109 protein-coding genes (2 of these 109 cut by a window edge) are annotated in these 112613 nt (G+C 69.4%); 59 read left to right on the top strand and 50 right to left on the bottom strand.

What is annotated here, in order from left to right; translation table 11 throughout:
- The 6 genes from U742_RS0108260 to U742_RS0108235 all read left to right on the top strand — a co-directional run.
- Positions 1 to 571 carry the end of a S41 family peptidase gene (locus U742_RS0108260; RefSeq protein ID WP_029351907.1) on the top strand. It extends 776 nt beyond the left edge of the window, so only the last 571 of its 1347 coding nucleotides appear in the window; the start codon falls outside the window, past its left edge; its stop codon occupies positions 569 to 571.
- 211 nt (positions 572 to 782) lie between these two features.
- Positions 783 to 1133, top strand: coding sequence for a hypothetical protein (locus tag U742_RS0108255; RefSeq protein WP_029351905.1), 351 nt, complete (start codon positions 783 to 785; stop codon positions 1131 to 1133).
- A 133-nt stretch (positions 1134 to 1266) separates the two neighbouring features.
- The gene (locus tag U742_RS0108250) at positions 1267 to 1809 is read left to right on the top strand and encodes an RNA pyrophosphohydrolase (RefSeq protein WP_051660950.1); all 543 of its coding nucleotides are present in this window, start codon (positions 1267 to 1269) and stop codon (positions 1807 to 1809) included.
- A 165-nt stretch (positions 1810 to 1974) separates the two neighbouring features.
- Positions 1975 to 2592: a TetR/AcrR family transcriptional regulator gene (locus U742_RS0108245; protein ID WP_029351902.1), complete on the top strand. Its 618-nt coding sequence runs from the start codon at positions 1975 to 1977 to the stop codon at positions 2590 to 2592.
- 3 nt (positions 2593 to 2595) lie between these two features.
- Positions 2596 to 3858: an efflux RND transporter periplasmic adaptor subunit gene (locus U742_RS0108240; RefSeq protein ID WP_029351900.1), complete on the top strand. Its 1263-nt coding sequence runs from the start codon at positions 2596 to 2598 to the stop codon at positions 3856 to 3858.
- Between the two features lie 31 nt (positions 3859 to 3889).
- Positions 3890 to 7066, top strand: coding sequence for an efflux RND transporter permease subunit (locus U742_RS0108235; RefSeq protein ID WP_029351898.1), 3177 nt, complete (start codon positions 3890 to 3892; stop codon positions 7064 to 7066).
- Positions 7067 to 7102: 36 nt separating this feature from the next.
- Here the strand turns inward: U742_RS0108235 and U742_RS0108230 are convergent, their stop codons facing one another.
- The 3 genes from U742_RS0108230 to U742_RS0108220 all read right to left on the bottom strand — a co-directional run bounded on the left by U742_RS0108230 (position 7103) and on the right by U742_RS0108220 (position 9419).
- Positions 7103 to 7780, bottom strand: a complete 678-nt coding sequence (locus U742_RS0108230) for an LON peptidase substrate-binding domain-containing protein (protein WP_029351896.1) — start codon at positions 7778 to 7780, stop codon at positions 7103 to 7105.
- Positions 7781 to 7855: 75 nt separating this feature from the next.
- A complete protein-coding gene (gene trxA, locus U742_RS0108225) occupies positions 7856 to 8776 on the bottom strand; it encodes a thioredoxin (protein WP_029351894.1) in 921 nt (306 codons plus the stop codon).
- A 70-nt stretch (positions 8777 to 8846) separates the two neighbouring features.
- Positions 8847 to 9419: a prolyl-tRNA synthetase associated domain-containing protein gene (locus U742_RS0108220; RefSeq protein WP_081852892.1), complete on the bottom strand. Its 573-nt coding sequence runs from the start codon at positions 9417 to 9419 to the stop codon at positions 8847 to 8849.
- Between the two features lie 274 nt (positions 9420 to 9693).
- Here U742_RS0108220 and U742_RS0108215 point away from each other — a divergent pair, with 274 nt between their 5' ends.
- Entirely contained in the window at positions 9694 to 10494 is an 801-nt protein-coding gene (locus U742_RS0108215; RefSeq protein ID WP_029351889.1) for a gamma-glutamyl-gamma-aminobutyrate hydrolase family protein, read from the top strand.
- Between the two features lie 24 nt (positions 10495 to 10518).
- On the opposite strand, the gene U742_RS0108210 is transcribed toward U742_RS0108215, so the two are convergent.
- Positions 10519 to 11484, bottom strand: a complete 966-nt coding sequence (locus tag U742_RS0108210) for an MBL fold metallo-hydrolase (protein ID WP_029351887.1) — start codon at positions 11482 to 11484, stop codon at positions 10519 to 10521.
- Between the two features lie 31 nt (positions 11485 to 11515).
- The gene (locus U742_RS0108205; RefSeq protein ID WP_029351886.1) at positions 11516 to 12187 is read right to left on the bottom strand and encodes a GntR family transcriptional regulator; all 672 of its coding nucleotides are present in this window, start codon (positions 12185 to 12187) and stop codon (positions 11516 to 11518) included.
- A 151-nt stretch (positions 12188 to 12338) separates the two neighbouring features.
- Between U742_RS0108205 and U742_RS0108200 the strand changes: the two genes are divergently transcribed.
- Positions 12339 to 12584: a Trm112 family protein gene (locus U742_RS0108200; RefSeq protein ID WP_029351885.1), complete on the top strand. Its 246-nt coding sequence runs from the start codon at positions 12339 to 12341 to the stop codon at positions 12582 to 12584.
- Between the two features lie 12 nt (positions 12585 to 12596).
- On the opposite strand, the gene U742_RS0108195 is transcribed toward U742_RS0108200, so the two are convergent.
- Positions 12597 to 13862 (bottom strand): ubiquinone biosynthesis hydroxylase, encoded by a 1266-nt coding sequence (locus U742_RS0108195; RefSeq protein WP_282568319.1) that lies wholly within the window; start codon positions 13860 to 13862, stop codon positions 12597 to 12599.
- 125 nt (positions 13863 to 13987) lie between these two features.
- Between U742_RS0108195 and tesB the strand changes: the two genes are divergently transcribed.
- The 10 genes from tesB (at position 13988) to U742_RS0108145 (ending at position 27963) form a co-directional block, all read left to right on the top strand.
- A complete protein-coding gene (gene tesB, locus U742_RS0108190; protein WP_029351881.1) occupies positions 13988 to 14860 on the top strand; it encodes an acyl-CoA thioesterase II in 873 nt (290 codons plus the stop codon).
- Positions 14861 to 15159: 299 nt separating this feature from the next.
- Complete coding sequence (locus U742_RS0108185) at positions 15160 to 15498, top strand: P-II family nitrogen regulator (RefSeq protein WP_029351880.1); 339 nt, start codon at positions 15160 to 15162, stop codon at positions 15496 to 15498.
- Positions 15499 to 15535: 37 nt separating this feature from the next.
- On the top strand, positions 15536 to 16903 hold the full coding sequence (locus U742_RS0108180; protein WP_029351878.1) for an ammonium transporter: 1368 nt from the start codon (positions 15536 to 15538) through the stop codon (positions 16901 to 16903).
- A gap of 354 nt (positions 16904 to 17257) precedes the next feature.
- Positions 17258 to 18493 carry an aminotransferase class I/II-fold pyridoxal phosphate-dependent enzyme gene (locus U742_RS0108175; RefSeq protein WP_029351876.1) on the top strand — a complete coding sequence of 412 codons (1236 nt, stop codon included), beginning with the start codon at positions 17258 to 17260 and terminating at the stop codon, positions 18491 to 18493.
- A gap of 137 nt (positions 18494 to 18630) precedes the next feature.
- Positions 18631 to 21117 (top strand): DNA translocase FtsK, encoded by a 2487-nt coding sequence (locus U742_RS0108170; protein WP_051660991.1) that lies wholly within the window; start codon positions 18631 to 18633, stop codon positions 21115 to 21117.
- A 155-nt stretch (positions 21118 to 21272) separates the two neighbouring features.
- Positions 21273 to 22277: an outer-membrane lipoprotein carrier protein LolA gene (locus U742_RS0108165; RefSeq protein WP_248310305.1), complete on the top strand. Its 1005-nt coding sequence runs from the start codon at positions 21273 to 21275 to the stop codon at positions 22275 to 22277.
- A gap of 265 nt (positions 22278 to 22542) precedes the next feature.
- Positions 22543 to 23361, top strand: coding sequence for an exodeoxyribonuclease III (locus U742_RS0108160; protein ID WP_029351870.1), 819 nt, complete (start codon positions 22543 to 22545; stop codon positions 23359 to 23361).
- A gap of 113 nt (positions 23362 to 23474) precedes the next feature.
- Positions 23475 to 23681 (top strand): LPS translocon maturation chaperone LptM, encoded by a 207-nt coding sequence (locus U742_RS0108155; protein WP_029351868.1) that lies wholly within the window; start codon positions 23475 to 23477, stop codon positions 23679 to 23681.
- A 64-nt stretch (positions 23682 to 23745) separates the two neighbouring features.
- Positions 23746 to 25014 carry a diaminopimelate decarboxylase gene (gene lysA / locus U742_RS0108150; protein WP_029351865.1) on the top strand — a complete coding sequence of 423 codons (1269 nt, stop codon included), beginning with the start codon at positions 23746 to 23748 and terminating at the stop codon, positions 25012 to 25014.
- Positions 25015 to 25146: 132 nt separating this feature from the next.
- Positions 25147 to 27963, top strand: a complete 2817-nt coding sequence (locus U742_RS0108145) for a TIGR02302 family protein (RefSeq protein ID WP_029351863.1) — start codon at positions 25147 to 25149, stop codon at positions 27961 to 27963.
- Between the two features lie 427 nt (positions 27964 to 28390).
- Here the strand turns inward: U742_RS0108145 and U742_RS0108140 are convergent, their stop codons facing one another.
- Positions 28391 to 29197 carry a thiol:disulfide interchange protein TlpA gene (locus U742_RS0108140; RefSeq protein ID WP_029351861.1) on the bottom strand — a complete coding sequence of 269 codons (807 nt, stop codon included), beginning with the start codon at positions 29195 to 29197 and terminating at the stop codon, positions 28391 to 28393.
- 26 nt (positions 29198 to 29223) lie between these two features.
- On the opposite strand from U742_RS0108140, the gene argH reads away from it, so the two are divergent.
- Positions 29224 to 30609, top strand: a complete 1386-nt coding sequence (argH, locus tag U742_RS0108135; protein ID WP_029351859.1) for an argininosuccinate lyase — start codon at positions 29224 to 29226, stop codon at positions 30607 to 30609.
- A gap of 179 nt (positions 30610 to 30788) precedes the next feature.
- Here argH and U742_RS0108130 read toward each other — a convergent pair whose 3' ends face one another.
- Positions 30789 to 33122 carry a heavy metal translocating P-type ATPase gene (locus U742_RS0108130; RefSeq protein WP_029351858.1) on the bottom strand — a complete coding sequence of 778 codons (2334 nt, stop codon included), beginning with the start codon at positions 33120 to 33122 and terminating at the stop codon, positions 30789 to 30791.
- 69 nt (positions 33123 to 33191) lie between these two features.
- On the opposite strand from U742_RS0108130, the gene U742_RS0108125 reads away from it, so the two are divergent.
- Entirely contained in the window at positions 33192 to 33659 is a 468-nt protein-coding gene (locus tag U742_RS0108125; RefSeq protein ID WP_029351856.1) for a MerR family transcriptional regulator, read from the top strand.
- Here the strand turns inward: U742_RS0108125 and U742_RS0108120 are convergent.
- From U742_RS0108120 to U742_RS0108090, 7 genes are all read right to left on the bottom strand, one after another.
- The gene (locus tag U742_RS0108120; RefSeq protein WP_029351854.1) at positions 33632 to 34558 is read right to left on the bottom strand and encodes a choline/ethanolamine kinase family protein; all 927 of its coding nucleotides are present in this window, start codon (positions 34556 to 34558) and stop codon (positions 33632 to 33634) included. The two genes, U742_RS0108125 and U742_RS0108120, sit on opposite strands and share 28 nt — an antisense overlap.
- Before the next feature lie 66 nt (positions 34559 to 34624).
- Positions 34625 to 35863, bottom strand: a complete 1239-nt coding sequence (locus U742_RS0108115; RefSeq protein WP_029351852.1) for an NAD(P)/FAD-dependent oxidoreductase — start codon at positions 35861 to 35863, stop codon at positions 34625 to 34627.
- On the bottom strand, positions 35860 to 38310 hold the full coding sequence (locus tag U742_RS0108110) for a GcvT family protein (protein ID WP_029351850.1): 2451 nt from the start codon (positions 38308 to 38310) through the stop codon (positions 35860 to 35862). The genes U742_RS0108115 and U742_RS0108110 overlap by 4 nt, the downstream gene beginning before the upstream one ends.
- Positions 38307 to 39182, bottom strand: a complete 876-nt coding sequence (locus tag U742_RS0108105; protein WP_029351848.1) for a phosphotransferase — start codon at positions 39180 to 39182, stop codon at positions 38307 to 38309. The genes U742_RS0108110 and U742_RS0108105 overlap by 4 nt, the downstream gene beginning before the upstream one ends.
- Positions 39182 to 41200: an ABC transporter permease gene (locus U742_RS0108100; protein ID WP_029351846.1), complete on the bottom strand. Its 2019-nt coding sequence runs from the start codon at positions 41198 to 41200 to the stop codon at positions 39182 to 39184. The genes U742_RS0108105 and U742_RS0108100 overlap by 1 nt, the downstream gene beginning before the upstream one ends.
- A complete protein-coding gene (locus U742_RS0108095; protein WP_029351844.1) occupies positions 41197 to 42267 on the bottom strand; it encodes a quaternary amine ABC transporter ATP-binding protein in 1071 nt (356 codons plus the stop codon). The genes U742_RS0108100 and U742_RS0108095 overlap by 4 nt, the downstream gene beginning before the upstream one ends.
- Positions 42268 to 42319: 52 nt before the next feature.
- Positions 42320 to 43273, bottom strand: coding sequence for an ABC transporter substrate-binding protein (locus U742_RS0108090; protein WP_029351842.1), 954 nt, complete (start codon positions 43271 to 43273; stop codon positions 42320 to 42322).
- A 163-nt stretch (positions 43274 to 43436) separates the two neighbouring features.
- Between U742_RS0108090 and U742_RS0108085 the strand changes: the two genes are divergently transcribed.
- On the top strand, positions 43437 to 44234 hold the full coding sequence (locus U742_RS0108085; protein WP_029351840.1) for a DeoR/GlpR family DNA-binding transcription regulator: 798 nt from the start codon (positions 43437 to 43439) through the stop codon (positions 44232 to 44234).
- Between the two features lie 3 nt (positions 44235 to 44237).
- On the opposite strand, the gene U742_RS0108080 is transcribed toward U742_RS0108085, so the two are convergent.
- From U742_RS0108080 to U742_RS0108040, 9 genes are all read right to left on the bottom strand, one after another.
- On the bottom strand, positions 44238 to 45272 hold the full coding sequence (locus U742_RS0108080; protein WP_029351838.1) for a trans-3-hydroxy-L-proline dehydratase: 1035 nt from the start codon (positions 45270 to 45272) through the stop codon (positions 44238 to 44240).
- A gap of 154 nt (positions 45273 to 45426) precedes the next feature.
- Positions 45427 to 46527 (bottom strand): cis-3-hydroxy-L-proline dehydratase, encoded by a 1101-nt coding sequence (locus tag U742_RS0108075; RefSeq protein WP_029351836.1) that lies wholly within the window; start codon positions 46525 to 46527, stop codon positions 45427 to 45429.
- A gap of 36 nt (positions 46528 to 46563) precedes the next feature.
- Positions 46564 to 47565, bottom strand: a complete 1002-nt coding sequence (locus U742_RS0108070) for a 4-hydroxyproline epimerase (protein WP_029351834.1) — start codon at positions 47563 to 47565, stop codon at positions 46564 to 46566.
- Positions 47566 to 47584: 19 nt separating this feature from the next.
- Positions 47585 to 48832 carry an NAD(P)/FAD-dependent oxidoreductase gene (locus tag U742_RS0108065; protein WP_029351832.1) on the bottom strand — a complete coding sequence of 416 codons (1248 nt, stop codon included), beginning with the start codon at positions 48830 to 48832 and terminating at the stop codon, positions 47585 to 47587.
- 222 nt (positions 48833 to 49054) lie between these two features.
- Positions 49055 to 49951, bottom strand: a complete 897-nt coding sequence (locus tag U742_RS0108060; RefSeq protein WP_029351830.1) for a dihydrodipicolinate synthase family protein — start codon at positions 49949 to 49951, stop codon at positions 49055 to 49057.
- A 26-nt stretch (positions 49952 to 49977) separates the two neighbouring features.
- The gene (locus tag U742_RS0108055; RefSeq protein WP_029351829.1) at positions 49978 to 50703 is read right to left on the bottom strand and encodes an amino acid ABC transporter ATP-binding protein; all 726 of its coding nucleotides are present in this window, start codon (positions 50701 to 50703) and stop codon (positions 49978 to 49980) included.
- A 9-nt stretch (positions 50704 to 50712) separates the two neighbouring features.
- Entirely contained in the window at positions 50713 to 51366 is a 654-nt protein-coding gene (locus U742_RS0108050) for an amino acid ABC transporter permease (protein WP_029351827.1), read from the bottom strand.
- A gap of 11 nt (positions 51367 to 51377) precedes the next feature.
- A complete protein-coding gene (locus tag U742_RS0108045; protein WP_029351826.1) occupies positions 51378 to 52040 on the bottom strand; it encodes an amino acid ABC transporter permease in 663 nt (220 codons plus the stop codon).
- A gap of 178 nt (positions 52041 to 52218) precedes the next feature.
- Entirely contained in the window at positions 52219 to 53031 is an 813-nt protein-coding gene (locus U742_RS0108040) for an ABC transporter substrate-binding protein (RefSeq protein WP_038360890.1), read from the bottom strand.
- A gap of 266 nt (positions 53032 to 53297) precedes the next feature.
- Between U742_RS0108040 and U742_RS0108035 the strand changes: the two genes are divergently transcribed.
- Complete coding sequence (locus U742_RS0108035) at positions 53298 to 53984, top strand: GntR family transcriptional regulator (protein WP_029351824.1); 687 nt, start codon at positions 53298 to 53300, stop codon at positions 53982 to 53984.
- A gap of 3 nt (positions 53985 to 53987) precedes the next feature.
- Here the strand turns inward: U742_RS0108035 and U742_RS0108030 are convergent, their stop codons facing one another.
- Entirely contained in the window at positions 53988 to 55022 is a 1035-nt protein-coding gene (locus tag U742_RS0108030; RefSeq protein ID WP_051660947.1) for a 5-oxoprolinase subunit C family protein, read from the bottom strand.
- Positions 55019 to 55801, bottom strand: a complete 783-nt coding sequence (pxpB, locus tag U742_RS0108025; RefSeq protein WP_051660946.1) for a 5-oxoprolinase subunit PxpB — start codon at positions 55799 to 55801, stop codon at positions 55019 to 55021. Before pxpB ends, U742_RS0108030 begins: the two co-directional genes overlap by 4 nt.
- 96 nt (positions 55802 to 55897) lie before the next feature.
- Between pxpB and U742_RS0108020 the strand changes: the two genes are divergently transcribed.
- Positions 55898 to 56674, top strand: a complete 777-nt coding sequence (locus tag U742_RS0108020; RefSeq protein ID WP_029351818.1) for a LamB/YcsF family protein — start codon at positions 55898 to 55900, stop codon at positions 56672 to 56674.
- Between the two features lie 4 nt (positions 56675 to 56678).
- Here the strand turns inward: U742_RS0108020 and U742_RS0108015 are convergent, their stop codons facing one another.
- A complete protein-coding gene (locus tag U742_RS0108015) occupies positions 56679 to 57581 on the bottom strand; it encodes a LysR family transcriptional regulator (RefSeq protein ID WP_029351816.1) in 903 nt (300 codons plus the stop codon).
- A gap of 123 nt (positions 57582 to 57704) precedes the next feature.
- On the opposite strand from U742_RS0108015, the gene U742_RS0108010 reads away from it, so the two are divergent.
- Both U742_RS0108010 and U742_RS0108005 read left to right on the top strand, forming a co-directional pair.
- The gene (locus U742_RS0108010; RefSeq protein WP_029351814.1) at positions 57705 to 59195 is read left to right on the top strand and encodes a CoA-acylating methylmalonate-semialdehyde dehydrogenase; all 1491 of its coding nucleotides are present in this window, start codon (positions 57705 to 57707) and stop codon (positions 59193 to 59195) included.
- Positions 59196 to 59365: 170 nt separating this feature from the next.
- Positions 59366 to 60433 (top strand): YeiH family protein, encoded by a 1068-nt coding sequence (locus U742_RS0108005; RefSeq protein ID WP_081852889.1) that lies wholly within the window; start codon positions 59366 to 59368, stop codon positions 60431 to 60433.
- Between the two features lie 16 nt (positions 60434 to 60449).
- Here U742_RS0108005 and edd read toward each other — a convergent pair whose 3' ends face one another.
- The 3 genes from edd to zwf all read right to left on the bottom strand — a co-directional run bounded on the left by edd (position 60450) and on the right by zwf (position 64638).
- Positions 60450 to 62291 (bottom strand): phosphogluconate dehydratase, encoded by a 1842-nt coding sequence (edd, locus tag U742_RS0108000; protein WP_029351810.1) that lies wholly within the window; start codon positions 62289 to 62291, stop codon positions 60450 to 60452.
- A gap of 48 nt (positions 62292 to 62339) precedes the next feature.
- Positions 62340 to 63038 (bottom strand): 6-phosphogluconolactonase, encoded by a 699-nt coding sequence (gene pgl, locus U742_RS0107995; RefSeq protein WP_029351808.1) that lies wholly within the window; start codon positions 63036 to 63038, stop codon positions 62340 to 62342.
- A gap of 121 nt (positions 63039 to 63159) precedes the next feature.
- Positions 63160 to 64638 carry a glucose-6-phosphate dehydrogenase gene (zwf, locus tag U742_RS0107990; RefSeq protein WP_029351806.1) on the bottom strand — a complete coding sequence of 493 codons (1479 nt, stop codon included), beginning with the start codon at positions 64636 to 64638 and terminating at the stop codon, positions 63160 to 63162.
- A 720-nt stretch (positions 64639 to 65358) separates the two neighbouring features.
- Here zwf and U742_RS0107985 point away from each other — a divergent pair.
- The 8 genes from U742_RS0107985 (at position 65359) to U742_RS0107950 (ending at position 72596) form a co-directional block, all read left to right on the top strand.
- Positions 65359 to 66369, top strand: a complete 1011-nt coding sequence (locus U742_RS0107985) for a Bug family tripartite tricarboxylate transporter substrate binding protein (RefSeq protein WP_029351804.1) — start codon at positions 65359 to 65361, stop codon at positions 66367 to 66369.
- A 212-nt stretch (positions 66370 to 66581) separates the two neighbouring features.
- Entirely contained in the window at positions 66582 to 67085 is a 504-nt protein-coding gene (locus U742_RS0107980; protein ID WP_029351802.1) for a tripartite tricarboxylate transporter TctB family protein, read from the top strand.
- 75 nt (positions 67086 to 67160) lie between these two features.
- Positions 67161 to 68666, top strand: coding sequence for a tripartite tricarboxylate transporter permease (locus tag U742_RS0107975; protein ID WP_029351800.1), 1506 nt, complete (start codon positions 67161 to 67163; stop codon positions 68664 to 68666).
- A gap of 281 nt (positions 68667 to 68947) precedes the next feature.
- The gene (locus U742_RS23170) at positions 68948 to 69115 is read left to right on the top strand and encodes a hypothetical protein (RefSeq protein WP_156034167.1); all 168 of its coding nucleotides are present in this window, start codon (positions 68948 to 68950) and stop codon (positions 69113 to 69115) included.
- Positions 69112 to 69834, top strand: a complete 723-nt coding sequence (locus U742_RS0107965) for a GntR family transcriptional regulator (RefSeq protein WP_029351798.1) — start codon at positions 69112 to 69114, stop codon at positions 69832 to 69834. The genes U742_RS23170 and U742_RS0107965 overlap by 4 nt, the downstream gene beginning before the upstream one ends.
- A gap of 210 nt (positions 69835 to 70044) precedes the next feature.
- Positions 70045 to 70515 (top strand): tellurite resistance TerB family protein, encoded by a 471-nt coding sequence (locus tag U742_RS0107960; RefSeq protein ID WP_029351796.1) that lies wholly within the window; start codon positions 70045 to 70047, stop codon positions 70513 to 70515.
- 147 nt (positions 70516 to 70662) lie between these two features.
- Positions 70663 to 71472: a glutamine amidotransferase gene (locus tag U742_RS0107955; protein WP_156034166.1), complete on the top strand. Its 810-nt coding sequence runs from the start codon at positions 70663 to 70665 to the stop codon at positions 71470 to 71472.
- Between the two features lie 296 nt (positions 71473 to 71768).
- Positions 71769 to 72596, top strand: a complete 828-nt coding sequence (locus U742_RS0107950) for an EAL domain-containing protein (protein ID WP_029351793.1) — start codon at positions 71769 to 71771, stop codon at positions 72594 to 72596.
- Positions 72597 to 72629: 33 nt separating this feature from the next.
- Here U742_RS0107950 and arfB read toward each other — a convergent pair whose 3' ends face one another.
- The 3 genes from arfB to U742_RS0107935 are packed head-to-tail and all read right to left on the bottom strand — an operon-like array spanning position 72630 to position 74390.
- A complete protein-coding gene (gene arfB / locus U742_RS0107945; RefSeq protein WP_029351791.1) occupies positions 72630 to 73058 on the bottom strand; it encodes an alternative ribosome rescue aminoacyl-tRNA hydrolase ArfB in 429 nt (142 codons plus the stop codon).
- Between the two features lie 5 nt (positions 73059 to 73063).
- Entirely contained in the window at positions 73064 to 73657 is a 594-nt protein-coding gene (locus tag U742_RS0107940) for a cyclic nucleotide-binding domain-containing protein (protein ID WP_081852887.1), read from the bottom strand.
- 46 nt (positions 73658 to 73703) lie between these two features.
- Positions 73704 to 74390 carry a response regulator transcription factor gene (locus tag U742_RS0107935; protein WP_029351786.1) on the bottom strand — a complete coding sequence of 229 codons (687 nt, stop codon included), beginning with the start codon at positions 74388 to 74390 and terminating at the stop codon, positions 73704 to 73706.
- Positions 74391 to 74559: 169 nt separating this feature from the next.
- Here U742_RS0107935 and U742_RS0107930 point away from each other — a divergent pair, with 169 nt between their 5' ends.
- Entirely contained in the window at positions 74560 to 75126 is a 567-nt protein-coding gene (locus tag U742_RS0107930; protein ID WP_248310304.1) for a L,D-transpeptidase family protein, read from the top strand.
- Between the two features lie 7 nt (positions 75127 to 75133).
- On the opposite strand, the gene U742_RS0107925 is transcribed toward U742_RS0107930, so the two are convergent.
- Positions 75134 to 75796 carry a YggS family pyridoxal phosphate-dependent enzyme gene (locus U742_RS0107925; protein WP_029351782.1) on the bottom strand — a complete coding sequence of 221 codons (663 nt, stop codon included), beginning with the start codon at positions 75794 to 75796 and terminating at the stop codon, positions 75134 to 75136.
- Positions 75797 to 75844: 48 nt separating this feature from the next.
- Here U742_RS0107925 and U742_RS0107920 point away from each other — a divergent pair, with 48 nt between their 5' ends.
- From U742_RS0107920 to holA, 5 genes are all read left to right on the top strand, one after another.
- Positions 75845 to 76255: a VOC family protein gene (locus tag U742_RS0107920; protein ID WP_029351780.1), complete on the top strand. Its 411-nt coding sequence runs from the start codon at positions 75845 to 75847 to the stop codon at positions 76253 to 76255.
- 181 nt (positions 76256 to 76436) lie between these two features.
- Entirely contained in the window at positions 76437 to 78110 is a 1674-nt protein-coding gene (locus U742_RS0107915; RefSeq protein WP_029351779.1) for a sensor domain-containing diguanylate cyclase, read from the top strand.
- A gap of 101 nt (positions 78111 to 78211) precedes the next feature.
- Entirely contained in the window at positions 78212 to 80833 is a 2622-nt protein-coding gene (leuS, locus tag U742_RS0107910; RefSeq protein WP_029351776.1) for a leucine--tRNA ligase, read from the top strand.
- Positions 80820 to 81383: a hypothetical protein gene (locus tag U742_RS0107905; protein WP_038360886.1), complete on the top strand. Its 564-nt coding sequence runs from the start codon at positions 80820 to 80822 to the stop codon at positions 81381 to 81383. The genes leuS and U742_RS0107905 overlap by 14 nt, the downstream gene beginning before the upstream one ends.
- 31 nt (positions 81384 to 81414) lie before the next feature.
- The gene (gene holA, locus U742_RS0107900) at positions 81415 to 82440 is read left to right on the top strand and encodes a DNA polymerase III subunit delta (protein ID WP_029351773.1); all 1026 of its coding nucleotides are present in this window, start codon (positions 81415 to 81417) and stop codon (positions 82438 to 82440) included.
- A gap of 134 nt (positions 82441 to 82574) precedes the next feature.
- Here the strand turns inward: holA and U742_RS0107895 are convergent, their stop codons facing one another.
- Genes U742_RS0107895 through mnmE form a run of 6 tightly spaced genes read right to left on the bottom strand, consistent with a single transcriptional unit; the run spans position 82575 to position 88558 of the window.
- Positions 82575 to 83465: a ParB/RepB/Spo0J family partition protein gene (locus U742_RS0107895; RefSeq protein WP_029351772.1), complete on the bottom strand. Its 891-nt coding sequence runs from the start codon at positions 83463 to 83465 to the stop codon at positions 82575 to 82577.
- Between the two features lie 16 nt (positions 83466 to 83481).
- Positions 83482 to 84336 (bottom strand): ParA family protein, encoded by an 855-nt coding sequence (locus tag U742_RS0107890; RefSeq protein WP_029351769.1) that lies wholly within the window; start codon positions 84334 to 84336, stop codon positions 83482 to 83484.
- 28 nt (positions 84337 to 84364) lie between these two features.
- Positions 84365 to 85024, bottom strand: coding sequence for a 16S rRNA (guanine(527)-N(7))-methyltransferase RsmG (gene rsmG, locus U742_RS0107885; protein ID WP_029351767.1), 660 nt, complete (start codon positions 85022 to 85024; stop codon positions 84365 to 84367).
- Positions 85025 to 85072: 48 nt separating this feature from the next.
- Positions 85073 to 86935, bottom strand: coding sequence for a tRNA uridine-5-carboxymethylaminomethyl(34) synthesis enzyme MnmG (gene mnmG, locus U742_RS0107880; protein ID WP_029351765.1), 1863 nt, complete (start codon positions 86933 to 86935; stop codon positions 85073 to 85075).
- A 29-nt stretch (positions 86936 to 86964) separates the two neighbouring features.
- Positions 86965 to 87126, bottom strand: a complete 162-nt coding sequence (locus tag U742_RS23165; protein WP_156034165.1) for a hypothetical protein — start codon at positions 87124 to 87126, stop codon at positions 86965 to 86967.
- Positions 87127 to 87181: 55 nt separating this feature from the next.
- Positions 87182 to 88558, bottom strand: coding sequence for a tRNA uridine-5-carboxymethylaminomethyl(34) synthesis GTPase MnmE (gene mnmE, locus U742_RS0107870; RefSeq protein ID WP_029351763.1), 1377 nt, complete (start codon positions 88556 to 88558; stop codon positions 87182 to 87184).
- A gap of 74 nt (positions 88559 to 88632) precedes the next feature.
- Between mnmE and U742_RS0107865 the strand changes: the two genes are divergently transcribed.
- The gene (locus U742_RS0107865) at positions 88633 to 90672 is read left to right on the top strand and encodes a thioredoxin domain-containing protein (protein WP_029351761.1); all 2040 of its coding nucleotides are present in this window, start codon (positions 88633 to 88635) and stop codon (positions 90670 to 90672) included.
- A gap of 142 nt (positions 90673 to 90814) precedes the next feature.
- Here U742_RS0107865 and U742_RS0107860 read toward each other — a convergent pair whose 3' ends face one another.
- From U742_RS0107860 to hemE, 5 genes are all read right to left on the bottom strand, one after another.
- On the bottom strand, positions 90815 to 91186 hold the full coding sequence (locus U742_RS0107860; RefSeq protein ID WP_029351759.1) for a hypothetical protein: 372 nt from the start codon (positions 91184 to 91186) through the stop codon (positions 90815 to 90817).
- Between the two features lie 50 nt (positions 91187 to 91236).
- Positions 91237 to 91608, bottom strand: a complete 372-nt coding sequence (locus U742_RS0107855) for a hypothetical protein (RefSeq protein WP_248310303.1) — start codon at positions 91606 to 91608, stop codon at positions 91237 to 91239.
- Between the two features lie 202 nt (positions 91609 to 91810).
- Positions 91811 to 93076 carry a transcription termination factor Rho gene (gene rho, locus U742_RS0107850; RefSeq protein ID WP_029351755.1) on the bottom strand — a complete coding sequence of 422 codons (1266 nt, stop codon included), beginning with the start codon at positions 93074 to 93076 and terminating at the stop codon, positions 91811 to 91813.
- 232 nt (positions 93077 to 93308) lie between these two features.
- Positions 93309 to 93683: a CopD family protein gene (locus U742_RS0107845; RefSeq protein WP_051660986.1), complete on the bottom strand. Its 375-nt coding sequence runs from the start codon at positions 93681 to 93683 to the stop codon at positions 93309 to 93311.
- 51 nt (positions 93684 to 93734) lie between these two features.
- Complete coding sequence (hemE, locus tag U742_RS0107840; protein ID WP_051660945.1) at positions 93735 to 94805, bottom strand: uroporphyrinogen decarboxylase; 1071 nt, start codon at positions 94803 to 94805, stop codon at positions 93735 to 93737.
- A gap of 314 nt (positions 94806 to 95119) precedes the next feature.
- On the opposite strand from hemE, the gene U742_RS0107835 reads away from it, so the two are divergent.
- The 5 genes from U742_RS0107835 to dnaQ are packed head-to-tail and all read left to right on the top strand — an operon-like array spanning position 95120 to position 98811.
- Positions 95120 to 95959: a pyruvate, water dikinase regulatory protein gene (locus tag U742_RS0107835; protein ID WP_038360876.1), complete on the top strand. Its 840-nt coding sequence runs from the start codon at positions 95120 to 95122 to the stop codon at positions 95957 to 95959.
- The gene (locus U742_RS0107830; RefSeq protein WP_051660943.1) at positions 95959 to 96615 is read left to right on the top strand and encodes a Maf family protein; all 657 of its coding nucleotides are present in this window, start codon (positions 95959 to 95961) and stop codon (positions 96613 to 96615) included. Before U742_RS0107835 ends, U742_RS0107830 begins: the two co-directional genes overlap by 1 nt.
- Before the next feature lie 13 nt (positions 96616 to 96628).
- Positions 96629 to 97471, top strand: coding sequence for a shikimate dehydrogenase (locus U742_RS0107825; RefSeq protein ID WP_029351744.1), 843 nt, complete (start codon positions 96629 to 96631; stop codon positions 97469 to 97471).
- The gene (coaE, locus tag U742_RS0107820) at positions 97471 to 98088 is read left to right on the top strand and encodes a dephospho-CoA kinase (protein ID WP_029351741.1); all 618 of its coding nucleotides are present in this window, start codon (positions 97471 to 97473) and stop codon (positions 98086 to 98088) included. Before U742_RS0107825 ends, coaE begins: the two co-directional genes overlap by 1 nt.
- A 6-nt stretch (positions 98089 to 98094) precedes the next feature.
- On the top strand, positions 98095 to 98811 hold the full coding sequence (dnaQ, locus tag U742_RS0107815; protein ID WP_029351739.1) for a DNA polymerase III subunit epsilon: 717 nt from the start codon (positions 98095 to 98097) through the stop codon (positions 98809 to 98811).
- Positions 98812 to 98829: 18 nt separating this feature from the next.
- On the opposite strand, the gene secB is transcribed toward dnaQ, so the two are convergent.
- Positions 98830 to 99306 carry a protein-export chaperone SecB gene (secB, locus tag U742_RS0107810; protein ID WP_029351737.1) on the bottom strand — a complete coding sequence of 159 codons (477 nt, stop codon included), beginning with the start codon at positions 99304 to 99306 and terminating at the stop codon, positions 98830 to 98832.
- 403 nt (positions 99307 to 99709) lie between these two features.
- On the opposite strand from secB, the gene U742_RS0107805 reads away from it, so the two are divergent.
- Genes U742_RS0107805 through U742_RS0107790 form a run of 4 tightly spaced genes read left to right on the top strand, consistent with a single transcriptional unit; the run spans position 99710 to position 102797 of the window.
- On the top strand, positions 99710 to 100438 hold the full coding sequence (locus U742_RS0107805; RefSeq protein ID WP_029351735.1) for a Tim44/TimA family putative adaptor protein: 729 nt from the start codon (positions 99710 to 99712) through the stop codon (positions 100436 to 100438).
- A 12-nt stretch (positions 100439 to 100450) separates the two neighbouring features.
- Positions 100451 to 101842, top strand: a complete 1392-nt coding sequence (locus tag U742_RS0107800) for a murein transglycosylase A (RefSeq protein ID WP_051660942.1) — start codon at positions 100451 to 100453, stop codon at positions 101840 to 101842.
- Positions 101839 to 102435, top strand: a complete 597-nt coding sequence (locus U742_RS0107795) for a Smr/MutS family protein (protein WP_029351731.1) — start codon at positions 101839 to 101841, stop codon at positions 102433 to 102435. Before U742_RS0107800 ends, U742_RS0107795 begins: the two co-directional genes overlap by 4 nt.
- Complete coding sequence (locus U742_RS0107790; protein WP_029351729.1) at positions 102432 to 102797, top strand: helix-turn-helix domain-containing protein; 366 nt, start codon at positions 102432 to 102434, stop codon at positions 102795 to 102797. Before U742_RS0107795 ends, U742_RS0107790 begins: the two co-directional genes overlap by 4 nt.
- A gap of 37 nt (positions 102798 to 102834) precedes the next feature.
- On the opposite strand, the gene hslU is transcribed toward U742_RS0107790, so the two are convergent.
- Genes hslU through hslV form a run of 3 tightly spaced genes read right to left on the bottom strand, consistent with a single transcriptional unit; the run spans position 102835 to position 105760 of the window.
- Complete coding sequence (gene hslU, locus U742_RS0107785; protein ID WP_029351727.1) at positions 102835 to 104142, bottom strand: ATP-dependent protease ATPase subunit HslU; 1308 nt, start codon at positions 104140 to 104142, stop codon at positions 102835 to 102837.
- The gene (locus tag U742_RS0107780; protein ID WP_029351725.1) at positions 104139 to 105206 is read right to left on the bottom strand and encodes a hypothetical protein; all 1068 of its coding nucleotides are present in this window, start codon (positions 105204 to 105206) and stop codon (positions 104139 to 104141) included. Before U742_RS0107780 ends, hslU begins: the two co-directional genes overlap by 4 nt.
- Complete coding sequence (gene hslV / locus U742_RS0107775) at positions 105203 to 105760, bottom strand: ATP-dependent protease subunit HslV (protein WP_029351724.1); 558 nt, start codon at positions 105758 to 105760, stop codon at positions 105203 to 105205. The genes U742_RS0107780 and hslV overlap by 4 nt, the downstream gene beginning before the upstream one ends.
- 200 nt (positions 105761 to 105960) lie before the next feature.
- Between hslV and hisB the strand changes: the two genes are divergently transcribed.
- The 8 genes from hisB to U742_RS0107735 all read left to right on the top strand — a co-directional run bounded on the left by hisB (position 105961) and on the right by U742_RS0107735 (position 111269).
- Positions 105961 to 106554, top strand: a complete 594-nt coding sequence (gene hisB, locus U742_RS0107770) for an imidazoleglycerol-phosphate dehydratase HisB (RefSeq protein ID WP_029351722.1) — start codon at positions 105961 to 105963, stop codon at positions 106552 to 106554.
- A gap of 84 nt (positions 106555 to 106638) precedes the next feature.
- Complete coding sequence (locus tag U742_RS0107765; RefSeq protein WP_197028211.1) at positions 106639 to 107112, top strand: DUF2628 domain-containing protein; 474 nt, start codon at positions 106639 to 106641, stop codon at positions 107110 to 107112.
- Positions 107109 to 107759 carry an imidazole glycerol phosphate synthase subunit HisH gene (hisH, locus tag U742_RS0107760; protein ID WP_029351718.1) on the top strand — a complete coding sequence of 217 codons (651 nt, stop codon included), beginning with the start codon at positions 107109 to 107111 and terminating at the stop codon, positions 107757 to 107759. Before U742_RS0107765 ends, hisH begins: the two co-directional genes overlap by 4 nt.
- Positions 107756 to 108490, top strand: a complete 735-nt coding sequence (hisA, locus tag U742_RS0107755) for a 1-(5-phosphoribosyl)-5-[(5-phosphoribosylamino)methylideneamino]imidazole-4-carboxamide isomerase (RefSeq protein ID WP_038361004.1) — start codon at positions 107756 to 107758, stop codon at positions 108488 to 108490. Before hisH ends, hisA begins: the two co-directional genes overlap by 4 nt.
- Positions 108491 to 108501: 11 nt before the next feature.
- On the top strand, positions 108502 to 109275 hold the full coding sequence (hisF, locus tag U742_RS0107750; RefSeq protein ID WP_029351714.1) for an imidazole glycerol phosphate synthase subunit HisF: 774 nt from the start codon (positions 108502 to 108504) through the stop codon (positions 109273 to 109275).
- 10 nt (positions 109276 to 109285) lie between these two features.
- Positions 109286 to 109621 (top strand): phosphoribosyl-ATP diphosphatase, encoded by a 336-nt coding sequence (locus U742_RS0107745; protein WP_029351711.1) that lies wholly within the window; start codon positions 109286 to 109288, stop codon positions 109619 to 109621.
- 59 nt (positions 109622 to 109680) lie between these two features.
- Positions 109681 to 110640, top strand: coding sequence for a type I pantothenate kinase (gene coaA / locus U742_RS0107740; protein WP_029351709.1), 960 nt, complete (start codon positions 109681 to 109683; stop codon positions 110638 to 110640).
- Between the two features lie 8 nt (positions 110641 to 110648).
- Entirely contained in the window at positions 110649 to 111269 is a 621-nt protein-coding gene (locus U742_RS0107735; protein ID WP_029351707.1) for an alpha-ketoglutarate-dependent dioxygenase AlkB family protein, read from the top strand.
- 18 nt (positions 111270 to 111287) lie between these two features.
- On the opposite strand, the gene U742_RS0107730 is transcribed toward U742_RS0107735, so the two are convergent.
- Positions 111288 to 111785, bottom strand: coding sequence for a YidB family protein (locus tag U742_RS0107730; protein ID WP_029351705.1), 498 nt, complete (start codon positions 111783 to 111785; stop codon positions 111288 to 111290).
- An 84-nt stretch (positions 111786 to 111869) separates the two neighbouring features.
- On the opposite strand from U742_RS0107730, the gene U742_RS0107725 reads away from it, so the two are divergent.
- Both U742_RS0107725 and U742_RS0107720 read left to right on the top strand, forming a co-directional pair.
- Entirely contained in the window at positions 111870 to 112124 is a 255-nt protein-coding gene (locus tag U742_RS0107725; protein ID WP_029351703.1) for a GlsB/YeaQ/YmgE family stress response membrane protein, read from the top strand.
- A 190-nt stretch (positions 112125 to 112314) separates the two neighbouring features.
- A protein-coding gene (locus tag U742_RS0107720) for a hypothetical protein (protein ID WP_029351702.1) crosses the window boundary here: on the top strand, positions 112315 to 112613 show its start. Its footprint extends 643 nt past the window's final position; only the first 299 of its 942 coding nucleotides appear in the window; the start codon lies at positions 112315 to 112317; its stop codon lies beyond the right edge, outside the window.

The following is a 112613-nucleotide window of genomic DNA, read 5'->3' as shown; positions in this document are numbered from 1 at the left end:
CCTCGACCGCGGCGAGATCGTCTCGACCCGCGGGCGCAACGCCGACGAGACCGAGCGCCGCAACGCCCGGCCGGGCGACCTCGCCAAGGGCAAGCCGGTGATCGTGCTGGTCAATGGCGGCTCGGCCTCGGCCTCCGAGATCGTCGCCGGCGCGCTGCAGGACCACAAGCGGGCGACCGTGCTCGGCTCGCTCTCCTTCGGCAAGGGCTCGGTGCAGACGGTGATCCCGGTCTCCGGCAACGCCGCGATCAAGCTCACCACGGCGCGCTACTACACGCCGTCGGGCCGCTCGATCCAGGCCAAGGGCATCGCCCCGGACATCGAGCTGGTGCAGGACGTGCCCGCCGACCTGAAGGAGAAGGCCGAGGCGGCCGGCGTCGACACGACGCGCGGCGAGGCCTCGCTGAAGGGCCACCTGAAGAACGGCGAGGACGAGAAGACCGGCTCGCCGGCCTATGTGCCGCCAGACCCGAAGGACGACACCCAGCTCAAGCTCGCCGTCGACCTGATGCACGGCGTGCAGAAGAACGCCGCCTACCCGGCCGATCCCAAGGCCGCCGTGCCGAACTGAATCGCGGCCAGCTCATCGCGGCCACGCCGGACGGAACGGCATTAAATGCAGGAAAGCCCCGCCGCATGGCGGGGTTTTTCGTTTGTCGGGACCTCCGCGAGGCCCGTCCGCGCAATTTTCCGCGGTGCTGCGCCCGGGCACCCGCGTTGCCCCGATACTGCCTTGGTCGAGCGCGATAGAATGTCATCGATTCGCACGGAATGCGTTTTCAATGAACGAGCTCGACGCCCCGCTGGGGCTTGACCGCGACGGCCAGGACCGGGCCCACAACCGTGCGGCCATCGCCGTGTTCGGGGTGGCGGGCCTCGCCATCGTCGCGACCGGCCTTGCCTGGTTCGGGCTCCGCCAGACGCCGGTGCCGCAGGCGCTGATCGAGCTGCCTGCGCCGGCGGCGGCCACCGTCGCGCTCGACGCGCCGGTGCTGCGCCCCGAGCTGCGCGAGGAAGCCATGGCGGTGAGCGCCGATCCCGGCCGCAGCATCACCATCATCGACGGCAAGACCGGCAAGCGCGAGACCATCCTCGTCGGCCCGGATCCGACCGAGGCCGCGCCGGCTCCCTGACGCACGGCTCCTCGCGAGCCCATCGGATCGTCCGCGACGGCGTTGTGGCCGGCGCGCACTTGCGGCAGCACAGCCCCTGCTGCGACATAGGCGCCGCGGCGATGCCCGCCGTCACCCCAGTCCCGGTCCTGTCATGGTGCGCTCCGAGATCCCCTTCGACCAGCTCCCCTACCGGCCCTGCGTCGGCGTCGTCCTGGTGAACCGGTCCGGCCTCGTTTTCCTCGGCCGCCGCATCGGCGGCCCCGAGCATGTCGACGCCGGCCATTCCTGGCAGATGCCGCAGGGCGGCATCGACGAGGGCGAGACGCCGGCCGAGGCAGCGCTGCGCGAGCTCTACGAGGAGACCAATGTCCGCTCGGTCCGGCCGCTCGCCGAGCTGGAGGACTGGCTCGCCTATGATCTGCCGGAAGAGGTGGCGCGCGTCGCCTGGAAAGGCCGCTATCGCGGCCAGAAGCAGAAATGGATCGCGCTGCTGTTCACCGGCCAGGACAGCGAGATCGACGTCGCCCGGCCCGGCGGCGGCCACAAGCCGGAATTCATCGACTGGCGCTGGGAGCGGCTGGAGAACACCCCCTCGCTGATCATCCCGTTCAAGCGTCCGGTCTATGAGCAGGTGGTGAGTGCCCTGCTGCCCCGGCTCGCCAGCTTCGGCGACCGTCCGGCCGACCGGGACTGAAACGCTTCGACATCAGCGGCCATCGGATTTCCTTACCTTCGACAAAATGCGAACGAACGTTCGTTCTTGACTCTCGCCTGTGCTGCCGTTAATGCGAACGAACGTTCGCTCCAGGTCTTCGGCCCGGATCATCCGACCGACGATGGAGCGTGCCGAGGGAAAGCCATGGCCGCCATCGCCGAAATCGTCACCCGCCGCGATCCGCGGCGCCGCGTCCTCGACGCGGCCATCGCCTGTTTCGGCCGCAACGGCTTCCACGGCACCAGCATGCACGAGATCTGCGCCGAGGCGCAGATGAGCCCCGGCGCGCTCTACCGCTACTTCCCCTCCAAGGAGGCGATCATCATCGCCATCGTCGAGGAGGAGCGCAGCGCCCGCACGAGCATGCTCGACACCCTCAACACCGCGCCGTCCTTCATCGAGGCGCTGCAGCGCATGGGCACCGCCCTGTTCTCGGGCGAGCTGTCGATGGTCTGCGTCGACCTCGGGCCGGAGATCTTCGCCGAGGCCGCCCGCAACCCCAAGCTCGGGCAGATGTTCGCCGAGGTCGAGGCGGAGATGAACGTCGCCTTCCGCATCGCCTTCGAGGCGGCGCAGGCGCGCGGCGAGATCGACCCGACCATCGACGTCGAGGCGGCGATGCTCCTCATAAATGCCATAGGCGACGGGCTGATGCTGCGCCACCGCCTCGAGCCCGAGCTGCCGCTCGCGGCGATGATGCCCGCCGTCTGCGCGCTGCTCGGCCGCATGCTGGCGCCGAAGACCGACGCGAGGGATGCCTGAGCCATGACCACGAAGCCTCCCTCGCAACGCGGGCGCATCGCGCTTGTCCTGTTCATGACGGCCGTCGTCGTCGGCATTGCCGGCTACGGCTTCCGTGACCGCATCCCGGCCAGCCTGCTGCCGGGCCTCACCGAGGCCGCGCAGGCCACCTCCCCGGCGGCACCGGAAGTGCGCGGCGTCACGGTGACCGTGGTGGCCGCCGGCCGCCGCGAGGTCGCCGAGCGCCTGCCCGTCACCGGCACGCTGGTGGCACGCGAGGAGATCCAGGTCGGACCGGAGATCGACGGGCTGCGCATCACCGAGATCCTCGTCGACGAAGGCGATCACGTCACCAAGGGGCAGGTGCTGGCGCATCTGTCGCGCGACACGCTGGAGACGCTGCTGGCGCAGAACACGGCGAACGCCGCCAAGGCGCAGGCCACCATCGCCCAGCAGAAGGCGGCGCTGGAGCAGACCATCGCCCAGCGCGTGGAAGCGGAGGCCGCGGTCGCGCGCGCCCGCACCCTGATCAAGACCGGCGCCACCTCGCAGGAGGTGCTGGACCAGCGCGAGCGGGCGGTGAAGGTCGCCACCGCGCAGGTCACCGCGGCGCAGGAGACGGTGGCGGCAGCCGAGGCCGACGCCGAGCAGATCAAGGCCAACCGCGCCGAGCTCGAGGTGCGGCTCGCCCGCACCGAGATCCGCGCGCCGGAGGCCGGCATCGTCACCAACCGCTCGGCCCGGCTCGGCGCCATCGTGCTCTCGGCCAACACCGAGCCGCTGTTCCGCATCGTGAAGGACGGCGCCATCGACCTCGATGCCGAGGTGCCGGAATCGGTTCTGCCGCGCATCGCCAACGACATGAAGGTGGCGGTGACCCCGGCCGGATTCGAGGCGCCGGTCGACGGACGCATCCGCCTCGTCGGCGCCAAGGTGGACGCGCAGACCCGGCTCGCGCGCGTCGCGGTGGCCCTGCCGGCCGATGCGCGCCTGCGGCCCGGCGCCTATGCGCGCGGCGTTATCGAGGTGGCGCGGCGTACCGGCATCGCGCTGCCGCTCTCCGCCGTGCAGTTCGACGCCGACGGCGCCTATGTGCTGGTCGTGAAGGGCGAGCTGATCGAACAGCGGCAGGTCAAGGCGGGCCTCAAGGGTGAGGGCTTCGTCGAGATCGTCGAAGGCCTCGCGGAGGACGAGCAGGTGGTGGCCAGGGCGGGCGGCTTCCTGCGCGACGGCGACCGCGTGACCCCGGTGCCCGTCACCGCCGAAGCCGCCAAGAACGCTAGCTGACACGCCGAGCAACCGAGGACGGAATCCACCGATGGCCCTCAACGTCTCCGCCTGGGCGATCCGCAAGCCGATCCCCTCGATCGTGCTGTTTGTGGTGTTGACCGCGCTCGGCCTCTACACCTTCGACCGGCTGCCGATCACCCGCATGCCGAACATCGACGTGCCGATCGTCTCGGTGGTGGTGAACCAGCCGGGTGCGGCACCGAGCGAATTGGAGACGCAGGTCACCAAGCGCGTCGAGACCACGGTCGCCGGCGTGCAGGGGGTGAAGCACATCACCTCCTCGATCTCGGAAGGCACCTCGATCACCACCATCGAGTTCCAGCTCGAGACGCAGGTCGACCGCGCGGTGAACGACGTGCGCGATTCGGTGACCAAGATCCGCTCCGAGCTGCCGCAGGGCATCGAGGAGCCGCTGATCCAGCGCATCGACGTCGAGGGCATGGCGATCGTCACCTACGCCGCCGAGGCGCCGACCATGACGCCGGACGAGCTCTCCTGGTTCGTCGACGACACCGTGATCCGCGCGCTGCAGGGCGTGCGCGGCGTCGCGCAGGTGAAGCGCGAGGGCGGTGTCGACCGCGAGATCCGCATCTCGCTCGATCCCGACAAGCTCGCCGCGCTCGGCGTCACCGCGGCCGACGTGAACCGCCAGCTCGCCGCCACCAATATCGACCTCGCCGGCGGCCGCGGCGAGATCGGCGCGCTGGAGCAGTCGGTGCGCACGCTCGGTGGCGCGCTCACCGTCGAGCAGCTCGCCGAGACGCGCATCGCGCTGCCGGCGACCGGCACCAGCTCCGGCCGCCAGGTGCGGCTCGCCGACCTCGGCACGGTGACCGACGGCGCCGCCGAGCCGCGCATCTTCGCCCGCCTCGACGGCAAGCCGGTGGTGGCCTTCGGCATCTACCGCGCCAAGGGCTTCTCCGACGTGGTGGTGGCCGAGAACGCGGCGGAAGAGCTGCGCCGGCTCGAGGCGCGCTATCCGAACGTCAGGATCACGCTGATCGATTCGACGGTGAAATACACCAAGGCCGACTATGAATCGGCCATGCACACGCTGATCGAGGGCGCCGTGCTGGCGGTCATCGTGGTGTTCCTGTTCCTGCGCGACTGGCGCGCCACCATCGTCTCGGCGCTGGCGATCCCGCTCTCCATCCTGCCCACCTTCTGGGTGATGGACGTGCTCGGCTTCTCGCTGAACGGGGTGAGCCTGCTGGCGGTGACACTGGTCACCGGCATCCTGGTCGACGACGCCATCGTCGAGATCGAGAACATCGTGCGCCACATGCGCATGGGCAAATCGCCCTATCGCGCGGCGATCGAGGCGGCCGACGAGATCGGCCTCGCCGTGGTGGCGACCACGCTGACCATCGTCGCGGTGTTCCTCCCCGTGAGCTTCATGGGCGGCATCGCCGGCCAGTATTTCCGCCAGTTCGGCATCACCGTCGCGGTCGCCGTGCTGTTCTCGCTGCTGGTGGCGCGCCTGCTCACCCCCATGCTCGCGGCCTATTTCCTGCGCGACCACGGCACCCATGAGGAGCGCGACAGCCTGATCATGCGCCTCTATGTCGGGCTGCTGCGGCGTTCGATCCGCCACCGCTTCCTGACCGTGGCGGCCGGCGTGCTGCTGTTCATCGGCTCGATGTGGCTCTCCACCCTGCTGCCGGCCGGCTTCATCCCGAACAGCGACGTGTCGCGCTCGGTGCTGGCGCTGGAACTGCCGCCCGGCTCGACCATCCGCTCGACGCAGGACGTGGTCGACGACGTCTCCTCCATGCTCAAGGCACAGCCGGAAGTGGCGAGCGTGTTCGCGACCGCCGGTTCCTCGGTGGCGGGCGGCGGGCCGCTCACCGCCGGCGAGGTGCGCAAGGCGACGCTGATCGTCAATCTCGTGCCGCGCGCGGAACGCGCCGCCACCCAGAAGCAGTTCGAGACGCGGATGCAAGGCAAGATCGCCGCCATCCCCGACCTGCGATTCAATTTCGGCGCCTCCGGCGGCGCCGGCCCCGGCGGACGCGAATTCACCCTCATCCTCTCGGGCGCGGACGGCGCGGCGGTGGAGAAGGCGGCGCTGGAGCTGGAGCGCGAGGTGCGCGCCAGCGCCAAGGGCCTCACCAATGTGGTGACCACCGCGGCGCTCGACCGGCCGGAGCTGCGCGTGGTGCCGAAGCTGGCCGAGGCCGCCGAGCTCGGCGTCTCGGTCGCCGACATCGCCGAGACGGTGCGCATCGCCACCATCGGCGACATCTCGCAGAACCTCGCCAAGTTCTCGGCCGGCGACCGCCAGGTGCCGATCCGCGTGCAGCTCGACGAGCAGGCACGCTCCGACCTGTCGACCTTCGAGACACTGAAGGTGCGCACAAGCGCCGGCAGCGCGGTGCCGCTCTCCTCGGTCGCCGACATCTCGTTCGGCGTCGGCCCCTCCAGCCTCGATCGCTACGACCGCGCCCGGCGCGTCGCCATCGAGGGCGACCTCGCCGGCGGCACCCAGCTCGGCGAGGCGCTGGAGCAGGTCTATGCGTTGCCCGCGGCGAAGAACCTGCCCGCCGGCGTGGTGCTGAAGGAATCCGGCGACGCCGAGATCATGGGCGAGGTGTTCGGCGGCTTCGCCATCGCCATGGGCGCCGGCGTCATGCTGGTGCTGGCGGTGCTGGTGCTGCTGTTCGCCAATCTGCTGCAGCCGATCACCATCCTGGTGGCGCTGCCGCTCTCGGTGGGCGGCGCCTTCGTGGCGCTGCTCATCACCAACAATGCCATGACGCTGCCGGTGGTGATCGGCTTCCTGATGCTGATGGGCATCGTGACCAAGAACGCCATCCTGCTGGTCGACTTCGCCATCGAGGCGGTGCATGCCGGCGAGGACCGCACCACGGCGCTGATCGAGGCCGGCCGCAAGCGCGCCCAGCCGATCGTGATGACCACCATCGCCATGGCCGCCGGCATGCTGCCCTCGGCCATCGGACTCGGCGAGGGCGCCGACTTCCGCGCGCCGATGGCGATCGCGGTGATCGGCGGGCTGATCGCCTCGACCGTGTTGTCGCTGGTCTTCGTGCCGGCCGTGTTCACGCTGATGGACGATCTCGGCCGGCTGTTCGCCCGCGTCTTCGGCCGCTTCGTCGGCGAGCGCGACGAGCCGGACGAACAGGCGCCGGCCGCCCCGGTGGCGACGCTGCACACCATGCCGCGCCCGCCCATGGCGGCGGAGTAGGCGACGGCGCGCATCGAGGCCCGACCGGACCGCCCGCTACTGCAGCGGCCCGTCACCCTCACCGGCGGTGCGGGCGAGCGACATCTCGGTGATGGCGACGAGGATCTCGGCACGCGAGGAGAGATCGGGCGCCTCCAGGAGCGCCTGCTTCTCGCGCCCGCCGAACGGCGCCATCATGGCGAGGCCGTTCACCAGCGCCTCGTTCGGCGCGCTCTTTATGCTGTCCCAGTCGGCTTCCAGCTTGTTGGCCTCGAGATAGGCGGCGAGCGTGCGCAGCAGATGGCCGCGGTCGACCGCCTCGGCGCCGAGGCCCGGCGTGAAGTCGCCGGCGAAGGCGGAATAATCGACCTCGGCCTGCCGGAAGGGGGTCCCCGCGTCGATCTCGGCCCGGACGCGGAAGCGGGCGACCCCGGTGAGCTGCAGCACATATCGCCCGTCGCCGGTCTCGGCGATCTCGGTGATGCGCCCGACGCCGCCGACCCCGGTCAGCGCCGGCTCGCCATGGCGCCGGCCGGTGCCGCCCTGTGGGTCCGGCTGGATCATGCCGATGAGCCGGCCGCCGGCCAGCGCGGCGTCGACCAGCGCCAGATAGCGCGGCTCGAAGATGTTGAGCGGGAGCTGGCAGCGCGGCAGCAGCAGCACGCCTTCGAGCGGGAACAGGGGCAGGATGCCCGGCAGCTCCGTAGGTCCGCCATAGGGCCGGTTGATCGGCATCGGCTCTCCTGATTCGGGCGCCCGCGCGGGCGCCATCCCGAGACTATCGCGAAGCGGACGCCGTTCCGGCGCCGCTCAGGAGAACAGGATCGACGACAGGCGCCGCCGGCCGAGCACGGTCATCTCGTCGGTCGGCCCCCAGGCCTCGAAGAACTGGACGAGCTGCTTGCGCGCGCCGTCGTCGTTCCAGGCGCGGTCCTTCCGCACGATGGCGAGGAGCTGGTCGACCGCCTCCTCGCGCTTGCCGCGCGCATTGAGCGCCAGCGCGAGGTCGAAGCGGGCCTGATGGTCGAGCGGATTGGCGGCGACCTTCGCCTCCAGCTCGGCGGCGTCGCCGAGCGCGGCGGCCGCTTCCTCGATCTCGATGGCGGCACGCACCGCGGCGAGCGCCGCGTCGTTGGCGATCGCCGGCGGGGCGCTGTCGAGCGTCGCCTTGGCCTGCGCGGCCTGGCCGCCGGCGAGCTGCGCCCGGGCGATGCCGGCGAGCGCCTTGGCGTTCTCCGGCTGCTCGGACAGCACATGGGCGAACACCTCGATGGCGCCGGGAAGGTCGCCCTCGGCCAGCGCCGCCTCGCCGCTCAGCAGGATCTCCTCGATATCGGCGCCCGCCGCGCCGCCGGTCAGCTTGTCGATCAGCGCCTGCACCTGCTTCTCGGGCTGCGCGCCCATGAAGCCGTCGACCGGCTGGCCGTTGACGAAGGCGTAGACGGTCGGCAGCGACTGGATGCCGAGCTGCTGGGCGACCGCCGGATGCTCGTCGGTGTTCATCTTGGCGAGCAGCACCTTGCCCTTGGCGGCACGCACCACCTTCTCCAGCACCGGCGTGAGCTGCTTGCACGGCCCGCACCACGGGGCCCAGAAATCGACCAGCACCGGGCGGCGGCGGGATTCCTCGACCACATCCTTCATGAAGGTCTTGGTCGTGGTGTCGATCACCGGATCGTCGCCGGCCGGGACCGCATCGGGCGCCGGATTGGCGGAAGGGTTCAGCAGCATGGGGTCTCCTCGGAAGCTGTGCTACCGGAATTCGGAGCTTAAGATGGCTTCTCGCCGGGCGATTGCAACATCAGCCTTCCGCGCCGGCATCCGCCTCCGGCGCGCGGCGCGGCACCGCCAGGATCACCGGCTCGTGCCCGGTGGCGCGCAGGAAGGCGATCAGGTCGTCGCGCGCGATGGTGGTGGTGGCGGTGTTCACCAGCGGGTGGCAGTTGATCTCCTCGTGGCGCAGCAGCTCCTCGTCGAGCACCACGGTGACCCGTCCGGCGGTGTCGTTGATCGGCCCGAAGGCGGTGACCGCGCCCGGCCTCACGCCGAGCACCTCCTCCAGCAGCTCGGCGCTGCCGAAGGAGAGCCGGCTCGCCGCGCCGAGCGGCTGGTGCAGGCTCTTGAGGTCGACCGCCGCGTCCTGCCCGATGACGATGAGGAACAGGTTCCCCTTCTTGTCCTTCAAGAACAGGTTCTTGGTGTGGCCGCCGGGAAGCGCGTCGATGATCGCCTGCGATTCCGCCACGGTGAACACCGCCGGATGCTCGACGGTGCGGGTGCCGATCCCGAGCTCATCAAGGAAGGCGAACAGGCGGGCGCTCGCGGCCGAGCCATCGCCGGCGGCGGATGCGGTATCGGGAAGCGTGTCGGACATGACGGCGTTCTAGAGCCCTTTCCGATCAGGTGGAACCACCTGATCGACAGGAAAGTGCTCTCGATTCGAAAAGCTGGAGCATTTCCCGATCGGGAAATGCTCCAGCCTACGGCTCGACAGGAGCCAAGAGGACCTGCGACTGCCGCGTGCCCGCGGCGCCATGCATTGGGCTCGGGGCAGCCGCGCGGGCGCAGCGGCGCGGTCGGGCGGCTGCGCGGTTGACAGCCGGAGCCGTTCGCTTCCACATCGGAGCAGCAACGGAGAAGCTTCCCAAATGCGTCCGGTGATCGGCGTCGTCAGCGACGTGAAGGTGGTCGGCACTCAGGTCGTCCACGGCGTGACCGAGAAATACATCTATGCGGTGGCGCGCGGCGCGCAGGCCATGCCGGTGCTGCTGCCGGGCACCATCTCCGCGGTCGACGCCGACATGCAGCCCGAGCGCATGGTGGTCGACGAGATGCTCGACCTCGTCGACGGCATCTTCCTGCCCGGCAGCCCGTCCAACGTCGCGCCGCATCATTACGGCGACCTGCCGCATGATCCGCCGCTGCCGGCCGATCCGCACCGCGACGACATCTCGCTGCCGCTGATCCGGGCCTGCCTCGAGCGCGGCGTGCCGATCTTCGGCGTCTGCCGCGGCTTCCAGGAGATGAACGTCGCGTTGGGTGGCACGCTGTTCCAGAAGCTTTACGAGCAGCCCGGCCGCTTCGACCACCGGGAGGATTCCAGCCGCGACATCGAGGGCCAGTACGCGACGGCGCACGAGGTGGCGCTGGAGCCCGGCGGGCTCTTGGAGACGCTGGCCGGCGCGCCGCGCTGGAGCGTCAATTCGCTGCACGGCCAAGGCATCGCGCGCCTCGCCCCGGGCGTCGCCGTCGAGGCGCGGGCCGATGACGGCACCATCGAGGCCTTCCGCGTGCCGGACACGCCGGGCTTCAACCTCGCCATCCAGTGGCACCCGGAATGGCGCTTCTGGCAGGACAAGCTGTCCACCGCCGTGTTCACCGCCTTCGGCGCCGCCGCCCGCCTCGCCGCCGAGCGCAAACGCGGCGTGCGGCTGAAGGCGACCGGGTGACGCGCCTGCGGCTGCGAGACAACCTCACAGACGGAACGTCTTCCCGACAGCCGAGGGAACGACGCGATCGCCATAGGCGGCCGCCAGCGCGCTGACGGCCCGCCATCCGGTGCAGTGGCCGGGCGCGATCAGCCGCAGATCGAAAGGCGCCAGCGCCTCGACGGTTTGCGGAATGATTGCCTCGGTCGGCCCGGAAAGATGGAAGCCGCCAAACACGCCGTAGAGCGGGATATCCGGGAACCGCGCCGCCGCATGGCTCAGCACGTTGACCAGCCCGGCATGCGAGCAGGCGGTGAACACGATGAGCCCCTTGCCCGCGACATTGATCGCCGCGAAGCGCTCGTCGGGCATCAGCTCGTCAGGTTCCCAGTCGCCGGTGGCGGTCTGCCGGTACTGGCCGGGAAATCCGCGCTCGAAGCCGGTGACGCGGGGGATTTCGCCGCTCAGATAGAACGTCTCGTCCAGCAGCAACTGCTCGTCGCGGGTGACGATCACCTCGGCGCCGCTGCCTGAAAGAATCTCCACGCTCGGCACCAGCTCCATCGGCCGGAACGTCCCGTCGGCCGAGCGGGTGGCCCGCAGGGCGAACATGTCCGGATGCATGAAGGTCGGCACCGGCCGTCCGCCATTGCCAAGGGTGATCATCTGCAGCGCGCGCGGCATGGCGCCGCCGTGATCCCAATGCCCGTGCGACAGCATCAGCGCATCCACCGCGCCGAGCTCGACGCCGAGACGCGCGGCGTTGCGCTCGAACACCCAGTCCTCCGGGCCGGTGTCGAACAGCAGCGTGTGGCGGCTCGCCCCGCTGGAGGCGACGATCAGACAGGAGAGCCCGTGGGCCGCGCAGCACAGGCAGCCGCCCGACAGCCAGCGCATGCCGCGCCGGCGCTGCCGCGCGAATTCGGTTTCGACGAAACGCGGTGTCGAGGACAGGCTGTCGGTGACGTTGTCGACCAGGAAGACGATTTCGGCGGCATCCATGGCTCTCATGGCAGCGATCCTCGCGACCGAGGCTCCGACACTACCCCAGTTGCGCCTTCAGATGGCCGATGCCGTCGCGGATGTCGGCCTCGATGGCGCGCCGCAGCGCCGCCTCGTCGCCGGTCTCCAGCGCGACCAGCGCCTCGGCATGCCGGTCGACCGGATAGTTGGTCTCGAGGTCGGCCAGCGCCATGCGCATGAAGGGGCCGATCTGCAGCCAGATCGATTCGATCAGCGGCAGCAGCACGCTGTCCGGCCGTCCATAGAGCGCGGCATGGAAGGCGAGGTTGGTCTCGATGGTCGCCTCGGTGTCGCCCGCCGCCACCGCCTCGTCCGAGGCCCGGTTCAAGGCCGCCAGACGGCTGCGGAACGGCGCGTCGGCCTGCGGCAAAGCGCGGGCGGCCGCCTCGGTCTCCAAAAGCACGCGGGCCGCGACCAATTCGTCGAAGCGCCGCGCCGTCATCTCCGGCACCCTCACCCGGCGGTTGTCGAGCAGCACCAGCGCCCGCTCGGCGACGAGGCGGCGCAGCGCCTCGCGCACCGGCATGGAGGAGACGCCCATCGCCTCGGCGAGGCCGCGTATGGTCACCGCCTGGCCGGGCGGGAAGCGGCCGGACATCACCGTGCGCCGCAGCCGGCGGAACACCCATTGCTGCACGGTCTCGCCGGGAAGGCGCGGTTCGGGGGCGAGGTCGGGCCGGGAGGAATCCATTGCGCAGGGGTTATATGACGATCCGACGTCGTTCTGACACGGGAATCGGCGAATGTCAGGCTCGCGCCGGCGGATCGCTCCGCCTATCATCGGCGCGCCGACGATTTCGCCTCATCGGCATGATTTGCCGACATCATCCGCCGAGACTGCCATGGCCGAGAAACCGATCCCCCGCAAGCCGACCGCGCCGCCCGCCCGCTCTGGCTATGAGCTCGACCCGAAGCTGCTCGAGATCCTGGTCTGCCCGCTGACCAAGGGGCCGCTGGAGTATGACCGCGAGGCGCATGAGCTGATCTCGCGCAGCGCCCGCCTCGCCTATCCGATCCGCGACGGCATTCCGATCATGCTGCCCGACGAGGCGCGCCCGCTCGACGAAGCGGAAGGCGGCAGGCGGTGAGGTCGATATCCCTCACAAGGCCTCGCCGCGCAGCAGCTTCGGCACCGAGCCGCCGAGGCCCGCCGCGTCGCGGATGAAGAAGTCCTTCAGCCGCGGCAGCCGGTCGACGATGCCGAGCCCGACGTCGCGGACGAGGCGCAGCACGTCCGAGCGGTTCGAGAACAGCCGGTTCAGCCCGTCGGTCGCCACCCCCATGGCCAGCGTGTCGAAGCGCCGCCAGCGCTGGTAGCGCTCCAGCACGTCCGGCCCGCCAATGTCGAGGCCGAGCCGCGCCGCGTCGGTGACGGCCTCCGCCAGCGCCGCCACGTCGCGGAACCCCATATTGATGCCCTGCCCGGCGATCGGGTGGATGATGTGCGCGGCGTCCGCCACCAGCGCCAGCCGGTCGGCGACGAAGCGGCGCGCCACCTGCAGGCCGAGCGGATAGGCGCGCGGCTGATCGAGCACCTCGATGGCGCCGAGGAAGAGGCCGAACCGGCGTTCCAGCTCGTCGTGGAACAGCACCGGCGGCAGCGCCAGCAGGCGCTTGGCCGCCTCGGTGGTCTCGGTCCAGACGATCGAGCAGCGCCGGCCGGTCAGCGGCAGGATGGCGAAGGGGCCGGCGGGCAGGAAATGCTCGATCGCCTTGCCGCCGTGGTCGCGCTCGTGGCCGACCGTGAGCACGATCGCCGACTGCTCGTAGGACCAGCCGACGGTCGAGATGCCGGCAAGCGCGCGCAGCTTCGAGCGGCCGCCGTCGCAGGCGCAGAGCAGGCTGGCGCGATGCTCGCCGCCGTCGCCGAGCCGGAACTCCGCCGCCGCGGGCTTGGCCGCCATCTGCACGATGCTCGAGGCCACCAGCGCGATGCCGCGCTCGCGCGCCAGCTCGATCATCGCCTGCTGCAGCGGCGCGTTGGGCACCATATGCGCGAAGGGCTCGCTGTCCCCGGAAGGACCCGCCGCCGGCACCTCGCCATCGAAGGACAGGAACACCGGGCGGGCGGCGTCGCCCGGCCGGCTGTCGGTGATCTCCATCGCGGTCATCGGCTGCGCCTCGGCGGCGACGCGCTGCCATGCGCCCACCGCGTCCAGCAGATGCCGGGCGCCCGCCGCGATGGCCGAGGCCCGCCCGTCGCGGACCGGCCCGGCGAGCGCCGGATCGGCGATCAGGATGCGCGCCTCGTCGCCGAGGCCCTGCCGCAGCGACAGCGCCAGCGCGAGGCCGCCGAGACCGGCGCCGGCGATCGCCACGTCGTGGCGCGCCGGCTTTCCGGCGGCGGAACTTGCAGCAGATGTCACTGGAGACATGGCGGATCGTCCCTTCGCACAGTTGTCCGGGACGCAGCTTATGCCTTAGCTGGGTCCGTCGCGACAATGCGCGGTGCCCCTCATCCGCGGCACGGCGCCACGAGGAACCCGCCGTCATGCTCGCCGATCTCGTCAGGCTGCTCGACCTCGAAACGCTGGAGGTCAACCTGTTCCGCGGCCAGAACCCGCAGAACAACTGGCTTCCCATCCGCACGCGGGTGTTCGGCGGGCAGGTGCTGGCGCAGGCGCTCGTCGCCGCGCAGCGCACGGTGGAGAACGACGCCGCCCATTCCATGCACGCCTATTTCCTGCTCGCCGGCGATCCGCGCATTCCCATCATCTACGAGGTCGAGCGGGTGCGCGACGGGCGCAGCTTCTCGACCCGCCGCGTGGTGGCGATACAGCACGGCCGGCCGATCTTCATCATGTCGGTGTCGTTCCACCGGGAGGAAGGCGGCTACGAGCACCAGCTACCGGCGCCGCAGAACGTGCCGCCGCCGGAGACGCTTCCCGACGTCCGGGACCTGCCGGCGGACGTCCTCGCCGCCCTGCCGGAGCGGGTGCGCGCCTACTGGACGCGCCCGCGCCCGGTCGAGCTGCGGCCGGTGCGGCTGCGCCCCTATGACGGCACCACGGGCGGCGAGCCGCGGCAGTTCGTCTGGTTCCGCGCGCCGGAGCCGCTGCCCGACGACGCCGCCCTGCACCGCGCCGTGCTCGCCTACACCTCCGACATGACGCTGCTGGAGACCGCGCTGGTGGCGCACGGCTCCAGCGTGCTCAGCGACACGGTGCAGGCGGCGAGCCTCGACCACGCCTTGTGGCTGCACCGCCCGTTCCGCGTCGATGAATGGCTGCTCTACGCGCAGGACAGCCCTTCCGCCGCCGGCGCCCGCGGCCTCGCGCGCGGCCTGATTTTCGACCGGCAGGGGCGCCTCGTCGCGTCGGTTGCCCAGGAAGGGCTCATCCGGCGCGTCGATGAGAGTGCCTAATACTTGATCAATTGCCTATTTTGTTATCAAATACGATTCTGCATCGCGCCGACGATGAAGAATTGAGCAGTCGTACGGGTCGAAGGGTGTGGCCCGGCTACCTCACTGTTCCGTGATTCATGCGTCCGAACCCCCGCGAAGCGGGTGCAAGCCTTTTGTCCGTCAGGCTTGGCACGCGACTTGATTCAAATTGGCCGGCTTGTCCGAAGGGGTTGGGGAAACCACGCCTGGCCGAGTCCGACATCAGAACGCCCGGGGCCGGCGTAGAGCGGTCCAGGGCCAAGCGGGGACAGGAACCCATGAAGATCGTCATGGCTATCATCAAGCCGTTCAAGCTTGAGGAAGTCCGCGATGCCCTGACGGGCATCGGAGTGCATGGACTGACCGTCACGGAGGTCAAGGGATATGGCCGGCAGAAGGGCCACACCGAGATCTACCGCGGCGCCGAATATGCGGTGAGCTTCCTCCCGAAGCTCAAGATCGAGGTCGCCGTCGCAACCGACCAGGTGGCCAAGGTCATCGATGCCATCTCGGCGTCCGCGAAGACCGGGCAGATCGGCGACGGAAAGATCTTCGTCTACTCGATCGATCAGGCCGTGCGCATCCGCACCGGCGAGACCGACGCCGACGCCCTTTGATCCAGACATTTTCCTTTCGCGACGGAGTGTTTCACCCATGACGATGAAGAAGTGGATGCGCACGGGGCTGCCCGTGCTCGCGGCGACGGGGCTGCTGATGGCAGCGTCCGCGTTCGCGCAGGATGCGCCTGCGACAGGTGCCGAGGCGACCGCCGAGGCCGCCGCCGTGGTCGGCAGCGTGAACAAGGCCGACACCACCTGGATGATGGTGTCCGCGGTGCTGGTGCTGTTCATGACGGTGCCGGGTCTGGCGCTGTTCTACGGCGGCCTGGTCCGCGCCAAGAACATGCTGTCGATCCTGATGCAGGTCACGGTGATCGCCGCCGTGATGATGCTGTTGTGGGTCTTCTACGGCTACTCGCTCGCCTTCACCTCGGGCAATGCCTTCATCGGCGGCTTCTCCAAGGCGTTCCTCGCGGGCGTCACCACGGATAGCACCTCGGAGACGTTCTCCAAGGGCGTGCTGATCCCCGAATACGCCTTCATGGCGTTCCAGATGACCTTCTCGGCCATCACTCCGGCGCTCATCATCGGTGCCTTCGCCGAGCGCACGAAGTTCTCGGCGGTCGTCCTCTTCTGCATCCTCTGGGTGACCTTCGTCTACTACCCGATCGCCCACATGGTGTGGTTCTCCGAGGGCTACCTGTTCGGCATCGGCGCGCTCGACTTCGCGGGCGGCACGGTGGTGCACATCAACGCCGGTATCGCCGGCCTCGTGGGCTGCCTGCTGATCGGCAAGCGCACCGGCTACGGCAAGGAGCTGATGCCGCCCCACTCGCTGCCCTTCGCGATGGTCGGCGCCAGCGTCCTGTGGGTCGGCTGGTTCGGCTTCAACGCCGGCTCCAACCTCGAGGCGAACGGCGGCACCACGCTCGCGCTGGTGAACACCTTCGTCGCCACCGCCGGCGCCATCGTCGGCTGGACGATCATCGAATGGCTGGTCAAGGGTAAGCCCTCCATGCTCGGCGCGATCTCCGGCATGGTCGCCGGCCTCGTCGCCGTCACCCCGGCCGCCGGCCTCTCCGGCCCGATCGGCGCCATCGTCCTCGGCTTCATCGCCGCCATCGTCTGCTTCTTCTTCGTGACCACGGTGAAGAACGCGGTCGGCTATGACGACAGCCTCGACGTGTTCGGCGTCCACGGCATCGGCGGCATCGTCGGCGCCATCGGCACCGGCATCGTCGTCTCCCCGGCGCTCGGCGGCCCCGGCATCGCCGACTACGCGATGGGTCACCAGGTGTGGGTGCAGACCCAGGCGGTGCTCACCACCATCGTGTGGTGCGGCGTGGTCTCGGCGATCATCTTCAAGGTCGTCGACATCATCGTCGGCCTGCGTCCGTCGGTGGAGAAGGAGCGCGAAGGCCTCGACATCACCGAGCACGGCGAGCGCGCCTACCACAGCTGATCCGGCTTCCAGCGCAGGCGGCGCGCTCTCCCCGCGCCGCCTGTCCTCCTCGACTGACCCCGGCCCCCACGGCCGGGGTTTTTGTTTGCGCCGGCGCGTGTGGCGCCGACCGTCGCGTCCGCTCCCGGAGCGCCACCGTTTTGCCAATCGCGCGGGCGAGGTTCGCCGCGCCGCGGCTGCCCGGACGCCGCGGGATGGTTAAGGGCGCCTTTACCGCCCGCCCTTAAGTTTAATCCCGGTGCCTTGTACCCCGCCGGATTCCGCCCGGGCGGATGACGGGGCGCCCTCTGCGCAGCCGAGACCAAGCCGCCCAACTGATGCCGTTCAACTGATGCCGACCAACCGATGCCGCCCATGAACGCCCCGGCCGAGATCCGCCCCACACCCGCCGCCGTCGATGCGGGACCGGCCGCGCGCTCGCCCTTCGCCCGGCTCGCCGAGCTGCTCGCCGGCATCGCCCCCGGCAAGCCGGCGCTCAGCCTGGCGGTCGGCGAGCCGCGCCATGCCATGCCGGATTTCGTCGGGCCCGTGCTGGCCGCCCATCTCGACGGCTTCGGCCGCTATCCGGCGATCCGCGGCACACCCGAGTTCCGCACCGCCGCGGCCGGCTGGCTCGGCCGGCGCTACGCCCTGCCGCGCCCCATAGACCCGGAGCGCGAGGTGCTGGCGCTGAACGGCTCGCGCGAGGGCCTGTTCTCCGCCGCCATTCTGGCGCGCCGGCTAGCGCCGCCCGCCAAGCAGAAGGCGCCGCTGGTGCTGCTGCCCAATCCCTTCTACGCCGCCTATGGCGCCGGCGCCGAGGCGGCCGGCTGCGAGGCGGTGCCGCTGCCGCTGCCCGAGCGGGGCTGGCTGCCCGACCTCGCCGCGCTCACCCCCGCTCTGCTCGATCGCGCGGTCGCCATCTATCTCGCCTCGCCGGCCAATCCGCAGGGCACCATCGCCCCACGGGACTATCTCGCGCGTCTCGTCGCGCTCGCCCGCGCCCATGGCGTCATGCTGTTCGCCGACGAGTGCTATTCCGAAATCTGGCTGGGCGACGCCCCACCGACCGGCGTGCTCGAGGTCGCCGGAACGGATTTCTCGAACGTCGTCGCGTTCAATTCGCTGTCCAAGCGCTCCAGCCTGCCGGGCCTGCGCTGTGGCTTCTGCGCCGGCGATGCCGCCTTCCTCGACGCCTTCGCCGAATTCCGCAACGTCGCCGCCCCGCAGGTGCCCGAGCCGCTGCAGGCGGTCGGCGTCGCCGCGCTCGGAGACGAGGCGCATGTCGTCGCCAGCCGCGACCTCTACAAGGCGAAGTTCGACGCCGCCGACCGCATCCTCGCCGGCCGCTTCGGCTATGAGCGGCCGGATGGCGGCTTCTTCCTCTGGCTGAACGTCGGGGGCGTGCGCGAGGACGGCTTCACCGCCGGCGAGGCTGCCGCGCGGCTTCTGTGGCGGCGCGAGGGGCTGCGCACCGTGCCCGGCGGCTATCTGTGCCGCAGCGGGGCCGACGGGCGCAATCCGGGCGCGAATTATCTGAGAGTGGCCCTGGTGCAGGACCTGAAGACGACCGAGGACGCGCTGACGCGCCTCGTCGCCGGGCTGGAATGAAGGAGCGGGGGCGACATATGGGCGCGCAGACACGCAATCTCGTCCGGCCGCAGCCGACGCGGCAGCCCACCGACATCCCGAAAGGCGCGCGGGCGATCCGCCAGCCCGGCCCCTCGCGTCCGCGCCACAACGCGCAGATGACGCTGCTGCCGGACGAATTCAAGCGGCTGATGGGCCGCCGGATGGAGGAGGTCAGCGGCCTCGTCGTGCTGGCCTTCGCCTTCCTGATGCTGGCGGCGCTGGCGAGCTGGTCGGCCGATGATCCGAGCTTCAGCCGCTCCAGCGCGGCGGCGCCGTCCAACCTGCTCGGCCGGCTCGGCGCCTCGGTCTCCGACCTGATGATGCAGCTCTTCGGCCTCGCCGCTCTCGCCGTCCTGGTGCCGGTGGCGGTGTGGGGCTGGCGCATCCTCACCCATCGCCGCCCCAGCCGTCAGCGCCTGCGCCTCGTCGCCTTCCTCGGCGGCGTGACGCTGACCGCCGCCTTCGCCGCCTGCCTACCGCGCATCGGTGGCTGGCCGCTGCCGAGCGGGCTCGGCGGCGTGCTCGGCGACGGCGTGCTGGCGCTGCCGGCCTCGCTGGTCGCCTCGGGCTGGCTGTCCTCCTTCGACCGCGCGGTGATCGGCGCCGTGTGCCTCGCCGGCGCGGTGGTGGCGCTCCCCGTCGCGCTCGGCTTCGGCTTCCGCGCCGAGCCTGAGGAGGAGCTGCCCTTCGAGGACGATCCGGCCGAGGACGCCGACGCGGTGGCGAGCGGCGGCCTGTCGCTCGGCGCGCTGATCCACGGCGCCCTCGCGCTCAAGGCCCGGCTGTGGACCGCGCGCGGTCGCCGCCCGCGGACCGACATTCCCGCGGAGACGACGCGCGGCGGCTTCATGGCGACGCTGCGCGAGGCGCTCGGCCTCGACGGCGAGGAGCCCGCCGCGCCGGCCGCCGGCCCGCGTGTCGAGCCCAATTTCGGCGCACCCGAAGTGCGCGTGCCCGATTTCGAGCCGGAGCCGATCGACGTCGATCCGGAGGATTTCGCCGAGCCGGCGCCCCGCGCCGCCCGCCGCCCGCCGCTGCGTTCGATAAGGGGTGGGCGCGCCGAGGCCGAAGAGGCACGCCGGCGCTACCGCCACCCCTCGATCGACCTGCTCACCGCGCCGCCGCCGAGCCGGGGTCCGGCGCTCTCCACCGAGGCGCTGCAGGAGAACGCCCGCGAGCTCGAAGGCGTGCTGGAGGATTTCGGCGTGCGCGGCGCCATCGTCAATGCACGCCCCGGCCCGGTGGTCACCCTCTACGAGCTGGAGCCGGCGCCCGGCATCAAGTCGAGCCGCGTCATCGGGCTCGCCGACGACATCGCCCGCTCCATGAGCGCCATCTCCGCCCGCGTCGCGGTGATCCCCGGCAAGAACGCGATCGGCATCGAGCTGCCCAACCCGAAGCGGGAGAAGGTGCATCTGCGCGAGATGCTGACCGCCAAGGATTTCGGCGAGACCGCGCACCGCCTCGCCATCGCGCTGGGCAAGACCATCGGCGGCGAGCCGGTGATCGTCGACCTCGCCCGCATGCCGCATCTGCTGGTCGCCGGCACCACGGGCTCGGGCAAGTCGGTCGCCATCAACACGATGATCCTCTCCCTGCTCTACCGCCACCGGCCCGAGCAGTGCCGCCTCATCATGATCGACCCGAAGATGCTGGAACTCTCCGTCTATGACGGCATCCCGCATCTGCTCTCCCCCGTCGTCACCGACCCCAAGAAGGCGGTGATCGCCCTCAAATGGGCGGTCCGGGAGATGGAGGAGCGCTACAAGAAGATGTCGAAGGTCGGCGTGCGCTCGATCGACGGCTTCAACGCGCGGGTGGTCGAGGCGCAGGCCAAGGGCGAGGCCATCGTGCGCACGGTGCAGACCGGCTTCGACCGCGAGACCGGCGAGGCGGTCTACGAGCGCGAGGAGATGGAGCTCGAGCCGCTGCCCTACATCGTCGTCGTGGTCGACGAGATGGCTGACCTGATGATGGTCGCCGGCAAGGACATCGAGGGCGCCATCCAGCGCCTCGCGCAGATGGCCCGCGCCGCCGGCATCCATCTGATCATGGCGACCCAGCGTCCGAGCGTCGACGTCATCACCGGCACCATCAAGGCCAATTTCCCGACCCGCATCTCCTTCCAGGTCACCTCGAAGATCGACTCGCGGACCATCCTCGGCGAGATGGGTGCCGAGCAACTGCTCGGCCAGGGCGACATGCTCTACATGGCCGGCGGCGGGCGCATCTCGCGCGTCCACGGCCCCTTCGTGTCGGACCAGGAGGTGGAGCGCGTCGTCGAGCATCTGAAGACGCAGGGTGCGCCCGACTATCTCGACGCCGTGACCATCGACCTCGACGAGGACAATGATGGCGGCGACGGCGCCGTGTTCGACAAGGGCTCCTTCGGCGAGGAAGGCGGCGACCTCTACGACCAGGCGGTGGCGGTGGTGATGCGCGATAAGAAGTGTTCCACCAGCTACATCCAGCGCCGGCTCCAGATTGGCTACAACCGCGCCGCCTCGCTGGTCGAGCGCATGGAGCGCGAGGGGCTGGTCGGCCCGGCGAACCATGCCGGCAAGCGCGAGATCCTCGTCGAGGGCGCCGCCGAGAACTATTGAGAACCGTGCCCCGGTGCGGGGAGGCGACGGACGGCGGGGCGCGAGGTCCCGCAAATGTCATCTCCTCCAGCGTCAACCGGGCCACAGGATCGCCACAGGGGCCGAGTACCGCCTTGAGGATGATGCTTCGCTCCCTCTCTCGCCGAGAGTGCACCATGCGCCTGACGATGCGCCCGCTTGCCGCCTGCGCCGCCCTTCTGCTTTCCGCCAGCGCGGCCTTCGCGCAGCAGGGAATCCTGCTGCCGCCGGGCATGGTGCCGGGCGGCTCGCAGGGCGCGCCCGCGCAGGCCGTGCCGGCGCCCGCCACCTCGACTCCCGTCACCTCCGCCCCCGCCCCCGGCCCGGTCATGGCCGCCCCGGCCCCGGCCGCGCGCGCACCCGCGCCGGCTCCGGCCGCGCCGACCGCCTATGCGCAGCCGCCTCTGCCGGCGTCCGGCCCGCGCCCGATTCCCGCGCCGCTGCCGAAGGAGAGCGCGGCGCAGATCGCGGCGCAGGGCGCCGTTGGGGGCCAGCAGGCCGCCGCGGAGCCCGCCGTCACCGGCACCGCCCATGCCGCTCCCGCCGCGCCGGCCCCGGTCGCGCCCGACACCATGCCGGTGCAGGTCGCCGCCGCCGGCACCGGCGCCGGCAAGCCCCGCGCGAACGCCGCGACGATCGAGCGGATCAACAACTACTTCAACAGCTTCAAGACGATGACCGGCACCTTCGTGCAGGTCGATCCGGACGGCACGCGCAAGCAGGGCGAGTTCTCGATCTTCAAGCCCGGCCGCGTGCTGTTCGAATACGACCCGCCGAGCCAGATCGTGCTGGTCGCCGACGGCCGCTCCGTCTCGGTGCGCGACAAGCGCCTGAAGACGCAGGACATCTCGCCGCTGTCGCAGACCCCGCTGCGCTTCCTGCTGTCGGAGAATCTCGACCTCGCCCGCAACGGCAACGTCACCGGCGTCTATCAGGACGACGTGTTCGCGACCGTGGTGCTGGAGGAGAACCAGCCGATGGTCGGCACCTACCGGCTGATGATCATGTTCGACGCCAAGACCATGCAGCTCAAGCAATGGACGGTGACGGACCCGCAGGGCTACGACACCACGGTGGCGGTCTACAACCTCAACACCTCGGTCCGCCCCGACCCGATGCTGTTCGTGATCAACCGGAACTGAGGCGGGGCGCCCGCTCTCGATCTTGCCAAAAGAACCACGTCATCCTGAGGCGCCCGGCCGACGGCCGGGCCTCGAAGGATGCTCGCCCGGCGTACCCGGATAACCATCCTTCGAGGCTCGCTGCGCAAGCGCCTCAGGATGACGGCGAACCAGACCGGCGCCAGCGCCTCGAGATGACGCGCCGTCTCGCGGGCTGCGAGGGTTTGAACCACCGCGCCCGATATGATTAGTGTGCGGCCGAATTCCCGCCCACCGGTGCCCTGCCTTGCCGCTCTCCATCGTCACCTGGAACATCAATTCGGTGCGCCTGCGCATCGAGCTCGTCGCCAAGCTCGCCGCCGAGCTGAACCCGGACGTCATCTGCCTGCAGGAGACGAAATGCCCGGACGACCGTTTCCCGCTGAAGGAGGCGGGCCGGATCGGCTATCCGCATGTCGCGATCCACGGCCAGAAGGGCTATCACGGCGTCGCCGTGCTCTCGCGCTTCCCGTTCGACGAGGTGAGCCGGCAGGGCTTCTGCGACGTCGGCGACGCGCGCCACATCGCGGTGACGCTCGGTGGCGCGGCGGGGCTGAAGGCGCCGCTCACCATCCATAATTTCTACGTGCCGGCCGGCGGCGACATCCCCGATACGGCGCTGAACCCGAAATTCAAGCACAAGCTCGACTTCCTCGACGAGGCGACCGCCTGGGAGCGGCTGCATCGCGGCGAGATCGAGCGCCGCTCCGTGCTGGTCGGCGACCTCAACATCGCGCCGCTGGAAACCGACGTGTGGAGCCACAAGCAGCTTCTCGACGTGGTCAGCCACACCCCCGTCGAGGTGGACCGGCTGGGCCGGCTGCAGGCCGCCGGCGACTGGGTCGACGTGATGCGCCGTTTCATCCCGCCGGAAGAGAAGCTCTACACCTGGTGGAGCTACCGCGCCGCCGACTGGGCCGCCTCCGACCGCGGCCGCCGGCTCGATCACGTCTGGGCAAGCCCGGCGCTGGCGCCGACCGCGCGCGCCATGACCGTGCTGCGCGAGGCACGCTCGTGGGAGCGGCCCTCCGACCACGTCCCGGTGATGGTGACCTTCGACGCCTGAGGCCTGCCGGGCGGCCCGCCTTCATCGGCGCGTGCATCGCGACATGAGCATGTGGGCGCTCGCCTTTCGCGGCGCCTTCGGTATAGTGCGCGCGTCCGAACGAGGATTTGTCCGTGTCCCGCCGAACCGTGCGTCGTCCCCTCCGTTTCATCGCATTGCCGCTGGTCCTCGGCGCCGCGCTGGCGCTGTCCGGCTGCGGCGTGAAGGGCCCGCTCGAGCCGCCGCCCTCTTCGATGCAGCCGGGGCCGGACGGCCAGAAACCGAAGGACACCGGGATCCAGAAGCCCGACAAGCCCTTCATCCTCGACGGACTGCTCTAGTCTTTTTTGCGATTTTCCGCGATTTCGCACGCGCTCGCGAAATCGCCCTGACCGGCGCCAAGCCATGCATCATTTCGATTATCGCGACGGCATCCTCCACGCCGAGGATGTCAGCCTCGCCGCTCTCGCCGACGAGATCGGAACCCCGTTCTACGTCTATTCGACGGCGACGCTGGAGCGGCACTACCGCGTCTTTACCGAAGCCTTCGCCGACGTGAAGGCGACGCTGTGCTACGCGCTCAAGGCCAATTCCAACCAGGCGGTGATCGCCACCCTCGCCCGGCTCGGTGCCGGCGCCGACATCGTCTCGGGCGGCGAGCTGAAGCGGGCGCTGGCCGCCGGGATTCCGGCGGGCAAGATCGTGTTCTCCGGCGTCGGCAAGACCCGCGAGGAGATGGCGGCGGCGCTGGACGCCGGCATATTGTGCTTCAACGTCGAGAGCGAACCGGAGCTGGAGGCGCTGTCCGAGGTCGCGGTGAGCCGCGGCGCGGTGGCGCCGATCTCGATCCGCGTGAACCCGGACGTCGACGCCAAGACCCATGCCAAGATCTCGACCGGCAAGTCGGAGAACAAGTTCGGGATTCCCGTCTCGCGGGCGCGTGCCGTCTATGCCCACGCCGCGAAGCTGCCGGGCCTGCGCATCACCGGCGTCGACATGCACATCGGCAGCCAGATCGTCGACCTTTCGCCCTTCGACAACGCCACCGCGCTGCTCGCCGAGCTCGCCCGCGACCTGATGGCGGACGGCCATCCGCTCGCCCATCTCGACCTCGGCGGCGGCCTCGGCGTGCCCTATGTGGCGAACGAGCCCGACCCGCCACTGCCCTCGGCCTATGCGAGCCTCATCAAGCGGCACACCCACAATCTCGGCCTCGGCCTGATCTTCGAGGTCGGGAGGCTCATCGTCGCCAATGCCGGCATACTGGTCGCCCGCGTGATCTACGTGAAGCAGGGCGAGGGCAAGACCTTCCTGATCATCGACGCGGCGATGAACGACCTCATCCGCCCGACCCTCTACGAGGCTCATCACGAAATTTTGCCCGTGCGCCAGCCCGCCCCGGATGCGAGGCAGATGGTCGCGGACGTGGTCGGTCCGGTGTGCGAATCGGGCGATTTCCTGGCATTGGCGCGGCAGCTCCCGGAGCTGAAGGCCGGCGACCTCGTCGCGGTCATGACGGCGGGCGCCTATGGCGCGGTGCAGTCCTCGACCTACAATACGCGCCCGCTGGTTCCCGAGGTTCTGGTGCGCGGCGGGCAGGCGGCGGTGGTGCGCCCGCGCGTCGACGCCGAGGCGCTGATCGCCCTCGACCGCGTGCCGGGCTGGCTCGCCTGACGCCACATTCCGGCGCGCCGGTGCTGCGCCGGGCTGCCTTCGGCTTGTGCACGCCCATTTGATCGGCAGGGCTGGCAATGCTGCCGCTGCGTGATACTCTTCCGGCTTGGGGCTGGCGTGTCGGAGAGACGTGTGACGACACCCGAGAATCGCACTGAGCCGCCCGTCGAGCCGCGCAATGCCGGCGAGACGGCCCGAGCCGAACACGCACTCGCCGAACAGACGCTCGTCGAGCGCACCCTCGCGGGCGCGCTGCAGCGGGCCCGCGGCGCGATCCTGTGGGAGCGGGCATGGCCCGCGATCGTCGCCGCGCTGCTCGCCGTCGGCGTCTTCCTGATCCTCTCCTGGGCCGGGCTGTGGCTGGTCGTGCCGCCGGTCTGGCGCATGATCGGCGTCGCCTTCTGCGCGCTGCTGCTGGTCTGGGCGCTGATCCCGGCGCTGAAGGTGCGCCTCGCCACGCCGACGGAGGCGCTCGGCCGGCTCGACCGCGAGACCCGGCTGCCGCACCGCCCGGCCACCGCGCTCGCCGACCATCTCGCCAGCCGCCCGGACGACCCGGTCGCGGTGGCGCTCTGGCGCGCGCACCTCAACCGCATGGCCGCGCAGATCCGCGAACTGCGCGCCGGCATCCCCTCGCCGCGCCTCGTCAACATCGATCCGCGCGCGGTGCGCGGCCTCGTCATCCTCGGGCTGGTGGCCACCTTCTTCATGGCGCCCGGCGACCATATGCGGCGCATTCTCACCGCCTTCGACTGGGCGGCGACGACCCCGCCGACCCCCTACCGCGTCGACGCCTGGGTGACGCCGCCGCCCTACACCGCCCGCCCGCCGGTGATGCTGCCGGGCCTGCGCTCGGACGAGACGCAGCAGGCCGGCGCCGCGCAGGCGGCCGAGCCGAAGGGGTCGCAGAACCACGCGGCCGCCGTCACCGTGCCGGCCGGCTCGACGCTGGTGGTGCGCATCACCGGGCTCGACCGCGCCGCCGTGACCGTCGAGGGACGCGTCGAGGCCGCTCCGGAGGGCGAGGCCGCCAATGGCGCGGCTCCGCAGCCCGCTGCCGCCACGAAAACCGCATCGCAGACAGCCTCCGCCCCGCAGAACCCGCCGCAATCGGCTCAACCTGCCGCCGCCCGGCCCGGCGCCGCCAATGCCGGCAAGGAGCAGCGCTACGTGATCGCCGGCGACGGCGCCGCCCGTCTCGTCGGCCCTGGCGGCGAGACCGTGGTCTGGCGCTTCCAGGCGGTGCCCGACCGCCCGCCGACCATCGCCTTCGCCAAGGAGCCGCAGGGCTCCGGCCGCACCGGCCTCGCCCTCTCTTATCGCATGGAGGACGACTACGGGGTCGTCGGCGCCGAGGCCAAGTTCGCCGCCGTGCCGCCGCCGAAGCCGCTGCACGCGCTGAAGAACGCCCCGCCGGCGCCGGCCGCCCGGCCGCTGGTGGCGGCGCCCGATTTCGCGCTGCCGCTGCCCGGCGCGCGCTCGAGGAACGGCGTCGGCCAGACCACCAAGGACTTCACCGAGAGCCCGTGGGCCGGCACCCGCGTCACCCTGACCCTCGTCGCCCGCGACGAGGCCGGCCAGACCGGCAGCACCGAGGCGAAGAGCTTCGTGATGCCGGCGCGCAACTTCAACAATCCGCTGGCGCGCGCGCTGATCGAGCAGCGCCGCACCTTGGCGCTCGACGCCAATATGCGCGAGCGGGTGCAGGCCGCGCTCGATGCGCTGGCCATCGCCCCCGAGCGTTTCACGCCAGACGTCTCGCACTATATGGGCCTGCGCAGCGCCTATTGGCGGCTCGCCAACGCCAACAGCGACGACGATCTGCGCGGCGTGGTTGACTATCTCTGGGAAGTCGCGGTCCGCATCGAGGACGGCGACATGTCGGACGTCGAGAAGCAGCTCCGCGCCGCGCAGGATGCCCTTCAGCAGGCGCTGGAGCGCGGCGCCAGCGACGAGGAGATCAAGAAGCTCACCCAGGACCTGCGCGAGGCGATGGACAAGTTCCTGCAGGCCCTCGCCGAGCAGGCCCAGCGCAACGGCGACCAGGCCAACGCCCCGCCGGACCCGAACATGCGCTCGGTGCGCCCGCAGGACCTGCAGAAGATGCTCGACCGCATCGAGGACATGGCCCGCAACGGCGCCCGCGATGCCGCCCGGCAGATGCTGAGCGAGCTGCAGAACATGCTGAACGGGCTGCAGGCCGGCCGCCAGCAGCAGCGCCGGCAGGGCCAGAGCGAGATGTCGCAGGCGCTCGACCAGCTCGGCGACATGATCCGCCAGCAGCAGAAGCTGCGCGACCGCACCTTCCAGCAGGGCCGGGATGGCCAGCAGGGCAAGGACGGCCAGCCCCAGCAGGGCGACCAGGCCTTCAAGGACCTGCAGCAGAACCAGCAGCAGCTCCGCGAAAAGCTGCGCGAGCTGCGCGAGAAGATGCAGCAGGCCATGCGCGGCCGCGGCCAGCAGCAGCAGGACGGGCAGCGCGGCCAGCAGGGACAGCAGGGCCAGAACGGCGAGGGTCAGCAGGGCGAAGGCCAGCAGGGGCAGGACGGGCAGGGACAGGGTCCCGGCCAGTCGCTCGGCGATGCCGAGCAGGCGATGCGCGAGGCCGAGCAGGCGCTCGGCCAGGGCGACGGCACCGGCGCCGTGGACGCCCAGAGCGAGGCGCTGCAGGCGCTGCGCAAGGGCGCCCAGTCGATGGCGCAGGCGATGCAGCCCGGCCCCGGCCAGGAGCCCGGCTCGCCCTCCGGCGAGACCGCCGAGCGCAACGACCCGCTCGGCCGCCCGATGCGCTCGCGCGACTATGGCGACGACGTCACCGTGAAGGTGCCGGAGGAGATGGACATGCAGCGCGCCCGCCGCGTGCTGGAGGAGCTCCGCCGCCGCTTCGGCGAGCCCGAGCGCCCGCGCCTCGAACTCGACTATCTGGAGCGCCTGCTGCGGGATTTCTGAGGGCGGCCGTCGCAAGCAGATGCGAGGCCTGCTCTCATCTTCCGTCATCCCGGCCAAGCGTAGCGGGAGAGCCGGGATCACGTGTCGGTTAAGCGGCGGAGCGCTACGGCTTCTCGTCAGGCGGCAACCTGCATGAGCGTCGTCATGGCGACGTTCATCGCATAGTCGCTGGAAGGTCGCGGGGCATCGCTCCCGGATGCCCCATCCTTCGAGCTCGCTGACGCGAGCACCTCAGGATGACGTGGAGATCAGCGGAAGGCGAGTGACGCCGTTTCCCATCCCGTCCCGAGCAAGCGCGGGGGAGAATCGGGATCGCCCTCCGTGTCCCGGACAAGCTGCGCCACGCGCGGCGCCGAGCCGGAACCCAGCGAAGACTCTTCGGCCAAGCTCCCTCACCGCCGCGCCCGTGGCGCGTCGCCGACGCTCATCAGCCGCCGGAGGCCGCTGCCGCACCGCCGGCCGCCGGCGCGGAAGCCTTCAGCGCCGCCCGCAGCAGCGCCAGCGCATCCTCGCTCGCCCATTCCGCCGGTCCTGACATGTGGCCGATCTCGCAGCCCTTGGCGTCGACCAGCAGCGTCGTCGGCAGGCCGAAGCCGCGCCCGACCGCGCGCAGCCGCTGGAAGGAATCCGCCTTGGGATCGGCGTAATAGGCGAGGCTTTTGACGCCGATCTCGTTCAGGAAGGTCCGCGGCTTGTCGGCATCGCGGGTGTCGACGTTGAGCGCGACCACCTCGAAGCCGGGCTGGCTGTCGCCGCCCTTGGCACCCAGCTCCGCCTGCAGCCGGTCGAGCGCCGGCATCTCCTTCCGGCAGGGCGCGCACCAGGTCGCCCAGATATTGACGAGACGCAGACCGCCGCCGCCGACATCGGCGAGCGTCACCGGCTTGCCGGCGCCGTCCTGGAAGGCGAGCTCCGGCACCCTGCGGGGCGTCAGGGTCGGGGCAAAGGCCGCCACCTCGCCCTTGGCGAAGGGCGCGAGCGTGCGGGCGACCTCGCTGGCCCGAGCGCAGCGGCCGTCCGTCAGACCGGCCTCGTCGGCCGAAGCCGCCGGCGCGCCCGCGACGGCGCCCGCATTGGCGTTGCGCTCCCCTCCCGCAATCCCGTATACGCCTGCGAAACCGACCGCGGCGCCGAGCCCGAGCGCCGCCGCCACGATCAGGATCAGACGACCGGCCGTCATCCGCCGGCCCGTGGCCTGCGCCTCCGGCGCGGTGTCCTCAGGTCGTTCGGCCATGGCCTGCCTCGCGGAGAAAAGTCAGCATGAGCAACAAGATGTGGGGTGGCCGGTTCGAGACCGGGCCGGATGCGATCATGGAGGAGATCAACGCCTCCATCGGTTTCGACCAGCGCCTTTATGCACAGGACATCGCCGGTTCCAAGGCGCATGCCGCGATGCTGGCCGCGCAGGGGATCATCGGAACCTCTGATGCCGAAAAGATCGCCGCCGGTCTAGACACGATCCTGTCAGAGATCGAGGGCGGCGGCTTCGCCTTCCGGCGCGAGCTGGAAGACATTCACATGAATGTCGAATCCCGCCTCGCCACCCTGATCGGCTCCTCCGCCGGCCGGCTGCACACCGCGCGCTCGCGCAACGACCAGGTGGCGACCGACTTCCGGCTCTATGTCCGCGACACGATCGACACGCTGGACACGCAGATCGCCGATCTGCAGCAGGCGCTGGCCGAGAAGGCGCTCGCCCATGCCGGCACCGTGATGCCCGGCTTCACGCATCTGCAGACCGCCCAGCCGGTGACCTTCGGCCACCATCTTCTGGCCTATGTCGAGATGCTCGGACGCGACCGCGGCCGGCTCAAGGACGCCCGCGCGCGCCTCAACGAATGCCCGCTCGGGGCGGCGGCACTCGCCGGCACCTCCTTCCCGATCGACCGCTTCGCCACCGCGAGCGCCCTCGGCTTCGACCGCCCGACGGCGAATTCGCTGGATTCGGTTTCCGACCGCGATTTCGTGCTGGAGACGCTGGCGGCCGCGGCGATCTGCGCCATGCACCTGTCGCGCTTCGCCGAGGAAGTGGTGATCTGGACCTCGCCGCTCACCGGCCTGCTGAAGCTGTCGGACCGCTTCACCACCGGCTCCTCGATCATGCCCCAGAAGCGCAACCCGGACGCCGCCGAGCTGGTGCGCGCCAAGATCGGCCGCATCGCCGGCGCCTTCTCCGGCCTCCTGATGGTGATGAAGGGCCTCGCGCTCGCCTATGCCAAGGACATGCAGGAGGACAAGGAAGGCGCCTTCGACGCGCTCTCCACCCTCTCGCTGATGATCGCCGCCACAGCCGGCATGGTGCGCGACATGGAGCCCGACGTCGCGAAGATGAAGGCGGCGGCCGGCTCGGGCTATTCCACCGCCACCGATCTCGCCGACTGGCTGGTGCGGGTGCTCGGCCTGCCCTTCCGCGAGGCGCACCACGTCACCGGCCGCATCGTGGCGCTGGCCGCCGGCAAGAGCGTGCCGCTGCACCGCCTCAGCCTCGCCGAGATGCAGTCGGTCGAGCCGCGCATCACGCAGGAGGTGTTCGGCGTGCTCTCGGTGTCGAAGTCGGTGGCGAGCCGCGTCTCCTATGGCGGCACGGCGCCGAAGAACGTCCGCGCGCAGGCGAAGCGCTGGCTGAAGAAGCTGGGGAAGGGGTGAGCCGGGCATCTTGTCGAACAACGTCATCCTGAGGTGCGAGCGCGAGCTCGCCTCGAAGGATGCCGCCCGGGCGCGCGCGACGAGCATCCTTCGAGGCCCGGCCGATAGCCGGGCACCTCAGGATGACGGCCTGTCATGGTTCGGACGATCGAACCGGAGGTCGCGATCTCGCCGGATGCCTATCCCCGCCTGCGCCCCAGCAGACGCAGCGCGTTCGCCGTCACCAGCACGGTGGCGCCGGTGTCCGCCAGGATGGCCGGCCACAGGCCGGTGATGCCGGCGATGGTGGTGACCAGGAACACCGCCTTCAGCCCGAGCGCGATGGTGATGTTCTGGTGGATGTTGCCCATGGTCGCCCGCGACAGCGCGATCATCCCGGCGACATCCGCCACCCGCCCGTGCAGCACCGCGGCGTCCGCCGTCTCCAGCGCGACATCGGTGCCCCCGCCCATGGCGATGCCGACATCAGCCGCCGCCAGCGCAGGCGCGTCGTTGATGCCGTCGCCGACCTTTGCGACCGTCAGCCCCGACGCCTTCAGCTCGCCGACAATGCGCTGCTTGTCGGCCGGCATCAGCCCGGCGCGCACCTCGATGCCGAGATCGGCGCCGATGGCTTTCGCGGTGCGCTCATTGTCGCCGGTGAGCATCACGGTGCGGATGCCGGCCGCCTTCAGCGCGGCAAGGCCCGCCTTGGCGTCGGCGCGCGGCTCGTCGCGCATGGCGATCAGGCCCTCGACGGCGCCGTCGGCGAGCAGCACCGAGACGGTCTTGCCTTCGTCGTTCAGCCGCAGGATGACTGCCTGCTGCTCGTCGGTCAGCGGGGCGCGCGCAGCCGCCGCCTTGGGCGAGCCGAGGAACAGGCGCGCGCCGTCCACCGTTCCGCCGACGCCCTCGCCATTCGCGGCGCCGGCATCGCTCGCCGCCGGATAGGCGATGCCGCGCGCGGCGGCCTCGCCGAGGATGGCGCTCGCCAGTGGGTGGGTGGAACCCGCCTCCAGCGCCGCCGCGCGGGCCAGCAGCGCCGTCTCGTCGCCGGCGAAGGCGACGAGGTCGGTCACCTTCGGCTTGCCCTCGGTCAGCGTGCCGGTCTTGTCGAGCGCCACCGCATTCACCGTGCGCAGCACCTCCAGCACCGCGCCGCCCTTGATCAAGAGACCGCGCCGCGCGCCCGAGGCGAGCCCCGCCGCAATGGCGGCCGGGGTCGAGATGACCAGCGCGCAGGGGCAGCCGATCAGCAATATGGCGAGGCCCTTGTAGATCCACTCGTCCCACGCCGCCCCGGCGACCAGCGGCGGCACGACGGCGACCAGCGCCGCGAGCACCACCACGAGGGGCGTGTACCAGCGCGAGAAGCGGTCGATGAAGCGCTCGGTCGGCGCCTTGCTCTCCTGCGCCTCCTCGACGAGGCGCACCACGCGGGCAATCGTGTTGTCGGACGGCTCGGTGGTGGCACGGACGGTGAGCGCGCTCTCGCCGTTCACCGTGCCGGCGAACACCGTATCGCCCTTCTCCTTGCCGACCGGCACGCTCTCTCCGGTCACCGGCGCCTCGTTCACCGAGCCGGCGCCTTCCAGCACCTCGCCGTCGGCGGGAATGCGCTCGCCCGGGCGCACCAGGACGACGTCGCCGATCCTCAGCTTCTCGGCCGGCACATCGCGCGTGGTGCCGCCCTCCACCACCCGCGCCGTCTTCGGCACCAGCGCGGTGAGCGAGCGGATGCTGTCGCGCGCCCGGCCGGCGGCGACGCCCTCCAGCAGCTCGCCGACGAGGAACAGGAACACCACGGCGGCGGCTTCCTCCGAGGCGCCGATGATCACCGCGCCGATTGCGGCGATGGTCATCAGCATCTCGATCGAGAACGGCGTGCCGCTGAGCGCGGCCATGACGGCGCGCCGGGCGATCGGCACGAGGCCGATCAGCAGCGCGGCGATGAAGATCCACGGATCGAGCCGCGGCAGGAAATGGCCGAGACCATAGGCCGCCGCCAGCGCCGCGCCGCAGAGAAGCGTCAGCCGCGCCTTGCCGCTCGTCCACCACGGCCCATCGCCCGGCAGTTGCGTGTGGTCGTGGCTTTCGTCCGCACGGGGGGTCGGAACGGCCGCTTTTGCCGGAGCCGTCCCCCCGCCATGCGCGTGATCATGGTGGTCATGATCGTGGCCGCCCGGCCCATGGCCATGCGGCTCGGTATGGGTATGCCGGTGCTTCTCGTCGTGATCGTGGGAATGGCCGCAGCACGCGCCGTCCGCATGGTTGTGATCCCCGGCCGGCGCCTGCGCGGCCGCCTTTCCCGCCGCCGGCAGCCGCGTGATGCCGTAGCCGAGACCGCTCACCCGCTTCTCCAGCAATGCCAGGTCGCCGTCGGCGTGGTGGACGGTCATGGTGCCGGCGGTCACCGAAACCGAGACCTCCTCGATGCCGCTCACCCGCCGCACCGCCGTATCGATCTTGGCGGCGCAGGACGCGCAATCCATGCCGTCGATGCGATAGCGGGCGAGTTCCGATGAGCGTGCCATTTCCCAATGTCCTTGCGCGAAACGGATGGCACGCTACATCCTCTAGCGACTAGAGGAGCAAGCGGGAAAATGGCACGTCAGCACAGCATCGGCGAGGCGGCGCGGGTGAGCGGCGTGAAGGTGCCGACCATCCGCTATTATGAGGAGATCGGCCTCTTGCCGGCGCCGCCGCGCACCGAGGGCAATCGCCGCACCTATGGCGCGGAGGATATCCGGCGGCTCGCCTTCATCCGCCACGCGCGCGAACTGGGCTTCGAGATCGAGGCGATCCGCACCCTGCTCCGGCTTCAGGACGAGCCGGGCCAGTCCTGCGCCGCCGCCGACGCCATCGCCCGCGACCGGCTGGTGGAGGTCGAGCAGCGCATCGCGAGCCTCACCGCCTTGCGCGCCGAGCTGCAGCGCATGGTCGAGGGCTGCTCGCACGGCCATGTGGCGGACTGCCGGGTGATCGAGATCCTCGCCGATCACGGCGAGTGCCAGCATCATCACCTGCCGGGCGAGGCGGCGGATCAGCCGGCGCGCACCGCCGCGAGGTGAGCGGCGAAGGAAGGGTCTTCCATCAGCCGCTTGCAGCGCTCGAAGCGGTTCAGCGCATAGGCCCAGAAATCGTCGGCCGGATTGCCGTTGGCGTGCTGGATCAGCCCCCACAGCGTCCAGAGAAGGTCGCACATCGCCTTGTAGAGCACCATGCGGCCGCGATCGAAGGCGCTCGCCTCGCCGCCGAAATAGGCGGCGAGCAGCGCCTCGTCCTGCGCGGCATCGAACCCGCCCTCGACGGAGAGGTCGCCGAGATCCCACATCGGATCGTTCATGCCGGAATATTCCCAGTCGACGATCCACATGCGCTCCCCGTCGTCGAGGAAGTTCTCGCAGAGCGGATCGCAATGGCAGGGCGCGAGCGGCAGCGGATGCGCGCCAAGGGCGGCGCGCACGCTTTGCGCCTCGGTGAGCACGTCGCCATAGCCCGGCGGCAGCGCCGAGCCGAGCCGGTCCAGCACGCCGAGATAATCGTCGATCATCGCGAACAGCTCGAAGCGGAAATCGAAGCGCTGCCCGCTGTCGTGCAGCCGGCGCAGCGCCTCGCCCGCCCGCCGCACCGCGCCGATATCGGCGGCGAAGCCGGCGGGCGACATGGTGCGCGCGCCCGGCACGAAGCGTGTCAGCAGCAGGCCCGTGGGCGGGTCGACATGCACCACTTCCGGCGAGACGCCGGCCGCGGCGGCGGCACGGGCATTGGTCGCCTCGACCTTGCGGTCGATATAGTCCTCGGTGCCGATCCCCGGCAGGCGCAGGCAATAGGCCTCGCCGTCCTCGAAGCCGATGCGGTAGACGCGGTTGGTGAGGCCGCCGAGCCGCTGGTAGCGCGCATCCCCGAGGTTGCGGCCGGCAAAGAGCGGGATGCGTTTCAAAGCGAGGCGGATTTCGTCTTCGCTCATGGCATGCCCGTCTTCCAGTGCGGCGTGCTGAGGGAGCCTGATGATTCCATCCGCGTCGCGCCCTCACTAGTGGCCGATGTGATAATAGGTCTCCAGCACGTGCTGGGCGCGGCGGCGGGCCTCGTCGAAGTCCCACGGCGCCTGCGTGAAGCGGTCCGGCGACAGGCTCTTCACATAAGGCGACGGGTTCGCCTCGGTCAGCGCCTCGACCACATGCCGGCCGATGCCCGCCGAGCCCGACACGCCATGCGCGTTGCAGCCGGCGGCGCAGACGAAGCCGGGCACCTGCGAACTCTCGCCGATGATGAAGCGCCCGTCCGGCGTGAAGGTCGGCCAGCCGGTGAAGACATGGCGCACCGGCTGGTCGCAGAGCGGCCCGCCGAAGGGCCGGAACTCCTCCATGAAATTGGCCAGCACCGGCCAGTCCTCGGCGATCGGCGGCAGCCGGTCATTGAGCGTGTAGCTGCGCGGATCGAGCGACATCGCCTCCGGCTCCCAGCCGCCGATCAGGAGCGCGTTGACGTCGGCGCGCGCGTAAAGCGTGCCGTCCGGCATGCGCAGCACCGGCATGTCGGGGCGTATCCAGTCGGTCGGCGTGGTGATGACGTAGTGGTGCCGCACCGGGATCACCGGCAAATCGAGCCCGACGAGACGGCCGACATGATAGCCATGCGCGCCGGCGGCGTTGATCACCATCTCGCAGGCGATCTCCATGCCGTCGCGCGTCGTCACCCCGGCGACCCGCCCGTCCTTCAGCCGGATCGCCGCCACGCCGGAGCTGGTGCGGAAGCGCACGCCGCGCTTGCGCGCCTCATGCTGATAGGCGGCGACGAGGTCGGCCGGCTGCAGATAGCCGTCGCTGGGGCACCAGAGGATCGCCTTCGCCGCTTCGAAATCGAGATGCGGCCACATGCGGGCGGCGGCGGGGGCGTCGAGAAGCTCGACCTCCAGCCCGGCCTCCTCGGCCACCGCCATCATCCGGCGGAACTCGGCCACACGCTCCTGCGTCTGCGCGAGGCGCAGGCTGCCGGTCTGCCGCCAGCTCGGCTTCACCTCGCCTTCGCGCTCCAGCCGCGCGAAGGTCGCGACCGACCACATGGCGAGCTTCGTGCGCTCCAGCGAGGAACGCACCTGCCCGACGAGGCCAGCCGCCTGCGGGCTGGTGACGGCACAAAGCGAGGCCTCGCGCTCCAGCAGCAATATGTCGGTGAAGCCGGCCTCGGCGAGCTGCAGCGCGACGCCGGTGCCGACCGCGCCGCCGCCGATGATGACGATCCGCGCCTGATCGTGGTGCACGTCGCTCATGCCTTCACCCGCAGCATTTTCGGATCATGGAGCGGCTGGAGGAACGCGGTGGCCGGCACCCGTTCGCCCGCCACCTCAAGCTCATACTGGCCGGACAGCACAAAGTCGGCATCGACCCCGGCGGGATCGCGCACATAGCCGTAGCCGATGTTCCTGGCGACCGTGTAGCCCCAGCCGCCGCTGGCGAGCCAGCCGGCGCGGCGGCCGTCGCGATAGATGGTTTCGCGGCCGAGCAGCACGATGTCGGGATCGTCCACGGTGAAGCCGGCGAGCAGACGCGGCAGCGGCTTGGCGCGCTGCTCGACCAGCGCCTCGCGGCCGAGGAAGGGCGTGTTGGATTTGAGCTTCACTGCCCAGCCGAGGCCCGCGACGAGCGGGGAATGGTCCGGCCCGATCTCGCCGCCCCAGGCGCGGTAGCCCTTCTCCAGCCGCAGCGTCTCGATGGCGCGGTAGCCGGCGAGCGTCAGCCCATGCGGCGTGCCGGCATTCATCAGCGCCTCGAACACCGTCACCGCATAGTCGCACGGCACATGCAGCTCCCAGCCGAGCTCGCCGACATAGGTGACGCGCAGCGCCAGCACCGGCGCGCCGGCGACGCCGATCGTCCGCACCGTGCCGAACGGGAAGCCGTCATTGGAGATGTCGTCCGCCGTGCAGGCGGCGAGCACCTCGCGCGCCTTCGGGCCGAACAGGCTGAGCACCGCATTGGCCGAGGTGACGTCGGTGAGATGCGCGTCGAGCCCGGCAGGGATGTTCCGCACGATCCAGTCGAAATCGTGGGTGGCGAAGCCGGTGCCGGTGACGATGTAGTAGCGGTCGGTCGCGAGGCGCGCGACGGTGAGGTCGCACGCGATGCCGCCGCGCGCATTGAGCAACTGCGTGTAGGTGAGCGCGCCGGGCGGTTTGGCCACGTCATTGGCGCAGAGCCAGGACAGCGCCTTCTCGGCGTCGCGCCCGACCAGCATGAACTTGGCGAAGGAGGACTGGTCGAACAGCGCCACCCGCTCGCGGCAGGCCTCATGCTCGCGACCCACCGCCGCGAACCAGTTGGGGCGGCCGAAGGAGTAGCGGTCGCGGGGCTCCTCGCCGGCCGAAGCGAACCAGTTGGCCCGCTCCCAGCCGAGCTTCTCGCCGAACACCGCGCCGGCCGCCTTCAGCCGGTCATAGAGCGGCGAGCGGCGCAGCGGCCGGCCGCTGGAATGCTCTTCGGACGGCCAGGCCATGGTGTAGTGCTTGGCATAGGCCTCCAGCGTGCGGGTGCGCACCCAGTTCTCGTCGCGGTGGTTGGAGCCGAAGCGGCGGATGTCGACCGGCCAGAGGTCGTAGGGCGGCTCGCCCCGCGCCACCCATTCGGCGAGCGCCATGCCGGCGCCGCCGCCCGAGGCGATGCCGAAGGCGTTGAAGCCGGCGCCGACGAACACGCCCTTCACCTCCGGCGCCTCGCCGAGGATGAAATTGCCGTCCGGCGTGAAGCTCTCCGGGCCGTTGATGAGCTGCTTGATGCCGGCCGTCTCCAGCGCCGGCACGCGGCCGAGCATCAGCTTCAGGATCGGCTCGAAATGGTCCCAGTTCTCGTCGAGCAGCGAGAAATGGAAGCCCTCGGGAATGCCGCCCGCCGCCCAGGGGATCGGGTTCGGCTCATAGCCGCCGGCCACCAGCCCGCCGACCTCCTCCTTGTAATAGGTGAGGCGGTCGGGATCGCGGAGCGTCGGCAGGCCGCGCGGCACGCCGGCGATCGGCTCGGTGACGATGTACTGGTGCTGCACCGGCACCAGCGGGATGTTGACCCCGGCAAGCTTACCCACCGCGCGCGACCACATGCCGGCGCAGATCACCAGGCGCTCGCAGGCGATCCGCCCGCGATCCGTCACCACCGCGACGACCTTGCCGTTCTCCACCTCGATGGCGGTGACGCCGACATGCTCGGCGATGGTGACCCCGGCCATGCGCGCGCCCCTGGCCAGGGCCTGCGTGATGTCGGAGGGGTTGGCCTGCCCGTCGGTCGGGAGGTACGCGGCGCCGACGACGTCGTCGACCTCCATCAGCGGCCACAGCTCGCGCGCCTCCGAGGGCGTGAGCAACTGCATATCGAGGCCGAAGCTCTTGGCGGTGGTGGCCTGCCGCTTCACCTCGGTCCAGCGGTCCTCATTGCAGGCGAGCCGCAGCCCGCCATTCATCTTCCAGCCGGTGGCAAGCCCGGTCTCCTCCTCCAGCCGCTTGTAGATGGCGACCGATTCGCCGAGCAGCTGGGTGATGTTGGCGCTGGAGCGGAGCTGGCCGACGAGACCCGCCGCATGCCAGGTCGAGCCCGAGGTGAGCTGGTTGCGCTCCAGCAGGATCACGTCGGTCCAGCCCATCTTGCCGAGGTGATAGGCGGTGGAGCAGCCGACGATGCCGCCGCCGATGATGACGACGCGCGCGGAGGAGGGGAGGTCGGGTGCGCTCATCGGGATTCCATTTCGTTGAAGCGGACAAGGGCGGCCTCGAAGCGGGCGAGGTTCTCGGCCGTGTAGGCGCGGTAGTCGAAATCGAGGGTGGAATTCACTTCCGCCGCCATGCTCCACATCGCCTCGCGCAGCAGCGAGGCGACCAGCATGGCGTGGAACCGCAGCCGGAGAGCATCGTCGACCGGCCGGTCGAAATAGAGCTCCAGAAGCCGCTCGGATTCGGCCTCGCTGAACGCGTTGTTCGAGGCGAGGTTGCCGAGGTCGAACAGCGGCGAGTTGAAGCCGGCATAGTCCCAGTCGATCAGCCATAGACGACTGCCGTCGTCTATAAAGTTTGCCGGCAACAGATCATTGTGGCCGAACACGATGTCCACCGGGCCGACCGCCTTCTCCAGCCGCTCGGCGAGTGCGAGATAGCGCGGCAGCTCGGCGTTCAGGCGGAAATCAGCGGCGCGAAGCTGATGGGCGTAGTCGCGCAGCACGTGGAACACCCAGAAGATCGGCGCCGCGCCCCGCAGATGCTCGGGAATGCCGCGATGGGTGCGGATGACGAGCTCAACCACGCGGTCGAGATCGGCGCGCACATCGGCCTCGCCATAGGTGCGCCCGTCGATATGGTCGAGCACCAGCAGGCCCGGCTCGGCATGCACCACCGCCGGGGAGACGCCGGCGGCATGGGCGGCGCGGCTCGCCGCCAGCTCGGCGGAACGCAATATGCCGTGATAGGGGATGTCCTCGCCGACCCGCACGACATAGCGCCGGCCGGCATCGTTCACCACGAAATTGGTGTTGGTGATGCCGCCCGTGAGCGGCACCGGCTCGACCGGCCCGTCCCACAGGGGGAGCGCGCGGATGCGCGAAACCGCGTCCATCAGGCCAGCCCCAGCCGGTTCTTGAGACGCTGCGCGCCGGCGCCGATCAGCCGGTCGGCGATGATGGCGATGGCGGCGACGCACAGCCCGGCGACGATGCCGCGCCCGACATCGGCCTTGGTCAGCGCGATATAGACCTCCTGGCCGAGATCGCGCGTGCCGACCAGCGCGGTGATCACCAGCATGGACAGCGCCAGCATGATGGTCTGGTTCAGCCCGAGCAGGATCTGCGGCGCGGCGAGCGGCAGGCGGATGCGCGAGAGCAATTGCCCGCGCGTGCAGCCATTGGCGATGCCGGCCTCGATCAGCTCCGGCGCCGTGCCCTGCACGCCATGGGCGGTGTAGCGGATCGCCGGCGCCACCGCATAGAGCACGATGGCGATCATCGCGGTGAAGTCGCCGACCCGGAACAGCATCACGATGGGGATGAGATAGACGAAGGAGGGCAGCGTCTGCAGCGTGTCGATGACGATCTCGACCACCTTCCACAGCCGTCGGTGGGTGGCGCAGGCGATGCCGATCGGGATGCCGATGGCGGCGGCGACCAGCACCGAGACGCCGCACAGATAGAGCGTCAGCATCGCCGGCTCCCACAGTCCGACGAGGGCGATGAACAACGTCGCGAGCGCCACCCGCACGGTGAGCCGCAGACCGCCGAGCCGCCAGCCCGCCAGCATCACCACGACGACCACCCACAGCCACGGCAGGCCGAGCATGAAGCGCCGCACCGGCACCAGCAGGTTCAGCAGCACGAAGCTCTTGAAGGCGTCGAGCGCGTCGAAGAAATTGACGTTGATCCAGCGCACCATCGCCTCCCAATAGGAAGCGGTGGAGAGCTGCCACTCGGCCGGGAAGACGGCGAGCGGGGGCGCCAGGAAGGCCGCCGCCCAGAGCGCCGCGGCAAGGGCGAGCACCAGCAGCCAGAAGCGGCGCCCGGTGAGCCGGCCCGCCCCCTCCTTGCGATGGACCCGCCCGCGCTCGCTCTGCCGAGCCATCGCCTGCGCCAGCCGGTCGAGCAGGATGGCAAGCACCGTGATGGCGAGCCCCGCCTCCAGCCCGCGCCCGATGTCGAGGCGGCGCAGCGCGGTGAGCACGTCGTAGCCGAGGCCGCCGGCGCCGATCATCGAGGCGATGATGACCATGTTCAGCGTGAGCATGATCACCTGGTTGACGCCGACCATCAGCCCGGCGCGGGCGCTTGGCACCAGCATCTTCCAGGTGAACTGGTGCCGCGTGCAGCCGGTCATGCGGCCGAGCACGACGATCTCCTCCGGCACCGCGCGGAAGGCGACGACCGCGACCCGCACCATCGGCGGCAGCGCATAGAGGATTGTGGCGATCATCGCCGAGACCGGCCCGAAGCCGAACAGGAACAGGATCGGCACCAGATAGGCGAAGACCGGCACGGTCTGGGCGAGGTCGAGCAGCGGCGAGAGCGCGCGCTCGAAGCGCGGCGAGCGATAGCACAATATGCCGAGCAGCAGGCCGCCGGCGGCGCCCAGCGGCGCGGCCACCAGCACCGAGGCGAGCGTCGTCATCGCACTCGCCCATTGGCCGAAGATGAGCAGATAGGCGAGCCCGCCGGCGACGAGCAAAGCGAGCGGACGCCCGCCGAGCCGCCAGCCCAGCGCCACGCCGAGCATGAACACCGCGTACCACGGCAGCGGCGGGGCGATCGGCACCGCCTGCGAGCCCTGGCCGATCGCGAAGCCCGAGACGAGCATCGCCTTGGCGAGGCCGAGCGGCCAGTCGAGCAGCCAGGCGACGCCGCGCGTCAGCTCGCGGAAGGTAAACAGGCCGAAGCTCGCCTGATCGACGAGCCAGGCCATGAAGACGGAAATATAGCCGGCTATTGGTAGCTTCCAGCCGGCGGGCAGCCTGACCGCCCAGTCGGGGAGGAAGCTGCCCGGCGCGAGGCTGAGGATCGCCGTTGCCGCCAGCACGGCCGGCCAGAGCAGCGCCGAAGCGGCGCTCCGGCTCGCCGGCGGCCGGCGGGCCTCCAACGCGTCGATGGTCATGACGGCTGCCCGGGCGCGCCGCGCCGGGCGACGTCGCGCCCGACCAGCACGTCCATCATCGCCGCGCGGTCGATCATGCCGAGCACCCGGCCGTCCTCGATCACCGCCCAGGCTCCGGCCGTCGCCTCCACGCGCTGGGCGAAGCTCGCCACCCGCGCATTGGCCGGCACGCTGCCGGCGACCCCCTCGGTGCCGTTGACCGGCCGCATCACCGCCCGCGCCGACAGGATGCGGGCGCGCGGCGCGTCGCGGGTGAAGGCGCGCACATAGTCGGTCGCAGGGTTGACGATCAGCTCCTCGGCGGTGCCGACCTGCACGATGCGCCCGTCCTTCATGATGGCGATGCGGTCGGCGAGGCGCTCGGCCTCGGCGAAGTCGTGGGTGATGAAGACGATGGTCTTGTGCAGGATCGACTGCAGCCGGATCAGCTCGTCCTGCATCTCGCGGCGGATCAGCGGGTCGAGCGCGGAGAACGGCTCGTCGAGGAACCACAGCTCGGGTCCCACCGCCAGTGAGCGGGCGATGCCGACGCGCTGCTGCTGGCCGCCGGAGAGCTCCCGCGGGAGATAGCCCTCGCGCCCCTTCAGCCCCACCAGCTCGATCATCTCGCGCGCCCGCTTCTCGCGCTCGGCGCGGGAGACGCCCTGCACGTCGAGCGGGAAGGCGACGTTGCCGAGCACGGTGAGGTGCGGCAGCAGCGCGAAATGCTGGAACACCATGCCCATCTTGTGCCGGCGGATCTGGATCATCTCCGGCTCCGGCAGCTTCGACAGGTCGCGCCCCTCGAACAGGATTTCGCCGGCGGTCGGCTCGATCAGCCCGGCCATGCAGCGCATCAGCGTGGACTTGCCGCAGCCCGAGAGGCCCATGATCACGAAGGTCTCGCCGCGCGCGATATCAAGATCGATGTCGAGCACCGCCGGCACGATGCCGGCGGCGGCGAGTTCGGCGAGGCTGGCGGTGCCGCCGCGCTCGGCGAGGAAGCGGCCGGTCTCGTGGCCATAGAGCTTCCACACGCGGCGGCAGGCCAGCAGCGAGTTCTGGTCAGGCATATCCGGCTCGGGCATGTCCGCGATTCCCGACGGGCAAGGCTGTTCGGGCAAGGCTGTTCGGAGACCGCTATTTCGGCAGCCAGCCCTTCCAGCGCGCTTCGTTCTTGGCGAGCCAGTCGTCGACCACCGCCTCGACCTTCTCGCCGTCGAGGTCGACGCGCGAGACCAGCGCGCCCATCTCGTCATTGTCGATCTTGAAGCTCTTGATGGCGGAATAGGCGCCCGGCCACTTGTCCTTCAGTCCCGACCAGCCGGCCTTCCAGATCGGCCCGCGCGGCTTGCCGCAATCATAGGCGAGATCGGGATTGGAGCCCCATTTGGGATCGGTGTAGCAGGCCGGCTCATAGGCGGGGAACTTCACCCACTCGCCCTTGAATTTGATCGGCGCCCAGTGCGGCGCATAGATCCACAAAACGATCGGCGCCTTGCGGTCATAGGCGCTCTGCAGCTCGGCGAACAGCGCCGCGTCGGTGCCCGCATGCACCACCTCATAGTCGAGGCCGAGCGCCTTCACGCGCTCCTCGTCGAAGCCGCCCCAGGTCACCGGCCCGCCGAGATAGCGGCCCTTCGGCGCCGTCTCGGGCGTCGCGAATTCCTTGGCGCAGGCGTTAAACGCCTTCCAGTCCGGCAGGCCGGGGCACTTCTCCTTCATATAGGCGGGGTACCACCACTCCTCGATCGCCATCATGCCGGTCTCGCCGAGATTCTCGACCTTGCCGGACTTCACGCCCTCGTCGAGCGCCTCCTGCCCGGTGGTCGCCCAGATCTCCATGGCGAGGTGCAGGTCACCGGTCTTCAGCCCGGCGAACTGCGCGAGATAGTCGGCCTGCACATAGTCGACATTGTAGCCGGCCTTCTTCAGCACCTCGCCCATGATGCGGGCGCTGATGAGCTGGCCGGTCCAGTCGTGCAGCGTCACCTTGATGGGATCGTTGGATTCGACCTTGGCCTGCGCGGCCGGCACCGCCGTGCCGAGGACAAGGATACTCGTGAGCAAGAGACGCTTGAGATGAGTGACCATGTGGATGTCCCCGTCTGGAAGCTGGATGCGGCCTCGCGTGCCGTCTTGTTCAAGCAGGATCGGTGCCATCCCCACGAAAATCAACAACCAAATCCGCATTTCTGTTGATTTGATCGGAGCAAACCCACAAATTGCCCACAGAAGGGGCAGTGAGGCCGGTTTCATGCATCCCACGCGCTGGCAGGCGGCCATTATCGAGGCGGTCCGTGACGACGGTGTCACGCGGATCGCGGCGCTGGCCGAACGGCTCGGCGTCTCCGACGAGACGGTGCGCCGCCATGTGCGGGCGCTGGTCGATGCCGGAACGCTGTCGCGCGCCCATGGCGGCGTCGCCTGGGCGGGGGCGGTCAGCGAGGCACCCTTCCACCGCCGCATGCGGGTGAACGCGCCGGCCAAGCGCGCTCTGGCCGCCGCCGTCGCCGATCATGTCGAGGACGGGCAGGTGCTGCTGATCGACACCGGCTCGACCACCGCCTATGTGGCGCAGGCGCTGGACGCGCGCCGCGACCTCACCGTCATCACCAATTCGCTGGAGATCGCCCGCCACCTCGTCGGGCGCAACGGCAACCGCATCTACATGGCCGGCGGCGAGCTGCGCGCCGACCTCGCCGCCGCGGTCGGGCCGGAGGCGGATGCCTTCATCCGGCAGTTCCGGGCGGATCTGGCGATCCTGTCCATCGCCGCGGTCGACGGCAGCGGCCTGTTCATGGATTTCGACCTCGACGAGGCGCGCATCGCCCGCACCATGATCGAATGCGCCAATGAGTGCCTCGTGGTCGCCGATCATTCCAAGTTCGGCCGCCGCGCCGCAGTCGGCATTTGCGGGCCGGGCGACATCGACATCCTGGTCACCGACCGCGAGCCGCCGGCGGATTTCGCGGCGCGGGTCGAGGGGACGGAGCTTCGCCTCGTCGTCACCGGCGCGGAGGAGACCGCGCCGGAGCTGGATGCGACCGGCTGAAGGTTACCCCTGCCAGAGCGGCCAGGTGTCGGTCAGCCGGTAGCCGGTCGGCCACGGATCGGTCGGATCGACCATGAGCTGCGCGGTGCCGGTGATCCAGGCCCGCCCCATGATCGAGGGCACGATGGCGGCACGCCCGCCGATGGTGGTTTCCGCCTCGACCCGGCAATCGAATCGCGAGCCGATGATGGAGCGCCCGACGAAGCGGTCGCCGACCTTCAATATGCCCTTGGCGTGGAGCACCGCCATGCGCGCCGAGCAGCCGGTGCCGCAGGGCGAGCGGTCGATCTTGCCGGGTCGGATGGCGACCGCGTTGGCGCCCGAGGGCACGCCCTCGTCGTCGGTGAGCGGCGCGGCGAACTGGCAGAACGAGATATGCGCCCAGTCCGGATTGGTCGGATGCTGGAAGCCGAGCTGGGCATTGGCCGCCTTGACGATCTTCATGCCGAGATCGGCGAAATCCTTCGCCTCGTCCGGCTTGATCGAAAAGCCCAGCGCATGCGCATCGACGATGCAGAAGCTGTCGCCGCCATAGGCGGTGTCGACGGTCAGCGTGCCGTGGCCCTCGACCTCCAGCTTGGCATCCAGCTTGTCGGCGAAGGACGGGTGGTTCTTCACCCGGATGCGCTCGGCCTTGCCGTCCTTGCAATAGGCGGTGGCCTCGATCAGCCCGCCCGGCGCCTCCAGCACCATATGCGTCTCCGGCTCGGTCATCGGCACGATGCCGGTGTCGAGCAGCACGGTCGAGACGCAGATGGAGTTGGAGCCGGACATGGGCGGGGTGTCCTCCGGCTCCATGATGATCCAGGCCGCCACCGCCTTGGGGTTCTTCGGCGGCACCAGCAGGTTCACATGGCGGAACACGCCGCCTCGGGGTTCCTGCAGCACGAGGTTGCGCAGGGTGTTGTCGGCCGCGATGAAGCGCGACTGCGCCCACACGGTGTCGCCCGGCGGCGGCGCCACGCCGCCAACGATGACGTCGCCGACCTCGCCCTCGGCATGGCAGCCGACGACATGAATGACCTTGGTGGAGCGCATGGGGGCCTCGCTTGAACAGAGCAACGTCATCCTGAGGTGCCCGGCCATTGCCGGGCCTCGAAGGATGCGGCTGCCGCGCGACCGGCCCGACATCCTTCGAGGCTCGCTCCGCTCGCACCTCAGGATGACGGTGCTTTGCGGGTTTTGGCGAAGGTCAGATCACCAGCACCGGCTCGCCGAGCACCTCGAAGATCGGCTCGATGCCGAGGCCCGGCGCACCGGGGGCGGTCATGAAGCCGTCGACGCGCTTGGGCGCGCCGTGAGCGATGTCGACCGTGCCGTAGCTGTTGAAATCGGTCGCCGAGAAGCAGAACTCCTCCGGCGTCGACAAGGCGAGATGGGCGATCGTCGCGGTGACGATGTCGCCGCCCCAGGTGTCCTCGATGGTCATCGGCGTGCCGGAGGCGACGCAGATGTCGCGCATCAGCCGCGCCTTGGTCAGGCCGCCGACCTTGGAGATCTTGAGGTTGATCACGTCCATGGCGTCGTCGCCCAGCGCTTTCATCAGCGTGCCGACGCCGTCGATCACCTCGTCCAGCACGAAGGGGCGGACAGTGCGCCGGCGCACCGAGACGCATTCCTCATAGGTCGGGCAGGGCTGCTCGATATAGACGTCGAGATCCGCCACGCTCGCCGCGATGCGGGCGGCTTCCGCGCGGGTCCAGCCGGTATTGGCGTCAGCCACCAGTATGTCGCGCTCGCCGAGGATTCCCCGGGTCTCGCGGATGCGCAGTATGTCCATGTCGGCGTCACCGCCGACCTTGAGCTGGAACTTGGTGTAACCCTCCGCCTTATAGCCGGCTATCTTCTTGGCCATCACCTCGGGGGCTTCCTGCGAGATGGCGCGGTAGAGCGCGATCTTCTCTTGCGCCGCGCCGCCGAGCAGCTTGTAGGCCGGCAGGCCCGTCGCCTTGCCGAGGATGTCCCAGCAGGCGATGTCGATCGGCGCCTTCACGTAGGGGTGGCCGCGCAGCACCGAATCCATGTGGCGGTTCAGCACGTTGAGGTCGGTCGGATCGAGCCCGATCACCTTCGGGCCGATCTCCTTCAGGCCGGTGCGCACGCCGAGCGCATAGGCCGGCAGATAGGCCGAGCCGAGCGGGCAGCATTCGGCATAGCCGGTGATGCCGGCATCGGTCTCGACCGCGACCACGGTCGAATCGAACACCTCGACGAAATTGCCGTTCGACCAGTTATAGCGGCCTTCCTTCAGGGGCAGGTCGACCTGCCAGGCCTTGATGCCGGTGATTTTCATGTGCGTCGTTCCCCGATTACCTGCCGTTTGGCGCCGTCACACCACCACGAAGCCGTGGGCGAACGGGTCGCGGTCGTCGATGAAGATGGTGTTGTAGCCGGTCATGCGCGCCCAGCCGCCGACCGACGGGATGATGGCGTCGCGCTCGCCGACCCTGGCGGCCGCCTCGACCCGGCCCTTGAACAGCGAGCCGATGATGCTCTCATGCACGAACTCGTCGCCGACCTCGAGCCGGCCGGTCGCCGCCCAGTGCGCCATGCGCGCCGAGGTGCCGGTGCCGCAGGGCGAGCGGTCGATCGCCTTGTCGCCGTAGAACACGGCGTTGCGGGCATGGGCGGTCGCATCCTTCGGCGCACCGGTCCACAGGATGTGCGAGAGGCCGCGGATCTCCGGCTTTTCGGGGTGCACGAACGCGTATTTCTCGTTGAGCGCGCGGCGCAGGCCGGGGCTCATGCCGACAAGCTGGCCGGCGGTGAAGTCCGCCATGTCGCGGAACGCCGGCTGCGGCTCGACGATGGCGTAGAAATTCCCGCCATAGGCGACGTCGACGGTCACTTCGCCGAGGCCGGGGCACTCGGCGGTGAGGCCCTGCGCATAGAGGAAGGCCGGCACATTGGTGATGCGCACCTCCTCCACATACTGCCCCTCCTGCCGGTACTGCGCCTTCACCACGCCGGCCGGCGTGTCGAGCATCAGCACGCCCGGCGTCTTCGGCGTGACGAGGCCGTGCTCGATCGCCATGGTCACCGTGCCGATGGTGCCGTGCCCGCACATGGGCAGGCAGCCCGAGGTCTCGATGAACAGGATGGCGACGTCGCAGTCGGGCCGGGTCGGCGGATAGAGGATGGACCCCGACATCATGTCGTGGCCGCGCGGCTCGAACATCAGGCCGGTGCGGATCCAGTCATACTCGGCGAGGAAGTGGGCGCGCTTCTCGATCATGGTGGCGCCCTGAAGGTTCGGACCGCCGCCGGCGACGAGGCGGACCGGATTCCCGCAGGTGTGGCCGTCAATGCAGAAGAAGCTGTGTCGCGCCATGGCGGAGGGTCCTCGAAGTTCAGAAGCGGTCGGGCCGGAACGGCCCGGTATCGATGGCCGGCGCGCGGCCGGCGAGAAGATCGGCGACGATCGCGCCGGTCGCCGCGCATTGGGTGAGGCCGGAATGGCCGTGCCCGAAGGCGTAGAGGATGCGCGGCGATGCCTTCGAGCGGCCGATCACCGGCAGCGTGTCGGGCATGGAGGGGCGGAAGCCCATCCACTGCTTTCCGCCCTCGACGCGCAATCCCGGCAGGAACGCCCTGGCCTTCTCCAGCATCGCCTTGGACCGCGCGAAGTTCGGCGCGCGCTTCAGCCCGCCGAGCTCGACGGCACCGCCGACGCGGATGCCGGTCGAGAGCGGCGTGATGACGAAGCCGTGGCCGCCGAAGGTGAGCTGGCGCTTCAGGTCGAAGGCGCCGGGCGGCAGCGTGGTGTTGTAGCCGCGCTCGGTCTCCAGCGGGATGGCGTCGCCGAGCTTTGCTGCCAGCGCGCGCGACCAGGCGCCGCCGGCGATCACCGCCGCGCTCGCCTGCAGCGTTCCGCCATCGGCGAAGGAAAGACGCGCGCCGCCTTCCGCCGGATCGACCGCGACGATGTCGGCGCGGGTGATCGTGGCGCCATTCGCCATCACCCGGTCGAACAGCGCCATAGCGAAGTGATAGGGATCGTCCACCGTCTGCCAGTGCGGCGTGAAAGTGCCGATCGGAAAGCGCGGCGAGAGCCCCGGCTGCAGCTCGGCGAGCCGGGCGCCGCGCACATGCTCGAACGGAATCCCCTCGCTCGCGCGGGCCGCCCAGCCGGGCAGCGAGGCGGCAAACTCGGCCTCGCTCTCATAGAGCTGGAGATTGCCGTCGGCACGGATGCGCCCGGTCAGCCCCGCGTCGACCGCCATGGAGTCCATGGTGCGGGCGGACAGGCGCATCAGCGCGGATTGCGCGGCGATGCTGCGGGCGAAGCGGTCCGGCAGGCTGGCGCGCCAGAAGCGCAGCAGCCACGGCAGGATCCGCGGCAGATAGGCGGGCGGGATCGACAGCGGGCCGAGCGGATCGAGCAGCCATTTCGGCGCCTTCCGCAATATGCCCGGCGAGGCCAGCGGCATCACGTCGGAAAAGGCGAAGGCGCCGGCATTGCCGTAGCTCGCCCCCTCCGCCACCCCGCCCCGCTCGATCAGGCGCACGCGGCGCCCCTCGCGCTGGAGCTGGAACGCGGTCGCGAGGCCGATGATGCCGGCCCCGACGATGGCGATTTCGTTCTGATGGGTACTCAATTCGCGATCTCAAAGCCGTCGGCGACAATTCCCTCCCCCGGATTCGGGGGAGGTTGGGAGGGGGGCCTCTTATGGCGAGCCCGGGAGCACCGTCATCCTGAGGTGCCCGGCGGTAAGCCGGGCCTCGAAGGATGCTCGTCCGGGCGCACCCGAGACCCATCCTTCGAGGCTCGCTGCGCTCGCACCTCAGGATGGCGACATGCCGAGGCGAAGCGCAGGCCCTCACGCCGCCTTGGCGAGCTTGGGACGGGTGGCGAGCGCCGCGCGCACGATCGCCTCCACCTTGGCGCGCTGCTCGCCCTCGAGCGGCAGGCGGGGCGCGCGCACGCGCTCGGTGGTGCCGATCACCATGGCCTCGACGGTCTTCAGGTTCTGGACCAGATAGGTCGAGACATCGAGGTCGAGCAGCGGGCGGAACCAGCGATAGATGGCGAGCGCCTCGTCATAGCGCTTGGCCTTCATCAGCCGGTAGATCGCGACCGTCTCCTCCGGGAAGGCGATGACGAGGCCGGCGACCCAGCCGACCGCACCCACCGCCAGCGCCTCATAGGCGAGGTTGTCGACGCCGGTGAACACGTCGTAGCGGTCGCCCAGCGCGTTGATGATCTCGATCGAGCGGCGGATGTCGTCCGAGGATTCCTTGATCGCGACGAAGCGCTTGTCCGCGGCGAGCTCGGCCATGATCTCGACGGTGACGTCGACGCGGTAGGCGATGCGGTTCGAATAGATCATCACCGGCAGGTCGGCCGCCTCGGCCACCGCCTTCAGCGTCGCCACCGTCTCCTTCGGATTGGTGTGGTAAACGAGGCTCGGCACCACCATCAGGCCATCGGCGCCGGCCTGCGCCGAACGCTTGGCGAGCGAGGCCATGTCGCGGGTTGCGGCGTCGGCGATGGTCATCAGCACCGGCTTCTTGGCCGCGACCGCCTTGGCGGTCTTCAGCACGGCGAGGCGCTCGTCATGCGAGAGCATCGGCCCCTCGCCGAGCGAGCCGTTGACGATCAGGCCGTCGACGCCGGCCTCGATCTGGAAGGCGAAGCAGCGCTCCATCTCCTTGTGGTCGAGCGTGTCGTCTTCGTTGAATTTTGCCGTGACGGCGGGAAGCACCCCGGTCCACATAGCGTAGCTCCTGCTGGTTCGGACGTTCACAGAACGGATTTGAGGAAGGCGACGGTCTCCGGCTGTTGCGGAGCGCCGATCACCTGGGCGGGCGGGCCGATCTCGTGGATCCGGCCCTTGTGGAAGAAGGCGACGCGGTCGGAGACCTCGCGCGCGAAGGCGATCTCGTGGGTGACGACGATCATCGTCATGCCCTCGGAGGAGAGCAGGCGCATGGTGTCGAGCACCTCGCCGACGAGCTGCGGGTCGAGCGCGGACGTGACCTCGTCGAACAGCATGTAGTCCGGCGACATGGCGAGCGCGCGGGCGATCGCCATGCGCTGCTGCTGGCCGCCGGACAGCTTGGACGGGTAGACCTTCAGCTTCTCGCCGAGCCCGACATGGGACAGCTTTTGCACGGCGATCGCCTCGGCTTCGGCCTTCGACTTGCCGAGCACCTTGCGCGGCGCCAGCATCACGTTCTCCAGCACGGTCAGATGCGGGAACGCGTTCCACTGCTGAAAGACGATGCCGATCTTGCGGCGCAGCTTGTTGAGATCGGTGCCGCGCGCATGCACGTCCGTGCCGTCGACCAGGATGCGGCCGGAATTGATGGGCTCCAGCCCGTTGATGCACATCAGCAGCGTCGACTTGCCCGAGCCCGAGCCGCCGATGACCGAGACCACCTCGCCCTTCTCGACGGTCATGGTCACGCCCTTGACCACTTCGAGATTGCCGAAGGATTTGTGGACGTCCTGGATTTCGATCGACATGGCTGCTTCTCAGTCGTTTTCGCGCCAGCGCTTCTCCAGCCGCGCCCCGAGGCGGGCAATGGGGAAGCTCATGAGGAAATAGATCAGTCCGGCGATGGACAGCACGAAGAGCGGCTCGTGGATGCGGGTGACGATCACCTGCGAGGAGCGCAGCAGCTCCACGATGCCGATCCACCAGACCATGGCGGTGTCCTTCATCACCCCGAGCGTCAGGCCGATCCAGCTCGGCAAGGCGACGCGCAGCGCGATGGGGAAGACGATGGAGGTGAGGTCCTGCGTCCAGCTCAGCCCGAGCGAGCGGGCGGCGCGCCGGGTGGTCGCCGGCACCGCCAGCACGCCGGCACGCACGATCTCGGTGCAATAGGCGGCGGTATAGACCGCCAGCACCACACAGCCGACCGTGAACGGGTCCCATTTGAGGCCGATGATGGACTTGAAGGCGTTGGCCAGAACGAGCTGGATCAGCAGCGGCACCGAACGGAAGATGTCCAGCACGAAACCGATCGGCGCGTTGACCCACCAGGGCGACACGGCCCGCATGAGGCCGAAGGCGACGCCGAGCAGCGAGCCGCCGAGCACCGCCCAGAAGGTGACGGTGAGCGTCACGCCGGCGCCCTTCAGCATGAACCACAAATCGTTGAGGGAGAACGAGGTCTCGAACATGGCCGCCTCCCTCAGTAGCGGAACAGCCGGTACGCCATCAGCCGGGCCGACAGCGTCACGAGCTTGGCGATGAGGTAGTAGATCACCGCGGCGACGGCGAAGAACTCGAAGGTGCGGAACGACTTGACGTTCAGATCCTGGGTCACGCCGGTGAGGTCGTTGTTCAGCCCGACGATGACGCCGAGCGAGGTCATCAGGATCGCCCACACCATCTGGTTGGTCATCGGGTAGAAGACGACGCGGAACATCTGCGGCAGCACGATCAGCCGGAACGCCTGCACCGGCCCCATGCCGAGCGAGCGGGCGGCGCGCATCTGCGTCGGCGGCACGGCGCGCAGGCCGCCGCGGAAGGTCTCGGCGAGATAGCCGGCATTGTTGAAGGTGATGCCGGCGAGCAGCGCCGGGAAGCTGTCGAGCTGGATGCCGATGGAGCCAAGGCCGAAATAGGCCATGTAGATCTGGAACAGCGCCGGCGTGTTGCGGGCGAGCTCGACCCAGGTTGCCGCGGCGCCGCGGAACGCGCGGTACTGGGAGGACGAACCCAGCGCCAGCACCACGGCGAAGAACACGCCGAGCACCATGGAGAGCACGGCGACCTCGAGCGTCACCAGCGCGCCCCAGAGCATGTCGGGCAGGGCGTTGAACGCCACCCGCCACTGAAATGTGTAGTGCATCGCGCGTGCCCGTCGATGACGTTGATGTGCGGCGGCGGTCGGAAGTGGAGATCGCTGGTCTTTGGTCGTCATCCCGGCCGGAGCCGCAGGCGCAGAGCCGGGATCGCTCACCATCCTGCCGCCGATCCCGGATACGGCCTCACGGCCGTTCCGGGATGACGCTATCGGTCAGAGACGCTCAGCGATAGACGCCGGGAATGGTCAGGTTCGGCGCCTCGCCGAGGCCGATCCACTTGTCGTAGAGCGCCTTGTAGCGGCCGGTGCGGACCTGCTGGTTGATGAACAGGTTCAAATAGTTGATCAGGCCCTGTTCGTTACGCAGCGCGATCAACGCGACATAGTCGATGTCGTAAGGCGCGTCGCCACCCATCATCAGGCCCTTGTACTTGCCTTCCTTCACGATGGCGGCGGCCACGGTGGAGGTCACGACGGTGGCGTCGATCTGGCCCTGGGCGAGGGCGAGGAACACGTCGGCCTGGGTCTGGTAGCCGCGGAAGGTGGTGCCGGCGCCCCACGCCTTCACGTCCTTCTCCAGCGCCAGCGCCTCGAAGGTGCCGGAGACCGAGCCGGTCTTCTTGCCCTTCAGGCTGTCGTAATCCTTGATGCCGATGCCGTCCTTGGTCAGCACGACCATCTTGAAGGCGAAGTAGGGAATGGTGAAGCCGGCGGTCTTGGCGCGCTCCAGCGTGTCGGAGGTCGAGGCGACGCCGACATCGACGCGGCCGGAGACCAGCGCCGGGATGCGGTCGGGGAACGGCGTCTCGACGATCTCGGCCTTCACGCCGAGCGCCTTGGCGAGGTCATTGCAGTAATCGACGTCGAAGCCGATCGGGTTGTTGCTGGCATCGCGCGATCCCATGGGCGGGAAGTCGAGCACCACCGCGCAGCGCAGCGTGCCGGAAGCGATGATGTCGTCGAGCTTGTCCGCCTTGGCGGGCATGGCCGCCAGAGTCAGCATCGCGGCGGCGAGAACGCCGAATCCCTTAGCCATAACGGCTCTCTCCTCTGAAGGAAGTGCTGTTTTTGTGTACGCGCCGGGGCTCACGAGAACGCCGCCACCGGCGACGGACAGGAGCATCTGTTTTTTGGATCCAATTTGCAATATCCTTTTTACAGGCCACATGACGATTTTTCCGTCATGGCTGAAAACAGGGCGGCGGCTAGCCCTCCGCCCCGGAGAAAGGCAGGCTCGGTCGTGGCATGAGTGGCCGAATCAGCGGCCGCCTGCCGCGCGAGCGCAGTGGAGGGAGACGGCACGTGAAGGTGAACGCCACGGATATCGGCCAGATGGCCTCGGCGTCCGACGTGATCTTCGACGCCCTGCGCGAGGCCATCGCCCGCGGCGACGTGAAGGAGGGGCAGGTCCTGCGCCAGGACCACATCGCCCGCATGTTCAACGTCAGCCGCATTCCCGTGCGCGAGGCGCTGACGCGGCTCGAGGAGCAGGGCCTCGTCTCGACGCAGCGCTATCGCGGCGCGGTGGTCGCCTCGCTCTCGATCGACGAGGTGCGCGAGATCTTCGAGTTCCGCGCCCTGCTGGAGCCCGAGGTGCTGCGCCATTCGATTGCCCGCATCTCGGACGAGGCGCTGGCGGAAGCCGCGACCTATGCCGAGGCCTTCGGCACCGAGCACGATTCCGCGAAATGGGGCGATCTCAACCGCCAGTTCCACTACACGCTCTATCGCGAGGCCGGTCGGCCCTATTACCTGCAGACCATCAGCGCCGCCCTCGACCGCGTCGACCGCTATCTGCGCGCCCAGCTTGTGCTGACCGACGGCATGGAGCGCGCCCGGCGCGAGCACGAGGGCATATTGCGCGCCTGCGTCGCCCGCGATGCCGACCTCGCGGCGGAGCTCACCCGCGCGCACATCCTCGGCGCCAGCCAGTCTCTGGTCGCCTTCCTGGAGCGCACCCGCAAGGAGAACGGCGAAGCCCTGGTCTAGAACTCACGGCTCGCCGGACGTATCGCGCCCCGAGACGACCCCGCTGATGAGGTTGGCCGCCAGCAGCCGCTCGGTGGTCGGCGCGGCATGGTCCGCCGCGGGCGCCAGCGCGGCGATCAGCGCGCGCTCTTCATCGGCCGCCGCCCGGGCGATGGCGATCGCCTCCTCGGGCGAAACGGCGGAGAACCGGACCTCGTCGCCCGGGCGCCGCTGGCCGATGCGGCCGAGATCGGCGGAGATGACGGTGGCGATCTTCGGGTAGCCGCCCGTGCTCTGCCGGTCGGCGAGCAGCACCACCGGTCGGCCATGTCCCGGCACCTGGATCGAGCCGTTGACGATGCCGTCCGAAATGATGTTGAAGCCGTCGCGGTGCGCCAGCACCGGCCCGTCCAGCTCGGCGCCCATGCGGTCGGCCCGCACCGAGACGGTGAAGGGCGCGCCCAGCAGCGTCGCCACCGCCTCCTCGGTGAAGGCGTCCGCCTGCGGGCCGAGCACGACGCGCACCGGCCCGCCGAAATCCGGCGGCTGCGGACAGCCGAGCAGCGGCGCTGCGGCGTCCTGATCCCCGCCGATAGGGATCTCGTCCCCGGCCTCCAGCCGCCGGCCGCGAAAGCCGCCGATGCTAGAGCGCGTATGGGTCGAGCGGCTGCCGAGCACCGGCGCGACCATGAGCCCGCCGGCGAGCGCCAGATAGCCGCGCATGCCGCCGCGTGCCGTGCCGATCCGCACCCGGTCGCCACGGCGAAGCGCATGGGCGCGCCACGCCGCCGCCGGCCGGTCGTTGATCGACAGCGGGAAATCGGCGCCGGTCAGGGCGAGGCGGACCGCATCCGCTTCCACCACGAATTCCGGCCCGGCCAGCGTGATCTCGAGCACCGCCTCGGCGAGCGGGTTGCCGACCAGCGCATTGGCGAGATGCATCAAGCGGCGGTCGATCGCCCCGGAGGCCGAGATGCCGTGGCGCTGCCACCCGACGCGCCCCTCGTCCTGCACCGTGGTCAGCGCGCCGCCGGAGATGAAGCGCAGATGCCCGCTCACGAGGTGGCACCGCTGGGGGCTCCGCCGGCTTCCTCCGGCGCGACGATCTCCTCGCCCGCCTCGGCGGCCCGGATCAGCGCGGCATGCCCGGCGGCGTCGACCGCGTGGAAGCAGATCAGGTCGCCCGGCCCGAACAGGAAGGGCTGCTCCCGGCGCGGATCGTAGGAACGCGCCGCCGTGCGCCCGAGCAGATGCCAGCCGCTCGGCACCTCCATGGGCGGGGAGACCGCCGCCTGCCGCCCGCCGATCGAGATGCTGCCCGGCGGCGTCTTCGGGCGCGGCACCTCGCGCCGGCTGGTGACGAGACGCTCGTCGAGGCCGCCGAGATAGGCGAAGCCCGGCGCGAAGCCGATCATGTAGACCCGGTAGGTCGGCGCCGTGTGCAGCGCCACCACCTCGTCGGTGGTGAGGTCGTGCGCACGGGCGACGAAATCGAGATCGGCGCCCATCTCGCCGCCATAGCACACCGGCACGCGCCACAGCCGCCGCGCCCCGGCGGCGCGCTCCGGCGGCGGCCAGAGCTCGCGGACGGCGGCGGCGATGCCGGCATGGGTCGCCACCAAGGGATCGAACAGCACCAGCAGCGAACGATAGGTCGGAACCGTCTCGATGACCCCGGCCACATGCCGGGCGGCGAGCGCCTCTTCCAGCGCCACCACGCGCGCATTTATGGTCTCGTCGATGGCGTCGCCCAGCTCGACGGAAAGCGCCGCGTCCCCTGCGGGCAGGAAGCGGGGCTGCCGGTAGCCGGGATGGTGGATCGTCTCGGCGTCGGTCATCTCGGGCTTTCGCGGCGCGGATACGAGCGGGCGCCGAATCTTGCTACACCGATGCGGCGCGCGGCGCCAAGGCTGCGGTTCAGGACGGGCAGGGACATGCGGGCCATCGACCTCAATTGCGACATGGGCGAGGGCTTCGGCGCCTGGAGCATGGGCGACGACGCGGCCATGCTGCGCATCGTCACCTCGGCGAACATCGCCTGCGGCTTCCACGCCGGCGACCCGCATGTGATGTTCGCGACGCTCGCCGCGGCGAAGGCGAACGGCGTGCAGTCCGGCGCGCATCCCGGCTTCCGCGACCTTTCGGGATTCGGCCGCCGCGCCTTCGCGAAGGTGGACCCGGCCGAGATCGAGCGGGAGACCCTCTATCAGACCGGCGCCATCGCCGCTTTGGCGCGCGCCGCCGGCACGGCGATCCGCCACGTGAAGCCGCATGGCGCGCTCGGCAATCTCGCGCAGGAGGACGACGCGTTGGCCGAGGCCATCGCCCGCGCCATCAAGGCCTTCGATCCGGCATTGATATTCCTCGTCATGCCGGGCCTCGCCATGGAGCGGGCGGCCGCGAAGTACGGACTCAAGGCCGCGCGCGAGATCTATGCCGACCGCGCCTATGCCGACAGCGGCAATCTCCTGCCGCGTGGGCAGCACGGCGCGGTGATCCATGATGCGCAGGCCGCCGCCGCGCGCGTCCTCGCCATGGTGGAGGAGGGCGCGGTGATCTGCGCCTCCGGCAAGCGCATCCCCTGCACCTTCGAATCGGTGTGCGTGCATGGCGACACGCCGGGTGCCGTCGCCATGGCGCAGGCAATCCGCGCGCGGCTGGAGGAAGCCGGATACGCCATCCGGCCCATGGCGGAAATCGTGCTGGCGTAAGGGTTTACGCCGCCGCAGCCTTCGCCGCGACGAAGCGCCCGCGCGCGGCCTGCACCTCGCCGACGATGAAATCCTCGACCTCGGCGACGCGGCGCAGGTCGCGCACATCGGCATGGGTCACCAGCCAGTAGGAGCGGCGGAAGGCGATCTCGGGCAGGATGCGCACCAGCTCGCCATGCGTCTCGGCGGCATAGTCGTGCAGGATGCCGACGCCCGCACCCGCCCGCACCGCCTCCATCTGGCCGACCACGCTCGCGCATTCGAGCCGCCGTGCCTCGAGCTCGCGGAACGCCTCGAAATAGTCGAGCGCCGGCGAGTAGACGAGGTCCGGCACATAGGTGACGAGGATGCGCCCGGCCAGCGCGGCGAGATGGGCGATCGGGCCGGTGCGGGCAAGGTAGTCGCGCGAGGCATAGACCCCCAGCGTGTAGTCGGTGAGCTTGCGCGCGATCAGCCGCCCCTCGCTGGGCCGCTGCAGGGTGATGGCGATGTCGACCTCGCGCTTCGGCAGCGAGAAGCTGCGCGGCAGCGGCGCGAGCTGGATGGTCAGCTCCCGGTGCCGTTCCGCCAGCGCGCCGAGCCGCGGCGCCAGGAAATAGGTGCCGAAGCCGTCCGGCGCGCCGATGCGCACCGTGCCGGCCAGAGCGAGGTCGACATTGCCGATCGCCGACTGCGCCTGCAGCATCTCGCTCTCGATCCGCTCGGCATGGGCAAGGAGGCGCTCGCCGGCGGGGGTGAGGGCGCTGCCGGTGGTGCGCCGCTCGACGAGCCGGGTGCCGAGGCTCGCCTCCAGCGCCCCCAGCCGCCGGCCGATGGTCGCATGGTCGAGCCCGAGCTTGCGCGCCGCCGCCAGCATCTGCCCCTCGCGCGCCACCGCGAGGAAGATGCGCAGGTGATCCCAGTCCATGATCCCCTTCGCCATCTCTGCCCATTTGCGCACAACGGATGAGGATTCATCGTCGTTGAAGTGAGGCGTTTCGGCAAGCACAACGAAAGGACATCAAAGCCCCGGAAAGGGAAGGGAACGCGCATGGCGCTCATCGGTCATTTCATCGACGGCAAGGTCGTCACTCCCGCCGCGCGCACCGCGCCGGTGTTCGATCCTTCGACCGGCCAGCAGTCGGGCGAGGTGCTGCTCGCCTCGACCGCGACCGTCGGCGAGGTGGTCGCCAGCGCCGCGAGCGCCTTCCCCGGCTGGGCCGACACGCCGCCGCTGACCCGCGCCCGCATCATGTTCAAGTTCAAGGCGCTGCTCGACCGCGACATGGACAAGATCGCCGAGGCGATCACCCGCGAGCACGGCAAGACCTTCGAGGACGCCAAGGGCGAGGTGACCCGCGGCATCGAGGTGGTCGAGTTCGCCTGCGGCATCCCGCATCTCATGCGCGGCGACTTCACCGAGCAGGTGGCGCGCGGCGTCGACGTGTTCTCGGCCCGCCACCCGGTCGGGGTGGTGGCCGGCATCACCCCGTTCAACTTCCCGGCCATGGTGCCGATGTGGATGTTCCCGGTGGCGCTCGCCTGCGGCAACGCCTTCGTGCTGAAGCCCTCCGAGAAGGACCCCTCGGCCTCGCTGCTGCTCGCCGAGCTGCTCATCGAGGCCGGCCTGCCCAAGGGCGTGTTCAACGTCGTGCAGGGCGACAAGGAAGCGGTCGACGCGCTGCTGACCCACCCGGACATCGCGGCGGTGAGCTTCGTCGGCTCCACCGCCATCGGCGAATATGTCTACAAGACCGCCTGCGCTCACGGTAAGCGCGCCCAGGCGCTGTGCGGTGCCAAGAACCACCTGGTGGTGATGCCCGACGCCGATCTCGACAAGACCGTCGACGCGCTGATGGGCGCCGGCTACGGCTCGGCCGGCGAGCGCTGCATGGCGGTCTCGGTGGCGGTGGCGGTCGGCGGCGTCGGCGACGCGCTGCTCGAGAAGCTGGTGCCGAAGGTGCAGGCGCTGAAGGTCGGCCCCGGCCTCGACCCCGAGAGCGAGATGGGCCCGCTGGTCACCAAGGCGCATTTCGACAAGGTGAAGTCCTATATCGACGACGGCGTCGCCGCCGGCGCGAAGCTGGTGGTCGACGGGCGCGGCCTCAGGCTGCAGGGCTATGAGGGCGGCTATTTCCTCGGCGGCACGCTGTTCGACGACGTGACGCCGGACATGAGGATCTACAAGGAAGAGATCTTCGGGCCGGTGCTCTCGGTGGTCCGCGTGCCGGACTATGAGGACGCCCTGAAGCTGGTGAACGACCACGAATATGGCAACGGCGCCGCCATCTTCACCCGCGACGGCGACGCCGCCCGCGCCTTCGACCGCGACGCCAAGGCCGGCATGATCGGCATCAACGTGCCGATCCCGGTGCCGGTGGCGTTCCATTCCTTCGGCGGCTGGAAGCGCTCGATCTTCGGTGATCGCAACGTCTACGGCATGGAGGGCGTCGGCTTCTACACCAAGATGAAGACCACCACCGCCCGCTGGCCGACCGGCATCCGCTCCGGCGCCCAGTTCGTCATGCCGACGACGGGGTGACGGTTTCCATGGCGATGGCCGGGACAGGTCCCGGTCATCGCCGCGGCAGCGCCCCAAGGATCACGTCGCGATCGCGGATAATCAATCTCATAATCAGAACGTTTTAAGCTAAACAATATATTTTACTAATCGATCATCCGCTGCGACTCTTGCCGCAGAGGACCAGATCGATGTCATCCATTCTCGACGCCCAGGGCGTCCCGGCCGCATCCACCCGTTCAACGCATCGCATAGTGGCGCCGCAGGAAGCCCATGTGGGCATCCTGCCGGGCCTCGTGCTGGTGGCGGTCATCGTCGGGGCCGCGCTGGCGCTGCGGCAGATACCGGGCGCCGGCGTTCTCAGCCCGATGATCCTCGCCATTCTGGTCGGCATCACCTTTCACAACGTCGTCGGCACGCCGGTCCGCGCCAAGGCGGGCGTGCATTTCGCCATGCGCCGGCTGCTGCGCCTCGCCATCATCCTTCTCGGGCTCCAGCTCACCGCGGCGCAGATCGCCGAAGTCGGCGCGGCGGGGCTGACGATCATCCTGCTCGCGCTGGTGGCGACCTTCCTCTTCACCGTCCGCCTCGGCCGCCTGCTCGGCGTCGAGGCCAAGCTCGCCGAGCTGATCGCGGCCGGCACCTCGATCTGCGGCGCCTCGGCCGTGCTGGCCACCAACACCGTGACCCGCGCGTCCGACGAGGACGTCGCCTATGCGGTCGCCTGCGTGACCGTCTTCGGCTCCATCGCCATGTTCGCCTATCCCCTGCTCGCCGGTCTTCTCGGCCTGTCGCCGCACGCCTTCGGCCTGTGGGCCGGCGCCTCGATCCACGAGATCGCGCAGGTGGTGGCGGCCGCCTTCCAGAACGGCACGCAGGCGGGCGAGTTCGGAACGGTCGCCAAGCTCGCCCGGGTGATGATGCTGGCGCCGGTGGTGATCGCGCTCGGCGTGATGGCGGCCGGCCGCGCGCGGCGCGCCGGCACGCCCGCCGCTCAGGCGAGGCCGCCAGTTCCGTGGTTCGTGCTGGGCTTCGTCGCGCTGGTGGGCGTCAACAGCCTCATTGCCATCCCGGCGGACATCAAGGCGGCGGTCGCCTTCGCCACCACCCTGCTGCTGTCGGCCGCGCTCGCCGCGATGGGGCTGGAGACCGACATCGCCAAGCTGCGCGCCAAGGGCCTGCGCCCGCTCATGCTGGCGCTGGCGGCCTCGCTCTTCATCGCCGGCTTCAGCCTCGCGCTGATCGAGGCCTTCATCTAAGCGGAACCGGTGGCCCTCACGCCACCGCGAAGATCGTCGCCCCGCTATCCGCCGTGCCGACCGCGGCGCGGAAGGCGCCGAACAGCTCGCGCCCGACGCCGGCATGGCTCGCCGAGAGATCGGCGGTGACGGGCGAGCGCGCCGCCCATTCCGCCGGATCGACCTTCACGGTCAGCGTGCCGGCGACCGCGTCGACCCTCACGATGTCGCCCTCGCGGATCAGCGCGATCGGCCCGCCATCGGCCGCCTCGGGCGTCACATGGATGGCGGCCGGCACCTTGCCGGAGGCGCCGGAAAGCCGCCCGTCGGTCACCAGCGCGACCTTGTTGCCGCGATCCTGCAGCACGCCGAGCGGCGGCATCAGCTTGTGCAGCTCCGGCATGCCGTTGGCCTTCGGCCCCTGGAAGCGCACCACCGCGACGAAATCGCCCCTGAGATCGCCCGCCTTGAAGGCCTTCTGCAGCTCCTCCTGGGAATGGAAGATGCGCGCCGGCGCCTCGATGACGTGGCGCTCGCTGGCGATGGCGGAGGTCTTGATCACCGCCCGGCCGAGGTCGCCGGAGAGCAGCTTGAGGCCGCCGGTCGGCTGGAAGGGCTGGGCCGCGCCGCGCAGCACCGCTTCGTCGCCGCTCGTCGCGGTGCCGTCGCGCCAGCTCAGCGCGCCGTCGTTGAGCACCGGCTCCTTGGTATAGGCGTCGAGCCCGCCGCCCCACACCGTCTCGACATCGCCGTGCAGCAGCCCGTCGCCGAGCAGCTCGCGGATGACGAAGGCCATGCCGCCGGCGGCATGGAAATGGTTCACGTCCGCCTTGCCGTTCGGATAGACGCGGCACAGCAGCGGCGTGACGTCGGCAAGGTCGGAGAAGTCGTCCCAGGTCAGCTTGATGCCGCCGGCCGCCGCCATGGCCACCACATGCAGCGTGTGGTTGGTCGAGCCGCCGGTGGCGTGCAGCCCGACGATGCCGTTCACGAAGGCCTTCTCGTCCAGCATGCGGCCGACCGGCGTGTAGTCGTTGCCCAGCGCGGTGATCGCCATCGCCCGCTCGGCGGCCGCCGTGGTCAGCGCCTCACGCAGCGGCGTGTTGGGGTTGACGAAGGAGGCGCCGGGCAGATGCAGGCCCATGATCTCCATCATCATCTGGTTGGTGTTGGCGGTGCCGTAGAAGGTGCAGGTACCCGGCCCGTGATACGAGAGCGACTCGGCCTCGAGCAAGGCGTCCCTGCCTACCTTTCCCTCGGCGAAGAGCTGGCGGATCTTCGCCTTCTCGTCGTTCGGCAGGCCCGAGGTCATCGGCCCCGCCGGCACGAACACCGCCGGCAGATGGCCGAAAGAGAGCGCGCCGATGACGAGGCCTGGCACGATCTTGTCGCAGATGCCGAGGAAGACGGCGGAATCGAAGGTCTGGTGCGACAGCGCCACGGCGGTCGCCAGCGCGATGACGTCGCGCGAGAACAGCGACAGCTCCATGCCCGCCTCGCCTTGCGTCACGCCATCGCACATCGCCGGCACGCCGCCGGCAACCTGAGCGACGCCCCCCGCCGCCCGCGCCGCCGCGCGGATCAGCTCCGGATAGCGCTCATAGGGCTGGTGGGCGGAAAGCATGTCGTTATAGGCGGTGACGATGGCGAGGTTGGCGCCGGGCCCCTCGCGCAGCATCGCCTTGTCGGAAGGCCCGCAGGCGGCAAATCCATGCGCCTGGTTGGCGCAGCCGAGCTTGGCGCGGCTTGGCCCCTTCTCGGCAGCGGCCGCGATGCGGTCGAGATAGCGTGCGCGGCTGTCATGCGAACGCCGGGCGATGCGCTCCGTCACCTCCGCGACGCGGGCATTGACATGCTGGGACGGGGCTGGGGCGGCCATGGGCACCTCCTGGCTTGAACGGGCAAAAGACGGTGGCGTCCTGACGGATCAGGGACACCAGAAAATCTCAGGCGGCCGCGCGGCGCCGAGCACCGCGCGCACCGGCATTTCCATGACATCGTCGCCGGCGAGCGCCGCATCGAGCACGGTGCGCTTTCCCGCTCCCTCGATATGGAGCGCCAGGGCGTCGGCCGCCAGCAGCACCGGCAGAGTCAGCGTGATGCGCGGCTCGCCGGCACCCGGCGCGCGCATCGGGATGAGGCCGAGGCTCGCCGCAGGATCGAGCGCGTCGGCCAGCCGGTCGCCGCCCGGAAAGAAGGAGGCGGTGTGGCCGTCATCACCCATGCCGAGCACCGCGCAGGCGAGCGGCCATGACAACTCCTCCAGTGCCTCGTTCACCGCGAACAGCCCGTCCTCCGGCGTCGGCGCGTCATTCGCGAGCGGCACGAAGCGGGCGGCGGCGGCCGGACCTGTGAGCAGGTGCGCGCGCACCAGCGCGGCGTTGGAACGGTCCGAGGTCTCGCGCACCCAGCGCTCGTCGACCAGCGTGATGCCGACCTTGCCCCAGTCGAGCGGCTTCTGCGCCAGCGCGTTGAGGAAGCGCACCGGCGTACGCCCGCCCGACACCGCGAGGCTGGCATAGCCGTCCCGCGCGAGCCGCGCCTCCAGCGCCACGGCTACGAAGCCGGCCAGCCCCTCGGCGAGCGCCAGGCCGTCGTCGAAGGCATGGAAGGGCGGCGCGGTCATTGGCGACCCGCTCCGGACCGGGGTGCGAGTGGGAGCATCCTTCGAGGTGCCGGCCGCAGGCCGGCCTCGAAGCACGCAGGCACCCGGACGCCCCGTCCTCGAGCCACAGGCGCATGAACCCTCATGCGCCGTCTTCCAGCCACGTGCGGCCGTCGCGCTCGATCAGGGCGATCGAGGCGGACGGACCCCAGGTGCCGGCGGTGTAGGGGCGCGGCGGGTCCTTCTCGTTGCGCCAGGCGTCGAGGATCGGATCGACCCAGCGCCAGGCCGCCTCCACCTCGTCGCGCCGCATGAACAGCGTCTGGTTGCCCCGCACCACGTCGAGGATCAGGCGCTCATAGGCGTCCGGATTGCGCACCTTGAACGCCTTGGCGAAGCTCATGTCGAGCGGCACGTGCGAGAGGCGGATGCCGCCGGGGCCGGGGTCCTTGATCATCAGCCACAGCTTCACGCCCTCGTCGGGCTGCAGGCGGATGACGAGGCGGTTCGGATCGATCGGCCCGACGCTCTCGCCGAACACCGAATGCGGCACCGGCCGGAAGGCGACGACGATCTCCGAGACGCGCGAGGCGAGCCGCTTGCCGGTGCGCAGATAGAAGGGCACGCCGGCCCAGCGCCAGTTCTCGACCTCCGCCTTCACGGCGACGAAGGTCTCGGTCTGGCTGCGGTTGGAGCCGAGCTCCTCGAGATAGCCCGGCACCGCGCCGCCGGCCGAGGCGCCGGCGCGATACTGCCCGCGCACGGTGACGGCGGCGACATTGTGCTCGTCGACGGGCTTCAGCGCGCGCAGCACCTTCAGCTTCTCGTCGCGCACCGCATCCGCGTCGAGCGAGGAGGGCGGCTCCATGGCGACCAGGCAGAGCAATTGCAGGATGTGGTTCTGCACCATGTCGCGCAGGGCGCCCGCCGTGTCGTAATAGCCGGCGCGCTCCTCGACGCCGAGGCTCTCGGCGACAGTGATCTGCACATGGTCGATATGCGCGTTGTTCCACAGCGGCTCGAACAGCGCGTTGGCGAAGCGCAGCGCCATCAGGTTCTGGACGGTCTCCTTACCGAGATAGTGGTCGATGCGGTAGACGCGGTCCTCCGGGAAGATGCGCCCGACCTGCTGGTTGAGCTTCAGCGCCGAGGCGAGGTCCTTGCCGATCGGCTTCTCGATGACCACCCGCGCGCCGTTCTCGGAGAGCCCGTATTTGCCGAGCCGCTCGCAGATCGGCCCGAAGAGCTGCGGCGCGGTGGCGAGGTAGAAGACGCGGATGCCCTCGGCCTGCTGCGAGAGCATGCCGGCGAGCTCCAGCCAGCCCTGCTCCGCCTCGGCCTCGACCGGCACATAATGGAGGCGCGCCAGGAACCGGTCGATCTCCGGCCCCTGCATTTCGCTGGCCGGCACATGGTCCACCAGCGCCTGCCGGGCGAAGGCGCGGAACTCGTCGTCGGTGAACACGCGCCGCGACACGCCGACGATGCTCGCCTCCGCCGGTAGCTGCCCGGCGAGATCGCGATGAAACAGCGCCGGAATCAGCTTGCGGCGCGCCAGGTCGCCGGTGGCACCGAACACGGTAAGCACGAAAGGCGCCACCGGAATTACGCGGCTGGTCATGTCGAACGGGTCTCCCTCGATCGCCCGGCCGCCTCGATGACGGCGGGCGCTGCCCTGACGCTGGCGGCCTGCGGAGCAGAGCGCCGCCTCCGGCCGCCCCGATCTTCTAGCAAAAACGATTCCGGATCGCGACAGAGGTCGCCTCGCTCCTCGCCGAAACCGGGAAGGGCGGGCGGTTTTGGAAAAATTCGATGCTGCAACGCAGCGTCAACTGCCGCATCAAGCCGGCTTACATGGCCGGAAACGGCGATCTATTTGTACGCGAAGTATTCACGGCGTCGATCGTTCGAGGCGCCGAAGCTGTCGCCACACGGCCAGGGCACCCACCGCAGCGGTCCGAGACCGCCATCCCGTCTACCGTATGCCAAGGGAAAAGGGTTCGGATTCAACGGCTTATTTAATACAGCATGGGGTATACTGTAATGCATTATTATGCATGCCAAGGCTGGCATCTCAAATGCCAGAAAATGGTGATATGACACAAGGACTTACCTTGCGTCGCACAATTCCACTTTGGAATTAATACTTGGCAGCGACCAATTCTTGGTACACCTTATTCTACATAATAATCGATGCAGCCGACCAAACGGTTGCGTGAGATTGGGTGGAAACGTCATTCGCTACGGTATTGCCGGCGCGAGGGCGGCTTATTGCTCACAACAAATGCCGACATTCAAAAGAGCGGCAACTCGCCAAACCCCTTTGGGAAGGAAACGCTAGATGAAACACCTGCACGCCTTCGGCCTCGGCGCGGCGGCCGCCCTGGGCATGTCCCTCCTGTCGCTGAACCCGGCCGCGGCCTGGGAACCGACCAAGCCGGTCGAGTTCATCGTGCCGGCCGGCACCGGCGGCGGCGCCGATCAGATGGCCCGCACGCTCCAGGGCATCATCGCCAAGCACAGCCTGATGCCGACGCAGCTCATCGTCATCAACAAGTCGGGCGGCGCCGGCGGCGAAGGCTTCCTCGACGTGAAGAACTCGAAGGCCAATCCGCACAAGATCGTCATCACGCTCTCGAACCTGTTCACCACCCCGCTCGCCACCGGCATTCCCTTCAACTGGAAGGACCTGACCCCGGTCGCCATGCTGGCGCTCGACGAGTTCGTGCTCTGGGTGAACGCTGAGAAGCCCTACAAGACCGCCCAGGACTATGTCGCCGCCGTCAAGGCCGCGCCGGACGGCACCTTCAAGATGGGCGGCACCGGCTCCAAGCAGGAAGACCAGATCATCACCGTCGCCCTCGAGAAGGCGATCGGCAAGAAGCTGACCTACATCCCCTACAAGGGCGGCGGCGAGGTCGCGGTGCAGCTCGTCGGCGGCCATGTCGACTCCACCGTCAACAACCCGATCGAGGCCGTCTCCCAGTGGCGCGGCGACAAGGTGCGCCCGCTCTGCGTGTTCGACGAGAAGACGCTGCCCTACACCGACAAGATTCAGGGCGACCTGTCCTGGTCCTCGATCCCGACCTGCAAGTCGGCCGGCGTCGACGTCGAATACCTAATGCTCCGCGGCATCTTCATGCCCCCGGGCGTCTCGCAGGAGCAGGTCGACTACTTCGTCACCCTGTTCAAGAAGGTGCGCGAGACCCCCGAATGGCAGCAGCTCATGAAGGACGGCGCCTTCAACCAGACCTTCATGGCCGGGCCTGAGTTCAAGGCGTGGGTCGAGGGTGCCGAGAAGAACCACAAGGCGCTGATGCAGGAAGCCGGCTTCATCGCCGCCGCCAACTGAGGTCCGCCTGGAGGCGGCACCGTCTATCCCCGCGGCGGGACTCCCGCCGCGGGGTTTCCGATCCGCTCCGGCGCCCGCGAGGCGTGGCGCCCGAAGGATCCCGCGAAACGGTTCCGGCGAAACGGAACCCCTGATCATGAGCTTGCGTGAGCGCCATGGCGGCGGGGAATCCCGGCGACCGGCCCCTTGCGCGGATTTTCGGAGATAAGGTGATGGAAGAAGCTCCCCACGGCGCCGCGGGCTCGGGGCCGTCCCAGCGCAGCGTCGAGCTCGGCACCGCGCTTCTGACGCTGCTGTTCGGTCTCATTGTCGTCTATGGAAGCTGGAAGGTCGGCTTCGGCTGGGGCGCCGACGGCCCGCAGGCCGGGTTTTTCCCCTTCTATGTCGGCCTCATCATCGTCGGCTGCAGCCTGATCAACCTGCTCAGCGCGCTGCGCGAGGACCCGCGCGTACTCTTCGCCGAATGGGGCCAGCTCGGCCAGGTGCTGAAGGTGCTGGTGCCGACCACGCTCTACTGCCTCGCGGTGGAGCCGCTCGGCATCTACCTTCCCTCGATCCTGCTGATCACCGTCTTCATGAAATGGCTCGGCAAATATGGCTGGGGGCTCACCGCCGCCATCGCCCTCGGCGTGCCGGCCGCCTTCTACCTCGTCTTCGAGAAGTGGTTCCTCATTCCGCTTCCGAAGGGTCCGATCGAAGCCCTGCTGGGCCTGTGACGCCACGCCAATCCGGAAAACGAGGGTGCGGGCCGGCGACAAGCGCGGCGAGACCGGCACCCGAGGGAAAGCGCCATGTTAGATAATTTTCTCAATCTCTGGCACGGGTTCTACATCGCCGGCGACCCGTTCAACCTGCTGCTGATGGTGGTGGGCATCCTGCTCGGCGTGATCATCGGCGTGCTGCCGGGCCTCGGCGGCGCCAACGGCGTCGCGATCCTGCTGCCGCTCACCTTCTCGATGTCGCCGACCTCGGCGATCATCCTTTTGTCCTGCATCTACTGGGGCGCGCTGTTCGGCGGCGCCATCACCTCGGTGCTGTTCAACATCCCCGGCGAGCCGTGGTCGGTGGCCACCACCTTCGACGGCCACCCGATGGCGCGGCAGGGCAAGGCGGGCGAGGCGCTCACCGCGGCCTTCACCTCCTCCTTCGTCGGCGCCTTCGTCGCCATCATCATGATCACGCTGGTCGCCCCGCTGGTCGCCAGCTTCGCGCTGCAGTTCGGCCCGGCGGAGAAGTTCGCGGTCTACTTCCTGGCCTTCTGCTCCTTCATCGGCATGAGCAAGGAGCCGCCGGCCAAGACCATCGTCTCGATGATGATCGGCTTCGCGCTCGCCGCCGTCGGCCTCGACATGGTCACTGGCCAGTTGCGCCTCACCTTCGGCTTCGAGGAGCTGCTGAACGGCTTCGACTTCCTCATCGCGGTCATCGGCCTGTTCGGCATCGGCGAGATCCTGCTGACCATGGAGGAAGGCCTCGAGTTCCGCGGCAAGGCAGCGAAGATCGACGCCAAGGTCGTGCTGCGCACCTGGGCCACCCTGCCGAAGTATTGGGCGACCTCGATCCGCTCCTGCATCATCGGCTGCTGGATGGGCATCACCCCGGCGGGCGCCACCCCGGCCTCCTTCATGGCCTACGGCATCGCCAAGCGGGTGTCGAAGAACGGCAAGAACTTCGGCAATGGCGAGATCGAGGGCGTGGTCGCCCCCGAGACCGCCGCGCATGCCGCCGGCACCTCGGCGCTGCTGCCCATGCTCGCCCTCGGCGTTCCGGGTTCGCCCACCGCCGCGGTGCTGCTCGGCGGCCTGTTGATCTGGGGCCTGCAGCCCGGCCCGATGCTGTTCGTCGAGCAGAAGGAGTTCGTGTGGGGCCTGATCGCCTCCATGTATCTCGGCAACCTCGTCGGCCTGTTCGTGGTCCTCACCACCGTTCCGCTGTTCGCCGCGATCCTGCGCATCCCCTTCTCGATCATCGCCCCGGTGATCCTGGTGATCTGCGCGATCGGCGCCTACACGGTGAACAACAACGTGTTCGACGTGGTGATGATGCTGGTGTTCGGCGTGATCGGCTACGTGCTGAAGAAGACCAGCTACCCGCTGGCGCCGCTGGTGCTCGCCATCGTGCTCGGCGACAGCGCCGAGGAGGCGTTCCGCCAGTCGCTGCTCGGCTCGGGCGGCTCCATCTCGGTGTTCTGGTCGAACCCGCTGGTGTCCACGATCATGGCGCTCGGCCTCGTCGCCGGCTTCTGGACGCTGATCTCCGGCGCGATCGCCCGCTTCCGCGTCGCCCAGCCCGCCTGAGCGGGACGGCACGCCCCACCACAGGGTCCGCCGCCTCCGAATGGGCGCGGCGGACCTCAAGATCGACCGGCCCCGCTCACCACGGTCCGGTCGCCGGCCCGGTGAGGATGCGGCGCAGGCCGCACCCTCACCCGATCCCTCCCACGCAAGCGGAGAGCGGAGCTCGGGCATTCGGAAGACGCGGGCGCCACCCGCGCCGGTCGGACGCCGAACAGGCCATGAGGCGACCGGCCGGCGCGAGGCGCCGTTCACATAACGCTCCGGATCGGGAGGCTACGCCAATGATCTGCCCCGCCACCGCGACCGCGCTGAGGCCGAAGATGCCCGCCGTCGCCCTGACTTCCTCCGCTGCGGCCGCGGCCGCCCTGTCCCTCGCCACCGGCCACGCCCTCACCGGCCACACCGCCGCCGGCATCCCCGCCCGGGGACGCCGCAAGGAGGCCGCATGATGAGCATCGACGCCACCGTCCGGCGCGCGCCGGGCGCCTCCAAGCTGTCCGTCGCGCCGCTGGAGGACACCTCGACCTTCAAGAACCGCGCCTATAGCGCGCTCAAGGAGGTCATCGTCTCGCTGAACATCTACGACCAGCCGCACGAGGTCCGCCTCGACGAGCGACAGCTCGCCCAGAGCCTGGGCGTCAGCCGCACCCCGGTGCGCGAGGCGATGGCGCAGCTCGAGCGCGAGGGCTTCGTCCACTCGGTGCCGCGCCGCGGCATCTATGTGGTGCGCAAGACCAGGCGCGAGGTGATCGAGATGATCCAGGTCTGGGCGGCGCTGGAGAGCCTCGCCGCCCGCCTCATCACCCTGCATTCCTCGGATGAGGAGATCGGCCGGCTCCGGCAGATGTTCACCACCTTCGAGGACGGCACCCTGCACGCCAAGCTCGACGAATATTCCGAGATCAACATCCACTTTCACCAGACCATCATCGCCATGGGCGGCAACGGCGTGCTCGTCAGCCTCGCCGAGAACCTGTTCACCCACATGCGCATGATCCGCCGCAAGACGATCGGCGAGGAGGACCGGGTGATCCGCTCCATCCAGGACCATCTCGCCATCATCCAGGCGCTGGAGGCGCGCGACACCGAGCGGGCGGAGGCGCTGGTGCGCAGCCACGCGCTCGGCCTCGCCGACCATGTCGCCCGGCACGCCGACTATCTGGAATGAGCGCGGGCGAAGGCTCTCGTCCGTGCTCGACACTGCCCCGGCGGTACCCACCGCCGGGGCATTTTTCCTGAAGCACCCGATCGGGTCGGAATCGCCTCCCGGTCCGGCATGTTGCGACTGCTCACGCTTTCGGATAACGACGATCCTGGCCGTGGTGCACGCCTGTCGTCCGCGGCCTCGACATCCGTCCGCGCCGTCCGAGGGAGCCGCATGCTGCGCGCCTTGACCGACTTCATTGCCGAGATCGCCGGCGGGCAGCGCGAGGCCGTCTTCGCCGAGAACGACTACCGGCTGGCCGCCGCGGCGCTGCTGGTCCATGTCGTCACCATCGACGGGGTGATCGGCGCCGACGAGATGGAGAAGCTGCGCCGCATCCTCGCCCATCGCTTCGACCTGACCGCCGAGGAGGCCGACACGCTGCTCGAGGCCGGGGTCGCCCGCGATGCCGAGGCGGTCGACCTCTATGCCTTCACCAGCGTGCTGAACCGCGCCCTCGACGACGACGGTCGCCGGCGCATGGTGGAGATGATGTTCGAGGTCGCCTATGCCGATGGCGGGCTGACCGAGTTCGAGGACAATCTGGTCTGGCGCGCCGCCGAGCTTCTCGGCGTCTCCTCGCGCGATCGTGTGCAGCTCCGCAAGAAGGTGCGCGACGCCCACGAAGCCGACGGCGAAGCCTGAGGCGGATGGCGAGGCCTGAGGCCGCCGCCGGCACGGCACGTTTCACCGACACAAGAAAAAATCGGGCCGCACGGCCGCCCGACGGCCCGCCGGGTGCCTTGAAACCACCGCGAATCCATGTAGTTTTGAATTATGGTGCGGCGCGGCATGGGCCCGTCCGCGCGAAGCCGCCGGAGAAAAATGTCGTCCTCGATCCTGATCGTGCTTCACCAGGAGCACTCCTCGCCCGGACGGGTGGGGCTGCGTCTGGTCGAGCGTGGCTTCCGGCTCGACGTGCGCCGCCCCTGCCTCGGCGACCCGCTGCCGGAGACGCTGGACCAGCACGCCGGCGCCATCATCTTCGGCGGGCCGCAGAGCGCCAATGACTGCCACGACTATGTGCGCGCCGAGATCGACTGGATCGGCGTCGCGCTGAAATCCGGCAAGCCCTATCTCGGCATCTGCCTCGGCGCGCAGATGCTGGCGCGCCATCTCGGCGCCCGCGTCGAGCCGCATCCCGAGGGGCTGGTGGAGATCGGCTACTATCCGATCCGCCCCACCGTCGCCGGCACCGGGCTGTTCGCCGGGCGCAACGGCGCGGACGAAGGAGCCGATGCCGAGGGCAACGGCTCGCTCTGGCCCGACCATGTCTATCACTGGCATCGCGAGGGCTTCGAGCTGCCCGCCGGGGCGCAGCTCCTCGCCGAGGGCGAGGCCTTCCCCAACCAGGCCTTCCGCTATGGTCCGGCCGCCTACGGCATCCAGTTCCACCCCGAGGTCACGCATCACATGATGTGCCGCTGGACCACGCGCGGCAGCGAACGGATGAACCTGCCCGGCGCGAGGCCGCGCCAGGCCCATTTCATCGACCGCCTGCTGCATGACGGCCGGGTGCGGCTCTGGCTCGACGCCTTCATCGACCACTGGGTCGGCGCGCAGGGGCGCACGCCCGGCGGCGCCACGCCGCAACCTGCCTGACGCCTGTCTTCGGACGGCATATCCGTCGGATTTTCGCTGCTTTTGTCTCCAATTGCGCCCTGCCCGTTGAGCGGGCGTCAACGCCGTTCGACAACCCCTCCGAAACGTCTCCCCGTCACGATGTAGGTTGCAGGTCCGGCACGCCGGAGCCCTTTCCGATCAGGTGGGATCACCCGATCGATGAGAAAGTGCTCTCGCATCAAAGGCTGGAGCATTTTCCGATCGCGAAAGCCGATCGACTTTCGCGGAAAATGCTCCAGGGCGTGCCGCTCCCATGACAACGAGGGACGAGCGAGATGAGCCTTCCGCAACGCGTGTTGCGCGACCCGCCGGGCGAGGCGGGGCCGACCGAGCGTGCGGCGCCGCTCGCCATGGAGCTGCGTCAGGCGCTCGAGGCGAGCCGGCTGACGCCGCACTATCAGCCAGTGTTCGAGCTCAGGAGCGGGCGCATCGCCGGCTTCGAGGCGCTGATGCGCTGGGAGCATCCCACGCGCGGCCTGTTGGAGACCGCCGGCTTCGCCGCCGCCTTCGACGACCCCGAGCTGGCCGGCGCGCTCAGTGCGCGCCTGCTCGACGATGTCGGCCGCCATATGCTCGGCTGGCGTGCCGGCGGCTATGCGCCCGGCGAGATCGCCCTCAACGTCTCGGACCTGCAGCTCCGCCAGGGCGGGCTCGCCGAGAGCCTCGCCGTCTGGATCGAGGCGCAGCGCCTGAAGCCGGCGCAGGTGGTGATCGAGCTCGCGGAAGGCACCGAGTTCGGCCCCGGCAGCGGAGCCGCCGCCGAGCTCCGGCGCCTCGCCGCGCTGGGCGTGACGGTGGCGCTGGATAATTTCGGAGCCGGAACGGCTTCCATGGTGCTGCTGCGGCAGATCGAGGTGAACCGCGTCAAGATAGCTCGGCAATACATCGCCCGGCTGGAGGACGAACCGGACGACGCCGGCCTCGTCGCCGGCCTCATCGGCTTCGCCCGCAGCCTCGGCATCAAGACGGTGGCCGAAGGCGTCGAGCGCCCCTCGCAGCTCTCCATGCTGACGGCGGAAGGCTGCGACTACGCGCAGGGCTATCTGCTCGGCCGGCCGATGGCGGCGCCCGCCGTGCCGCTCTTCGCCGGGGGAATCGGCTGATCGGGGTTCATTCGGTCAGGCTCCGAGCCGGCCTCACTCCTCGCCGCCGGCCGGCTTCTCGCGCCGCGTCGCCTTGACGCCGGAGCGCCGCGCCTTGCTCTCCAGGCGCCGCAGCTTCGAGCCGAGCGTCGGGCGCGTCGGGCGTCGCTTCACCGGCACCACCAGCGCCTGGCGGATCAGCTCGGCGAGACGCTCGCGGGCGTCCTGCCGGTTCTGCTCCTGGGTGCGGAAGCGCTGCGCGACGATGACGATCACGCCCTCGCGGGTCAGCCGCCGCCCGGCGAGCGATGAGAGCCGGGCCTTGACCCCTTCGGCGAGGCTCGGCGAGCCGCGCACGTCAAAGCGAAGCTGGACAGCGGTCGAGAGCTTGTTGACGTTCTGCCCGCCGGGACCCGAGGCGCGCACGAAGCTTTCCTCGATCTCGTCCTCGCCGAGCGAAACTGAGGGCGTGACGACGAGCATGATCTTCAGCCCGAATTCGTCTCGTCCGGCGTATCGCTCTCGCCCTCGGGGCCGGCATCCGCGTCAGGATCGGCGGGGGAATCCGGTTCCGGCTCGTCCCCGCTCTCCTCCGGCAGCCGGCGCGCCACCGGCTCGATCGATTCGAACTGCATGCGCACGCGGCCGAGATCGTCCAGCGTGGTGGTCAGCCGCTCGCTGAGCGTGCGGGCAAGCCGCAGCGCGACGTCCGGATAGCTTTCCACCGTCCGCATGAAGATGCTGCGCGGGATGCGCAGCACGCTCGACACCTCGGTCGCCGTCGCGGTGGCGGGACGCTGCGTCTGGGTGATCAGCGCCATCTCGCCGAGCAGCGTGCCCGGCCCGACATTCACCGCCCGCGGCTGGCCCGCCTCGGGCGGCATGTCCTCACGGGTGAGGGCGAAATTGCCGCTCACCACCACATAGGCCGAATCCGCCTCCTGCCCCTCGCGGAACAGGATGTCGCCGCCGCGCACCACCCGGCTCTCCGCGCCGATGGCGATGATACGCAGCGCCTCGAGCCCGAGCATCTTCAGCGTCGGGACGCGATCGAGCAGCGCGATATCGTCTTCGATGGACATGGGCACGGGCGGCTATGCGGGACATGGCGAATCATTCGCCATGCCGTCAGGGTAGCAGTTTGTAGCCGCCCGCCTCCGTCGCGAGGAGATTGGGATGGGAGGGATCCTTCTCGATCTTCTGCCGCAGCCGGTAGATATGGGTCTCCAGCGTATGGGTGGTGACGCCGGAATTATAGCCCCATACTTCCTGCAGCAGGATTTCGCGCGCCACCGGTTTCTTCCCGGCCCGGTAGAGATAGCGCAGGATCGCCGTTTCCTTCTCGGTGAGGCGGATCTTCGAGTTGCGCTCGGTCACCAGCATCTTGGCGCCCGGCCGGAAGGTGTAGGGGCCGATGGTGAACACCGCGTCCTCGCTCGCCTCGTGCGAGCGCATCTGGGCGCGGATGCGCGCCAGCAGCACCGCGAAGCGGAACGGCTTCGTCACATAGTCGTTCGCGCCGGCATCGAGACCCATGATGGTGTCGCTGTCGGTGTCGTGCCCGGTCAGCATGATCACCGGCGCCTTGAACCCGGCCTCGCGCATGGTGCGCACCGCGTCGCGCCCGTCGATGTCGGGCAGGCCGACATCCATCAGCACGAGATCGATGCGGCTGCCGGCGACCTCGTCGATCGCCGCCCGCGCCGTCGGCGCCGATACCGTCTCGAACTCGTCGAGCAGGTCGAGCTGCTCGACCAGCGCCTCGCGCAGTTCATCGTCGTCGTCGACGACCAGAATCCGTTGGGCGTTCGCCATATGTATCGTCCTGAACCTAACTCTACTTTCCGAAAGGCGCCCCGGCGCTGATATAGGATCACATCCGCACCCTTGCCGCAGTAGGCAAGGCAAGCCCTTCCGGCAAGCACCACGCACCGGCGGCACGCGCCGATGCGGGAGTCGTGACGTGATCGTGAACGCAAAACGCGTGAATAAGAAGCCCCCCGCCTCCGATCGGTCCGGCCGGCACCGCCCGGCTCCCGGCTTCGCGCGTGTGGTGCGGCGCCCCGGCGAGCGGCATCGCGGCCTTCTCCTGTGGCGCGGGCGGGCGATTCCGGTGGCGATCGGCCGGTCCGGCATCCGTGCCGGCAAGCGCGAGGGCGACGGCGCCACGCCGGCCGGCGTCTGGCACGCGGTGGCGGTGCGCTGGCGCGCCGATCACGGTCACAGGCCCGTCGCCGCGCTTCCGGCCCGCCGCACGCGGGCCGATGACGGCTGGTGCGACGACCCGGCCGACCGGCGCTACAACCGCGCCGTCACGCTGCCCTTCCCCGCCTCGCATGAACGCATGTGGCGCCCGGACGGGCTCTACGACCTCGTCGTGGTGCTCGACCACAACACCCGGCCGCGCAAGGCGCGCGGCGGCTCCGCCGTGTTCCTGCACATCGCCCGGGCCGGCTTCGGGCCGACCGAGGGCTGCGTCGCCTTCCGCCCGGCCGATCTGCGCCGCCTTCTGAGGGAGATCGGGCCGCGCACACCGATCCGCTTCGGCTGAGACGAAATCAGCGCGTGCCGAAGATGGCGCTGCCGACCCGCACATGGGTGGCGCCGAGCGCGATGGCGGTCTCGTAATCCCCGCTCATGCCCATGGAGAGCGTCGCCAGCCCGTGCTTCTTCGCGATCTTGGCCAGCAGCGCGAAATGCGGCGCGGCCGGCTCGTCGGCGGGAGGAATGCACATCAGCCCCTCGACAGCGAGCTTGTGGACGTCGCGGCAGGCGTCGATGAAGGCGTCGGCCTCCAGCGGCGCGATCCCCGCCTTCTGCGGCTCCTCGCCGGTGTTCACCTGTATGAGCAGGCGCGGCGACGGCCGGTCCGATTTCGCGATCTCCTTCGCCAGCGCCTCGGCAAGCGAGGGGCGGTCGAGCGTGTGGATGACGTCGAACAGGCCGAGCGCCTCGCGCACCTTGTTGGTCTGCAGCGGCCCGATGAGATGCAGCTCGACCCCCGGCCAGGCCTCCTTCAGCGCCGGCCATTTCGCCTTCGCCTCCTGCACCCGGTTCTCGCCGAACAGGCGCTGGCCGGCGGCGAGAGCCGGGGTAATGTGCTCGGCCTCGAAGGTCTTCGAGACTGCGACGAGCTCGACCGAGCCGGCCGGCCGGCCGGCGTCGCGGCAGGCCCGGGCGATGCGCTCGCGCACCTCGGCGAGACGTTCGGTGACGCTCATCGACGATTCCTGAGGACGTGTGGAACGATGCGGAGGCAATGGAAAGCAATGGAGCTGCTTGTCAATATCGACGTCCCGGATTTCGAGGCGGCGCGCCGCTTCTATCTCGCGGCCTTCCCCTTCACCGAAGGCCGCCGCTTCGGCGAAGGCGGGCTGGAGCTTCTCGGTGCGTCGGCGCGGGTCTATCTGCTGGTGAAGCCGGCCGGATCGAGGGCAACGCCCGGCGGCGAAGCGGTGCGCAGTTATGACCGGCATTGGACGCCCGTGCATCTCGACCTTGTGGTCGAGGATGTGGAGGCGGCGCTCGCGCGGGCGCTTGAGGCCGGTGCTATTCTGGAATCGCCGCTGCGCCGCGAAGTCTGGGGCAGCATCGCCGGATTGGCCGATCCCTTCGGCAACGGCTTCTGCCTCATCGCGTTCACGGCGGCGGGTTATGATGCGGTTGCATCGGGCGCCTGATAAGAATGCGTTAACCACATGATCGGAAACCGGCGGAACGCGGGCCGGCGGAGCAAGCGGGTGCCGCGACGATCTCGGTTTCCTAACGGAAGCTATAAGAAGCTATAAGAAGATCTCCATGCGGCGGGAGCAGGCGAGCGACGCTGCACACAGCCCCTGAACGGTCCGAGGGTTCTGCGAAGTGAAGGAGTCGGGCAGCCGCATCGCGGACGCGGCCTTCCTGGGCAAGGGACGGCGTGTCAGCCTGCGCACGCGGCTGATCGTCCTGGTTGCGCTCGGCATGATCCTGCTGGTCGGCGAGCGGGCCGCCAGCCTGTGGTCGGAGCGCGGCGAGCGGCTCGAGCTGGCCCGCCAGCATGTCATCGAGCTCACCGACCGGGGCGTGTCGCAATATCGGCAGACGCTCGGCACGGTGCGCGGCGTCCTTCAGGCGCTCACGCCCGATGTGGGGGACTTCCTCACCCGGCCCGATAGCTGCGGGCGGCTGGAGCAGGTCACCGAGCTCACCTCGGAGATCGGCTCGCTCAGCGTGACCGACGCCGACGGCATCGTCGTCTGCTCCACCAATCCGGCGGCGCAGATGCTCGACCTGTCCGACCGCGAATATGTCCGCATCGCCCAGCGCGGCATCTTCGTGCTGTCGAGCGTCGTGCACAACCGGCTCACCGGCGCGCCGAGCGTGCTCGCGGTGCAGCCCGCGGTGAACGATGAGGGCGATATCGAAGGCCTGCTGATCGCCCGCGTCGAGCTGGAGCTTCTCTTCCCGCTCACGGCGATCTCCGAGATCGATCTCGACGCCGCCGTGCTCATGCTCGATCCCGAAGGGACGCTGCTGATGGCCGACAAGGCCTCGAGCGCGATGGTCGGACGCAACCTGAGCGGCACGCCGCTGGGCGCCGCCATGCTCGGCCGCTCGGCCGGCAGCTTCACCGCCGTCGGGCCCGACGGCGAGACCCGCATCTTCGGCTTCACCCGGCTGCCGGAGGACAATCTGCGCCTCGCCGTCGGCATCGACGCGGCGCAGACCAAGGCGCAGATCGAACGCGCCACCTGGCGCGCGGCGGTATTCTTCCTCGCCGCCTGCTCGCTCATCTTCATCGGCCTGTGGCTCGCCGGCGAGCGGCTGGTGGTGCAGCCGATCCGGTATTTCGCGGAGCGGCTGGCGAGCTTCGGCAGCGAGCGCCCCGATACCGGGCCTTCGCCCGCCAAGGCCAACCGCATCGTCGAGCTGGAGCCTCTGGTCGACGCCTTCACGGCGATGGAGCGCCAGCTCAACCAGCGCGAGAGCGCGCTGCGCGCCGCCAACCGGCGGCTCGACACGCTGGCGAGCCGCGATCCGCTGACCGGCGTGCCGAACCGGCGCGCCTTCGACCGCGCGCTGGACGATCGCTGGCGCGACGTCTCCGGCACGCTCGCCTTGCTGATGGTCGACGTCGACAGCTTCAAGCAGTTCAACGACCGCTACGGTCATGGCGAGGGCGATGCCTGCCTGCGCCGCGTCGCCTCGGCGCTCGCCGCCTCCGTGCGCTCCGGCGACATCGTGGCGCGCATCGGCGGCGAGGAATTCGCGGTGCTGATGCCCGGCGCCGACGTCAACGTCGCCTCCGACGTCGCCAACCGGCTCAGGGTGACGATCGAGAACCTCGACATCCGCCACGAGGACAACGCGCAGGGCCGCGTCACGGTGAGCATCGGCTATGCCGCCTGCTCGCCCTCCGACGCCGCGCTGCACCGCCTCGACCTGATGCAGGCGGCCGATACCGGGCTCTACGCGGCCAAGGCGGCCGGCCGCAACGCCGCCCGCGCCGGCACGGTGACGCCCGGCCACAACGTTCCCCGCCGCAGCGCCGGCTGAGCCCCGCAGCGCGACAGGGGTGGGCGAAGGTTGACCCGGCGCGCAACTTCATGCCCTAGTCCGCCGCGACAACGGCCGCCGACGAGACGTCTATCCACGCCATGACCACCGAACGCTACAATGCCCGCGACGCCGAGCCGCGCTGGCAGAAGATCTGGGACGAGCGCGGCATCTTCCGCACGCGCAACGACGACCCGCGCCCCAAATATTACGTGCTGGAGATGTTCCCCTATCCGTCGGGGCGCATCCATATCGGCCATGGCCGCAACTATGTGATGGGCGACGTCGTCGCGCGCTTCAAGCGCATGAAGGGCTTCAACGTCCTTCACCCGATGGGCTGGGACGCCTTCGGCCTGCCGGCCGAGAATGCCGCCATCGAGCGCAACACCCATCCCGGCGTGTGGACCTACGAGAACATCGCCACCATGCGCGAGCAGCTCAAGCTGCTCGGCCTGTCGCTCGACTGGTCGCGCGAGATCGCCACCTGCGATCCCTCCTATTACGGCGAGCAGCAGCGCATCTTCCTGAAATTCCTGGAAGCCGGCCTCGTCGACCGCAAGGAGAGCGAGGTCAACTGGGACCCGGTCGACCACACCGTGCTCGCCAATGAGCAGGTGATCGACGGGCGCGGCTGGCGCTCCGGCGCCCTCGTCGAGCGGCGCAAGCTGAACCAGTGGTTCTTCCGCATCACCGCCCTGGCGCAGGAACTGCTCGACGGCCTCGACACGCTGGAGCGCTGGCCGGACAAGGTGCGGCTGATGCAGCGCAACTGGATTGGCCGCTCCGAGGGCCTGCATGTGCGCTTCGCGATCGCCGATGCGCCGGAAGGTCTGCCCTCCGAGATCAAGGTCTACACCACCCGCCCCGACACGCTGTTCGGCGCCTCCTTCATCGCGCTCTCGCCCGGCCACCCGCTCGCCGAGACGCTCGGCGCGCGCGACGGCGATCTCAGGGCCTTCATCGAGGAATGCCGCCGCGGCGGCACCTCGACCGCCGAGATCGAGACCCAGGAGAAGATGGGCTTCGACACCGGTCTTCGCGTCCGCCATCCGCTCGGCGGCCCGGATCTGCCGGTCTATGTGGCCAATTTCGTGCTGATGGAATACGGCACCGGCGCCATCTTCGGCTGCCCGGCGCATGACCAGCGCGACCTCGACTTCGCCCGCAAATACGGCCTGCCGGTCACCCCGGTGGTGCTGCCGCCGGGCGCGGACCCGGCCGTCTTCGCGGTCGGCGACGTCGCCTATGACGGCGAGGGCACGCTCTACCATTCCGGCTTCCTCGACGGGCTCTCCATTCCCGACGCCAAGGAGGCGGTGGCCGCCCGGCTCGAGGGCGAGACGCTTGCCGGCGCGCCGGTCGGCGAGCGGGCGGTGAATTTCCGCCTGCGCGACTGGGGCATTTCGCGCCAGCGCTACTGGGGCTGTCCGATCCCGGTGATCCACTGCGCCGCCTGCGGCGCCGTGCCGGTGCCGGAGGATCAGCTCCCCGTGCGGCTGCCGGAGGATGTCACCTTCGACCAGCCGGGCAATCCGCTCGACCGGCACCCGACCTGGAAGCACGTCGCCTGCCCGCGCTGCGGCCAGCCGGCGACGCGCGAGACCGACACCATGGACACCTTCGTGGATTCGTCCTGGTATTTCGCCCGCTTCGCCTCCGAGCCCGGCGCCGCGCCGCTGCAGAAGGGCGCCACCGACCACTGGCTCCCCGTCGATCAGTATATCGGCGGCATCGAGCACGCGATCCTGCACCTGCTCTATTCGCGCTTCTTCATCCGCGCGCTGAAGACGCTCGGCCTCGTCTCCGTCGAGGAGCCCTTCGCCGGGCTGTTCACGCAAGGCATGATCGTCCACGAGACCTACAAGGACGCAGCCGACCGCTGGCTGTTCCCCGAGGAAGTCGAGAAGCGCCCCGACGGCAGCTCCGTGCGGCTCGGCACCGACGAGCCGGTGACGATCGGCGCGCCGGAGAAGATGTCGAAGTCGAAGAAGAACGTGGTGCCGCCGGAGATCGTCGCCGACACCTATGGCGTCGACTGCGCGCGCTGGTTCATGCTCTCCGACACGCCGCCCGAGCGCGACCGTGAATGGACCAGCGCCGGCATCGAGGGCGCGTGGCGCTTCCAGCAGCGCATCTGGCGCCTCATCGGAGAGGCGCTGGCGATCGCCCCCGCGCCGGTTGCCCGGCCGGACCGGTTCGGCCCCGAATCGACGGCGCTGCGCCGTGCCGCCCATGGCCTCGCCGCCGATGTGGAGGCCGACATCGACCGCCTGCACTTCAACAAGGCGGTGTCGCGCGTGCACAGCTTCGTCACCGTCTTCGCGGACGCGCTGACCGCCGCCAGAGCCGGCACGTCGGCGCCGAACGTTGCACCGGACTTCGCCTTCGCGGTGCGCGAGGCGGCGCGTTTTCTCACCCTGGCCATCACCCCGATGCTGCCGCATCTCGCCGAGGAATGCTGGGCGTCGCTGGGCGAGAACAGTCTTGCGGCGCAGGCGGCCTGGCCCGAGATCGAGCCTGGCCTCCTCGTCGAGGACACCGTTACGCTGCCGATTCAGATCAACGGCAAGCGCCGCGCCGACATCACCGTGCCGGTCGCCGCGAGCCCGGCCGAGGTCGAGGACGCGGTGCTGGCGCTCGATGTCGTCGTGAAGGCCCTCGACGGGCGCCCGCCGAAGCGTATCATCGTGGTTCCGCAGAGGATCGTGAATGTCGTCGCCTGATCGCACGCTCTCCCGCCGCCTGTTCGGTCTCGCCTGCGCTGGTCTTCTCGCGCTGTCGACGGCCGGATGCTTCCAGCCCATGTATGCCCAGTCGACGCCGGGCGGCGGCAGCCAGCTTCGCACCGAACTCGCCGACATCGAGGTGCTGTTTGTCGGCGGGCGGGTCGGCAACGAGGTGCGCAACGACCTGATCTTCGCGCTCACCGGCGGCGCCGGCAATCCGTCCGGCGTGCCCTACCAGCTCGTCATGCAGGTGACCGAGAGCAAGCAGGCGGCGATCGTCGATTCGGTCTCCGGCCTCTCCGAGGTCGGCCTCGTCACCGTCAGCGCCTGGTGGCAGCTCTATGAGGTCGCCGCCCCCGGCAAGGAGCGCAAGCAGCTCGCCGGTGGCTCGGCCTTCGGCAAGGCCTCGCTCGACGCCGGCTATCAGCGCTTCGCCCGCGATCGCGCGATCCGCGACGCGCAGAACCGCTCCGCCACCGTGGTTGCGGACCAGATCCGTACCCAGCTCTCCTCCTATTTCGTGCAGAAGAGCGCTCCCAAGAGCTGATGGCAGCGAGCTGATGGCAACGGGCTGAGGGATGGTCGCGGTCCGGCCAGGCGATGTCGACGCCGCGCTTTCGCGCATCGATCCGCTGCGGCCGGTGCTGCTGCTGTTCGGGCCGGATAGCGGGCTGGTGCGCGAGCGCGCCCGCACCTTCCTGGACAAGGCGATGACCGGCTCGACCGATCCGTTCGGCCTCATCCGCCTCGACGGCGACGAGATCGCCTCCGCCCCGGCCCGGCTGATCGAGGAGGCCGCCACGGTCGCCCTGTTCGGCGGCCGCCGCGTGGTCTCGCTGCGCGCCGGCTCGAAGAATCTGGTGCCGGCGGTCGAAATGCTGCTGAAATCACCGCCCGAGGAGGCGGTGGTCGTCATCGAGGCCGGCGACCTCAAGCGCGGCGCCCCGCTGCGCAATCTCTGCGAGGCCTCGCCGCATGCGCTGGCGATTGCCTGCTATGCCGACACCGAGCGCGACATCGCCCGCCTGATCGACACCATGATGGCGGAGGCCGGCCTCTCCATCGACCGCGACGCCCGGGCCGAACTCGCCGGCCTGCTCGGCGGCGACCGGCTGGCCTCGCGCGGGGAGATCGCCAAACTCATCCTCTATGCGACCGGCGAGGCCCGCGTGACCGGCGAGCATGTGCGCGCCATCGTCGGCGACGCCTCCAGTCTCGCGCTGGACGAGATCTCCGACGCCGCGCTGGCCGGCGCCTCGCCGGAAATGGCCGGCGCCTTCGCCAAGGCGCTCGCCGAGGGCATGCGCCCGGATGTGGTGCTCGGCGCCGTGGCGCGCGCCGGACAGGCGCTGCACCTGCTCCGCCTCTCGGTCGAATCCGGCGTCAGCGCGGACCGCGCCATCGAGGGCGCGCGGCCGGCCATCCATTTCCGCCGCAAGCCGCTGGTCGAAAGAGCGCTGCGGGCCTGGACCGCGCGGCGCCTCACCACCGCGCTGCTGGCGCTGGACGACGCGCTGCTCGGGGCTCGCCGCAACGCGACCCTCGGCCCCGCCATCGCCGAGCGCGCTCTGTTCCAGCTCGCCTCGCAGGCACGCCGAGGCTGATCGGTGCCGATCCTTATCATTACGGAAGCGAATCGACGCGTTAACCCCGGCCTGCTCATGCAACAGGGTAAATGCAACACGCCGCCGGCGATTTACCGACGCCGTTAACCGGTTAACTTAATTGACCAGACCGGTTAACCGGCGAGACGGCGGCACACCTCGTCGAGCTGGTCGAGCGAGCTGTAGCGGATGCGGATCTCTCCGCCCTGCCCCTCGTGCCGGAGGCTGACCGCAAGGCCCAGCGCGTCGGAAAGGCGGCGCTCCAGCGCCCGCGTATCGGCATCGAGCTCGGGCCGCGGCTTGCGGGCCGGCTTGCCGGCTGCCTCCGCCTTGGCGACGGTGAGCTCCTGCGCCAGTTGTTCGACCGCGCGCACATTCATGCCCTGCTCGACGATGGCCCGCGCCAGCGTCTCGGGGTCGTCCTGCGTCAGCAGCGCCCGCGCATGCCCGGCCGAGAGCCGGCCATCGGCGAGATAGGCCTTCACCGGCTCCGGCAGCTTGAGCAGCCGCATGGTGTTGGCGACATGCGAGCGGCTCTTGCCGATGATCCGCGCCACCTCGTGCTGCGAATAGCCGAACTGGTCGGCGAGCGACTGATAGCCGGCCGCCTCTTCCAGCGGATTGAGGTCGGCGCGCTGGACGTTCTCGATGATGGCGATCTCAAGCGCCTCGCGGTCGCTGACCTCGACGACGACGATCGGCACCTCGTGCAGGCCGGCGCGCTGCGCCGCCCGCCAGCGCCGCTCGCCCGCGACGATCTCGAACGCATCCGCCGCGCCGGACACCGTGCGCACCACGATCGGCTGGATGATGCCGCGCTCGCGGATCGAATCGGCAAGCTCGGCGAGTTCCTCCTCGCCGAAGCTGCGGCGCGGATTGCGCGGGTTCGCACGCAGGAACGCGACCGGCACGCGGCGCTGGCCGGCGCGCGGCGCGCGTTCGGGCGCCGCGTTCTCCTGGCCGACATCACCGATCAGCGCCGCAAGGCCGCGTCCCAATCGCGAGCGTCCGCCATCTTCCGCCATGGCCATCGGTTGCTCCTCAAGCTGCCCGCAGCGCGCGCTCGCGCTGGATTATTTCGGATGCGAGACGGATATAGGCCTGCGAGCCCGTGCATTTCAGGTCATACAGCAGCGCCGGCTTTCCATAGGACGGCGCCTCGGAGACCCGAACATTGCGCGGTATGATGGTCTGGTAGACCTTCTCGCCCATGAACTGCCGCACATCGGCAACCACCTGGGTCGACAGGTTGTTCCGCGCGTCGAACATGGTGAGCACCACCCCATGGATGGTGAGGCCCGGATTGAGCGTCGAGCGCACCTGCTCGACCGTCTTCAGCAACTGCGAGAGCCCTTCCAGTGCAAAGAACTCGCATTGCAGCGGCACTAGGATCGCGTCCGCCGCAGCCATCGCGTTGATGGTGATGAGGTTCAGCGAGGGCGGGCAGTCGATCAACACGTAATCGAAGCTCTCGACCGGTTGTTCCGGCACCGAACCAACAGGGTTGATCGCGCGGACGGCATTGCGCAGCCGGAAGGCGCGGTCGCGCGCCGGCGCGATCTCCAACTCCAGCCCCGACAAATCCATGGTCGACGGCACGATGGACAGCCGCGGCACCGCGGTTGGTAGCACCGCCTCCCGCATCGAGGCTTCGCCGATCAGCACATCATAGGTCGAAAGGCGCCGGCTGCGCTGGTCGATGCCCAGCCCCGTCGAGGCGTTGCCTTGCGGGTCGAGGTCGACGATCAGCACACGCTCGCCCACCGCGGCCAGCGCCGTGCCGAGATTGATGGCGGTCGTCGTCTTGCCGACCCCGCCCTTCTGGTTGGCGAGCGCCAGCACGCGCGGCGCGCCCTTCGCCCGAGGAGGCTGCTCCGTGGATACCTGCTCGCTCATGGCCGTAGCCCTGGCTCCATGACCTTTCTCACGACGCTTCCGAGACCAGAGGCTCGGCCTGTTCGACGATGAGAATGCGACCGCCCTTATCCGTGCGGCTCGGAATGACCGACGCCTTGAATCTCCAAGATTTAGATGCTTCGGTCAATTCGTTATCAACATCTTGTCCCTTCAGGAACAGCCCGCGTGCGCCCTGCGCAAGCAGCGGATGGGCGAGAACGAGCAGTTTCGGCAATGGTGCAAGCGCGCGGGCCGATACGATCTCGACACCGGCCGCGATCTTCGGCGCCGCCTGCTCGATCCGCGCTGGCAGCACGGTCGCCGGCAGCTCCGCGATGCGGGCCGCCTCGCGCAGGAAGGCGGCCTTGCGCGTGTCGCTCTCGATCAGAGTGATGTCGGCATCCGGCCGTTCGGCGAGCGCCGCCGCGACCACCAGCCCCGGAAACCCGCCGCCCGAGCCGAGATCGACCCAGCGCACCGCATCCCCGGCGAGCGGCACGAGCTGCAGCGAATCCGCGATATGCCGCGTCCAGATGGTCGGAAGCGTCGCCGGCGCGACGAGGTTGATCGTCCGCTGCCACTTCTCGAGCAGCGCCACGATCGCAACGAGCCGGTCCTCTGTTTCACGTGAAACAGGGGTCAGCGCGAGCGCCCGGGCACGGTCCGACGAATCAAAAGCGGAGATCATGCCAACTTATAGCGCAGCCGGCCGTCGACGGCAGCGTTCGCCGCACGATCAGGCGCGCAGACGCCGCGCATGGGCGGCCAGCAGCGCGAGCGCCGCCGGCGTCATGCCGTCAATGCGGCCGGCATGGCCAATGGTACGGGGGCGAATCGATTCCAGCTTCGCCTTGAGCTCGTTGGAGATCCCCGCGAGCTCCCGATAGTCCAGCGCGTCCGGAAGCGACGCCGATTCCTCGCGGCGGAAGGAGGCGATGTCGGCCTCTTGGCGATGAAGATAGACGGCATATTTGGCGTCGATCTCCACCTGTTCGCCGATCTTGGGGCTAATCGCGGCGGCCTCCGGCCAGATGCGCGCGATCACCGCCCAGTCGATGGCCGGATAGGAGAGCAGGTCGAAGGCGCTGCGGCGCTGCCCATCCCGATTCAGAACGAGTCCGAATCGATCTCCTTCCGTCGGCGTAATGGCGACCGAGCGCGCCCATGCCCGCGCGCTTTCCAGCGCTTCGATCCTGTCCTGGAACAGAGCCGCCCGTGCCGCGCCCACACAGCCGAGCACCACGCCTTTCGCCGTCAGCCGCTGATCGGCATTGTCGGCGCGCAGCGAGAGACGGTACTCGGCGCGCGAGGTGAACATGCGGTAGGGCTCGCTCACGCCGCGCGTGACGAGGTCGTCAATCATCACCCCGATATACGCCTCGGCGCGGTCGAAGGTGATGCCATCCGCGCCACCCGCCCGCCGCGCGGCGTTGAGCCCGGCCACCAGGCCCTGCGCCGCCGCCTCCTCGTAGCCGGTGGTGCCGTTGATCTGCCCGGCCAGGAACAGGCCCGGAACGCGCTTCGCCTCCAGCGTCGGCTCCAGCTCGCGCGGATCGACGTGGTCATATTCGATGGCATAGCCTGGCCGCAGCATCGCCACCTTCTCCAAGCCGGGAATGGTGGCGAGCAGAGCGCGCTGCACGTCCTCGGGCAGCGAGGTGGAGATGCCATTCGGATAGACGGTCGGGTCGTCGAGCCCCTCCGGCTCCAGGAAGATCTGATGCCCGTCGCGCTCCCCGAAGCGCACGATCTTGTCCTCGATCGAGGGGCAATAGCGCGGCCCAACGCTCCGGATACTGCCGGAATACATCGCGGAGCGGTCGATATTGGCGCGGATCACCTCATGCGTCGCCGCCGTGGTGCGGGTGATACCGCAGGCGACCTGCGGGTTGGCGATTGCCTCGGTGAGCGCCGAGAACGGCTCCGGCGGGTCGTCGCCCTCCTGCATTTCGAGGCTCGCCCAATCGATGGTGCGACCGTCGAGCCGCGGCGGCGTGCCGGTCTTCAGCCGCCCGAGCGCGAGGCCGAGCCGCGCGAGCGTACCGGAAAGGCCGAGCGCCGGCTTCTCGCCCATGCGGCCGGCCGGCATCTGCCGGTCGCCGATATGGATGAGTCCATTGAGGAAGGTGCCCGTGGTGAGCACCACCGCCCCGGCCCGCAGCACGCGCCCGTCGGCGAGCCGCACGCCGGCGACGCGGCCATCGGCGATGACGAGATCGTCCGCCTCCCCCTCGACCACGGAAAGTTCCGGCTGCGAATCGATCGCGGCCTGCATCGCGGCCGCATAGAGCTTGCGGTCCGCCTGCGCCCGCGGCCCGCGCACCGCCGGGCCCTTGCGGCGGTTCAGCACACGGAACTGGATGCCGCCGGCATCGGCCACCCGGCCCATCAGCCCGTCCAGCGCATCGATCTCGCGCACCAGATGGCCCTTGCCGAGTCCGCCGATCGCCGGGTTGCACGACATCGCGCCGATGGTCGCGCGCGCATGGGTGAGCAGCGCCGTGCGCGCGCCGAGACGGGCCGCGGCGGCTGCGGCTTCGGTACCGGCATGCCCGCCGCCGACCACGACGACGTCGAAGCGCTGAAGTTCCTGATCCATCATTTCCGTCCGTGCGGCGCAGCGGCCGCTCAACTGCGCTCGTCGAACCGCGTTTCGCCGCTGGCGTCAAGCCGCACGGCATCATCGGCCCGGTCAGCCTGCGTCACAAATCCGTCGGGCATGGTGCGCGCGAGGTGATTCACGTGAAACATCTTCGCCCTCATCCGCCGCAGCACCGAGAACTGTTTCACGTGAAACGGCGTCGTCGGGGGGAGGCGCGGGCGCGCGCCCGGACGGGGTCCGCCGTCACTTGCCGATGCAGAACTCACGGAACACGACGTCCAGCAGATCCTCGATATCGATGCGGCCGGTGAGTCGCCCGAGCTCGACAGCCGCGCGCCGCAGCTCCTCGGCGATCAGCTCGTCGTCGAGACCGTCCCATCCGGCGAGCAGCGGATCGAGAAGGCGTGCCACCTCGCCGGCTGCCGCCCGGTGCCGCGCGCGGATCAGCGCCGGATGCTCGCCCCCGCCGAGCCGGGTGCCAAGCCATTCCGCCAGCGAATCCATCAGCGCGTCGAGCCCCGCGCCGGTCCGCGCCGAGACGGCAAGCACGTGTTCGGCCCAGCTCACCGGAGCCCCGGCAAAGGGTCCCGCCGCGTCGGTCTTGTTGGCGACCAACCACATCGCGGCGCCCGCGCCGGCGGCGATCGCCGGCATAGCGGACGGCGCCGGGCCGGACGCGGCGTCGTGCACCCACAGCACGAGGTCCGCCGACGCGATGCGGGCAAGCGCGCGACGGATGCCCTCCGCTTCGACCGTGCCGGCGCCGCTTTCGCGCAGGCCGGCGGTATCGATCAACACCGCCTTCTGACCGCGCAGATCAAGCCCGACCTCGATGACGTCGCGCGTGGTGCCCGGCTCGTCCGAGACGATGGCGACGTCGCGCGCCGCAAGCGCGTTCATCAGCGACGACTTGCCGGCATTCGGCCGGCCGGCGATGGCAATGGTCGCGCCCTCGCGCACCAGCTCGCCGCGCCGGTCCGCGAGGGCGACGGCGAGCTCGGTCGCGAGCGCCTCCAGTTCCGGCTTCGCGGCGGCGCGGGTCTCGCGCGGCACGTCCTCCTCCTCGGCGAAATCGATGCCCGCCTCGATCAGCGCCATCGCCCGCACGAGCCGGCCCCGCCAGGCTTCGACGCGTGTGCCGAGATGGCCGAAGGCATGGGCAGCGGCGAGGCGCCGCTGGCCTTCGGTCTCGGCCCCGATCAGATCGGCGAGACCCTCGACCTCGGTGAGGTCCATACGCCCGTTGAGGAAGGCGCGGCGGGTGAACTCGCCGGGTTCGGCCGGCCGCACGCCCGGCACGGCGGCGAGAGCCGCGAGCACCGCCACCACCACGGCGCGCCCGCCATGCACCTGGAACTCGGCCATGTCCTCGCCAGTCGCACTGCCGGGTCCCGGCAGCCACAGCACCAGCGCCCGGTCGAGCAGGCCGGCGTCGACCGGGTGGCGCAGCGTCGCGAGGCTCGCGCGGCGCGGCTCCGGCAGCCCCCCGGTGAGGGCCAGCACGGCCTCGCCCGCCTGCGGACCCGACAGGCGGATGACCGCGACCGCCGCCGGCCCGGCACCGCTCGACACCGCCGCGATGGTGTCGGGGCCCACCCCGGCAGGGGAACCCTCGCGCATAGCGCCGCTTTCCCTATATCCGCTCAACGTCCCGCCCTATGCTGCGTATCCGTACGCCGCCCACGGAGTTGCCCGTGCCGAACCGTCTCGCCGATGCCGCCAGCCCCTATCTGCTCCAGCACAAGGACAACCCCGTCGACTGGTGGCCTTGGGGGCCGGAAGCGCTGGAGGCGGCGCGCGCCAGCGGCCGGCCCATCCTGCTCTCCATCGGCTATGCCGCCTGCCACTGGTGCCACGTCATGGCGCATGAGAGCTTCGAGGACGAGGCGACCGCGGCGGTGATGAACGAGCTTTTCGTGAACATCAAGGTCGACCGCGAGGAACGGCCCGACATCGATCAGATCTACATGTCGGCGCTGCAGCAGCTCGGCGCGCAGGGCGGCTGGCCGCTGACCATGTTTCTTAGCCCCGATGGCACGCCGTTCTGGGGCGGCACCTATTTCCCGAAGGAGGCCCGCTACGGCCAGCCGGCCTTCACCGACGTGCTGCGCACAATGTCCGGTGCGTATGCCTCCAGCGACCCGCGCATCGCCTCCAACCGCGAGGCGATCATGGCGCGGATTTCTGCCAAGGCGCGGCCGGCGGGAAAGGTTACGGTCGGCCTCAACGAACTCGACGATGTCGCCTCGCGCATTCTTGGCATCATGGATCCCGAGCATGGCGGGCTGAAGGGCGCGCCGAAATTCCCCAACACGCCGTTCCTCGAACTGCTGTGGCGCGGCTATGAGCGCACCGGGCGCGAGCGGCTGCGCGACGCCGCGCTGCATGCGCTCCATGCCATGAGCGAGGGCGGCATCTACGACCATATCGGCGGCGGCTATTCGCGCTATTCGGTCGACGATCACTGGCTGGTGCCGCATTTCGAGAAGATGCTCTACGACAATGCCCAGCTCCTCGAGCTGCTGGCGCTGGCCTTTTCCGAGACGCACGATCCCCTGTTCCGCGCCCGAGCCGAGGAGACCGTCGGCTGGCTGCTACGCGAAATGGTGACACCGGAAGGCGCCTTCGCCGCCAGCCTCGACGCCGATTCGGAAGGCCACGAGGGCCGCTATTACGTCTGGACGCTGAAGGACCTGCTCGCCGCGCTCGGAAGCGAGGATGCGGAATTCTTCGCGCGGCACTACGACATCACGCCCTTCGGCAATTGGGAGGGCGTTTCGATCCCGAATCGGTTGAAGGCACCGGAGACCTTCGGCGCGGACGATGTCCGTCTCGCCGTGCTGCGCGACAAGCTGCTCGCAGTGCGCCAAAAGCGCGTTCCGCCGGGCCGCGATGACAAGGTGCTGGCCGACTGGAACGGGCTGATGATCGCCGCTCTCGCCGATGCGAGCCTGCGGCTCGACCGCCCGGAATGGCTGGAGCCGGCCATCCGCGCCTTCCGTTTCATCACCGAATCGATGACGCGTGGCGCGAACGGCGAACGTCTCGGCCACAGCTACCGCGACGGGCGGCTGATCTTCCCCGGCCTCTCTTCCGACTACGCCGCCATGGCGCGGGCCGCGCTCGCCCTTCATCAGGCGACCGGCGAGACCGCCTATATCGACCGCGCCACGACCTGGATGCGCGCGCTCGGCGCGCATCACGGCAACGAGAACGGCGGCTACTACCTCACCGCCGACGACGCCGAGGGCCTGATCCTGCGTCCCGACGCGACGGCCGACGACGCCGTGACCAATCCGAACGCGCTCGCCGCCCGCAATCTCGTCCGACTGGCGGCGCTGACCGGCGACGATGCCTGGCGCGTTCGAGCCGACCGGCTGTTCGACGGGCTGCTGCCGCTGGCGGCGCCGACGCTCTACAGCCATGCCGGCCTGCTCAACGCGCTGGACACGCGCCTGCGGGCGGCGGAGATCGTCATCGTGGGTGCGGATAGCGACGCGACACGCAAACTCGCGGACGCCGCGTTCAAGCTGCCGCACCTCGACGCGACTGTCCTACGGGTCGAGGACGGCGAGACTTTGCCGGCCGGTCATCCCGCCCGTGCCAAGGCGCTCGCCACGAACGGTCCCGCCGCCTTCGTCTGTGCCGGCGCGGTCTGCTCGCTTCCCGTTACGGATACGAATCGACTACTGGAAACGCTCGGGAACCTCGCCGGACGGAAGGCCGCCTCCTGATCTGCCGGTCTGTCGACAAGCCTGTGGATAAGTTAGCGCCGGGAACGCCCGATTCAACCACGAGCCCACAAACGGCTCCAGGTGTCGCAGGAATGGTTTCGGGTATGAAACATCGTCCCGAACCCCAAATCGCCGTCCTGAGTCAAATCTGGGGATCGGATTTTTCTAGGTGTGTACGGCGTGATTGCATCCTTTGCGTGTAAATCCGCCTCATGACGAGGGCGATCGTCGGCGGAGCGAGAAAGCAGGCCGTCGCCGCGAGACCGAATTGCAGCACTCCCACGATACCGAGATCAGCGGTCGTCGACAGCTCGCGCAGCGTGTCGCCCAGCTCGGCCCAGATCCCGGCAGCCATCATGATGACCAGCGGCAGCACGAGCAGCGCCAGCCACCAGCGCAGCGCGCCCAGCAGCAGGCTGGCGAATACCACCGCGCCGAGCGTCAGCCACACATCAGCCGGGTCCGCCTGGATCTCGACCGCGGCCTGCGCCGCCAGCCGGGTCGGCACCAGCACGAATGGCAGGACGACGCAGGAAAGGCGGGCGGCCGTCGATCCCGCCCCGTTCAGCGGCGCATCTCCCGCCGGCCCATCCAGCTCTGGGCGATCATGAGCGGGGCGACAACGGCGATCGCAATGCACAGGTCCGCTTCCATCAGATAGTCGAGCCCGAGCTCGTCGCGGATCACCGCGCTGACCGTCGGGTCGACGAGATGGCCGATGAAGATGGACGCCCCGAGCGCCAACGGTAGCCAGACGAGAAGCGGCAGCCACCAGCGGCGATACGCCATCACCCAGCTCAACGCAGCGACGAAAACGACGCCGAGCATCAGCGCCCCGCGCGCTGGCTCGTGATCCGCGATCGACGATGCCGCCGCCGGCAGGCTCGTCACCAGCCACGCGAACGCCACCACCAACATGGACCTCAAAGCCGACATCCCCGCCTCCCCGGAGCCCGACCGCCGCGACGCGGTGCCCGCTTTCGAGTCATGCCGCATCGCGTGCAGATTGTCCGGATGTCGCGCCATGCGCAAGAGGCGGTATCATGTAGCGGTGTTACGATGACCGCAAAACGCAGATGGCCGGGACATGCCCGGCCATCGGAGAGATGGATCATCGCGACGCGAGACCTGCGCGGCCTCAGGTGTTCATCGAATCGAAGAAGTCGCCATTCGTCTTGGTCTGGCGCAGCTTGTCGAGCAGGAACTCGATGGCGTCGACCGTGCCCATCGGATTGAGGATACGGCGCAGCACATACATCTTCTTGAGCACATCGTTCGGCACCAGCAGCTCCTCCTTGCGGGTACCAGAACGAGTGATGTCGATGGCCGGGAAGACGCGCTTGTCGGAGACCTTGCGGTCGAGGATGACCTCGGAGTTACCCGTGCCCTTGAACTCCTCGAAGATCACCTCGTCCATGCGCGAGCCGGTCTCGATCAGCGCCGTGGCGATGATGGTCAGCGAGCCACCTTCCTCGATATTGCGCGCCGCACCGAAGAAGCGCTTCGGGCGCTGCAGGGCATTGGCGTCGACGCCGCCGGTGAGCACCTTGCCCGAGGACGGCACCACCGTGTTGTAGGCGCGCCCGAGGCGGGTGATCGAATCGAGCAGGATGACGACGTCGCGTTTGTGCTCGACCAGGCGCTTGGCCTTCTCGATCACCATCTCGGCGACCTGCACGTGGCGGGCGGCCGGCTCGTCGAAGGTGGAGGAGATCACCTCGCCCTTCACCGAGCGCTGCATGTCGGTGACTTCCTCCGGTCGCTCGTCGATGAGCAGCACGATGAGGTAGCACTCGGGATGGTTGGTGGTGATCGACTGCGCGATGTTCTGCAGCAGCACCGTCTTGCCGGTGCGCGGCGGCGCCACGATCAGGCCGCGCTGGCCCTTGCCGATCGGCGCCACGATATCAATGATCCGCGCTGAGAAATCCTTGCGGGTCGGGTCTTCGAGCTCGAGCTTCAGTCGCTCGTCGGGATAGAGCGGCGTGAGGTTGTCGAAATTGATCTTGTGCCGGATCTTCTCAGGGTCTTCGAAATTGATCGTGTTGACCTTGAGCAGGGCGAAATAGCGCTCGCCTTCCTTGGGCGAGCGGATCTGGCCCTCGACGGTGTCGCCGGTGCGCAGGCCGAATCGGCGGATCTGCGAGGGCGAGACATAGATGTCGTCGGGACCCGGAAGATAGTTGGCATCCGGCGAGCGCAGGAAGCCGAAACCGTCGGAGAGGATCTCAACGACGCCTTCGCCGATGATGTCGGTCTCGCGGGCGGCGAGCTGTTTGAGGATAGCGAACATCAGCTCCTGCTTGCGCAGGGTGCTCGCATTCTCGACCTCGAGTTCTTCGGCGAAGACGAGCAGCTCAGCCGGAGTCTTGGACTTGAGGTCCTGGAGCTTCATTTCCCCCATGGGAAAGGGCCTCGGGTGTTGGGAACGCCGGCACGGCCTCGCGTGCAACGGCATGTCGGCAGGGATGGGACGCTGGTCTGCGGATCGAACCGGGCGGAGCCGGGATCTTACCCGACGCGCCGACCGGCATCGGGGAACGATGTCGGGCCAAGGATCACGCGTCAGCCAGCTTTGTGGAAAGCACGCGCAACATAGGCAAGCCGCCGATTCCGCGCAAGCCCGGTTTCGAAGATCAGAAGGGTTTCAGCACCACGAGCAGCACGATGCCGATCATCAACACGGTCGGCACCTCGTTGGCGATGCGGTAGAAGCGGGCCGGACGCGCGTTACGGTCCTCGGCGAACTCCCGCACCCAGCGCGAGAGCTGGCCGTGGAAGGCGCTCATCGCCAGCACCAATACGAATTTGGCGTGGAACCACGGCGCCGTCCACCAGCCGCCCTCATAGACCAGCCAGAGCCCGGCGAGCCAGGTGACCCCCATCGCCGGATTGATGATCGCCTTGAGCAGGCGCCGTTCCATGACCTTGAAGGTCTCGGACTGCGGCGAGCCCGCCGGCGCGTCGCAGTGATAGACCATCAGACGCGGCAGATAGAGCATCCCCGCCATCCAGGAGATGACGGCGAGGATGTGCAGCGCCTTGATCCAGTCATAGAGCACTCAGAACCCCCGCACCCGCCTCAGCATCTGCTCCACATGAGCAATCGGCGTCTCGGGACGAATGCCGTGGCCGAGATTGAAGATATGCGCCGCCCCGCGGAAATCCTCCATCAGCGCGTCGATGCCCTTATCCAGCGCATGACCGCCGGCGATCAGCCGCAGCGGATCGAGATTGCCCTGCAGGGCGCAGCGCCCACCCAGCGCCGCGCGCACGCCGCGCCGGTCCGCCGTCCAGTCCAGGCCGACCGCATCGACGCCGGCCGTCGTCGCCAGCTCGATGAGCCCGGAAAGTGTTGCGCCCTTCGGGAAGGCGATTATCCGCGCCTGCGGCACCGAGGCACGCACCGCGCGCACGATCCGAGCGATCGGCCCGATAGTCCAGCGCCGGAAGCCTTCCGGATCGAGCACGCCCGACCAGGTGTCGAAAATCTGCACCGCGTCAGCGCCGGCACGGAGCTGGCCGATCAGATAGAGGCTTGAGGCCTCGACCAGCCGGTCGATCAGCGCGCCGAAGAAGACGGGGTCGTTCAGCGCCGCCAGCCGCGCCGGCATCTGGTCGTCGGTACCGCGCCCGGCGACCATGTAGGTCGCCACTGTCCAGGGCGCGCCGCAGAAGCCGAGCAGGGCGGTCTCCGCCGGCAGCCCGGTGCGGACCTTTGCCACCGCCTCATAGACCCGGTCGATCTTTTCCGGATCGAGCCGCGAGGACAGACGAGCCAGATCGCTTGATGACGTGATGGTCTCGAGGCGGGGCCCCTCGCCCGCTTCGAAGGCGAGCCCGCAGCCGAGCGCATGGGGGACGACGAGGATATCGGAGAACAGGATCGCCGCATCGAAGCCGAAGCGGCGGATTGGCTGCAGCGTGACCTCGGCCGCGTAGTCCGGCGTGTAGCACAGGGTGAGGAAGTCACCGGCCCTGGCGCGAAGCTCCCGGTACTCAGGGAGATAGCGTCCAGCCTGACGCATCATCCAGATCGGCGTGCGATCCGGCACATGGCCGGACAGCGCCTGAAGCAGCCGGCTTTCCGGCAGGCTCTTCGGATCGACAGGCTCGGTCCACCGCCCGTTCATACTTTTTAAATCTCTTTGATAGAGAGAGTCGTAGTTGGTGTGGGGTGCGGATTAGCCGGGTTCCGCGTCATCGGCAACCAATCCCCAGCCTTGGCGGGTGTGTCCCCCGGCTGAGCGATTAACTTTTCCTTTACGATTCAAGTACCTCAAGAGGCAGGCCGGGGTTCTTCCCGTCTTTCGTCCAGAGGCCTCCCGCGTTCTCCACAGCCGGCAGGCATGTGGATGGTTCTGCCTGCTTTCCCCAGCCGGGCCTTGCCAGACCCCCTCCCGCCATGGCTTGTACCTCGGTCATACACAGGGCTGTGGATGACCGCGTGACCTCGGAGAGCTATTTCCATCTGCACCTGGTGTCGGACTCGACCGGCGAGACGCTGATCAGCGTCGGTCGCGCGGCGGCGGCGCAATATTCCCATGTGAAGCCGATCGAGCACATCTATCCGCTGGTACGTACGCATCGCCAGCTCGACCGGGCGATCGGCGAGATCGAGGAAAATCCCGGCATCGTCCTCTACACACTCACCGAGCTGGAGCTGCGCGAGCGGCTGAAATCCTATTGCGAGCGCAACGGTGTGCCGGTGCTCTCGGTGCTGGCGCCGGTGGTGCGGCTCTTCCAGGCCTATCTCGGTGGCACGCCGACCCCGCGCGTCGGCGGCCAGCATCAGCTCGACGGCGAGTATTTCCGCCGCATCGACGCGATGAACTTCACCGTGATGCACGATGACGGCCAGCATGTGGACGGGCTGGAGGCGGCCGACGTAGTTCTGCTCGGCATTTCCCGCTCCTCCAAGACGCCGACCAGCATCTATCTCGCCAATCGCGGCATCAAGACCGCCAACATCCCGCTCGTCCCGAACGTGCCGGTGCCGCCGAGCCTCAACGAGCTCAAGCGCCCGCTGGTGGTCGGCCTCGTCGCCAGCCCGGAGCGGGTGGTGGAGATCCGCCGCAACCGCCTGCTAGGGCTCAATGCGGTGCAGGCCAACGACGCCTATATCGATCGTGAGGCCGTGGCGGAGGAGATCGCCTTCTCGCGCCGGCTCTGTGCTCGCGCCGGGTGGCCGGTGATCGACGTCACCCGTCGCTCCATCGAGGAGACCGCCGCCGCCATCATAGGGCTGTTGCAGGAGCACCGCCGCAAGCTCGACGAGGCGGGCTGATGCCCAGCGAAGCAGGCCATGAAGCCGCGCGGCAGGAGACACCGTCCGGCCTGTGGACCGGTGCGGCGCCGCTGATCCTCGCCTCCAAGAGCGCTACGCGCCGGGCGTTGCTGGAAGCCGCGCGGGTGCCGTTCGAGGTGGCACCAGTCGATGTCGACGAGCGCGGCCTGGAGGCGGAGGCACTCGCCGCCGGCGCGAACGCGGCCATCGTCGCCGCGACACTCGCCCGCGCCAAGGCGCGCGCGGCAAGCCGTACCGCGCCCGGCCGACTGGTCGTCGGAGCGGACCAGACCCTCTCGCTGGGACAGATCCAGCTCCACAAGCCGGTGGACCGGGAAGCCGCCCGCGCGCAGCTCGCCCAGCTCGCTGGCAGGACCCACGCTTTGCTCTCCGCCGTGGCGGTGGCGCGCGATGACCTTGTCCTGTTCGAGACGGTGGAGGTGGCCTACCTCACCATGCGCCCGCTGGACGCGCCGACGCTCGAAGCCTATCTCGACGCGGCGGGGGACGCGGTGCTGGGCAGCGTCGGCGCCTATCAGCTCGAAGGCCTCGGCATCCATCTATTCACGCGCATCGAGGGCGACCATTCGGTGATCCTCGGCTTGCCGCTGCTGCCGCTGCTGGCCTTCCTGCGCACCGAGGGCGTTCTGAAGTGAGAGGTTCCGGGACATGACCCTGCGCGCCTGCGTTATCGGTCATCCGATCAGCCATTCCCGCTCGCCGCTGATCCATGGTCACTGGCTGGCGGAGCACGGCATCGACGGCTCTTACGGGCGCGAGGACGTTCCGCCCGAGGCGATCGAGGGCTTCCTCGCGAACTTCGCCGCCTCCGGCTATGTCGGTTGCAACGTCACCGTGCCGCACAAGGAAGCCGCCTTCCGCGCCGCCGAATGTGACGAGGTGGCGGGCGCGCTCGGGGCCGCCAACACGCTGTGGCTCGAGGGCGGCCGGCTGATGGCGAGCAACACCGATGTCTACGGCTTCCTCGCCAATCTCGATGCCGGCGAGCCGGAATGGGCCCGCGCGCTCGGCGAGGCCGTCGTGCTCGGGGCCGGCGGGGCGGCGCGCGGCATCGTCCATGGCCTCCTCTCGCGCGGCGTCGACCGCGTCGCCGTCGTCAACCGCAGCTTCGACCGGGCGGAGGCGCTACGCGCCCGGTTCGGCCCGAAGGTGGTGCCGGTGCAATGGCGCGACCTGCCCGGCCGGCTCGCCGGCGCGCGGCTGCTCGTCAACACCACCTCGCTCGGCATGAAGGGCCAGCCGCCGCTCGATCTCGACCTGTCGCCGCTCTCGCCGGACGCCGTCGTTACCGACATCGTCTATGTGCCGCTGGAGACGCCGCTGCTGCGTGCCGCCAAGGCGCGGGGCCTCGCCACCATAGACGGGCTCGGCATGCTGCTGCACCAGGCGGTGCCCGGCTTCGAGCGCTGGTTCGGCGTGCGCCCGCGCGTGACGCCGGAGCTGCGGGCACTCGTCATCGCCGATCTCGCCGCCAAGGGGCAACTGGCGTGATGGGCGTGCGACCGTTCCGCCTCGGGCTGACCGGCTCCATCGGCATGGGCAAATCGACCACCGCCGCCCTGTTCCGCGAGTTCGGCGTGCCGGTGCACGACGCCGATGCCGCCGTCCACGCCATCTACGAGGCCGAGGGCGTCGCCCCTGTCGAGGCGGCCTTTCCGGGCGTTGCGGTCGAGGGCCGCATCGACCGCGCCAGGCTCGGCACGCAGGTGTTCGGGGACGACGCGGCGATGAAGCGGCTGGAGGCCATCGTGCATCCCTTGGTGCGCGCCCGCGAGGCGGCCTTCCTCGTCGGGGCGGCGCGGGACGGCGCGCCCATCGCCGTGCTCGACATCCCGCTGCTGTTCGAGACCGGAGCCCGCGAGCGGGTCGATGCGGTCGTCGTGGTCTCCGCGCCGGAATCTGTGCAGCGCGCCCGCGTTCTTGCGCGGCCGGGCATGACGGACGAAAAATTCGCGGCGATTCTGACGCGGCAGATGCCTGATTCGGAAAAGCGCCGGCGCGCTGATTTCATCATCGACACCGGCAGCGGGATTGAGGCCGCCCGCGCGCAGGTCGGGGAGCTGCTCGCCGCGCTGACAGCGCGGGCGAACGCAAGCACGGGGAACTGAGGAACGATGCGCGAGATCGTGCTCGACACCGAGACCACGGGGCTCGATCCGCTGCGCGGCGACCGGCTGGTGGAGATCGGCTGCGTCGAGATGCTGAACCGCATCCCCACCGGCCAGAGCTTCCACGTCTACATCAACCCGCAGCGCGACATGCCCATCGAGGCGTTCAACGTGCACGGGCTCTCGGCTGAGTTCCTCGCCGACAAGCCGCTCTTCGCGCATGTGGTCGACGATTTCCTGGCTTTCATCGCGGATTCGCCGCTGGTGATCCACAACGCGTCGTTCGACATTGGCTTCCTCAATGCCGAGCTGACGCGGGCGGGCCGCCCCGTCCTCACCTTCGACCGCGTCGTCGATACGCTCGCCATGGCGCGCCGGCGCCATCCCGGCGCCTCCAACAGGCTCGACGACCTGATGGCGCGCTACGGCATCGACGGCTCGCGCCGCACCAAGCATGGCGCGCTGCTCGATTCGGAATTGCTGGCGGAGGTCTATGCCGAGCTGGCCGGCGGCCGACAGGCGGCGCTCGGCCTCGTCACCCTCGATGGCGGGTTCCGCCGGCAGGGCGGCGTCGGCTCCGGCTCACTGAAGCGCCCGGTGCCGCTGGCCCCGCGGCTGAGCGAGGGCGAGATGGAAGCGCACGCGGCCTTCCTGCTCACCCTCGGCGAGAATGCGATCTGGAAGGACTATCTGGACGCCGCCCCCTCGGCCGCGGCCGAGTAGGGCGCGCACTCAATCCGGTCAGGACGCGAGGACCGGACCCTTCGGCGCGGTCTGCGCCATGCGCTGGCGGTACAGCGTCACGAAATCGACCGGGTCGATCATCAGCGGCGGGAAGCCGCCATTGCGCACCGTGTCAGCGACGATCTGACGCGCAAACGGGAAAAGCATGCGCGGGCACTCGATCATCACGAAGGCATGGACAGTTTCCTGCGCCACGTTCTGCACGCGGAACACGCCGCCATAGCTGAGCTCGACGGCGAACAGCAGCTTGTCCTGCACCTCGGCCTTGGCGTCGATCTTGAGTTCGACCTCGAACTCGCCCTCGCGGAGCGGCTTGGCGTTGACGTTGATCTGGATGCCGATCTTCGGCTGGCCCGAGGGCACCAGCGAGGCGGGCGCGCCCGGGTTCTCGAAGGACAGGTCCTTGATGTACTGCGCCGCGACGTGCAGGGTCGGCGTTCCCTGGGCGTTGGCGGCGGTGCCAGTGTCGGTCATGGCGTTCTCCATATTCCACCGGCTGGCGGCGGTGTTCGTCAAAGGTCCTGCGGCGGCCAGGCCATAGACCTTGATTAAAGGCGCGTGTCGCTAACACGCCTGTCCACCGGCCACAAGGCGCGGCCGGGTTCCGTTGCCCGCCGCAGCCCGGCGGCCGGCCTGCAAAAGGCGAGTTCCGCAAGGGCGCAAAGGGCTCTACTCTCGCCGCAGCGCGCCAATGCCGCTCCGCACCTGCTGCCAAATGCTGACGCTGCGGCAATGCGGGGGTAGCGAAATCGGTGCGAGGGCGTACATAGAGATGAGGGAACCGCACGGTGCGACGGTCGTGCGGAGCCGATTTACGAGTGGTGTCAACGGCGGAACGGCAGCCTCGCCGTTCCCGAGGCAAGCGCGGCAGAGCGACGTGTTGGATATCTATACGATCATCTTCCTGGTTCTGGCCGTGTTCATTTTCATGCGGCTGCGCAGCGTGCTCGGCCAGCGCACCGGGCGCGAGCGGCCGCCCTATGATCCCTATTCGCGCCGCGATCCCGCCAAGGCGCCGACAGGACCCGAGGCTGGTTCCGACAAGGTGGTCAATTTTCCTGACCGTGTTGCAGAGCCGGCCAATCCGCCCGATGCAACCGATGCCGACACGCCGCCCCCGCCGCGCTGGGCTGGCGTCGCCGAGATCGGCTCGGCGGTCGCCAACGGGCTCGACGCCATCGCGGCGCAGGAGCGCGGCTTCGACGCCAAGCATTTCCTGGAAGGCGCCCGCTCGGCCTATGAGATGATCGTGCTCGCCTTCGCCAATGGCGACCGGCGCGCGCTGAAGGATCTGCTCGCCAAGGACGTCTATGACGGCTTCGCCGCCGCCATCACCGAGCGCGAGGGACGCGGCGAGACCATGGAGACCCGCTTCGTCGCCATCGACAAGGCCGACATCGCCGACGCGCAGGTGAAGGGCCGCACTGCCCAGATCACCGTGCGCTTTGTCTCGCAGCTCATCTCGGTCACCCGCAACGCCAGCGGCGAGGTGGTGGACGGCGATCCCGAGACGGTGGCCGACGTCACCGACGTGTGGACCTTCTCGCGCGATCTCGGCGCGCGCGACCCGAACTGGAAGCTGGTCGCCACCGAAGCCGCCTCGTGAGAGACTGCGGGGGTGCGCGCCACCACCCTGACCATCCTCACCGTACTAACCGCCGGCCTGATCGTGCTGACCGGCCCCGCGTTTCCGCTCGCCGGCGCGCTTTCCGGCGCTGCCCGCGCCGAGGCGGCGACGCACCGCGCCGAGGCGGAGAAAAGAGCGAAGCGCTCCGCCCACAGGCGTGAGGCCCGCCAGCATGCGCGGAAGCATCCAGCCCCCGTATTCCGCATGCCGCAGGCCTTCATCGAGCCGATCTCCTTCGACCGGATGACGGGTTGGGCGGAGGACGACCATGCGGTTGCCTTCGCCACCTTTCGCAAGAGCTGCCGGCCGATCCTTCAGGGTGGCGACCCGGTGCGGCCCGGCCGGCCGGTCTTCGGGGCGCTGCGCGAAGTCTGCCAGCGCGCGGAACGGCTCGGCTCCCACCCCTCCGAAACGGCGGCCAAGCACTTCTTCGAGAAGGAGTTCCGCCCCATCCTCATCGCCCCGGCCGAGAGCACGCACGGCTTCCTCACCGGCTATTACGAGCCCGAGGTCGAGGGCTCGCTGACCCGAACGGACGAATATGCCTCGCCGCTCTACCGCCGCCCGCCGGACCTGGTGATCACGGCGCCGAAGAAGGGCGCGCCGCCCTCCAACAAGGGCGAGGCCTTCCGACGCGACGGGCGCGAGCTGGTGCCCTATTACGACCGGGCGGAGATCGAGGACGGCGCGCTCGCCGACCGCAAGCTGGAGATCGCCTGGCTGAAGGATCCGGCGGATGCCTTCTTCGCCCATATACAGGGTTCGGTGCGCGTGCGCCTGCCCGATGGCGGCGTGCTGCGCCTGAACTATGACGGCCATAACGGCCAGAACTACACGCCGGTCGGCCGTATCCTGGTCGAGCGCAACATCATACCGCGCGAGAAGATCTCGATGGATGCGATCCGCGCCTATATCGCGGAGAATCCCGAGGCCGGAAAAGAGCTCATGCGGCAGAACAAATCCTATGTGTTCTTCCGCGTGGCGCACGAACTGAAGGCCGATGACGGCGCCGTGGGCGCGCAAGGCCTGCCGCTGACCGCCGGGCGCTCCATCGCCGTTGACCGCCAGCTCCACGTCTACGGCACGCCCTTCTTCATCGATGCCGAGCTGCCGCTCGAATCCGCTGACAAGCTTTCGACCTTCCGCCGGCTGATGATCGCACAGGACACCGGCTCGGCGATTATCGGCCCGGCGCGCGCCGACATCTTCTTCGGGGCCGGCAAGGAGGCCGGATCGATCGCCGGGCGGCTGCAGCATCCCGGCCGCTTCGTCATGCTGCTGCCGCGCCGTCTCGATCCCTCGCTCGCCCCGGCGCCGCCCTTGCCGCGCCCTCGTCCGGCCGATGCGCCGAAGGGCGATGCCACGGCGGAGACGTCACCGTGAGTCGCCGCCGCAACCTTGACGCCGAGGAGCGCGCGCTCTGGCGGCATGTCACGCAGTCGATCCGGCCGCTGAAGCCGGAGCCGGCCGCCATGCCGCCTGTGGAAACAGCGGCGCCCGACGCGGAACCGGCCGCGCCGCAAGTGTCCGCGCCACGCTCGAAGCCGGTCCGCACGCCTGTGCGGCCGGTCGCTCCGCCGCCGACCCCGCTGGCGCCGCTCGAACCAAAGCTGCGCCGCCGCCTCTCGCGCGGCGGCTCGGACGTCGATGCGCGGCTCGACCTGCATGGCCTTACGCAGGCGGTCGCCCATCAGCGGCTGCGCAGCTTCCTCGCCGGCGCGCAGGGGCAGGGCCATGCGCTGGTGCTGGTCATCACCGGCAAGGGCAACCCCTACGGCGCGGACGCGTCCGAGGGGCGCCACGTGACGCTTGCCGGCGAGGGCGGGCGTGGCGTGCTGCGCCGCCTGGTGCCGCAATGGCTGGCAGCGCCGGAGATGCGCATGCTGGTCGTCGGCTTCGAGACCGCCGCGCGCGGCCATGGCGGGGAAGGCGCGCTCTATGTGCGCATCCGCCGGGTGAGGGAGCGCCGGCCATGACCCCCTTCGGCCGCCGCATGCGCGAGCTGCGCGCCGAGCGTGGCGTGACACTGAAGGAAATGGCCGAGGGGATCGGCGTCTCCGCCGCCTATCTCTCGGCGTTGGAGCACGGCAAGCGCGGCCAGCCGACCTTCATCATGCTCCAGCGCATCATGGCCTATTTCAACATCATCTGGGACGATGCCGAGGCGCTGCGCGCGCTCGCCGAGGTGTCGGACCCGCGGGTGGTGGTCGACACCGCCGGACTGACGCCGGAGGCGACCGAGCTCGCCAATCTGCTCGCCCGCGAGATCGCCACCCTGCCGCAGGAGGCGGTGGCCGAATTGCTTGGCCGGCTGAAGATCCTCAGTCGGCCCGGCTGATCCTCATGGATTCACGTGAAACGCGGTGCCGGCCCGCTCACAGGATGAACCGGCTCAGATCCGCGTTCTTGGCGAGGTCGGCGACGCGGTCGCGCACATAGGCACCATCGACCTTCACGGTCTCGCCGGAACGGTCGGGCGCGGAGAAGGACAGCTCGTCCAGCACCCGCTCGATCACCGTCTGCAGCCGGCGCGCGCCGATATTCTCCACCGTCGCGTTCACCTCCACCGCGACGTCGGCGATGGCCTCCACCGCGTCCTCGGTGATCTCCAGCGTCACCCCCTCGGTGCCCATCAGCGCCACCGACTGCTTGACGAGGCTCGCCTCGGTCTCGGTGAGAATGCGCTTGAAGTCCTCGCGGGTCAGCGCCTCCAGCTCGACGCGGATCGGCAGCCGGCCTTGCAGCTCGGGCAAGAGGTCCGAGGGCTTGGAGACGTGGAAGGCGCCGGAGGCGATGAACAAGATGTGGTCGGTCTTCACCGGCCCGTGCTTGGTCGAGACCGTGGTGCCCTCGATCAGCGGGAGGAGGTCGCGCTGCACGCCCTCGCGGGAGACGTCGGCACCGCCGCGGCGGTCGCTGCCGGCGATCTTGTCGATCTCGTCGAGGAAGACGATGCCGTTCTCCTCCACCGCGCGGATCGCCTCCTGTGTGATGGCGTCCTGGTCGATCAGCTTGTCGGCCTCTTCCGAGAGCAGCAGCGGATGCGCCTCCTTCACGGTGACGCGGCGCGGCTTGGAGCGCCCGCCGAATGCCTTGCCGAGCATGTCGCCGATCGAGATGGCCCCCATCTGCGCGCCCGGCATGCCGGGGATCTCGAACATCGGCATGCCCTGCTGGCCGGAGGCGACCTCGATCTCGACCTCCTTCTCGTCGAGCGTGCCCTCGCGCAGCTTGCGGCGGAAGGTCTCGCGCGTGCCGGGCGAGGCATTGGAGCCGACCAGGGCGTCGAGCACGCGCTCCTCGGCGGCGAGATGCGCCTTGGCCTCGACCTGCTTGCGCTTCACCTCGCGCACCAGCCCGATGCCGATCTCGACGAGGTCGCGCACAATCTGCTCGACGTCGCGCCCGACATAGCCGACCTCGGTGAACTTGGTCGCCTCGACCTTGAGGAAGGGCGCGCCGGCCAGCTTGGCGAGGCGGCGGGAGATCTCCGTCTTGCCGACGCCGGTCGGGCCGATCATCAGGATGTTCTTCGGCAGCACCTCCTCGCGCAGCTCGCCCTCGAGCTGCTGGCGGCGCCAGCGGTTGCGCAGCGCGATGGCGACCGCGCGCTTGGCCTTGTGCTGGCCGACGATGAAACGGTCGAGTTCGGAGACGATCTCGCGGGGGGAGAAATTGGTCATGACGGGGACGCGACGCTCGGATGTGGGAGCCGGCGGGCGAGCCCGGACGGCAGAACGGAGAGGATGGCCCGGCGCAACGGATGCCACGCCGCGCTGAGCAGCAGCACGAAGGCGCCGAGGGCGAGGACGGTGAGGGGCGTCGTGGTGCCGGACAGTCCCGCATCGCGGATCAGCGAGCCGAAGGCGATGCCGGCATAGATGAGGCCGGAGACCAGCAGCGCCCGCCGGTCGATCAGCACCGCGATCAGGCCGAGCACGACGAAGGTGCCGAGGATCGGCCAGGCGGCGCCGGTACCCCCGCTCCGCACATCGGCGGCGAAGCCGCTCAGCAGCGGATGTACGATCAGCGGCGCGGCCAGCAGATGCAGCCAGAAGGCGATGTCGGTGCGCCGCGTCTCGCGCGCGGGATCGGAAAGATCGAAGCGCATGGCGAGCGCGAAGACCGCGAGCCCGCATGCCACCAGCAGCGGATTCAACGCGACCGAAAGAACACCCGGGACCAGGGCGCCCGTGACGCCGAGCGCGGTCGCCACCAGCGCCGCCGCCCCGGCGGCCGGGGTGATCGGCACGCGGAAGCGCCAATAATGCAGGGCTGCCGCGCCTACCGTGACGAGGCCGGCAAGCGCCACCGCGACCGGATGGCCGCCGCCCGATACGAGGTTCCTGACTACGACCAGCTCGTCGGTGCCGGCCAGCGCATTGGCCAGCGCGACGAACACCGACACGCAAAACACCACCAGCAGCACGATGCTCGGCAGCGCCATGCGCTGGCGGCGGGTGAAGAACTCCGCCAGCAGCCAGGACGCAAGCACCAGCACGCCCGCCATGCCGGCGGCCCCGAGCACGCGCGCGAAATAGGCGAGCGCCCCGAGGAACAGCGCGAGGCCGAGGGTGACGAAGATGTCGCCGAAGCCGGAGATGAAGCGCAGCCGCTCGTCGTCCTGCGGCGCGGCGGCGATGGCGGCCGGCGCCAGCTCGGCGTCCAGCGAGCGCAGCCGCGCGGCCTGCTCGGAAGTGAGTATGCCGCGCTCGACCGCTGCCAGCACGGTGCGTTCGGAGATCATCCGCCGATCGTCTCCACCACCACGTTCTGGTTGGTATAGATGCAGATGTCGGCGGCGATGGCGAGGCTGCGGCGCACGATCGCCTCGGGGTCCTGCCCGCTGTCGGCGAGCGCGCGGGCGGCGGCGAGCGCATAGCCCCCGCCTGAACCGATGGCGGCGATGCCGTTCTCCGGCTCCAGCACGTCGCCGGTGCCGGTGAGCACCAGCGTGAGGTTGGCGTCGGCGACGATCATCATCGCTTCCAGCCGGCGCAGATAGCGATCGGTGCGCCAGTCCTTGGCGAGCTCGACGGCGGCGCGCTGGAGCTGTCCGGGATATTGCTCGAGCTTGGCCTCCAGCCGCTCGAACAAGGTGAAGGCGTCGGCGGTGGCGCCGGCGAAGCCGCCGATCACGTCACCGCGCCCGAGCCGGCGCACCTTGCGCGCGTTCGACTTCATCACCGTGTTGCCGAGCGTGACCTGCCCGTCGCCGCCGATGGCGACGCGTCCGCCGGCGCGGACCGAGACGATGGTGGTGCCGTAGATGGTGTCGGGCGAATGCTGGGAAGGCGTCATGAAGGGCTCCGGTCGAGACGCCTTACTTAAGCCCTGAGGGCGCCGGCGCAACCATGGCATACCGGCCGACGCGCCCTGCCCGTCGCCGCCGCCCCTTCATGACGGCGCGAAGCGAGCGCCGCCAGCGGCTTGACGCAGCGCGGCATATGGCGCCGGGGCGCCATAGCTGCTAAGACGCCCGCGCTTTTCGGGAGCCCGTCATGCGCAAGGCCGAGATCACCCGCGCCACCAAGGAGACCGACATCCGCGTCGCCGTCGACCTCGACGGCACGGGGAAGGTGTCGGCCGCGACCGGCGTCGGCTTCTTCGATCACATGCTCGACCTGCTCGGCCGGCACGCGCGCATCGACCTCGTGGTCGAGGCCAAGGGCGACCTGCACATCGACTTCCACCACACGGTGGAGGATGTCGGCATCGCGCTCGGACAGGCCGTGCGCAAGGCGCTCGGCGACATGCGCGGCATCACCCGCTATGCCAGCCTCGATTTGCCGATGGACGAGACGCTCACCCGCGTCGCGCTCGACATCTCCGGCCGGCCCTTCCTGGTGTTCCGCACCAGCTTCCCGGCGCCGAAGATCGGCGAGTTCGACACCGAGCTGGTGCGCGAGTTCTTTCAGGCCTTCGCGATCAATGCCGGCGTGACACTGCATGTCGAGACGCTGTATGGCGACAATGCGCACCATATAGCGGAGAGCTGCTTCAAGGGCCTCGCCCGCGCGCTGCGCGCCGCCCTCGCCATCGATCCGGCGGCGGCCGGCGAGATTCCCTCCACCAAGGGCAGCCTCGGCGGCTGACCCGCGACCGGCGCCGCGATAGGCGTCGGTACTGACGAAGGACGGGCAATGGCGGTCTGGACGGTCTTCCAGCCGGATGACGGGATGACGGACAGCACGCGCGGCCGATGGGCCGAGCGCATCGTCTTCGTGCGCGAGGCGACGGCGTGGAGCGCGATCCTGTTCGCGCCGCTGGTGCTCATCGCGCACCGGCTATGGCTGGCGCTCGTCCTCTATGTCCTCGCGCAGGTGCTGATCCTGCTCGTCATCGCCAATCTCGATCTCGGCGACGCCGAGAACCTGCTCCTGCTGCTGCCGAACCTGTTCGTCGCCTTCGAGCTCTCCGCCCTGCGCCGCCGCAAGCTTTCCGCGCGCGGCCATGAGGAGATCGGGGTGGTGGTGGCGCCGAACCGCGAGGCGGCCGAGCGGCGCTTCTTCGAGAGCTGGCTCGAGGCCGGCGGGCGCCCTGCGCCGGCCGTCGCCGCCGCCGCCACGCGTCCGGCCGAGCCTCCGCCGGGCTATGTCGCCCGGCCGCCGGCAAATTCGGTGATCGGGCTGTTTCCGGAGGCCGGCCGATGAAGGTGGCGCTGATCGACTACGGCTCCGGCAATCTGCACTCGGCCGGCAAGGCGCTGGAGCGGGCCGCCCGCGAGGGCGGCACCGGCGCGACCATCCTCGTCACCGACGACCCCGAAGCCGTGCGCGGTGCGGACCGCATCGTGCTGCCCGGCGTCGGCGCCTATGCCGATTGCCGTCGCGGCCTCGATGCCGTGCCCGGCATGGTCGACGCGCTGACGGAAGTCGTGCGCGGCAAGGGACGGCCCTTCCTCGGCATCTGCGTCGGCCTGCAGCTCATGGCCGAGCGCGGTCTCGAACATGGCGTGACCGAGGGGCTCGGCTGGATCGCCGGCGACGTGGTCAAGCTCGCCCCGGCCGATCCCGATCTCAAGATCCCGCATATGGGCTGGAACTCGCTGGAGACGCGGCGCGATCATCCCCTGCTCGCCGGCATACCGACAGGTCCGGATGGGCTCGACGCCTATTTCGTGCATTCCTACCACCTCGCAGCGGCGGCGGAGGCCGACGTCGTGGCGGTGAGCGACTATGGCGCGCCGGTCACCGCCATGGTGGCGCGCGACAACCTCGCCGGCACCCAGTTCCATCCCGAGAAGAGCCAGCGCCTCGGCCTCGCCCTTCTCGCCAATTTCCTGACGTGGACGCCGTGATCCTGTTTCCCGCCATCGACCTCAAGGAAGGTCTCTGCGTACGCCTGCAGCAGGGCGACATGAACCGCGCCACCGTGTTCAACCACGATCCCGCGCAGCAGGCGGCCGAGTTCGAGAACCAGGGCTTCCGCTACCTGCATATCGTCGATCTCGACGGCGCCTTCGCCGGCAAGCCGGTGAACGCCTATGCGGTGGAGCGCATCCTCGAGGCGGTCACCATGCCGGTGCAGCTCGGCGGCGGCATCCGCGACATCGCGACCGTCGAGGGCTGGCTCGCCAAGGGCGTCACCCGCGTCATCCTCGGTACCGCCGCCGTGCGCGACCCCGCCTTCGTGAAGGACGCGGCGCGCCGTTTCCCCGGCCGTGTCGCGGTCGGGCTCGACGCCAAGGGCGGGCGCGTGGCGGTGGAGGGCTGGGCGGAGACCTCGGACCTCGACGCGCTCGATCTCGCCCGGCGCTTCGAGGATGCCGGCGTCGCCGCCATCATCTACACCGACATCGACCGCGACGGCCTGCTGAAAGGCCTCAACCTCGACGCCACCATCGCGCTCGCCGAGGGCATCTCGGTCCCGGTCATCGCCTCCGGCGGCCTCGCCTCGCTCGACGATGTGCGGGCGCTGATGGAACCGCGTGCCGCCAGGCTCGAAGGCGCCATCACCGGCCGCGCACTCTATGACGGGCGGCTCGACGCGCGCCGGGCGCTCGCCTTGCTCGCCGGGCTGCCGCTATGAGCGGGGATTCCATGCTGAAGGTGCGCGTCATTCCCTGTCTCGACGTCAAGGACGGCCGTGTCGTCAAGGGTGTGAAGTTCGTCGACCTGCGCGACGCCGGCGATCCGGTGGAGGCGGCCAAAGCCTATGACGCCGCCGGCGCCGACGAGCTGTGCTTCCTCGACATCACGGCGAGCCACGAGGCGCGCGGCACGCTGATCGACGTGGTGAGCCGCACCGCCGAGCAGTGCTTCATGCCGCTCACCGTCGGCGGCGGCGTGCGCACGGTGGAGGACATCCGCGCCCTGCTGAATGCCGGCGCCGACAAGGTCTCGATCAACACGGCGGCAGTGAACCGGCGCGATTTCGTGCGCGAGGCCGCGGAAAAGTTCGGCGAGCAGTGCATCGTCGTCGCCATCGACGCCAAGCGCGTCTCGGCGCCGGGCGAGGCGCCGCGCTGGGAGATCTTCACCCATGGCGGGCGCAACCGCACCGGCATCGACGCCATCGACTATGCGCGCGAGGTCACCGAGCGCGGCGCCGGCGAGATCCTGCTGACCTCTATGGATCGTGACGGCACCGGCGAGGGCTTCGACATCGCGCTGACCCGCGCCGTCTCCGACGCCGTGCCGGTGCCGGTGATCGCGTCGGGCGGCGTCGGCACCCTCGATCATCTGGTCGATGGTATCGCCGAGGGGCGCGCCTCGGCGGTGCTCGCCGCCTCGATCTTCCATTTCGGCACCTTCACCATTGGCGAGGCCAAGCGGCGGCTCGCCGAAGCCGGCCTGCCGGTCCGGCTCGCCTGAGGAACCGGCAATGGCCAAGAAACCCGCGCGCGTTACGCTGGAAGACCTCGCCGCACTGGTGGCCGAGCGGGCGAAGGGCGGCGGCAAGCCGTCCTACACCCGCACGCTGATCGACAAGGGCGTCGCCAAATGCGCCCAGAAGCTCGGCGAGGAGGCGGTGGAGACGGCGCTGGCGGCGGTCGGCAGCGACGACAAGGCGGTCGTTTCGGAGGCCGCCGATCTCCTCTACCATCTTGCCGTTCTCTTGGAGGTGCGCCACATCGCGATCGACGACGTCTATGCCGAGCTGGCGCGCCGCACCGCCCAGTCCGGCCTGGAGGAGAAGGCGTCGCGCTCCGGCGCCTGACGCCCGTGACGCAGAAGCACAGCCGCTGGACCCGCGACGCGACAGGGGGAAGGGCGTTCATGGACCTGAAGATCGACAGTGCATCGCTCTCGCCCTACCGCAATTTCACCCGCACCGAATGGGCGTCGTTGCGCGCCGATACCCCGCAGACGCTGAAGAGCGACGAGATCGCCCGGCTGCAGGGCCTGAACGACCGGCTGTCCATCGCCGAGGTCGAGGAGATCTACCTGCCGCTCTCGCGCCTGCTCTCCATCTATGTCGGCGCGACGCAGAAGCTGTTCCGCGCCATGGAGAAATTCCTCGGCCCCGAGCGCGACGGCAAGATGCCCTACATCATCGGCGTCGCCGGTTCGGTCGCGGTGGGCAAATCGACCACCTCCCGCGTGCTGCAGGCGCTGCTGGCGCGCTGGCCCAACACGCCGAAGGTGGCGCTCATCACCACTGACGGCTTCCTGCTGCCCAACGCCGTGCTGGAGCGCGAGGGGCTGATGCAGCGCAAGGGCTTCCCGGAGAGCTACGACCTGCCGGCGCTGCTGCACTTCCTCACCGACATCAAGGCCGGCCACCATCCGGTCCGTGCGCCGCTCTACAGCCATTTCCACTACGACGTGATGCCGAACGAGACGACCGAGGTCGACCGGCCGGATATCCTCATCGTCGAAGGGCTGAACGTGCTGCAGACCAGCCGCCCGCCGAAGGACGGCAAGGGCATTCCCTTCGTCTCGGATTTCTTCGACTTCAAGATCTACATCGACGCCGACGAGAGCATATTGGAGCGGTGGTATGTCGAGCGCTTCATGCGCCTGCGCGAGACCGCCTTCCGCGATCCGGGCGCCTATTTCCACCGCTACTCGAACATCACCGACGCCGAGGCGGACGCCACCGCCAGGGCGATCTGGCGCGGCATCAACCTCGCGAACCTGCGCGAGAACATCCTGCCCACCCGCCAGCGGGCCGATCTCATCCTGCGCAAGGGCGGCGACCATCAGGTCGAGGCGGTCGCGCTGCGCAAGCTGTGACGGACGCGATGGCGGCCCCGGTCGAGATCGCTCCGGGCTGCCTGTGGTGGCAGGGCTATCTCGACCGCGCCGCGCAGGAGCAGCTCGTCGCCGAGCTGCGCGACCTGCTGGCGCAGGCGCCGCTCTTCACGCCCCGCATGCCGAAGACCGGCAAGCCCTTCTCTGTGCGCATGTCGAATTGCGGCCCGCTCGGCTGGGTGTCGGACGAGGCGGGCTATCGCTATCAGCCGACGCATCCGGAGACGGGCCAGCCGTGGCCCGCCTTCCCGGAGCGCCTGCTCGCCGCCTGGCGGGACCTCGCCGGCACGGCGCTGCAGCCCGAGGCCTGCCTGATCAACTGGTATGGTGAGGGCGCCCGCATGGGCCTGCATCAGGATCGCGACGAGGAGGAGTTCGCCGCGCCGGTGCTCTCCCTCTCGCTCGGCGACACCGCGGTGTTCCGCATCGGCGGACGCGAGCGCGGCGATCCCACCCGTTCCATCCGTCTCGCCTCAGGCGACGCGCTGCTGCTGTCGGGGCCGAGCCGCCTCGCCTTCCATGGTGTCGACCGGGTGATTCCCGGCAGTTCGACGCTGCTGAAGCAGGGCGGGCGGATCAACCTCACTCTACGCAGGGTTCATCCGGGCTGATCGTCCGCCGACAGGGCGTCAGGTCGTGCCCAGCCGGCCTTCCGGCGTGTAGGAGTCCACGGCCTGCGGCAGCTCCCGGGACAGCCGCGCCAGCAATTCTTCCCGCGACAGGCCGGTTTTCTCCGCGAGCGTCTCCAGCACGTCCGGGCCGAGCGCGTGTTCGAGGCTTTGGTCGTCGATCTGCTGGTTCGGGCCGGTCTTGACCCACGAATCCGCGGTCTCTCCGTGGCCGTTCTGGCGGAAGCGATCGACCAGCTCGGACAGCCCGTCCTGCAGGGAACCACCGGTCGAGGCGCCGCCGAACAGGCCGCCGAGGCTGCCCAGCAGCCCGCCCAAGCCGCCGCTCCCGCCGGAATTGGCGGCGGAATTTCCGTCCTCGGGCGCCGAGGGCTCGCCCGGCTGACCGGGCTGGGTGGCGCCGCGGAGCATCTCCGAAATCTTGTCGCGGTTCTGGTAGCCGGCGATGGCCAGCAGGGCGAGAAGCGCCGTCATCGATGGAAAGGTGCGATTGTTCATCACTGATCCTCCTCGCTTGAGGTAAAAGAACCGTACCGCGTCGAACCGGTTCCTCACACTGCTGATTTAGGCGGAGATTGTGACATGGGTTTCATCTGGACGATCATCATCGGCTTCATCGCCGGCATCATCGCCAAGTTCCTGATGCCAGGGGACAATGAGCCCTCGGGTTTCGTCCTGACGACCATCCTCGGCATCGTCGGCGCATTCGTCGCGACATTCCTCGGGCAGGCTCTTGGATGGTACGGCCCCGACCAGGGTGCCGGGCTGGTCGGCGCGGTCGTGGGCGCGGTCATCGTGCTGTTCGTCTACGGGGCGATCGCGCGGCGCTCCGCATAGAGGCGCCAGGCGGAAGATCAGACGGGCTGCGGGCGGCAGCCCCGCCGTCCGCGATCACGTCTCGGACATTTGTTGGGCATGGCGATGAGGGATCTTGCCAAGCATCTGGAAATATTGAAGAAATTTGAGAATTGCGTCCATATTTCCGCCGCGATGCGGCGCGATGAGCGTTGATATGCAAGGAAACGTCATGCGCCGGCCTCTTTCCGCCCTTCTCGTCGCCCTCTCCCTTCTGGCAGCGGCTCCCGCCGTGGCCGACCCGGTGTTCCCGGGCGACGGCACGGTCGGCATGACGCCGCCGCCGGGCATGGGCGAAAGCCCGGCCGTCCGCGGCTTCGAGGATCGCGAGGCCAAGGCGTCCATCCTCATCGTCGAGATGCCGGCGGCGGCCTACGGGCAGATCACGGCCGGCCTCACCAATGAGAGCCTGGCGGAGAAGGGCGTGACGATCGAGAAGCGGCGCGACGTCACCCTGTCGGACGGCAGCAA

This window comes from Allobosea sp. 117 (genome assembly GCF_000702305.1).
Lineage (GTDB): Bacteria > Pseudomonadota > Alphaproteobacteria > Rhizobiales > Xanthobacteraceae > Ancylobacter.
This window is presented reverse-complemented; position numbering and strand designations above follow the sequence as displayed.

Excerpts from the sequence above, each read along its gene's own strand:
- U742_RS0108255 (WP_029351905.1), top strand. The coding sequence starts at position 783 with ATGAACGAGCTCGACGCCCCGCTGGGGCTTGACCGCGACGGCCAGGAC.
- U742_RS0108250 (WP_051660950.1), top strand. The coding sequence starts at position 1,267 with ATGGTGCGCTCCGAGATCCCCTTCGACCAGCTCCCCTACCGGCCCTGC.
- U742_RS0108245 (WP_029351902.1), top strand. The coding sequence starts at position 1,975 with ATGGCCGCCATCGCCGAAATCGTCACCCGCCGCGATCCGCGGCGCCGC.
- U742_RS0108240 (WP_029351900.1), top strand. The coding sequence starts at position 2,596 with ATGACCACGAAGCCTCCCTCGCAACGCGGGCGCATCGCGCTTGTCCTG.
- U742_RS0108235 (WP_029351898.1), top strand. The coding sequence starts at position 3,890 with ATGGCCCTCAACGTCTCCGCCTGGGCGATCCGCAAGCCGATCCCCTCG.
- U742_RS0108230 (WP_029351896.1), bottom strand. The coding sequence starts at position 7,780 with ATGCCGATCAACCGGCCCTATGGCGGACCTACGGAGCTGCCGGGCATC.
- trxA (WP_029351894.1), bottom strand. The coding sequence starts at position 8,776 with ATGCTGCTGAACCCTTCCGCCAATCCGGCGCCCGATGCGGTCCCGGCC.
- U742_RS0108220 (WP_081852892.1), bottom strand. The coding sequence starts at position 9,419 with ATGTCCGACACGCTTCCCGATACCGCATCCGCCGCCGGCGATGGCTCG.
- U742_RS0108215 (WP_029351889.1), top strand. The coding sequence starts at position 9,694 with ATGCGTCCGGTGATCGGCGTCGTCAGCGACGTGAAGGTGGTCGGCACT.
- U742_RS0108210 (WP_029351887.1), bottom strand. The coding sequence starts at position 11,484 with ATGAGAGCCATGGATGCCGCCGAAATCGTCTTCCTGGTCGACAACGTC.
- U742_RS0108205 (WP_029351886.1), bottom strand. The coding sequence starts at position 12,187 with ATGGATTCCTCCCGGCCCGACCTCGCCCCCGAACCGCGCCTTCCCGGC.
- U742_RS0108200 (WP_029351885.1), top strand. The coding sequence starts at position 12,339 with ATGGCCGAGAAACCGATCCCCCGCAAGCCGACCGCGCCGCCCGCCCGC.
- tesB (WP_029351881.1), top strand. The coding sequence starts at position 13,988 with ATGCTCGCCGATCTCGTCAGGCTGCTCGACCTCGAAACGCTGGAGGTC.
- U742_RS0108185 (WP_029351880.1), top strand. The coding sequence starts at position 15,160 with ATGAAGATCGTCATGGCTATCATCAAGCCGTTCAAGCTTGAGGAAGTC.
- U742_RS0108180 (WP_029351878.1), top strand. The coding sequence starts at position 15,536 with ATGACGATGAAGAAGTGGATGCGCACGGGGCTGCCCGTGCTCGCGGCG.
- U742_RS0108175 (WP_029351876.1), top strand. The coding sequence starts at position 17,258 with ATGAACGCCCCGGCCGAGATCCGCCCCACACCCGCCGCCGTCGATGCG.
- U742_RS0108170 (WP_051660991.1), top strand. The coding sequence starts at position 18,631 with ATGACGCTGCTGCCGGACGAATTCAAGCGGCTGATGGGCCGCCGGATG.
- U742_RS0108165 (WP_248310305.1), top strand. The coding sequence starts at position 21,273 with ATGCGCCTGACGATGCGCCCGCTTGCCGCCTGCGCCGCCCTTCTGCTT.
- lysA (WP_029351865.1), top strand. The coding sequence starts at position 23,746 with ATGCATCATTTCGATTATCGCGACGGCATCCTCCACGCCGAGGATGTC.
- U742_RS0108140 (WP_029351861.1), bottom strand. The coding sequence starts at position 29,197 with ATGGCCGAACGACCTGAGGACACCGCGCCGGAGGCGCAGGCCACGGGC.
- argH (WP_029351859.1), top strand. The coding sequence starts at position 29,224 with ATGAGCAACAAGATGTGGGGTGGCCGGTTCGAGACCGGGCCGGATGCG.
- U742_RS0108130 (WP_029351858.1), bottom strand. The coding sequence starts at position 33,122 with ATGGCACGCTCATCGGAACTCGCCCGCTATCGCATCGACGGCATGGAT.
- U742_RS0108125 (WP_029351856.1), top strand. The coding sequence starts at position 33,192 with ATGGCACGTCAGCACAGCATCGGCGAGGCGGCGCGGGTGAGCGGCGTG.
- U742_RS0108120 (WP_029351854.1), bottom strand. The coding sequence starts at position 34,558 with ATGAGCGAAGACGAAATCCGCCTCGCTTTGAAACGCATCCCGCTCTTT.
- U742_RS0108115 (WP_029351852.1), bottom strand. The coding sequence starts at position 35,863 with ATGAGCGACGTGCACCACGATCAGGCGCGGATCGTCATCATCGGCGGC.
- U742_RS0108110 (WP_029351850.1), bottom strand. The coding sequence starts at position 38,310 with ATGAGCGCACCCGACCTCCCCTCCTCCGCGCGCGTCGTCATCATCGGC.
- U742_RS0108105 (WP_029351848.1), bottom strand. The coding sequence starts at position 39,182 with ATGGACGCGGTTTCGCGCATCCGCGCGCTCCCCCTGTGGGACGGGCCG.
- U742_RS0108100 (WP_029351846.1), bottom strand. The coding sequence starts at position 41,200 with ATGACCATCGACGCGTTGGAGGCCCGCCGGCCGCCGGCGAGCCGGAGC.
- U742_RS0108095 (WP_029351844.1), bottom strand. The coding sequence starts at position 42,267 with ATGCCCGAGCCGGATATGCCTGACCAGAACTCGCTGCTGGCCTGCCGC.
- U742_RS0108090 (WP_029351842.1), bottom strand. The coding sequence starts at position 43,273 with ATGGTCACTCATCTCAAGCGTCTCTTGCTCACGAGTATCCTTGTCCTC.
- U742_RS0108085 (WP_029351840.1), top strand. The coding sequence starts at position 43,437 with ATGCATCCCACGCGCTGGCAGGCGGCCATTATCGAGGCGGTCCGTGAC.
- U742_RS0108080 (WP_029351838.1), bottom strand. The coding sequence starts at position 45,272 with ATGCGCTCCACCAAGGTCATTCATGTCGTCGGCTGCCATGCCGAGGGC.
- U742_RS0108075 (WP_029351836.1), bottom strand. The coding sequence starts at position 46,527 with ATGAAAATCACCGGCATCAAGGCCTGGCAGGTCGACCTGCCCCTGAAG.
- U742_RS0108070 (WP_029351834.1), bottom strand. The coding sequence starts at position 47,565 with ATGGCGCGACACAGCTTCTTCTGCATTGACGGCCACACCTGCGGGAAT.
- U742_RS0108060 (WP_029351830.1), bottom strand. The coding sequence starts at position 49,951 with ATGTGGACCGGGGTGCTTCCCGCCGTCACGGCAAAATTCAACGAAGAC.
- U742_RS0108055 (WP_029351829.1), bottom strand. The coding sequence starts at position 50,703 with ATGTCGATCGAAATCCAGGACGTCCACAAATCCTTCGGCAATCTCGAA.
- U742_RS0108050 (WP_029351827.1), bottom strand. The coding sequence starts at position 51,366 with ATGTTCGAGACCTCGTTCTCCCTCAACGATTTGTGGTTCATGCTGAAG.
- U742_RS0108045 (WP_029351826.1), bottom strand. The coding sequence starts at position 52,040 with ATGCACTACACATTTCAGTGGCGGGTGGCGTTCAACGCCCTGCCCGAC.
- U742_RS0108040 (WP_038360890.1), bottom strand. The coding sequence starts at position 53,031 with ATGGCTAAGGGATTCGGCGTTCTCGCCGCCGCGATGCTGACTCTGGCG.
- pxpB (WP_051660946.1), bottom strand. The coding sequence starts at position 55,801 with ATGACCGACGCCGAGACGATCCACCATCCCGGCTACCGGCAGCCCCGC.
- U742_RS0108020 (WP_029351818.1), top strand. The coding sequence starts at position 55,898 with ATGCGGGCCATCGACCTCAATTGCGACATGGGCGAGGGCTTCGGCGCC.
- U742_RS0108015 (WP_029351816.1), bottom strand. The coding sequence starts at position 57,581 with ATGGACTGGGATCACCTGCGCATCTTCCTCGCGGTGGCGCGCGAGGGG.
- U742_RS0108010 (WP_029351814.1), top strand. The coding sequence starts at position 57,705 with ATGGCGCTCATCGGTCATTTCATCGACGGCAAGGTCGTCACTCCCGCC.
- U742_RS0108005 (WP_081852889.1), top strand. The coding sequence starts at position 59,366 with ATGTCATCCATTCTCGACGCCCAGGGCGTCCCGGCCGCATCCACCCGT.
- edd (WP_029351810.1), bottom strand. The coding sequence starts at position 62,291 with ATGGCCGCCCCAGCCCCGTCCCAGCATGTCAATGCCCGCGTCGCGGAG.
- pgl (WP_029351808.1), bottom strand. The coding sequence starts at position 63,038 with ATGACCGCGCCGCCCTTCCATGCCTTCGACGACGGCCTGGCGCTCGCC.
- zwf (WP_029351806.1), bottom strand. The coding sequence starts at position 64,638 with ATGACCAGCCGCGTAATTCCGGTGGCGCCTTTCGTGCTTACCGTGTTC.
- U742_RS0107985 (WP_029351804.1), top strand. The coding sequence starts at position 65,359 with ATGAAACACCTGCACGCCTTCGGCCTCGGCGCGGCGGCCGCCCTGGGC.
- U742_RS0107980 (WP_029351802.1), top strand. The coding sequence starts at position 66,582 with ATGGAAGAAGCTCCCCACGGCGCCGCGGGCTCGGGGCCGTCCCAGCGC.
- U742_RS0107975 (WP_029351800.1), top strand. The coding sequence starts at position 67,161 with ATGTTAGATAATTTTCTCAATCTCTGGCACGGGTTCTACATCGCCGGC.
- U742_RS23170 (WP_156034167.1), top strand. The coding sequence starts at position 68,948 with ATGATCTGCCCCGCCACCGCGACCGCGCTGAGGCCGAAGATGCCCGCC.
- U742_RS0107965 (WP_029351798.1), top strand. The coding sequence starts at position 69,112 with ATGATGAGCATCGACGCCACCGTCCGGCGCGCGCCGGGCGCCTCCAAG.
- U742_RS0107960 (WP_029351796.1), top strand. The coding sequence starts at position 70,045 with ATGCTGCGCGCCTTGACCGACTTCATTGCCGAGATCGCCGGCGGGCAG.
- U742_RS0107955 (WP_156034166.1), top strand. The coding sequence starts at position 70,663 with ATGGGCCCGTCCGCGCGAAGCCGCCGGAGAAAAATGTCGTCCTCGATC.
- U742_RS0107950 (WP_029351793.1), top strand. The coding sequence starts at position 71,769 with ATGAGCCTTCCGCAACGCGTGTTGCGCGACCCGCCGGGCGAGGCGGGG.
- arfB (WP_029351791.1), bottom strand. The coding sequence starts at position 73,058 with ATGCTCGTCGTCACGCCCTCAGTTTCGCTCGGCGAGGACGAGATCGAG.
- U742_RS0107940 (WP_081852887.1), bottom strand. The coding sequence starts at position 73,657 with ATGTCCATCGAAGACGATATCGCGCTGCTCGATCGCGTCCCGACGCTG.
- U742_RS0107935 (WP_029351786.1), bottom strand. The coding sequence starts at position 74,390 with ATGGCGAACGCCCAACGGATTCTGGTCGTCGACGACGACGATGAACTG.
- U742_RS0107925 (WP_029351782.1), bottom strand. The coding sequence starts at position 75,796 with ATGAGCGTCACCGAACGTCTCGCCGAGGTGCGCGAGCGCATCGCCCGG.
- U742_RS0107920 (WP_029351780.1), top strand. The coding sequence starts at position 75,845 with ATGGAGCTGCTTGTCAATATCGACGTCCCGGATTTCGAGGCGGCGCGC.
- leuS (WP_029351776.1), top strand. The coding sequence starts at position 78,212 with ATGACCACCGAACGCTACAATGCCCGCGACGCCGAGCCGCGCTGGCAG.
- U742_RS0107905 (WP_038360886.1), top strand. The coding sequence starts at position 80,820 with ATGTCGTCGCCTGATCGCACGCTCTCCCGCCGCCTGTTCGGTCTCGCC.
- holA (WP_029351773.1), top strand. The coding sequence starts at position 81,415 with ATGGTCGCGGTCCGGCCAGGCGATGTCGACGCCGCGCTTTCGCGCATC.
- U742_RS0107895 (WP_029351772.1), bottom strand. The coding sequence starts at position 83,465 with ATGGCGGAAGATGGCGGACGCTCGCGATTGGGACGCGGCCTTGCGGCG.
- U742_RS0107890 (WP_029351769.1), bottom strand. The coding sequence starts at position 84,336 with ATGAGCGAGCAGGTATCCACGGAGCAGCCTCCTCGGGCGAAGGGCGCG.
- rsmG (WP_029351767.1), bottom strand. The coding sequence starts at position 85,024 with ATGATCTCCGCTTTTGATTCGTCGGACCGTGCCCGGGCGCTCGCGCTG.
- mnmG (WP_029351765.1), bottom strand. The coding sequence starts at position 86,935 with ATGGATCAGGAACTTCAGCGCTTCGACGTCGTCGTGGTCGGCGGCGGG.
- mnmE (WP_029351763.1), bottom strand. The coding sequence starts at position 88,558 with ATGCGCGAGGGTTCCCCTGCCGGGGTGGGCCCCGACACCATCGCGGCG.
- U742_RS0107855 (WP_248310303.1), bottom strand. The coding sequence starts at position 91,608 with ATGTCGGCTTTGAGGTCCATGTTGGTGGTGGCGTTCGCGTGGCTGGTG.
- rho (WP_029351755.1), bottom strand. The coding sequence starts at position 93,076 with ATGGGGGAAATGAAGCTCCAGGACCTCAAGTCCAAGACTCCGGCTGAG.
- U742_RS0107845 (WP_051660986.1), bottom strand. The coding sequence starts at position 93,683 with ATGGCGGGGATGCTCTATCTGCCGCGTCTGATGGTCTATCACTGCGAC.
- hemE (WP_051660945.1), bottom strand. The coding sequence starts at position 94,805 with ATGAACGGGCGGTGGACCGAGCCTGTCGATCCGAAGAGCCTGCCGGAA.
- U742_RS0107830 (WP_051660943.1), top strand. The coding sequence starts at position 95,959 with ATGCCCAGCGAAGCAGGCCATGAAGCCGCGCGGCAGGAGACACCGTCC.
- U742_RS0107825 (WP_029351744.1), top strand. The coding sequence starts at position 96,629 with ATGACCCTGCGCGCCTGCGTTATCGGTCATCCGATCAGCCATTCCCGC.
- coaE (WP_029351741.1), top strand. The coding sequence starts at position 97,471 with ATGGGCGTGCGACCGTTCCGCCTCGGGCTGACCGGCTCCATCGGCATG.
- dnaQ (WP_029351739.1), top strand. The coding sequence starts at position 98,095 with ATGCGCGAGATCGTGCTCGACACCGAGACCACGGGGCTCGATCCGCTG.
- secB (WP_029351737.1), bottom strand. The coding sequence starts at position 99,306 with ATGACCGACACTGGCACCGCCGCCAACGCCCAGGGAACGCCGACCCTG.
- U742_RS0107790 (WP_029351729.1), top strand. The coding sequence starts at position 102,432 with ATGACCCCCTTCGGCCGCCGCATGCGCGAGCTGCGCGCCGAGCGTGGC.
- hslU (WP_029351727.1), bottom strand. The coding sequence starts at position 104,142 with ATGACCAATTTCTCCCCCCGCGAGATCGTCTCCGAACTCGACCGTTTC.
- U742_RS0107780 (WP_029351725.1), bottom strand. The coding sequence starts at position 105,206 with ATGATCTCCGAACGCACCGTGCTGGCAGCGGTCGAGCGCGGCATACTC.
- hslV (WP_029351724.1), bottom strand. The coding sequence starts at position 105,760 with ATGACGCCTTCCCAGCATTCGCCCGACACCATCTACGGCACCACCATC.
- hisB (WP_029351722.1), top strand. The coding sequence starts at position 105,961 with ATGCGCAAGGCCGAGATCACCCGCGCCACCAAGGAGACCGACATCCGC.
- U742_RS0107765 (WP_197028211.1), top strand. The coding sequence starts at position 106,639 with ATGACGGACAGCACGCGCGGCCGATGGGCCGAGCGCATCGTCTTCGTG.
- hisH (WP_029351718.1), top strand. The coding sequence starts at position 107,109 with ATGAAGGTGGCGCTGATCGACTACGGCTCCGGCAATCTGCACTCGGCC.
- hisF (WP_029351714.1), top strand. The coding sequence starts at position 108,502 with ATGCTGAAGGTGCGCGTCATTCCCTGTCTCGACGTCAAGGACGGCCGT.
- U742_RS0107745 (WP_029351711.1), top strand. The coding sequence starts at position 109,286 with ATGGCCAAGAAACCCGCGCGCGTTACGCTGGAAGACCTCGCCGCACTG.
- coaA (WP_029351709.1), top strand. The coding sequence starts at position 109,681 with ATGGACCTGAAGATCGACAGTGCATCGCTCTCGCCCTACCGCAATTTC.
- U742_RS0107735 (WP_029351707.1), top strand. The coding sequence starts at position 110,649 with ATGGCGGCCCCGGTCGAGATCGCTCCGGGCTGCCTGTGGTGGCAGGGC.
- U742_RS0107730 (WP_029351705.1), bottom strand. The coding sequence starts at position 111,785 with ATGAACAATCGCACCTTTCCATCGATGACGGCGCTTCTCGCCCTGCTG.
- U742_RS0107725 (WP_029351703.1), top strand. The coding sequence starts at position 111,870 with ATGGGTTTCATCTGGACGATCATCATCGGCTTCATCGCCGGCATCATC.